General features: G+C 36.9%; 76 protein-coding genes and 1 tRNA gene. 46 read left to right on the forward strand and 31 right to left on the reverse strand.

All coding sequences use genetic code 11. The annotated features are described in order from the left end of the window. The first annotated feature begins 221 nt into the window (after nucleotides 1-221). The 3 genes from ACFSAH_RS10710 (at nucleotide 222) to ACFSAH_RS10720 (ending at nucleotide 1,227) form a co-directional block, all read left to right on the forward strand. Complete coding sequence (locus ACFSAH_RS10710) at nucleotides 222-515, forward strand: hypothetical protein (RefSeq protein WP_379662730.1); 294 nt, start codon at nucleotides 222-224, stop codon at nucleotides 513-515. Between the two features lie 182 nt (nucleotides 516-697). Next, on the forward strand, nucleotides 698-931 hold the full coding sequence (locus ACFSAH_RS10715; protein ID WP_379662731.1) for a type II toxin-antitoxin system ParD family antitoxin: 234 nt from the start codon (nucleotides 698-700) through the stop codon (nucleotides 929-931). A gap of 2 nt (nucleotides 932-933) precedes the next feature. Then, nucleotides 934-1,227 (forward strand): type II toxin-antitoxin system RelE/ParE family toxin, encoded by a 294-nt coding sequence (locus tag ACFSAH_RS10720; RefSeq protein ID WP_379662732.1) that lies wholly within the window; start codon nucleotides 934-936, stop codon nucleotides 1,225-1,227. A 28-nt stretch (nucleotides 1,228-1,255) separates the two neighbouring features. Here the strand turns inward: ACFSAH_RS10720 and ACFSAH_RS10725 are convergent, their stop codons facing one another. From ACFSAH_RS10725 to ACFSAH_RS10755, 7 genes are all read right to left on the reverse strand, one after another. Continuing rightward, nucleotides 1,256-2,035, reverse strand: coding sequence for a sialate O-acetylesterase (locus ACFSAH_RS10725; protein WP_379662733.1), 780 nt, complete (start codon nucleotides 2,033-2,035; stop codon nucleotides 1,256-1,258). 64 nt (nucleotides 2,036-2,099) lie between these two features. Continuing rightward, nucleotides 2,100-2,174 (reverse strand) — tRNA-Arg (locus ACFSAH_RS10730). Between the two features lie 130 nt (nucleotides 2,175-2,304). Continuing rightward, entirely contained in the window at nucleotides 2,305-5,097 is a 2,793-nt protein-coding gene (locus ACFSAH_RS10735) for an outer membrane beta-barrel protein (RefSeq protein WP_379662734.1), read from the reverse strand. Nucleotides 5,098-5,198: 101 nt separating this feature from the next. Continuing rightward, nucleotides 5,199-6,374 carry an AGE family epimerase/isomerase gene (locus ACFSAH_RS10740; protein ID WP_379662735.1) on the reverse strand — a complete coding sequence of 392 codons (1,176 nt, stop codon included), beginning with the start codon at nucleotides 6,372-6,374 and terminating at the stop codon, nucleotides 5,199-5,201. Then, on the reverse strand, nucleotides 6,374-7,543 hold the full coding sequence (locus tag ACFSAH_RS10745; protein WP_379662736.1) for a glycoside hydrolase family 130 protein: 1,170 nt from the start codon (nucleotides 7,541-7,543) through the stop codon (nucleotides 6,374-6,376). The genes ACFSAH_RS10740 and ACFSAH_RS10745 overlap by 1 nt, the downstream gene beginning before the upstream one ends. 33 nt (nucleotides 7,544-7,576) lie before the next feature. Beyond that, nucleotides 7,577-8,962, reverse strand: a complete 1,386-nt coding sequence (locus ACFSAH_RS10750) for an MFS transporter (RefSeq protein ID WP_379662737.1) — start codon at nucleotides 8,960-8,962, stop codon at nucleotides 7,577-7,579. Further along, nucleotides 8,962-10,122: a glycoside hydrolase family 26 protein gene (locus ACFSAH_RS10755; protein ID WP_379662738.1), complete on the reverse strand. Its 1,161-nt coding sequence runs from the start codon at nucleotides 10,120-10,122 to the stop codon at nucleotides 8,962-8,964. Before ACFSAH_RS10755 ends, ACFSAH_RS10750 begins: the two co-directional genes overlap by 1 nt. Nucleotides 10,123-10,356: 234 nt before the next feature. On the opposite strand from ACFSAH_RS10755, the gene ACFSAH_RS10760 reads away from it, so the two are divergent. After that, complete coding sequence (locus tag ACFSAH_RS10760; RefSeq protein WP_379662739.1) at nucleotides 10,357-11,235, forward strand: AraC family transcriptional regulator; 879 nt, start codon at nucleotides 10,357-10,359, stop codon at nucleotides 11,233-11,235. A 70-nt stretch (nucleotides 11,236-11,305) separates the two neighbouring features. Here ACFSAH_RS10760 and ACFSAH_RS10765 read toward each other — a convergent pair whose 3' ends face one another. The 4 genes from ACFSAH_RS10765 to ACFSAH_RS10780 all read right to left on the reverse strand — a co-directional run bounded on the left by ACFSAH_RS10765 (nucleotide 11,306) and on the right by ACFSAH_RS10780 (nucleotide 17,852). Continuing rightward, the gene (locus ACFSAH_RS10765) at nucleotides 11,306-12,337 is read right to left on the reverse strand and encodes an IPT/TIG domain-containing protein (RefSeq protein WP_379662740.1); all 1,032 of its coding nucleotides are present in this window, start codon (nucleotides 12,335-12,337) and stop codon (nucleotides 11,306-11,308) included. A gap of 17 nt (nucleotides 12,338-12,354) precedes the next feature. Continuing rightward, entirely contained in the window at nucleotides 12,355-13,989 is a 1,635-nt protein-coding gene (locus tag ACFSAH_RS10770; protein ID WP_379662741.1) for a RagB/SusD family nutrient uptake outer membrane protein, read from the reverse strand. A gap of 11 nt (nucleotides 13,990-14,000) precedes the next feature. Continuing rightward, nucleotides 14,001-17,132 carry a SusC/RagA family TonB-linked outer membrane protein gene (locus ACFSAH_RS10775; RefSeq protein ID WP_379662742.1) on the reverse strand — a complete coding sequence of 1,044 codons (3,132 nt, stop codon included), beginning with the start codon at nucleotides 17,130-17,132 and terminating at the stop codon, nucleotides 14,001-14,003. Between the two features lie 339 nt (nucleotides 17,133-17,471). Next, the gene (locus ACFSAH_RS10780; protein ID WP_379662743.1) at nucleotides 17,472-17,852 is read right to left on the reverse strand and encodes a GreA/GreB family elongation factor; all 381 of its coding nucleotides are present in this window, start codon (nucleotides 17,850-17,852) and stop codon (nucleotides 17,472-17,474) included. A 453-nt stretch (nucleotides 17,853-18,305) separates the two neighbouring features. On the opposite strand from ACFSAH_RS10780, the gene ACFSAH_RS10785 reads away from it, so the two are divergent. Next, nucleotides 18,306-18,542, forward strand: a complete 237-nt coding sequence (locus tag ACFSAH_RS10785) for a PLDc N-terminal domain-containing protein (RefSeq protein WP_379662744.1) — start codon at nucleotides 18,306-18,308, stop codon at nucleotides 18,540-18,542. Nucleotides 18,543-18,570: 28 nt separating this feature from the next. Here ACFSAH_RS10785 and ACFSAH_RS10790 read toward each other — a convergent pair whose 3' ends face one another. The 3 genes from ACFSAH_RS10790 to ACFSAH_RS10800 form a co-directional block, all read right to left on the reverse strand. Beyond that, on the reverse strand, nucleotides 18,571-19,485 hold the full coding sequence (locus ACFSAH_RS10790) for a carbohydrate kinase family protein (protein ID WP_379662745.1): 915 nt from the start codon (nucleotides 19,483-19,485) through the stop codon (nucleotides 18,571-18,573). Between the two features lie 115 nt (nucleotides 19,486-19,600). After that, on the reverse strand, nucleotides 19,601-20,926 hold the full coding sequence (locus tag ACFSAH_RS10795) for a sugar porter family MFS transporter (RefSeq protein ID WP_379662746.1): 1,326 nt from the start codon (nucleotides 20,924-20,926) through the stop codon (nucleotides 19,601-19,603). 207 nt (nucleotides 20,927-21,133) lie between these two features. Then, the gene (locus ACFSAH_RS10800) at nucleotides 21,134-22,771 is read right to left on the reverse strand and encodes a glycoside hydrolase family 32 protein (protein WP_379662747.1); all 1,638 of its coding nucleotides are present in this window, start codon (nucleotides 22,769-22,771) and stop codon (nucleotides 21,134-21,136) included. A 430-nt stretch (nucleotides 22,772-23,201) separates the two neighbouring features. Here ACFSAH_RS10800 and ACFSAH_RS10805 point away from each other — a divergent pair, with 430 nt between their 5' ends. Then, complete coding sequence (locus ACFSAH_RS10805) at nucleotides 23,202-25,943, forward strand: substrate-binding domain-containing protein (protein ID WP_379662748.1); 2,742 nt, start codon at nucleotides 23,202-23,204, stop codon at nucleotides 25,941-25,943. On the opposite strand, the gene ACFSAH_RS10810 is transcribed toward ACFSAH_RS10805, so the two are convergent. Beyond that, nucleotides 25,940-26,761, reverse strand: coding sequence for an N-acetylmuramoyl-L-alanine amidase (locus ACFSAH_RS10810; protein WP_379662749.1), 822 nt, complete (start codon nucleotides 26,759-26,761; stop codon nucleotides 25,940-25,942). The genes ACFSAH_RS10805 and ACFSAH_RS10810 overlap by 4 nt on opposite strands. 170 nt (nucleotides 26,762-26,931) lie before the next feature. On the opposite strand from ACFSAH_RS10810, the gene ACFSAH_RS10815 reads away from it, so the two are divergent. The 11 genes from ACFSAH_RS10815 (at nucleotide 26,932) to ACFSAH_RS10865 (ending at nucleotide 43,730) form a co-directional block, all read left to right on the forward strand. Then, nucleotides 26,932-27,489 (forward strand): RNA polymerase sigma factor, encoded by a 558-nt coding sequence (locus ACFSAH_RS10815; RefSeq protein ID WP_379662750.1) that lies wholly within the window; start codon nucleotides 26,932-26,934, stop codon nucleotides 27,487-27,489. Nucleotides 27,490-27,572: 83 nt separating this feature from the next. Beyond that, complete coding sequence (locus ACFSAH_RS10820) at nucleotides 27,573-28,715, forward strand: FecR family protein (RefSeq protein ID WP_379662751.1); 1,143 nt, start codon at nucleotides 27,573-27,575, stop codon at nucleotides 28,713-28,715. Between the two features lie 203 nt (nucleotides 28,716-28,918). Beyond that, nucleotides 28,919-32,347, forward strand: coding sequence for a SusC/RagA family TonB-linked outer membrane protein (locus tag ACFSAH_RS10825; RefSeq protein WP_379662752.1), 3,429 nt, complete (start codon nucleotides 28,919-28,921; stop codon nucleotides 32,345-32,347). Between the two features lie 19 nt (nucleotides 32,348-32,366). Beyond that, nucleotides 32,367-33,836: a SusD/RagB family nutrient-binding outer membrane lipoprotein gene (locus ACFSAH_RS10830; protein WP_379662753.1), complete on the forward strand. Its 1,470-nt coding sequence runs from the start codon at nucleotides 32,367-32,369 to the stop codon at nucleotides 33,834-33,836. A 30-nt stretch (nucleotides 33,837-33,866) separates the two neighbouring features. Beyond that, complete coding sequence (locus tag ACFSAH_RS10835) at nucleotides 33,867-35,189, forward strand: DUF5689 domain-containing protein (protein ID WP_379662754.1); 1,323 nt, start codon at nucleotides 33,867-33,869, stop codon at nucleotides 35,187-35,189. Between the two features lie 85 nt (nucleotides 35,190-35,274). Further along, a complete protein-coding gene (locus ACFSAH_RS10840) occupies nucleotides 35,275-35,901 on the forward strand; it encodes a hypothetical protein (protein ID WP_379662755.1) in 627 nt (208 codons plus the stop codon). Nucleotides 35,902-35,925: 24 nt separating this feature from the next. Then, nucleotides 35,926-37,680: a T9SS type A sorting domain-containing protein gene (locus ACFSAH_RS10845; RefSeq protein ID WP_379662756.1), complete on the forward strand. Its 1,755-nt coding sequence runs from the start codon at nucleotides 35,926-35,928 to the stop codon at nucleotides 37,678-37,680. Nucleotides 37,681-37,684: 4 nt separating this feature from the next. Further along, nucleotides 37,685-39,328 (forward strand): sialidase family protein, encoded by a 1,644-nt coding sequence (locus tag ACFSAH_RS10850; protein ID WP_379662757.1) that lies wholly within the window; start codon nucleotides 37,685-37,687, stop codon nucleotides 39,326-39,328. Beyond that, nucleotides 39,328-40,254, forward strand: a complete 927-nt coding sequence (locus tag ACFSAH_RS10855) for a glycerophosphodiester phosphodiesterase family protein (RefSeq protein WP_379662758.1) — start codon at nucleotides 39,328-39,330, stop codon at nucleotides 40,252-40,254. Before ACFSAH_RS10850 ends, ACFSAH_RS10855 begins: the two co-directional genes overlap by 1 nt. Further along, on the forward strand, nucleotides 40,251-42,296 hold the full coding sequence (locus ACFSAH_RS10860) for an SUMF1/EgtB/PvdO family nonheme iron enzyme (RefSeq protein WP_379662759.1): 2,046 nt from the start codon (nucleotides 40,251-40,253) through the stop codon (nucleotides 42,294-42,296). Before ACFSAH_RS10855 ends, ACFSAH_RS10860 begins: the two co-directional genes overlap by 4 nt. A gap of 15 nt (nucleotides 42,297-42,311) precedes the next feature. Next, nucleotides 42,312-43,730: a sialate O-acetylesterase gene (locus tag ACFSAH_RS10865; RefSeq protein ID WP_379662760.1), complete on the forward strand. Its 1,419-nt coding sequence runs from the start codon at nucleotides 42,312-42,314 to the stop codon at nucleotides 43,728-43,730. Nucleotides 43,731-43,832: 102 nt separating this feature from the next. Here the strand turns inward: ACFSAH_RS10865 and ACFSAH_RS10870 are convergent, their stop codons facing one another. The 4 genes from ACFSAH_RS10870 to ACFSAH_RS10885 all read right to left on the reverse strand — a co-directional run bounded on the left by ACFSAH_RS10870 (nucleotide 43,833) and on the right by ACFSAH_RS10885 (nucleotide 47,444). Next, nucleotides 43,833-44,846 carry an inorganic phosphate transporter gene (locus ACFSAH_RS10870; RefSeq protein WP_379662761.1) on the reverse strand — a complete coding sequence of 338 codons (1,014 nt, stop codon included), beginning with the start codon at nucleotides 44,844-44,846 and terminating at the stop codon, nucleotides 43,833-43,835. Nucleotides 44,847-44,873: 27 nt separating this feature from the next. Then, nucleotides 44,874-45,515: a DUF47 domain-containing protein gene (locus ACFSAH_RS10875; protein ID WP_379662762.1), complete on the reverse strand. Its 642-nt coding sequence runs from the start codon at nucleotides 45,513-45,515 to the stop codon at nucleotides 44,874-44,876. 111 nt (nucleotides 45,516-45,626) lie between these two features. After that, nucleotides 45,627-46,688, reverse strand: a complete 1,062-nt coding sequence (locus ACFSAH_RS10880; RefSeq protein WP_379662763.1) for a sensor histidine kinase — start codon at nucleotides 46,686-46,688, stop codon at nucleotides 45,627-45,629. Between the two features lie 105 nt (nucleotides 46,689-46,793). Further along, the gene (locus ACFSAH_RS10885; RefSeq protein WP_379662764.1) at nucleotides 46,794-47,444 is read right to left on the reverse strand and encodes an HD domain-containing protein; all 651 of its coding nucleotides are present in this window, start codon (nucleotides 47,442-47,444) and stop codon (nucleotides 46,794-46,796) included. Between the two features lie 89 nt (nucleotides 47,445-47,533). Between ACFSAH_RS10885 and def the strand changes: the two genes are divergently transcribed. Then, entirely contained in the window at nucleotides 47,534-48,100 is a 567-nt protein-coding gene (def, locus tag ACFSAH_RS10890) for a peptide deformylase (protein ID WP_379662812.1), read from the forward strand. A 41-nt stretch (nucleotides 48,101-48,141) separates the two neighbouring features. Here def and ACFSAH_RS10895 read toward each other — a convergent pair whose 3' ends face one another. From ACFSAH_RS10895 to ACFSAH_RS10905, 3 genes are all read right to left on the reverse strand, one after another. Then, nucleotides 48,142-48,777, reverse strand: coding sequence for a carboxypeptidase-like regulatory domain-containing protein (locus ACFSAH_RS10895; protein ID WP_379662765.1), 636 nt, complete (start codon nucleotides 48,775-48,777; stop codon nucleotides 48,142-48,144). A gap of 145 nt (nucleotides 48,778-48,922) precedes the next feature. Beyond that, entirely contained in the window at nucleotides 48,923-49,180 is a 258-nt protein-coding gene (locus ACFSAH_RS10900) for a NifU family protein (RefSeq protein ID WP_379662766.1), read from the reverse strand. 36 nt (nucleotides 49,181-49,216) lie between these two features. Continuing rightward, a complete protein-coding gene (locus ACFSAH_RS10905; protein WP_379662767.1) occupies nucleotides 49,217-50,278 on the reverse strand; it encodes an Mrp/NBP35 family ATP-binding protein in 1,062 nt (353 codons plus the stop codon). A gap of 128 nt (nucleotides 50,279-50,406) precedes the next feature. Here ACFSAH_RS10905 and ACFSAH_RS10910 point away from each other — a divergent pair, with 128 nt between their 5' ends. Both ACFSAH_RS10910 and ACFSAH_RS10915 read left to right on the forward strand, forming a co-directional pair. Further along, a complete protein-coding gene (locus ACFSAH_RS10910) occupies nucleotides 50,407-52,542 on the forward strand; it encodes a transglycosylase domain-containing protein (RefSeq protein WP_379662768.1) in 2,136 nt (711 codons plus the stop codon). A gap of 559 nt (nucleotides 52,543-53,101) precedes the next feature. Then, complete coding sequence (locus ACFSAH_RS10915; RefSeq protein WP_379662769.1) at nucleotides 53,102-54,883, forward strand: glycoside hydrolase family 15 protein; 1,782 nt, start codon at nucleotides 53,102-53,104, stop codon at nucleotides 54,881-54,883. A gap of 8 nt (nucleotides 54,884-54,891) precedes the next feature. Here the strand turns inward: ACFSAH_RS10915 and ACFSAH_RS10920 are convergent, their stop codons facing one another. Beyond that, nucleotides 54,892-57,066 (reverse strand): bifunctional alpha,alpha-trehalose-phosphate synthase (UDP-forming)/trehalose-phosphatase, encoded by a 2,175-nt coding sequence (locus tag ACFSAH_RS10920; RefSeq protein WP_379662770.1) that lies wholly within the window; start codon nucleotides 57,064-57,066, stop codon nucleotides 54,892-54,894. Between the two features lie 149 nt (nucleotides 57,067-57,215). Here ACFSAH_RS10920 and ACFSAH_RS10925 point away from each other — a divergent pair, with 149 nt between their 5' ends. Then, on the forward strand, nucleotides 57,216-57,872 hold the full coding sequence (locus ACFSAH_RS10925) for an NAD(P)H-dependent oxidoreductase (RefSeq protein ID WP_379662771.1): 657 nt from the start codon (nucleotides 57,216-57,218) through the stop codon (nucleotides 57,870-57,872). A 61-nt stretch (nucleotides 57,873-57,933) separates the two neighbouring features. Here ACFSAH_RS10925 and ACFSAH_RS10930 read toward each other — a convergent pair whose 3' ends face one another. Further along, nucleotides 57,934-60,846: a triple tyrosine motif-containing protein gene (locus ACFSAH_RS10930; protein WP_379662772.1), complete on the reverse strand. Its 2,913-nt coding sequence runs from the start codon at nucleotides 60,844-60,846 to the stop codon at nucleotides 57,934-57,936. A 265-nt stretch (nucleotides 60,847-61,111) separates the two neighbouring features. On the opposite strand from ACFSAH_RS10930, the gene ACFSAH_RS10935 reads away from it, so the two are divergent. The 9 genes from ACFSAH_RS10935 (at nucleotide 61,112) to ACFSAH_RS10975 (ending at nucleotide 81,297) form a co-directional block, all read left to right on the forward strand. Next, entirely contained in the window at nucleotides 61,112-64,267 is a 3,156-nt protein-coding gene (locus tag ACFSAH_RS10935) for a SusC/RagA family TonB-linked outer membrane protein (protein WP_379662773.1), read from the forward strand. Between the two features lie 11 nt (nucleotides 64,268-64,278). Beyond that, a complete protein-coding gene (locus ACFSAH_RS10940) occupies nucleotides 64,279-65,844 on the forward strand; it encodes a RagB/SusD family nutrient uptake outer membrane protein (protein WP_379662774.1) in 1,566 nt (521 codons plus the stop codon). Between the two features lie 44 nt (nucleotides 65,845-65,888). Next, nucleotides 65,889-66,641, forward strand: a complete 753-nt coding sequence (locus ACFSAH_RS10945; protein ID WP_379662775.1) for a hypothetical protein — start codon at nucleotides 65,889-65,891, stop codon at nucleotides 66,639-66,641. Between the two features lie 245 nt (nucleotides 66,642-66,886). Further along, the gene (locus tag ACFSAH_RS10950; RefSeq protein WP_379662776.1) at nucleotides 66,887-67,819 is read left to right on the forward strand and encodes a glycoside hydrolase family 16 protein; all 933 of its coding nucleotides are present in this window, start codon (nucleotides 66,887-66,889) and stop codon (nucleotides 67,817-67,819) included. 159 nt (nucleotides 67,820-67,978) lie between these two features. Further along, entirely contained in the window at nucleotides 67,979-69,286 is a 1,308-nt protein-coding gene (locus ACFSAH_RS10955) for a cellulase family glycosylhydrolase (protein ID WP_379662777.1), read from the forward strand. A gap of 118 nt (nucleotides 69,287-69,404) precedes the next feature. Further along, nucleotides 69,405-70,940 carry a CotH kinase family protein gene (locus tag ACFSAH_RS10960; RefSeq protein WP_379662778.1) on the forward strand — a complete coding sequence of 512 codons (1,536 nt, stop codon included), beginning with the start codon at nucleotides 69,405-69,407 and terminating at the stop codon, nucleotides 70,938-70,940. A 222-nt stretch (nucleotides 70,941-71,162) separates the two neighbouring features. Then, nucleotides 71,163-73,160 (forward strand): galactose-binding domain-containing protein, encoded by a 1,998-nt coding sequence (locus ACFSAH_RS10965; RefSeq protein WP_379662779.1) that lies wholly within the window; start codon nucleotides 71,163-71,165, stop codon nucleotides 73,158-73,160. A gap of 201 nt (nucleotides 73,161-73,361) precedes the next feature. After that, on the forward strand, nucleotides 73,362-78,965 hold the full coding sequence (locus ACFSAH_RS10970; protein WP_379662780.1) for a discoidin domain-containing protein: 5,604 nt from the start codon (nucleotides 73,362-73,364) through the stop codon (nucleotides 78,963-78,965). A 46-nt stretch (nucleotides 78,966-79,011) separates the two neighbouring features. Continuing rightward, a complete protein-coding gene (locus ACFSAH_RS10975; RefSeq protein WP_379662781.1) occupies nucleotides 79,012-81,297 on the forward strand; it encodes a glycoside hydrolase family 3 N-terminal domain-containing protein in 2,286 nt (761 codons plus the stop codon). 146 nt (nucleotides 81,298-81,443) lie between these two features. Here ACFSAH_RS10975 and ACFSAH_RS10980 read toward each other — a convergent pair whose 3' ends face one another. From ACFSAH_RS10980 to ACFSAH_RS10990, 3 genes are read right to left on the reverse strand one after another with little or no spacing between them, the layout of a single operon-like run. Further along, a complete protein-coding gene (locus ACFSAH_RS10980) occupies nucleotides 81,444-82,028 on the reverse strand; it encodes a hypothetical protein (RefSeq protein WP_379662782.1) in 585 nt (194 codons plus the stop codon). An 11-nt stretch (nucleotides 82,029-82,039) separates the two neighbouring features. After that, on the reverse strand, nucleotides 82,040-84,355 hold the full coding sequence (locus tag ACFSAH_RS10985) for a TonB-dependent receptor (protein WP_379662783.1): 2,316 nt from the start codon (nucleotides 84,353-84,355) through the stop codon (nucleotides 82,040-82,042). Between the two features lie 32 nt (nucleotides 84,356-84,387). Next, a complete protein-coding gene (locus ACFSAH_RS10990; RefSeq protein WP_379662784.1) occupies nucleotides 84,388-84,705 on the reverse strand; it encodes a hypothetical protein in 318 nt (105 codons plus the stop codon). Between the two features lie 134 nt (nucleotides 84,706-84,839). On the opposite strand from ACFSAH_RS10990, the gene ACFSAH_RS10995 reads away from it, so the two are divergent. The 3 genes from ACFSAH_RS10995 to ACFSAH_RS11005 are packed head-to-tail and all read left to right on the forward strand — an operon-like array spanning nucleotide 84,840 to nucleotide 86,688. Continuing rightward, the gene (locus tag ACFSAH_RS10995; protein ID WP_379662785.1) at nucleotides 84,840-85,196 is read left to right on the forward strand and encodes a hypothetical protein; all 357 of its coding nucleotides are present in this window, start codon (nucleotides 84,840-84,842) and stop codon (nucleotides 85,194-85,196) included. Then, a complete protein-coding gene (locus tag ACFSAH_RS11000) occupies nucleotides 85,193-85,891 on the forward strand; it encodes a peptidylprolyl isomerase (protein WP_379662786.1) in 699 nt (232 codons plus the stop codon). The genes ACFSAH_RS10995 and ACFSAH_RS11000 overlap by 4 nt, the downstream gene beginning before the upstream one ends. Before the next feature lie 29 nt (nucleotides 85,892-85,920). Then, nucleotides 85,921-86,688, forward strand: a complete 768-nt coding sequence (locus ACFSAH_RS11005; RefSeq protein WP_379662787.1) for an exodeoxyribonuclease III — start codon at nucleotides 85,921-85,923, stop codon at nucleotides 86,686-86,688. 211 nt (nucleotides 86,689-86,899) lie between these two features. Here ACFSAH_RS11005 and ACFSAH_RS11010 read toward each other — a convergent pair whose 3' ends face one another. Further along, on the reverse strand, nucleotides 86,900-87,493 hold the full coding sequence (locus ACFSAH_RS11010) for an RNA polymerase sigma factor (protein ID WP_379662788.1): 594 nt from the start codon (nucleotides 87,491-87,493) through the stop codon (nucleotides 86,900-86,902). A gap of 200 nt (nucleotides 87,494-87,693) precedes the next feature. Between ACFSAH_RS11010 and ACFSAH_RS11015 the strand changes: the two genes are divergently transcribed. The 12 genes from ACFSAH_RS11015 (at nucleotide 87,694) to ACFSAH_RS11070 (ending at nucleotide 108,588) form a co-directional block, all read left to right on the forward strand. Then, the gene (locus ACFSAH_RS11015) at nucleotides 87,694-88,866 is read left to right on the forward strand and encodes a FecR family protein (RefSeq protein ID WP_379662789.1); all 1,173 of its coding nucleotides are present in this window, start codon (nucleotides 87,694-87,696) and stop codon (nucleotides 88,864-88,866) included. A 194-nt stretch (nucleotides 88,867-89,060) separates the two neighbouring features. Next, complete coding sequence (locus ACFSAH_RS11020; RefSeq protein ID WP_379662790.1) at nucleotides 89,061-92,384, forward strand: TonB-dependent receptor; 3,324 nt, start codon at nucleotides 89,061-89,063, stop codon at nucleotides 92,382-92,384. A 19-nt stretch (nucleotides 92,385-92,403) separates the two neighbouring features. Then, entirely contained in the window at nucleotides 92,404-93,921 is a 1,518-nt protein-coding gene (locus tag ACFSAH_RS11025; protein ID WP_379662791.1) for a RagB/SusD family nutrient uptake outer membrane protein, read from the forward strand. A 4-nt stretch (nucleotides 93,922-93,925) separates the two neighbouring features. Continuing rightward, entirely contained in the window at nucleotides 93,926-94,765 is an 840-nt protein-coding gene (locus tag ACFSAH_RS11030; RefSeq protein WP_379662813.1) for an endonuclease/exonuclease/phosphatase family protein, read from the forward strand. Nucleotides 94,766-94,785: 20 nt separating this feature from the next. Further along, nucleotides 94,786-96,804 carry a DUF5689 domain-containing protein gene (locus ACFSAH_RS11035; RefSeq protein ID WP_379662792.1) on the forward strand — a complete coding sequence of 673 codons (2,019 nt, stop codon included), beginning with the start codon at nucleotides 94,786-94,788 and terminating at the stop codon, nucleotides 96,802-96,804. 223 nt (nucleotides 96,805-97,027) lie between these two features. Then, on the forward strand, nucleotides 97,028-98,872 hold the full coding sequence (locus ACFSAH_RS11040) for a beta-N-acetylhexosaminidase (protein WP_379662793.1): 1,845 nt from the start codon (nucleotides 97,028-97,030) through the stop codon (nucleotides 98,870-98,872). A gap of 11 nt (nucleotides 98,873-98,883) precedes the next feature. After that, the gene (locus tag ACFSAH_RS11045) at nucleotides 98,884-99,996 is read left to right on the forward strand and encodes a hypothetical protein (RefSeq protein WP_379662794.1); all 1,113 of its coding nucleotides are present in this window, start codon (nucleotides 98,884-98,886) and stop codon (nucleotides 99,994-99,996) included. Nucleotides 99,997-100,024: 28 nt separating this feature from the next. Further along, entirely contained in the window at nucleotides 100,025-101,752 is a 1,728-nt protein-coding gene (locus ACFSAH_RS11050; RefSeq protein ID WP_379662795.1) for a hypothetical protein, read from the forward strand. 160 nt (nucleotides 101,753-101,912) lie between these two features. Continuing rightward, nucleotides 101,913-104,027 (forward strand): SGNH/GDSL hydrolase family protein, encoded by a 2,115-nt coding sequence (locus ACFSAH_RS11055; RefSeq protein ID WP_379662796.1) that lies wholly within the window; start codon nucleotides 101,913-101,915, stop codon nucleotides 104,025-104,027. Nucleotides 104,028-104,031: 4 nt separating this feature from the next. After that, the gene (locus tag ACFSAH_RS11060) at nucleotides 104,032-105,156 is read left to right on the forward strand and encodes an SGNH/GDSL hydrolase family protein (RefSeq protein ID WP_379662797.1); all 1,125 of its coding nucleotides are present in this window, start codon (nucleotides 104,032-104,034) and stop codon (nucleotides 105,154-105,156) included. A 79-nt stretch (nucleotides 105,157-105,235) separates the two neighbouring features. After that, entirely contained in the window at nucleotides 105,236-107,470 is a 2,235-nt protein-coding gene (locus tag ACFSAH_RS11065) for an alpha-N-acetylglucosaminidase (RefSeq protein ID WP_379662798.1), read from the forward strand. An 11-nt stretch (nucleotides 107,471-107,481) separates the two neighbouring features. Then, a complete protein-coding gene (locus tag ACFSAH_RS11070; RefSeq protein WP_379662799.1) occupies nucleotides 107,482-108,588 on the forward strand; it encodes a hypothetical protein in 1,107 nt (368 codons plus the stop codon). Nucleotides 108,589-109,085: 497 nt separating this feature from the next. On the opposite strand, the gene mdtD is transcribed toward ACFSAH_RS11070, so the two are convergent. Then, entirely contained in the window at nucleotides 109,086-110,501 is a 1,416-nt protein-coding gene (mdtD, locus tag ACFSAH_RS11075) for a multidrug transporter subunit MdtD (RefSeq protein WP_379662800.1), read from the reverse strand. Nucleotides 110,502-110,714: 213 nt separating this feature from the next. On the opposite strand from mdtD, the gene carB reads away from it, so the two are divergent. Next, nucleotides 110,715-113,528, forward strand: a complete 2,814-nt coding sequence (gene carB, locus ACFSAH_RS11080) for a carbamoyl-phosphate synthase large subunit (protein ID WP_379662801.1) — start codon at nucleotides 110,715-110,717, stop codon at nucleotides 113,526-113,528. A gap of 371 nt (nucleotides 113,529-113,899) precedes the next feature. Here carB and ACFSAH_RS11085 read toward each other — a convergent pair whose 3' ends face one another. Further along, nucleotides 113,900-114,439, reverse strand: coding sequence for a 30S ribosomal protein S16 (locus ACFSAH_RS11085; RefSeq protein ID WP_379662802.1), 540 nt, complete (start codon nucleotides 114,437-114,439; stop codon nucleotides 113,900-113,902). 95 nt (nucleotides 114,440-114,534) lie between these two features. Further along, nucleotides 114,535-115,320, reverse strand: coding sequence for a glycerophosphodiester phosphodiesterase (locus ACFSAH_RS11090; RefSeq protein ID WP_379662803.1), 786 nt, complete (start codon nucleotides 115,318-115,320; stop codon nucleotides 114,535-114,537). Nucleotides 115,321-115,343: the final 23 nt, after the last annotated feature.

Here is a 115,343-nt window from a genome sequence, read left to right on the forward strand (position 1 = left end):
AATATGGAAAACTCTCTGAGTTTCCCACATTCCAACAGGATAGCAATAGCAATTCTGATTGGAATTCTTTAGTTTTGGGTGTAGCTAGCTAGGGTAAGATTACACAATTAGTAAATTGGGTTGAATTTGAAAATACTTTCAGAGCAGAATGGATAAAAAAGAAATTAATTGCTTCATCAATTGCAACAAAACCATTATTAGATTACGTTAGTGTTGGATCGATGGTATTTTTTAAAGAACAAATTTCTAGACTTTCTAAAGATGAACTTGAGAAATATGATGATTTAACAAAAAAATATTTTAACCCAGTTTTTGTTGCAGGAAATTTAGACTACAAAAACGAAGATACACGAGAATTTGATATCGAGCTATTTGACAAGCTTTTTCCATCTTCGATGAAAGATTTAAATGTTGATTTCAAATCATATGAAAGTTTTTTTCTTTATTTAGAAAAAGTTTGCAAAGAGGGACTAAAAGAATTTGATAAACTTTTTAAAGAAGAGTTACGTAGATAAGATTTAAACAAATTATTTTATGTAAATTTTTATATCTTTGTTAAGAGCTAACGGAAACACGTTGAAAAGCAAAGCAATAAGCACCGTTACCAAATCGTTACCTGACTTTTTTGATAATCTTTATAAAAGCTTAGTATTCAGTCGATACAGCTTTTCCTGAAAACTTTAAAATAAAAAAGGTTATGTCAAAGAATACAAGTATTTCATTGGGTGGTTACTTTGAGGACTTTATAAATCAACAAGTTGAAAAAGGACGGTTTGGTTCGGCAAGTGAAGCCATACGAGCAGGACTACGCCTGTTGATACAGGAAGAAATCAAACTGGAGACCTTACGACGTTCATTAGAAGCCGGAGAACAAAGCGGTCGGGCAGACTATTCGCTAAACGAACTGATGAACGAGTTAGACAACGAGTAACTGTGGCATTTTATTTAACCAAACTGGCAAAGACCGATTTGATAGATATCGGTCATTATATTCAACAAAAGTGGGGTGTCAGGCAACGGAATATATATCTTTCTGCTCTGGACCACGCATTCCATTTTTTGGAAAGCTCGCCCGAGAGCGGCAAACCCTGTGACGAAATCAGGCCCGGATATTTTAAATACAGGGTGCACAAGCATATTATATTCTACAGAAAAGTAGCTGAAAAATCTATTGAGATTGTACGAGTTCTACATGGTAACACGGATACTGGCAAACAGTTTCAGTAGAATATTTTTTAGTAGTCTATACCAGTCTTTATTCTTTCCCCTGAAGTTTGAGCATGGCATCGGCGTAACGTTTACCGTATTCATTTGCTGAAGCTCCGTCAAAATGAGTCAGGTCGCCTTTATCTTTCAGGTTTTCTGCTGTAACAACATCCATTTTTTTGACTGTTAACGGAAGTCTGGACAAGCATTTGTTCATAAGAATATACTGCTCTTTAAATTGTCCTAACTCTCCGGCTACAATAGGTAATTTCTTGTTTTTGGTCAGTTTGCGAACCCGGTCTGTCAGTTCCTTAAACTTTCCGGTATATTCTTCGCATTTTGATTTAGAATCTGCTTCTCCCTGATGCCATATCATTCCTTTTATAACACCGTATTTCATGGCTTCTTTAATTCTTAAAACAGCATCATCATAAGGATGTGTTTTGGTTACATTATCCAAAACTCCTGGGGCCCATTTATTGATAGAGGTGCCTCCTACGGCACAGGGAATTAATCCAATTCGGATACTGGTATCCTGTTCTGCCATTTTAATCCCAAAAGACAATCCCGGCCCTGCAGCAGCCATTGTTGGCTTGTCAAAATGCAGTGGGTGTTTGGCAATTTTCCATTCATTGTTTTTATCAAGCACATACACACGGTTATTCTGAAGCTGTTTCAGATTCTCTGTCAACGGCCCTCTGCCTGCCATATTGGACTGTCCCATTAAAATATACAGATGAAAGTTTTTGTCCTTAACAGGTTGTTGTGCGTTTAAAATAGTTGTAACACAGATAAAAAACAATGAAAAGCGAAGAACTCTGGTGAACATGATATTTAAATTTAGGTGTGTTGTATATAAATTAGAAAAGAGGCCTTTCAACCTCTTTTTCTTCTGGTAGCCCCGAGCAGAATCGAACTGCTATCAAATGTTTAGGAAACATCTATTCTATCCGTTGAACTACAGGGCCTTTTTTTGTTGCGACAAATATAGTCAAAAGATTTTTTTGTAAAACTTATTTTAAAAGTATTCCTTCCTTGGCCTTGATAAAACAAAAGGCTCCCCTAGAGAAGCCTTTCCAATTAATCAAATACATAAAACTAAAATCTACCCATTCCTTGATGGCCGGACCCAGAAGGTCTGTATCTCTCTCTGTCTCCGCTATTAAAATTCGTGTTGGTACTACCTGCAAATTTGTTAATCCGCATAGTAAATGTCAGCATAAAATACCTGGATAATTTATTGCTTTGGCTATCCAGAATGTAGCTTTCGTTTACTGTTCTTGAGATTGCAGTACTTTCGTCTAAAAGGTCAAATGCGGTTAAACGTAAAGCTCCGGTATTCCCTTTAAAAAACTGTTTCTCTATATATGTATTAATAATAAAAGGGTTTGCATTTACACTGTTATATCCTTTATTAAAGTTTTTATCGGCCTGTGCTCCCCATAAGAATGTTTTGGTAAAATAAACTTTGCTATCGAAGGCTGTAGACCAGGTATGCACCTCCGAATTAGATCTGGAGTCTAAAGTAAAGTTGTTTCTGTTGTAGGTATAACTTACAGAAGGAACTACTTCTAACCAGTCTTTCGGTTGAATTTGAATTTGTACTCTTTGGCTCAGCACCAGGTTTTTACCAATGTTTTTCTCATCATTAAGGAAAGAAATATTGTTGTTATAATTAGCCATACCTCTTAAGCCAAACACATATTTTTTCTCTTTCAGTTGCCTGTTATAAGCATAAAACCCATTTAAGCTGTAATACCCGTTTGCATTGGCATAACTTCTCTCTTGTATAGCATCTGAATTTGGATCTTTTACAGATTTAACAGAGCTTACAATCTTATCTCTGGTAAAATTGGCGTTAAAGTTTGTAAAAAAGGTATTCCCGCTTGTTATGTTCGAATTATTAAAACGGATATTAACGTTATTGGTAAACTCGGCATCCAGGTTTGGATTTCCCACTACCGGATATTGAATGTTTGAACGGTCTACTACCGGCTGTATCTGGTTATAGCTTGGCAAATTGCTCCTTCCGTTATAGTTGATATTAAATTCTTTTGATCTGGAAAACTTATACTGAAACCTGGCTGAGGGGTAGATATTAAATGCCGTATTCCTGGTATAAAGGTTTTTTCCGGCAGACTCTCCTTTCAATACACTTGGTTGAACTCCCATACCCAAAGTATAGCTTATTTTATCTTGTTTTACACGATAGTTTAAACCTACTCTGTTTGTTATAAAACTATATTTATAATCGTTGCTAAGATCGGCATTAAATGCAGGAGCGTCTGTTTCTATTTTAGACTCCAGCACATTTCTGTCATTGTTAATCTTATTGTAACCATATTCGTAGTTAAATTCCAAACTCTTTGTTTTGGACAAGGGCTCAATATAAGAGGTATTGATGTTTATATTGTTAGAAGTGTTGTCGTTTTCTATCAATTGCTTTTGATACAGATTTTGAGCTGCAGTTATTGGATCATTGCCGTACTTGATTGACCTGTTCAGGTAATCCTGATTGCTGTTAGAACTGGAAGTGTTCATATAAGCACTTAAAGAAAGGTTTCTCGTCGTACGGGCAAATCTGTGATTGTATAGAATATCTGCTCCAAGGTTTGGATTTTTTGAGTCATTAAGATCCAGGTATTTTCCGTCTGAAGAAAGATCGCCATTGTTTAGAATGCTAAACTTTCCGTCTTCTGTTTTATCTGTTGTGGAGAAGGTGACTCTGGGAGTAACTTTAAGGTAATTCAGAGAGTCTATCTTATATTCAATATTAAAGTCGAAGCGATGGTTGAGGTTTTTCGACTTTGAATCGGTTTCTTTACCATCATCAATTGTGGTGTAACCGTTTTTTTCTGAAGCCAGATTTTGTTGCAACGAACTACTTTCTAATGTATTATTTCTTCCGAAGATGGAATAGCTTCCATAAGCCGTGACTTTTTTACTCCATTCGTCTCTATAGTTTATTCCAAAAGATTTAACATCTGTTAAACCCGAGGAATTAAAGCCCATAGCCCCTCCTCTGGGGCCTCTTCTGCCACCTCCCTGTTGGGTTAGGTTAAAAATATTGGCATTGGTATTATTAAAATTGGCTAGTACAGATATCTGCTGATTATTGTTAAACTTTGCCCCAAAAACGGATGCCTGATAGCGGTCTTTATCTCCGAAACCTACAGTTCCGCGGGTCAAATATCCTTTATTTCTATCTGGTCTGATCGTAAAGTTCAGAATTTTTTCAGGCTCACCATCTTTAATTCCGGTTATATTGGCTTGGTCTCCATAATCGTCAATTATCTGTACATTTTGCAATATATCTGCCGGTAAATTCTGGGTTGCTGTTTTTACATCGCCTCCAAAAAAGTCTTTTCCGTTTACTCTAACCCGGGTAATTTGTTTACCCTGAGCTGTAACCCCACCATCACGATCTACCTCTACACCCGGAAGCTTTTTTAGAAGATCTTCTGCTAATGCATTGTCTTTTAATTTATATTGATCTGCCCTGAATTGTAGAGTATCTTCCTTGACAACAACATCGGGTGTACCATCTACCGTAACCTGTTGTAACAACGTTACATCATTTTTTAAGATAATGGTACCTAATGAGAATTTATTAGAGGTAGTACTCTCGAAATTAAAAGCTTTCGAAAAGTTTTTAAAGCCTAAAGCGGTTACGGTTATTGAGAAACTCTTGTTTTTTACATTCTTAATGGTAAAATTTCCATCAATGTCTGTTACTGCACTTAAAGTATCTTTGGGAGACACTAGTTTTATTGCTGCGCCAATAACGGTATAGCCCGTAGAGTCTTTTAGTGTAGCGGAAACTTCGTTGGTTTGTGCAAAAGCCTGACCAACAAATAATGCTAAAATCAGGGAATAAAAAATCTTGTTCATTAATCAAAAAATCTCTGACGTAAGTTATATAATAGTACAGGCTGAATGGACTATCTTTTTAGAGAAAAGTTTAATGCTGATTGATTTTTTATTTAAAAGGTTTAACTTTTTCTGTGAAGGATCTCCAGACAGGCTCTTATATTATGGTACGGACATTTCCATAATCCCAACTTATCTTCACCCGGCATAACATTGTTTTTTTCGTCTACACCCCAAAACCATTCTCCGTTTTCGTAATCCAATATATGCTCTTTTATAAACTTCCAAACTTGTTCGAAGTGGTTATAGAATGTTTCTTCATTAGTCAGTTGAAAGGCATTATAAAAACCCACCAGTGCCTCGGCTTGTACCCACCAGTGTTTTTCTTGAATATTATGTTTAGTATCTGCGTTGCTTTCATATATTAAAGAGCCATCGGGCAACAATCCTTCTTTTGCTGCATACACCAGTTTAAGTGCCTGACTTTTTATTCTTTTTAAAATATCCTCTTTTCCCAAAACCTCAGCCGCTTCCTGCAATAACCAGGATGCTTCTATATCATGTCCAAAGGAGTAGATTTGTTCTTTATATCTCCAAAACTCATCCATAAACAAATTTAAATGGTCACTTTTCGGATTTATAATATGATTCTCAAAAACCAGCAACAGTTCTTTTAGCTGGTCTTTCAACCGGTCGTTTTTCCAATACCTGTATAAATTAGTATATGCTTCTAATACATGAAGATGCGTGTTCATGGTTTTCTTTTCATTGGCATCTTTATCACTCAAGCGCAGATCTTCTATTTCTGTCCAATCTTTTCCAAATGCTTCAAAGTATCCTTTATCTTTGGGGTCAAAGCAGTATTTTTCTATTGTATTAAAAATATCTATAGCTAAGTCTAACGCATCTTTATCTTTAGAAACACTATAGTATTCGGACAAACCATATATAGCAAAGGATAGTGCATAAGTTTGTTTTTTAGTATCTAATACCACTCCTTTGCTATCTAGCGACCAATAAACACCTCCATTTTCTTTATCATAGAAATAGTTTTTTATATAGCTGTAAGCACGATTAGCCAAATCAAAATGTTTTTGCTCTCCTGTGTATTTAAAGGCTGCTGAAAATGTCCATAAAATACGGCTGTTTAAAACAGATCCTTTAGGCGCATTCTTAACAAGTTGGTTTTGTTGATCTCTTTGTCCATAAAATCCACCATTGTCATGATCTACTGCATAGCTTTCCCAATAACTTAAAGTTCTGTATAGCTCTTGCTCTATTTCCTGCTCAATATCCATTACTGGTAGTTTTTATTTTTATCTATCAATTTTAGGATAGCGTTTACTGAATTTCTTGATGTTAACCCATCTTCTGGTGTATGCATCACGTAATCTAACAATTTATCTATAGTTGTGGTGGCTACGTGCATTCTTGTATCGGATGAGGCATAATAGATGTAAACCTGTTCGCCATCCTGTACCCAGCCATTGGCAAAAACCACATTGGAAACATCCCCAATCCGCTCTTCGCCTTCGGGAGCTATAAAATAACCTCCGGGCTTCTTAATAACCTTAGTAATATCGTTTAGATCTGTCAGAAACATATATAACACATATCTTAATCCCGCGGCAGTATTTCTTACTCCATGAGCTAGATGAAGCCAGCCTAATCTGGTTTTTATAGGAGCCGGTCCCTGTCCGTTCTTTGCTTCATAAACGGTATGGTATTGTTTTTTGTCTAGTATAATTTCTTCATCTATTACCGCATTTTCCATGGATGAACAAAAACCTACACCTATTCCGCCTCCTTTTCCTGCTTCTATAAAAGAGTCTTGCGGACGGGTATATAAAGCATATTTTCCATGTACAAACTCAGGGTGTAAAACTACATTTCGTTGTTGTGCAGATTGGGTCTGCAGGTCTGCTAAACGTTCCCACTTATTCAAGTCCTTCGTTCTTACAATTCCGCATTGTGCTACAGCAGCACTTTGATCTCCTTCAGGCGCACTTTCGTCTCTTCTTTCTGTACAAAAAAGCCCATATATCCACCCATCTTCATGAGCAGTAATCCGCATGTCGTAAACGTTTGTATCTGGCATTTCAGTTTCATCCAGTAAAATTGGTCTGCTCCAGAACTGAAACCCGTCTACACCGCTGGTACTTTCTGCTACTGCAAAAAATGATTTTCTATCCGCCCCTTCTACTCGCGCAATCAAACAAAATTTACCATTATGTTTTATGGCTCCGGCGTTGAAAACAGCATTTACTCCTATTCTTTCCATAAAATATGGGTTTGACTGTTTATCAAAATCAAAACGCCAATTTAAAGGAACATGCTTTGCTGTTAAAACAGCATTTTGGTACCTATAAAAGATACCATTGCCTGGCTCCAATCTATGATTAGGTTTATTTAACAGCTCTTCATGCTGGGTTTCTATCAGTTTTTTCCTCGACTCAAACTCGCTCATGTGCTTTCTATTTATTTGTTTTTTGTATACTGATTATTTATCACGTCTTTTTGTTAATTCTCTTGATATCTCTTGCATTTTTTCGTCTGAGAGACTATAAAAAAGGATAAAAAACATGGATATTAACGCTCCTGTAGCAGGCACTATACTCATCATCATTTTAAGTCCCGTTTGTGTGGCTTCTGCTTGTACTATATTCGCTTCAAAACCAAAAATTGCCAGGAACCATCCAGTAAGTGCTCCGCCCAATGTCCACCCTAATTTTTGTGACATAGAGGAAGAAGAGAAAATAAGCCCTGTTGCCCGTCGTCCTGTTTTCCACTCCGAGTAATCGGCAATATCTGCATACATTGACCATAACAGAGGGAAAATACTACCGGCACATATACTTATCAGAAATTGAAAAGTGAAGATAAGAACAAGGTCTTTCTCATTAAATAAATAGAAAAATGCACTTAATACTGCAGCAATAACCATGGCTACAGCAAAAGTTCTTTTCTTTCCGATTTTATCTGATACTGGCTTTGCTAATACAACACCAACTATATTTGCCGCCTGCCCCAAAACAAGGTAGAGGCTACTGTAATTTATAGACAGGTTTAAAGCTGATATATTAAATGCCTCCTGATTAACGATATAGTATTTAAAATAATAAATAGCGGAACCGTCCCGTAGAGAGTTAAATATCAATGTAGCGACTCCTGCTCCCAAAAGAATAAACCACGGTTTGTTTTTGGCTAAGTCTTTCAGATCATCTGACAAACGGTTCTTTTCTTCTTTCTGAGGTTTTATACGTTCTTTGGTCCAGGCAAAAGTAAGCAAGAAAAGGGCAGAGGCTATTACGGCAAAAATGGTTACGGTTAATTGCCAGCTTTTACTTAATGAGGTTCCGATAGAATTACTAAAAAAATCGACTAAAGGTTCTGCCGCTGCCAATACCAATATACTTCCGGCAAAAGCAAAAACAAAACGATAGGTAGAAAGCGTTGTGCGTTCTTTAATATCAGAAGTCATTACCCCCATTAAAGATGCATAAGGGACATTGATGGCTGAATACACCATCATCATTAGCGTATAGGTTATGTATGCATAGATAATTTTCCCCTCGGGACTCAAATCTGGAGCAGTAAAAGTAAGGATTCCTATTAACCCAAAAGGAACAGCTACCCAAAGTATAAACGGTCTGAATTTACCCCATTTCGTTTCTGTTCTATCAGCCACAATACCTACAATAGGATCAAACGCTGTGTCCCATATCCGGGTTACTAAAAACATGGTTCCAACTACCGCAGCTGGCAAGCCAAAGACATCGGTATAATAATATAAAAGGTAAACTGAAAATATTTTCCAGAACATGGATGATGCAAAATCCCCCAACCCATATCCTACTTTTTCTTTAATGCTTAGCTTTTGGTTCATTATGGTTTTATTTTATAGAGATTTAACTTTTTTACCTCTTTCTGAAACAGTATCTGGCTTAATTTGTAAAACTTCTTAAAATCTGAGGCTGATTTTTGCCCTTTATATGGTGCATAATAATGCATCTTGTTTTCTGCATTAAGTCCATGATTACGCCATACAAGCACATAACTTATTGGAAAGTCTTTAATTGCCGGAAATAAAGTTCCTGTCCACCAACTTGCATCAGGTATAGCTTCAAAGCCAGTTTCTGCTAATGCGGCAGGTTTATTTCTGGTTTTTGCTTCTTCTGTAAGCACCCTAAGGTTGTTTTTTAACTGTTCCTGAAATTGAATAGATGATTTCTGAAGATCTTCTTTTGAAGCATTACTCTTTGCAAACTGATATACATCAAAACTTAACATATCAGCATAATTATCTCCGGGATAGCGTTCCAGAAACTCTTCTTTATCTTTAAAGCTATTGGTGTTGAATACGTATATTAAATGGTGGAGTTGCTTTTTGTCTCTGAGATATTGTACAGTAAGCCTCCACAAATCAATATATTCCTGAGAAGTGCAATGCGTTTTTCCCCACCAAAACCAGGGGCCGTTGAGTTCATGAAAAGGACGAAATAAGATTGGAATTTTAATACCTTCTTCTGTTTCTAAAGCATTTAAAAATATTGCTACCCTATCTAACCATAAAAGATATTTTTGATGTAATTTACCATTAGGAAGTATCTCTGCTACAGCTTTTGTAGTTTCCCATGAGCTTCCTAAACTTACAGGATTATCCAAATGCCAGCTAATTGTATTAATGCCACCTCTCTGATAGACCTCTTTGATATAGCTTTTAATTTTTTCGAACGGAACTTTATCTAAATTTTCTTTATTTCCATGTTCTATTCCTCCTATATCCCATCCGTAGACTGCCGGATAATCTCCAACAACATCTTTTATATCACTACGCCCCGGTTCATATTTCCAATTTACACCATAAGCTAAATCGTCCTGATGACCAAACATGATTCCCTTCCCTACATTTTTACCAATGTTTTTATAAAGGGTCTGAGTCTCTATTGATGCTTTAGTATCTATTAACTGCGCAACAGCGTCATTAAAAAGTGCTGATATGATCATAAATATTCCTAAAAAAAACTTTATTGCTTTACCAATCATGTTCTTGGGCTTATAACTATTCAATATTAACAAGAAAACACATCACAGAGATAATACTTTTTTAACCTTTTAACTTGTTTTTTTACCCTTAGACAATCTCTAAAAAATAACAAACCGACTAAAAACACAACTAAACCTCCTTAAACAGCAACAAAACCCTTATCTGTTATATTATATTTATTTATCTATCAAACAATAAAATCCGTATATTAACTTTAGAATTATTTTTCTATTATGAATAACCCAGCTATCACCAAGGAGATTACTCCTTTAACCCAAAATGATTGTTTTACTCTTTTCTCCAGAGTAAAGAAGGAATTCAATTTTCCGCTGCATTACCATGATGAATTTGAATTAAACCTGATTATTAATGCAAAAGGAGCAAAACGGATAGTGGGAGACCATATCGAGATTATCGATGACATAGAACTGGTCTTAGTTGGTCCAAATTTGCCTCATGCCTGGTTTACCCATGACTGTAAAAGCGAAAAAATCACAGAGATTACCATACAGTGGCACAGAGATCTGATAGATGAAAAGCTTTTAAGGAGAAATCAGCTTCATTTTATCAAAAAAATGTTTGAAAGAAGCTCAAAAGGATTATCCTTTTCACGTGAAACTATCGAAAATATAGCACCGAGAATTCTTTCTCTTGATAAAAAGAGTGGCTTTGACTCAGTAATCTCTCTATTATTGATTTTAAATGATTTATCTACTAGCAGAGGAATAACCACATTATCCGATGCTGGTTTTGTGGATACAAATGTTTCTTACAACAGTCGTAGAATAGACAAGGCTTTTGATTATATGAACACCAATTACGATAAACCTATTGTGCTGAAAGACGTGGCAAAATTGGTAAATATGACAGAAGTTTCTTTCTCAAGATTTATCAAAAAAAGAACCGGTGTTACTTTTATTGACAGTTTAAATGAAATAAGGCTTGGCCATGCTACCAGAATGCTTATAGAAACAACCCATACCGTTGCCGAAATATCTTATAATTGCGGTTTCAACAACATATCTAACTTCAACCGCATTTTCAAAAAGAAAAAGGGATGCACACCAACTGATTTCAGAGAAGATTATAGCGGCACCAGAATTTTCATTTAATCATATTACATAAAAACGGCGTTGCTTTTATAAAAGCAACGCCGTTTTCTTTTTAGTATTCTATTTATATTTACATTAAAACCAAATCATCTATATAAACTACCGTAGTTGCTGCTCCTGAATATTCTTTTATTTCAATAAAGCTCAGACTAGTAGGGCTACCAAAATCTGATAGAGGAAATTCATACGTCAGCCACTTTCCTGACTCAGCAATAGTTATATCTTTATATCCTGGTGTTGAACTATTGTTTAAAAACACTCTGATTTTTTTGCCTACAGCTGCACTTTCTGCATATAAAGAGAATTTCAGCGAAACAAATCCATTTAAATCCAAATATGGTGCCGTTTTTTGTAGCTTAAACCCTCCCCAGCCCGCATAGTTTATCTTCATAGAAGAGGTTCCTCTCAAAACAGGAGACGGGGCTGTTACCACAGCATTTGGCGCACTATAGGATGCATTACTCCAACCGGTAGCCAAAGCATCTGTAAATAATGCATACTTAAACCCAAATACTCCCTGTGATTGTGTTGTCCCGCTTGTGGTGGTTACGGAGATATGGCCATAAGCACTTTGCGGAACTTTAACTTTAATCTCGGTAGGAGTAGAGCTTATTATCTCAGCATCTTCATTCCCAAATTTAACGGTTGTTACATTAATAAAGTTTAAGCCGGTAATAGTAACAATATCTCCCGGATCTCCCACGGCAGGAGCCATATTTTTAACTACTGGTTCTGGTTGCTTAATCTGGAAGCCATATTTCACAGAACCGTATTTGGTAAAAACTGTAATCGGGTTATTCAACACATCAGGTAAAATAGAAGGGACTTTTACTGTTATTGTAGTGTCGTCAGCATAAAACAATGAGTCTGCTGCCAAAACCGTATTAAAATCTATTTTATTGGTAGTAGAAAGGTTGTTTCCTTTAATAATAATCCAATCTCCAAAATCGCAGGTAGCTAAAGCTGTGCTTCTATGCTGAAGATCTGTTACTGAAGTAATTTGTGGAGGAGTTGTATCCTCTTTCTTTCCTTCTTCTTTTTTACAAGCAATAAGGGTTGATAATACACAGATACCAATCCATATTTTCTTAAAATTTCTCATAATCAATCTGTTTTAAATTACCAGAATTTATTATTTTCTTTAATTGCCTCATTCGACAGCATTTCTCCATTAGGTATAGGGAAAAGCAAATGTTTTTCGCTTCTACTTTTTGAAATATTATCCTGTCCTGCACTTATTTTATTCATTACCTGCAAGTAGACGCCCCAACGTATCAGGTCAAACCTCCTGATTCCTTCAAACACAAACTCTCTTGCTCTTTCTGCTAATACAAAGCTTCTAAACTCTTGTTGAGTAAGGTTTGATACCAGCGATGCATGAGCCCGACCTCTTATCTCGTTCAGGTATTCATAAGCTTTTACTGAAGGCGTAGAGCTTAACTCGTTTTCTGCTTCGGCTGCAATCAGGTAAACTTCTGAATATCTAAGCAGAGGAAAAAAGGCGTCGCTATTGGCAATAGTTGGATCTGCAACATCTTCATATTTTATTACATAGGCTCTGTCGTCTGTTGTACCGTTGTTGTTGTAGGTTACGCCTCCTATAGTTTTGTATGTAGCCGCTTCCCAGGAAGGGTAGAAATACTTCGTTTTACTAGCATTGTTCATTTCATAGTTATGCTTTACGCCTTGTAAAACCCTTAAATCATTTACTTCGTAATCTCTATAATGATTATTGGTAAACCATACGGCCCCCCTACCAAATGTAGAAAAAGCAGAAAAATAAGCACTCAAGTTATTGGTAAACAAGTCTGTCCCAGCCAAAGATTGCAATTCCCACATATTCTCTCCTTTATTTCTGTTTTCCTTTTTCCAGATATCTTTCCATGATGCAGTAAATAAAGAATATTCGTTATCTCCCAGCAATTCAATTGCTTTGTCCCTCGCCAATTCAAAATATACCCTACTGTCCAAGCCCTCAAGTCCCGCTACCACGCTTTTTGTATAGGTGTAAAGATTATTGTCTTGCCCACCACGTACACTAATTTGCGCACCAGACAATGATCCGGAAGCCATAGTTAGATAGGTTTTTGCTAAAAAAGCTTTAGCAACTCCTCTTTTTACTCTGCCTGGTTCTCCTGATTTAGGATTGCCTTCTGGAAGAAGCATTTGTTCAGCCTTTTTAAAGTCTTCTATGATAAATTCATAAACCTCTTTTACCGGAGATTTTGGTACATTCGGATTCGGATCTTCGGACAGAGATTTACCCCGCAGAGGAACAGCTCCATAAAGCTGCACTAACTGAAAATAAGCCCAACCACGCAAACAGTAAGCTTCTCCAATTATTCTTTCTTTTACTTCAGCATCTATATCCTGTTCTATTTTACTTACATTTTCAATAACTACGTTTGCTCTGGAAATCATAGAATAAAGACCTACCCATGGTCCGTCAACACCCCAATACCCCTGATAGTTTCCCGCTCCTGTAGTTCCCAAAAACCAATCTGCTCCTGATACATGATCGTCATCTAGCACAGTCATATTCCAAAAGGGCTGCTTATAAAGATCCCAGGAATATAGGGTATTATAAACACCGTTTATTGCAATTTTGGCATCATTTTCATTCTTGTAAAAGTTATTAGGTGAGAGAAAAGAATATGGCTTTTCTTCCAGTGCTTTTTTACAAGAGGTGACAGTTGTTCCTGCCAGCGTCGCAATCACAATTGTCTTTATAGTATTTTTAAATAATCTTTTCATAACAATCTGTATTAAAAACCGCAACGTAATGACAAATTAAAAGTTCTGGAATTAGGATATCCTCCCAAATCAACCCCAAACAGCGCCGGGTTACTACCATAACTGTTCATCTCTGGGTCGTATCCTGAATAATTTGTAAAAGTGTAAAGATTGGTAACTCCTACTGTTACTTTAGCAGATGCCACTCCCTTTATAAGCTGTTTAGGTAAATTATAACCTATAGCCAGATTCTTGATACGTACAAAACTTCCATCTTCCACAAATCGCTTGGAGAAATAAATGGTACGCCAAAATTGTCTGATAGCTTTAGGGGAAGTTGCTGCTGAATTATCTTGCCCTTCTTGCCAAGCTCCATCCAGCATATCTTTAGTTACATTCTTTTGCGAACCTATATTTGCATTAAAACGGGTATTCATATTAATTATATCGTTACCCTGTACACCATTAATGAAAACTGTTAAATCAAAGTTTTTGTACCTGAAATTGTTTGTGAACCCAAAACTGTATTTGGGATTGACATTTCCAATAAAGGTTCTGTCACTAAGAGATATTGCAGAAGGATCTCCATCTAAGTCTTTGTATTTAATCTCACCTATCATTCGGCGAATAATATCATCACTCTCATTATGATACAATAATGAGTTCCTTACTTCTGCTTCATTATCATAAAAACCATCTTCAACATAACCGTAAATGGCTCCTATAGGGTGGCCTATTGCCTGTATAAAAGGCTGATCGTTGGTAGATATATTGGTCGCATATTGTTCTAAAGGGCCTCCTAGATCCAAAATCTTATTCCGATTAAACGCTATGTTGAATGCTGATTTCCATTCGAAATCTTTTCTACTAAGTACCCTTCCGTCAATAGCTACTTCTAAACCTTTATTTTCTATGGATCCCGAGTTACGCAACTGTCTCTCAAAACCAGTAGAAGAAGGAGTTGTTACATACTGCAACAAATCGTTGGTCTTCTTCTGATAAAGATCAACATGTAGATTAATTCGGTTTTTAAACATCCCTAAGTCCAACCCCAGATTATAAGCTGTGGTGGTTTCCCACTTCAGATTAGGGTTTGCAGGTCCTGAATAAAAATCATCAGCCAAACCACTTTGAAGACTTCCATTAAATGGATAATTATACACCGTAAGTTTAGACAATGAGGAATAAGCTCCAATCCCCTGATTTCCGGTCTGTCCATAACTCAGCCTCAGCGCAAGATCATCAACTGATTTTACATCCTGAAAGAATGATTCTTTATTAAGTTTCCATGAAAATGCTGCAGAAGGAAACCCTGCCCACTTATTCTCTTCACCAAATTTACTGGAACCATCTGCCCGATAAGAGAAGGTAAACAAGTAACGATCATCAAAAGCATAGTTTACTCTACCTAAGAAAGAAACCAAAGCAGAAGATGATCTTGACCCTTTTATAGGCATAACCTGTTCTGCCGATTCAAGATTTTCGTTTTGCAGAAAATCATTCGGAAAGGTTTTACCTTCTGCTCTTTTCCATTGAGAGTTTGAAGATTCATAAGTAGAAGCTCCCACTACATTAAAGCTGTGTTTATCTACAATTTTATTAAATGTTAGAATACTTTCAGAGACAACACTAGAATACCTGTTATCTGATTTTAATCCCCATCCTTTAGCAGCAAATCCTTCATAAACCGTTTGTGGATAATATTGATCTCTATTTCCTGATCCATAATTAAAACCTAAATTCTGTCTGAATTTCAGATCTTTTAAAACTGCTACTTCTAAATAGTTAGATGAAAATATATTGTAAGTATTTACCCTATTCAGGACATCATTGGTATAAATTACCGGGTTGGTAATAAAGTAAGAATCACCTGTGTCATTATATGGTTCAATTTCAGTAACCGTTGCAGGAAAAGAGATTGCAGATCTGATAACCCCAGCACTAGCTGCATCAGACTTATCGGTTCCTGTTTTCACTCCGTTATTTATAGTATTAGATATCGAAGTACTTGTTCCTACTTTAAATATTTTCCCAAGATTTCTGTTAAGATTAAGGTTAAGCCCTAAACGTTGATAATCTGAATTATTAATTACTCCATCCTGATTCATATAATTAAAAGACAGACGATGACTGCCTGCATCGGTAGCTCCCGAGATATTTACATTATATTGCTGAGTAAAGCCTTGTCTGAATATTTCATCCTGCCAGTTGGTATGCACATTTTCATAAACAGACGGATTTGGAAACCTTAGGGTGTAATTAGTTCCATCATATTTATTAGCATTCATTAAAGACAGATTTTGAAACTGTGCATATTCATAAGGAGTAAGTACTCTAATCTTTTTGGAAACATTTGACGTTCCTAGGTTAACTGATACTTCGACTTTATCTTTTCCCAATTTTCCTTTTTTGGTAGTAATTAAAACAACGCCATTAGCTCCTCTGGAACCATAAATTGCAGTAGCCGAAGCATCTTTTAATACATCGATACTTTCGATATCATTAGGGTCCAGAAAGGACATTACGTTATTGGTCTGTTTCTCATCCTCTCCTAAAGACTGCGGTGTAGCATCGTCATTACTCGCATTAAAAGGGACGCCGTCTATCACATAAAGAGGTTCTGTTCCTCCGAGAAAAGAGTTAGACCCTCTTATTTTAATACTCAAGCCAGCCCCGGGAGCACCATCATTTTGGGTAACATTCACCCCTGCAAGTTTACCCTGCATGGCAGACAACACGTTTCCTGGGTTTTCCCGATTGAGATCTGCAGCGCCAATGCTTTGTACCGCTCCTGTTAAATCGGCTTTTCGTACGGTTCCGTAGCCGATAACCACAACATCGTCTAATTTTTGATTTACAGGTTTTAGAGTAATATTTACAACTTCTCTTCCTCCGACCACTTGTTCATGAGCCTGCATCCCTAAAAAGCTGAACACCAAAACTGCGGTACTTTCTGATACTCGAACCGAATACTTTCCATTACCATCAGTCATTGTTCCTACTGATGTTCCTTTGATAGAAACTGACGCTCCTGCCAATGGCAGCCCTTCTGAGTCTGAGACCACTCCCGTAACCATCTTATTAGACAAGCTTTGTGCAAACAACTGAATTCCTACTGTAAGCAACCCTACTGTGAGCAGGAAAATCTGTAGAATTTTTCGCATAATTTATACTTTGGTTAGTTAACTCAAAGATGGAAAGTATTTACCCTGATTTATAATATTTTTTTGACCAAAACTTGTTAATTTAAGACTAAAAACAATTTTCACCCTCAAAAACTCTTTAAAAAAGCCATTTATACCCCCTGCAGGAGTAATACTATTTTATCTTTATCTTAATAAAATCAAGACAAAAACAAACTTACCCTATTTGGTTTTATAAAACCCCAGGAAATTTGTTAATTAATTGTAGTAAAAGAAAGAGGGGTTTAATCAATGAAGGAAAACAAAAAGCTATGCAGCATTCATTAAAAAAGGCTACCTTTTGGGTAGCCTGCTCTAAAATTACTCGTTAGTTACTTCTATAATTTTAAATTTCTTTTTACCATCAGGCATTTCCCATTCTACGATAGCACCTGTTTGGTAACCTAAAAGAGCAATACCAATGGGAGCAAACACAGAAAGTTTCTGTTTTTTCATATTCGCTTCTGCAGGCATAACCAGCTGAAAGATAAAAGCTTTATTATTATCAACGCTTTCTATTTTCACTTTAGATTCTAACCTGACAACATCTTTAGGCAAATCTGCGTCATCCAAAACTTTAGCGCTGCTAAGTTCTTCTCCCAATTTTTGTTTGTTGAACTCGGACAAAGTAGTGCTCAACTTTAGATGCTCTTTTAAAATGTCAAAATCTTTTTTTGAAATAATTAATTGTGATGTTTCCATATTCCAATAGTAAAATGTTGTTTCTGAATTTGTTAAAAAAAATAATATGAATTTGGTAAGGGGACTCCCCAAAAACTTTAACTGGGTTAAGAGATTTGGGGCCTAAGAAATAAAGTCTTTAGAACTCGTTTTGGAAAGAAAATCAGGATAAATACCTATAAATGAAGATATAGAAATTCCCTGTCGGCAAATTGTAGCGGCTTTTGATGTGGGGGCAATATTTATTCTTCTCTTTAAGTCCATATGCGGTCTTCACACAATTTTAACGTTTTTATATTTCTTATCAAAATTTTAACCCGACTTGTTTTTCTTATTAGAGTTTTTTGACATTCTGATACAACCTTAAGGAAACTTATTTCACAAGCTTTAGAGTCTGTTTAAATTTTACAATTAAATTTAAACAGACTCTTATATTTGAAAATATATTGATATTATTGGATAAACTTTGTGATAATGATAGGATCTGTTTTACTACAACTTTCTCAAACCGGTTATTTTATAATGCTTGCCGGACTGTTTTTTTTTCCGTTAGTTGTAGCTATAATTACAGCAAAGGATATTTTTTACAATAAGAATATTGCAGAGAATATGAAGATTGTGTGGTTTGCTCTTGTTATACTTATCCCACTAATTGGTCCGATTATCTATTTTTTCTGGGGGAAATCTCATGCTGCTAAGAAAAACCATTAATGCTTTATAACTATTTATTCCTTTTTATTCAGACAGAAACAATTGGCAACTTTTCTTGAAAATACTCAAATTCCTGTTTGCTATAAGGAGGACAAGCCCCTGCATGCATAGTAACAAAGGCAGCTAAAGCAGAGGCATTATCTAAGCATTTTTCTGACTGTTCTCCTTGTAAACGCCCCGCCAGAAAGCCTGCCAAAAATGAATCTCCACTTCCTACGGTATCCACTACTTTTACAGGGTATATTGGACGACTGTATTTTAATGCCCCCACATGTAAAGATGCCCCAGCGCTTCCCTTGGTAACAATGACCTCTTCTATCTTAAATTTTTCACATAAATACGGAACAATCTTATCCTCATCTTCCGAAAAGTCCAGATTTTCTGCTAGTAAACTCAGCTCTGCTTGATTGAGTTTAAGCAAATGTGTTTTTGTCAGCAATTGTTCCAGTATTGCTAAATCGTAATGTGGTGCGCGTAAATTGATATCAAAAACATTGAAAGTAGAATACTCAAGCATTTTAAACAGCGTTTCCTGAGATGTTTTATTACGGGCGGCTAAACTCCCAAAGACAAAAGCACTTGCTTCTTTTAACAAAACTGCATATTCTGGTTTCCACTCTATAAAATCCCATGCTACCGGATAAATAATATCATAATTAACCTCATTGTCTTCTGAAATATGGGCAATAACTTCACTCGTTTGATATTTATCGGTTATTTGAAGCAGATGAGATGGTAGTTTCATTTGCTCCATAAAATTCAGCAGCTCATTTCCCAATACATCTGCGCCTACACAACTCACCATACAACTGTCTATTCCCATTTGTCGTAGATGGTAGGCTACATTCATAGGAGCGCCTCCCGCTTTACGACCAGAAGGTAAATGATCCCACAGCACTTCTCCGAAACAAATTACCTTCTTTAGATTTCTTTGTTTTTCCATAGTCTAAAATTCGAAGGCAGAAGGATTGGGAGACCAAGTTTCTGCCTATTGTTTATATTATTTATGACTTAAATACTAATCTTAAGATCAAACCGTATGTTTGTTATACCTTATTCTAATGCATAACCATTGTTTTTTCTATTTGTTCCAGTGATTTTCCTTTCGTTTCGGGCATTAGTTTCCAAACAAAAACCAATTGTAAAACCATCATTACGCTAAAAAACAGAAAAGTTGTTCCTCCTCCTAAGGTTTCTGCCAAATAAGGAAAGGTAAAAGCTATAACAGCGGCAAATATCCAATGGGTAAAGCTTCCCAGCGTTTGTCCTTTTGCTCTTACTTCATTAGGAAATATCTCTGAAATAAAAACCCATATAACTGCTCCTTGGGAAAAAGCAAAAAAAGCAATATAAACCATTAGATAAATGGTAATGCTAAGTCCACTAAAATCTCCTGAGTAAAAAGTCATAGCTACCAAAGCTAATGAAACAATAAGGCCCATAGTCCCCACCAACATCAACGTTTTTCTTCCAAACTTATCTATAAAACCTATAGCCAATAAGGTAAATGTAAAGTTTACAGCTCCTATTCCCACAGTAGACAATAGTGAGGTATGAGCTCCTAATCCTGCCATTTCAAAAATCCGGGGAGCATAATAGATAATAGCATTTATGCCTGACACCTGATTGAATATGGCAAATAGCACCGCTAGCATTACCGGTTTCTTATATTTTGGGGAGAATAATTTTTCTGCAGACTTATTGTTACCCGAACTTCCACTTTTGATGTTATCAAAATCTTTACGATAGGTAATGGGGTTTATTTTTTTCAATACTTTCATGGCCTCGTCTTCTTTTCCTTTGGCTTGTATTAACCACCGTGGGCTTTCAGGAACCACGAAAAGTAAAATAAAAAAGAGGAGAGAAGGAGCTGCCTGTACTCCCAGCATCCATCGCCAGGAAGCCTCTCCTGTTTGTCCGAGAAGATAATTGGACAAATAGGAAACCAAAATTCCCAGAACTATATTAAACTGAAAAAGAGCTACCAGTCGTCCTCTTGAATGAGGGGGAGAGATTTCAGAAATGTAAATTGGAGCTGTTACAGAAGAAACCCCAACGCCTAATCCTCCTATAAATCTAAAAATTAAAAACACATACCAATCTGTAGCTAAAGCAGTGCCTAAAGAGGAAAACAGGTAAAAAGCAGCGACCAAAAACAATGTTTTCTTTCTACCTATTTTATCTGACGGGAGAGCACCTAAAAGGGCTCCTAAAACTGTCCCTATTAGTGCTATAGAGACGGTGAAACCATGTTCAAACACGCTTAAAGACCAATATTGCTGTATTGCCCTTTCGGCTCCAGAAATTACAGCGGTGTCAAAACCGAAAAGAAAACCACCTAAAGCCACTACAAGTGACCACGTTATCACAGCATTTTTTTGCATAAAGTTTATCTAGTTTTATTGTAAACCTATTTCTTTCTTATTTATCGTCTAAACACGATATAGCATTCCCCTTACGTTTAGCAACAAGCTGCTCTAACATATTAAAGCAATCTATATTTAGAATTTAAAAGGTTATTTATCCTATTCTTTTGGTTAAGAGCTTGGTTAAAAATTATTAGATGAATTTTAAACAGACTCTAGGTTTTTTTAATAAATACTTTTCATTTGCCAGGCTTGAATGGACTTTAATAAAGCCTCGCTTCCTTTTGCAATAATGGAAACACCTTTGCTATCGTCTCTGCCCGGATAGGTACGAACCGAAATACACTGCTTATCGTTTACAAAAACTTCAACAACGCTCTTATCAATAAAAATGCGAAGCTTAACAGGTTCGTTTTTTTCTAGCCATACATCTGCTGTTTCTGTAACTCTAGGCCATACATTTGGTAAAATAGATCCATTGGAATTATCTATTGCAATGGCGCTATATCTTCCTTTCCTGTCAGAAGATTCTTTGTCCGGGTAACCTCCATCTTTATAAAAAATAATTCTGGTATATTCTTCTTTGTTTGGCGAGCGCAATACATTCAATTCTATTACTGGTGATTTTTTTAGATCTATTTCCATGTTAATTTCCATTGCATCACCCTTCACCTTCTCCAAAACAATTTCTTTATTCGCTGGCAATACAACATTCTGTTGCTCTACCTTATCTTTTCTTAAAGATTCGATATCTCCAACAGGCTTCATTTCTAATCTTCCTTTTTCATCCAGCGTAAGTAAGCGCGGTAAAGTCATCAGCTCCGAAAATCCATTTTTACCACCAAGAGGTTTCCCCGAATTCATATTAAAGAGGGCTATAACCCCTCCTTTTCCATCAGGAAATGCAGATGGTGCATGAACGCCTCCTCGCGATACTGGTCCATGATTAAAATTACCCCCGTCTGTTACTACAAATTTGTCTCGCTGTTTATCGTAATCACCAATGAGGTATTTACCTCCGCTTTTATGACTGAAATGCAACAATATATATTTTCCTTTATCACCAATAGGCCAAAAATATGGACAGGCACCATCATCTCCAACCAAGCCGTACACATCATCTTCAAGAAATGGGTGCATATATTCCCAATGCTCTAAATCAGAGGATTTAAACAAAAACTCTGCTCTCATGTTTTTGCCTCCCGGACCAATTGGTCTTGTTCCTGCCAATACAGTATAATACACGCCGTCTTTTTTCCAAATATTGGGATCAAATACATTGTAAGGCAATTTTTCTCCCGGTTTAGGTAAAGCAATAACAGGCTTGCCATCATTTAGTTTTTTCCAGTTTAGCAATAAAGGATCATCAGAAACAGCAACCATTGTCCCCGCGTCCGTTCCATGGTACATGGCTATTACCCGATTTTCTTCCACATAAGTAGTTCCTGAAAACACTTTACTTTCTGGATTGGGGTATATTGCCAATGGAAGATCTTTCCAGTTAATCAAATCTTTACTCATAGCATGTCCCCAATGTTGCCTAGGATCTTCGGGAGGATATGCCTGATAAAACAAATGCCAGTTACCCTGCCAGTAACATAATCCATTGGGGTCATTTAAACGCCCTTCAGGACTAATAAAGTGATAAAATGGCCGATGTTTATCGACAGAAAGCTCTTGGCGGGATTGAGCAAAGCGCTTTAATAAAGCATTCTCCTTTAATTCTTTCTCCTGTTTTTTAAGAGTATTAGAGAAAGTAGTTTGTGGAACTTTTGAGGTATAATCCTTTTGGTTTTGAGAATACACAACCTCCATACCTATTAAATAGCCCACAATTAGTCCTAAATATTTTTTTTTCATCATCTCTTGATTTTTGGTTAATAATTGACTGATTTATACAAACTTAAATTTGAGGACTTTTTCTTTCTATAACCTTTCATTTTATATCAATCACATTAAAAAACATAAAACACTGAAAAACAGCACCATAAAACCAATAAAATGTTTATATCTCTCGAGATATATTAGATTTTGTAACACAAATATCTTATTCTGTACCATTTATAAGTAAACTACCTTGGTGAAACCTAAGAATAAGAATACCCTTTTCTGAATAAAGCTCGGAATAATCCATAATTTCAGGATATATCTCTTGACTTTATTGGAAAATAAGTCTTATTTTAGAGGTAATTAACGCACAGTTTGTGCAAAAAACCTTCCTTTTTAAACATAATGTCAATTTTAGTTTATGATCAAAGTCAGTTGTAAGAGGCCTTATTTGAGTTTCATTCTATTGCTTATTATAATAGGATTTTCATTCTCTTGCGGAAAAGAAGTAAAAAAAGAAAAATATGTCATCGGTTTTTCTCAATGCATAGGATCAGACCAATGGCGTAAAACTATGCTGGCAGAGGTAAAACGAGAAATGTCTTTTCATCCCGAGGCAACTTTAATTTATGAAGAAGCAAACGGAAACAGCCAAACACAAATAGAGCAGGTGAGGAGGTTACTACAAAAAAACATTGATATTCTGCTCATATCTCCCAATGAAGCCCGTCCCCTAACACCTATTGTTGAAGAAGCTTATAAGAAAGGTATTCCTGTAATTGTAATTGACAGGAAAATAACATCTGAGCTTTATACGGCTTATGTTGGTGCAGATAATTTTGAGATAGGACGGATAGCAGGCGAATACATTGCAAAAAGATTAAACTTTAAAGGAAACATTGCCGAAGTGATGGGGCTTCCCGGTTCTTCTCCTGCTATTGAACGTCAGAGAGGTTTTTATAAGGCTGTAAAGAATTATCCCGAAATAAAAATAAGCTCGCAATTATATGGGAACTGGCTTAAAGAAAAATCCAGAGAAGTTATAGAGCAGAACATTAATCATATTAAAAATACCGGAGCTATTTTTGCACATAACGACCAAATGGCCTTAGGGGCTTCCGAGATTTTAAAACAACATCAAATAAACAACATTAAAATAGTAGGTGTTGATGCGCTTCCAGGAACAAATAATGGATTGGGATTTGTCTCTACACGTCTTTTAGATGCTTCTATATTATATCCGACAGGGGGAAAGGAAGCCATTAGAACGGCTTTCTCTATTTTAAAGAATAAACCCTTCAATAAAAATATTTTATTAAAAACATTGGCAATAGATTCAACCAATGCTTACCTGATGCAAATGCAGGAAGACCGGATGCAAAGTCAGCAAGAAGATATAGAAAGACAACAACTGATGCTTGCAGACCAACAAAGGGTATATAAAAATCAGCAAACTGTTCTTAATATCTTAGTTGTAAGCCTTGTGCTCGCTGTTATATTTGGAGGGATTGCTTTTTATTCTTTAAGTGAAAACTGGAAGAACAACAAAAGACTCGAAATCCAGAACAGGGAGATTACCAAAAATGAGCAAAGATTACGTGAAATGTCGCAACAAGCAACACAGGCTACAGAAGCAAAGTTTAATTTTTTTACGCAGATATCTCACGAATTCCGAACACCATTGACTTTAATACTAACTCCTGTACAGGAGTTAATTTCGGCAGGTAGACTAACTGAAACCGATAAAAACCAACTTGATCTTGTTCAAAAAAATGCTCTTCGCCTACTTAGAATGGTGAATCAACTGATTGATCTTAGAAAAGTTGAATATGAAAAAATGAAGTTGCAGTGCTCCGAACAAGATATTGTTAAGTTTATTCAAGAAATAACCGCTTCTTTTCAAAATTTGGCACTAAAACGAAAAATATCCTTAAAGTTATCTTCATCACAAAAAGAAATCAAGGTTTGGATAGATATTAATTTATTCGACAAGGTGATTTTTAATTTGCTTTCTAATGCTTTTAAATTCACGACTGACGGAGGGGAAATAATTCTTTCGATTGAAAAAGACATAAATAACGAACGATTAAATATTAAGGTAGAAGATAATGGTTGTGGCATGTCTGAAGAAACCGCAGCTCATGCTTTTGACTTATTCTTTCAGGGAGAACGTTCTTCTTTGCAACAAGGGTCTGGTTTGGGACTTTCTTTATCTAAGGAAATAGTAGAAGCACACAAAGGGTCAATCTCCTTGAAAAGCGAGAAAAACAAAGGAGCTGTATTTACCATTGAACTTCTTTTAGGAGATAATCATTTAAATTCCGAAGAGAAGAAGAATATGAACACTGCGGCTACTCTTGTTGATTACAAAGACCCGCAAATTTATATCACTGAGCTGGAAGCACCATCTCGGAATGTTGGGGCTACCGATCAGATTTCTATAGTTAAAGAAAAATCAATATTGATTATTGAAGACAATATAGATTTATTGGAACTGCTGAAACAAAAACTTGATACTGAATATGAGGTTTTTACGGCTACCGATGGTGAAAAAGGTATTCAAGAAGCATTTGAAAAAGTTCCTGACCTTATTATTTCTGATATTGTTATGCCTTCATTATCAGGAATTGAGGTGGTAAAAACTTTAAAAAACGACATCAGAGCATCTCATATTCCCATTATCCTTCTCACTGCGCGAGATAACGAAACTCAAAGAATAGAAGGAATACAGACTTTAGCAGATGCTTACTTAAATAAACCGTTTACATTTCCTGTACTCCAGGAAACCATAAAAAACCTGTTAGAGAACAGAGACTTATTACGATCGAGATTTATAAGTGAGTTACCTACAGAAGGGAAAGCCGTAATTAATAAACTGGATAAAAAGTTTATGAACGACTTTTCGAGTATTGTAGAAGCAAACCTAGCGAACGAGACTTTTAGTATTGAAGATATCTGTCAGCAAATAGGAATATCAAGAATACAACTTTATCGAAAAGTAAAGGTTTTGTTTGACTGTAATGTCGCTGAATACATTTTGAATAGACGTCTTCAAAAAGCAAAACATTTACTTAGCGGAAATGAGATGTCTATTGCTGAAATAACGTACAATATTGGTTTTTCATCTCCAACATATTTCTCAACGGTATTTAAGACAAAATACGGATGTACTCCAAGTGATTTTAGAAAAACAAATACTGCTGGTTAATACTTACGATAAAGATTATAAAGGACACATTTATCCCAGCTACTCATCAAAGGAATTAAATCTTGCTGTACAAAATGCCGCTTAAATGCTACTATTGCAGCAGGTAAATCAGAAACATCATACCCGATTCTTCTTAATGCCGTTTCTACATCAAAATTTATAGGAGGGAGTGCATCGGGAGCATCATACCACAAACCAAATCCCGCCCTTGCCAATCGCTCCCATGGAAAAAGTATACTCGGATCTGATTTCCTCTTCGGAGCAATATCTCCATGACCAATAAAGTTGGCAGTAGGTATATTATAATCTTTTTTTAATTTGCCCAGTAATAACAATAGAGTATTGATTTGCATCTCTGAAAAAGGTTCGCTCCCATTATTATCCAGCTCTATACCAATAGAGCAAGAATTCATATCTGTAATGTTTCCCCATTTTCCTGCTCCGGCATGCCAGGCCCGCAATTCATCGGAGAGCATTTGCAATAAATATCCATCTCTGCCAATAACATAATGAGCACTTACCTGGGTACGTTCTAAAGTAAATGTCTTTATTGTTTGTTGAATAGAGTCCTGTGCTGTATGATGAATGATAACATAAAAAGGTTTTCTTGATCCAAAGTTTACTGCAGGAATAAACCCGGAAGGGATTTGGTTTCCCAAAGTATCCAATACTACCGGAGCATTGTTTACCGCTAGCTTTTCTACTACTTCATGTACTTTTTCTTCTTGTTTCTTTTGTGCTTCTTTGTATACTTTTGGGGTACAGGCCACCATTAAAAAAGAAACTAAGAGAATCTCTGCAATTTTTTTCAACTTCATTCTATAAAACACAATGCTGCAAATTACGAGAAAAAAGTAAAGAACTTCCTAAAAATCATCTTGCTGATAATAGTTATCTAAAAAAAACAACAAAATAAAAACTACATGTTAAATTAATTTGGCGCTGTGTTTATATCAATATATTTGTTGATCGAAACCTGAACATGACGATGTATAATAAATATGGGGATCAAGAACTGTGGGTTCGTATAAAACTAGGGGACGAAAAAGCATTTATAGCCCTATATGAACGATATTGGGCTATATTGTATGCCCATGCTCTTAAAATGTTAAAAGATAAGGATGAGGCTATGGATGTGGTGCAGGATGTGTTTACTCATTTTTTAACAAAAGTTGAGGAGATAGAACTCTCTACTTCCTTAAAATCGTATTTATATGCAGCGGTAAGAAATCGCATTTTAAATCAAATCAACAAAAACCGATTAAAAGATAGTTATGTAAACTCATTAGTCGACTTTGTAAATCAGGGCTACGATATAGATGACCAGATGACATATCGTGATCTTTTAGAAAAAATAGAAGAAGAGGTAAACAATCTTCCTCCAAAAATGAAGAAGATTTTTGAAATGAGCCGAACCACCGGGTTATCCCATAAAACAATAGCTAAAGAACTCAATATTACAGACCATACTGTAAAGAAAACCATAAACAGGGTTTTGAAAGCATTAAAAGCTAAAATAACTGTACTTTTTTTCCCTTTTATATAATTTTTTCAACTTTTTTATTTTTTGATGTCTACCTACGCTGGTTCTGTTTGTCTTAGTAAATATTAAGCGAACATATCACCAATATGACGAGAGAAGAAGCGCAGGAATTATTAGAAAAGTATGTAGAAGGAAAATGTTCTGCTACAGAAAAGGCTATTGTAGAGAATTGGTATAACCATGCTATAAACGAACAAAAACACACCCAAATTAAAGCAGATTACGAAACAGCTAAAAAACATATATACGAGGGACTCCCTCTACAGAAAAAAAGTGTAACCGTAAAACTATGGATGCAGGCCGCTGCAGCCCTTATAGTCTTGTTTTTAGCTTTTGGTCTCTATTTATACCATAATTACGACAAAGAAACGCCACAGCCAAACACCGTTGTTTCTCTGACAAACAAACCAACTCTGACATTAGACAATGGTAAAATGATTGATTTATCCGATAGTGAAAATGGTAACCTAATGGATGAAAATGGAGTGAAAATATTTAAGAAAAACAATGAACAATTGGTTTATACTATAGATGGTAAACTGGTAAACAATGAAAATAGTATCAGCTATAACACCCTATCTATTCCGAAAGGCGGAAAATATCATATACAATTAGCCGATGGTACAAATGTATGGTTAAACGCAGCCTCCTCTTTACGCTACCCTTCGAAATTCAATGATAAAGAACGCGTAGTTGAGTTAAGTGGAGAAGCTTATTTTGAAGTTGCCAAAGTTACTCAAGGCGAAAAAACAGGAGCGAAGAAGAATATACCCTTTTTTGTAATTACCCCAACTCAAAAGGTACAGGTATTAGGTACTCACTTTAACACTCGTTCTTATCCGGAAGACGAAAAAACAAGTACTACTTTATTGGAAGGAAGTGTAAAAGTTTCCACATTAAAAGAAGATTGGTCTGGTTTACTTTCTCCTGGAGAACAGGTAGAAATACAAAAATCGGGTAAGGCACAAATCCGACAGGTGAACGCAGAAAAAGCTATTGCCTGGAAAAATGGTTATTTCATTTTTGAAAACGAAGACATCCATTCTATTATGGATCAGCTAGCACGATGGTATGATATAGATGTGGTATATAGTACTGATGTAACCAAGCAAAAATTCGGCGGGATATTTTCCCAATCAACAGAGTTAAGCAGTTTACTTAAAGATCTGGAAAGCTACGGGAATATCCATTTCTTAATACAAGGAAGGAGGATAACGGTTATGCAATAATCTTTATAAACTCTGAAAACCGAGGGTGTTGGCGCACCCTTCGGTTATTTCGTTTATTACAAACGGTGTCAGATTATTATCAGTTGAGTGAAACAACTAAATTTTAAACTAAATCCAACGTTCAAATGTATAAATTTTTTGCTGTATTAATTTACAGCAGCTATAAGTGTACACCCTATCTTCAGTTAAAACATCTTATTAAGATGAAGATAACAGCAATTTTATTACTGAGTACCATGATTAACGTGTATGCCTCTGGGTATGCCCAAACCGTTAGCATGTCCGTAAACAAGGCGAATTTACAGGAAGTATTCTGGATACTACATAAACAAACAGGTTATAATTTTCTATATCAGGAGACCGATTTAAATGGTAGTAAACTAGTCAGTACTTCGTTCAAAAATCTTTCGCTAAAAGAAGCACTAGACCGTTGTTTTGCAGGCCAGCCTCTGACATACAAAATAGGAAGTAAATCTGTCATAGTGCAACGTTTGCCAACAGACAATAACATAACTAAACCGCTGCAAAACCAATCAATAAATATAAATGGAAAAGTAACGGATGAAAAAGGGGCTCCTCTCCCCGGTGTAAACATCAAAATAAAAGGAAGTAACGTTGGGACTGCCTCCAAGGCAGATGGTGCTTATTCTATTAAAGTTCCCGATACAAAAACCGTTCTTATATTTTCTTTCTTAGGTTTTTCCTCACAAGAGGTTATTGTAGCGGGCAGAACCACACTAAATGTTGTTCTAAAAGAGCAAAATACTGCCTTAACGGAAGTTGTGGTAACAGCTTTAGGTATAAAACGGGACGAAAAAGCGTTGGGTTATGCCGTTACTCAGGTCTCCGGAGAACAGCTTACAGAAGCTTTATCCAATAATTGGACAGATGCATTATCTGGGAAAATTGCAGGCTTAAATCTGACTCGTTCCGGTGCCGGTCCAACAGGGTCAAACAAGATTGTTTTGAGAGGAGAAAATAACCTGACAGGCGACAACGAGGCATTAATTGTTGTTGACGGTGTGGTGATTAATAATAGCAGCGGACGTTCTACCGGAACTGGAAATGCATCTTATTTGGGAGAAGATTCTCCCGTCGATTTTGGTAGTGGATTAAGCGATATTAACCCGGAAGATATAGAAAGTGTAAGTGTACTGAAAGGACCTGGTGCTGCTGCTTTATATGGACAAAGAGGGGCAAATGGGGCTATTATAATTACCACAAAATCAGGAAAACCTAGAGTAAAAGGAATTGGTGTAACACTCAATTCAAATACTTCTGTAGAGGCTATTTCACGTTGGCCAGATTATCAATATGAATATGGGTCTGGAACAGAAGGTGTAAACTATTTTTCCTGGGGAACCACACCGGATGGTCCGAGTACAAGAAGTTCAAGCGTAGCATGGGGACCAAAGTTTAACGGACAAATGTTCTTTCAATACGATCCGATTACACATAAAGGTGCAACAGAAAGAACACCCTGGATTCCTTATCCAAACAATAGAAAAGATTTCTTTGAAACAGGAAAAACATTTACCAATACTGTAACCCTTGACGGAGGAACAGCCAGAACTGCCGTACGTTTCTCTTTAACCAATGTAGATAATACCTGGATAATTCCAAACACAGGCTATAAACGTAATACAGCTGCACTTTCGGCCAGCCAAAAAGCTACAGATAAACTTCAGATAAGCACTAAAATAAACTACACCAATAAGCGTAGTGATAATTTACCAGCAACAGGTTATAATAACCAAACTATTATGTATTGGAATATTATGCAGGTACCTAACGGGAATATTGATTGGTTAAAAGACTATTGGATGCCCGGACTTGAAGGGATAGACCAAAGTTATCCGTTTAGCACTTCACCCGATAATCCTTATTTGATAGTTAATGAAATGCTCAATAAACTTAACCGTAATTCTGTAACAGGAAATATCCAAGCAACATACGATTTCACCAAAGACCTTAGTTTGATGGTTCGTACCTCAATGGACCTTTCTTATGAAAATCGTTCTGAACAACGCCCCATGGACACCCAGAAGTTCACCTATGGAATGTACCGCACTATGAACGTTTTTGCACAGGAAATAAACAGCGATTTTTTGTTAAAATATGGAAAGAAGCTTGGAGAAAAATTTGATTTTTCCATATCAACGGGAGGAAGCAGGCTACAAAACCGCTATGTTAAAGATGAATTAAGAGCCAACTCTTTACAATACCCTCAAGTGTTTACATTGGCCAATAGCAGAGACGTTTTAACCGCACTGCCCTACAGAAGTGAATATAATATTAACAGTTTTTATGGTTTAGGAACTATCGGATATAACAACTACCTATTTCTGGATGTTACCGCTCGTAACGATTGGAACAGTGTCTTAGCAACACCTACGTCAACAAGTAATGTTTCTTTCTTTTATCCTTCCGTAAATCTGAGTGCTGTAATCTCAGATATGCTTAAACTCCCATCAACTGTTTCGTTTGCAAAACTAAGGGCCTCTTATGCAGGTGTTGGAAGTGGAGGGACCAGAACATATCAGAATACATACGCTTATATGACTGCGAATAATTATTCGGGAGGATTATTAAACCCCACCACCCTTCCTAATGAAAATCTTAAACCACAATATACCACCAGTTACGAATTGGGAGCTGATGTACGCTTATTCAAAAACCGTTTAGGATTGGACGTGGCTGTTTATAAGGGCAATACTAAAGATCAGATTCTTACAGCCACTTTAGACAGAGGATCGGGGTATAACAATATGGTAGTTAATGGAGGTTTGGTTAGTAACCGAGGTATAGAAATACAGGCTAATGGTGTTCCGTTAAAAAGTAAAAAGGGTCTTAACTGGAAGGTATTTGCCACTTTTGCTGCTAATGATAATAGAGTAGAAAGGCTTACAGATAGTTTATTTGCCCTTCAGCTACAAAACACATTGTCTGGCAGAGGATCAATAGAAGCCCGTGTAGGAGCCAACATGAGTGCCATCTATGGCCCCGGTTATCAGCGTTCTCCTGATGGACAGATAATTTACGAAAATGGCTACCCTGTACTTACGTCAGAGGCTATTTATCTGGGAAACAGTAATTCTCGTTGGAAAGCCAGTATCGGAAATGAATTCAGGTATAAACAGTTTCGCCTGAATATATTGATAGATGGACAATATGGCGGTCAGGCCTACTCCCTAACACATGCATTATTGGCAGAACACGGGAAACTTAAAAACACACTTCCGGGCAGATATAATGGCATTATTGGAAAAGGTGTAATAGCAAACGGAGATGGTACATTTAGGTCTAATGATGTTATTGCTCCGGATATCTGGACTTATTATACACGGCATTATGGTCGTGAAAACCTGGAGGGAGGCATGTTCAGTACCGATTTTATCAAACTGAGAGAACTAAGAGTCGACTACACTTTTACCCAAAAACTCAATAAAAGACTGGGATTACAAAAAGCAACAATAGGCTTATACGGTCGTGATTTATTTATGATTACTCCATGGCCAATATTTGACCCGGAATTCGGAACCTTAAACAATGGGTCTATAGATAAGGGGTTCGAAATAGCACAGTTCCCCGCAACCCGCACATTTGGTATAAACTTAACCGTAGGCTTTTAACTATTGAAATAGCGCAATCATGAAAAGAATAAAACAAACGATAAGTAGCTGCCTGATTATTTTTTTAACAGCTTCATGTACAGACGGTTTTAAGGAATTAAGTAAAAACCCAAATTCCAGTGAATTTGCTTTACCGCAAGCTTTACTTGCACCAGCAATAACTGATGTAGTAAGTAAAAACATGAACAGAGCCGCAAAAAGACTAAACAACGAGTTGATGCAGGTACATGTTTTAATGGGAGATGTGGAAGGTAGGATATTCCGTTATGACATCAGAAAATCAGAAGCTGACTATAACTGGAATAACTGGTTTTTACAATTAACAAATTTTAAGAACATGTACCAAAGTGCAGAAACGCTTTATACTGTTGATAAAAATAACATCAACAAAACATATATGGGGATAGCACTAATTTGCCAGTCATGGGTAGCATCGCTATTAACGGATACTTATGGAGACATTCCCTATTCTGAAGCTAATAGAGGTCGCGAGGGGATTATTATGCCAAAGTTCGATAGACAGGAGGAGGTTTATACGGATATCTTTACCAAGTTGGAACAGGCTAATGAATTATTAAAAACCAATGCCAATTTGCCCGGAGACCTTACCAGTTCCGATCCAATATATGGAGGCGTTGCACTAAATTGGAGAAAATTTGGTAATTCACTGTACTTAAGACTTTTATTGAGAGTTTCGGCTAAGTCAGAAACAAATACCGTGACTAAAATCAAAGAAATCATACAAACAAACTCTGCTAATTACCCATTAATATCAAATAACGCAGAATCTGCAATACTCAGGTGGACTGGTGTTTTACCCTATCAATCACCTTTTTACACAATCCGCGACCCGGAATGGAATATGCTGAAGCTAGCTGAGTTTTTTGTTAATAATTTAAGAGATTGGGGAGATCCACGCCTGGCCAAATGGGCTACTTTATCCCAAGGAGAATATGCCGGCATACCAAGTGGCTACCCTGTTGGAACAGTTCCTACACCACGTTCTGCTATGCCATTGGCCTTAAAAACAGAACCTTTATTAGGCAACATTTTAAATTATTCAGAATTGCAGTTTATACTGGCAGAAGCAGCAACAAGAGGTTGGACTAATGGTAATGCAAAAAATCACTATGAAATGGGTATTACTAATGGCATATCCTTATGGGGATATGCTTTGCCTCCTAACTATTTAAGTGGTGTTCATATAAAATGGGACGACAACGAAGGCTTGAGTAGTAAGATAGAAAAAATACAATTGCAGAAATACTATGCGTTGTTCTTCACTGATTTTGAACAGTGGTTTGAATACCGTAGAACAGGATATCCTGAACTACCCAAAGGAGCAGGGTTGGAAAATAATGGAGAAATGCCATCAAGGATAAATTACCCTACATATCTCCAGTCAACAAACCGCGACAATTATAATGAGGCTGTTGCAAGACAGGGAACAGATGATATAAATACAAAAGTATGGTGGCAACGCCCTTAATAAAAAAGACGACATAAATATCGTAATCACATGAAAAAGATATTATTAATAGTTACCGTATTCTCATTCTCCATATTAATGGCGTGTAAACGCACAGACTGGGCAGAAGGAACTCTAAGTCCTGTTATTTCAATAGAAGATATACGATTGCTTTTTACAGGAGAAGATTTAATACTAAACAGCAGTAATCTGGCTGGCGCAACAAAAATAGCGGGTGTTGTTATCTCTGAAGCCTCCTCGGGCAACATACCAGAAGGAATATTAGTAGTACAAAATACCAGACGTAAGAAAGTAAGGGGTATTAACCTTTATTTGGGTTCACAAGCAGCAAATTATAAGCCAGGGGATTCCGTTTTGATAAATATAGAAGGGGCGGTATTGAAACAGGAAAAAGGAGCCTTAATACTAGATAGAATCGCTTCCGATGCTGTTCAACTTGTATCGGAGCATAATACAATAAACATCTCCCAGGTTTCTATAGATCAACTTCAAGTAAATTCAACCTTATACGAAAGTACGCTGGTAAAAATATATGCCGGTGATTTTATTCCTGAACCGGTTGCTGGAGACTACTATATCGGAGATAAAATTTTTAGTGACGGAACCGGAGAAATAACTATACACACAGAGGCTACGGCTAGTTACTCATCAGAACAAATGGCAGCAACAGCATCTGTTGTCAGTATAGCAATGATGTATTTGCCTCAAAGTGCTGATGAAGCTAAAATCTCTCTTTGGCCACGAAACATAGAAGATATCAAAGCAAAAACGGTTATTCTCGCATGGAATTTATTGGGAGCAATAGGCAATGAAACCACCAGCAGCTCAACTATTACAAACCCTAATCTTGAATTGTCTACACTAAGCAGAGGGCCTGGTATAGTACCTCAAACAGCAGGAGATTCTTATGCCAGTACTTTCCCAATTAACGCGGACAAAACTGCAGCTATTTCTGCAGGAGCATACTATCAGTTTACCATAAAGCCTAAAGGGAATGCAGCCATAAGTTTATCTGCTTTGGATATTATTTTAAGGATACAAACCAATGCTCCAAAAACTCATATATGGATGTATAGCATGGATAATGGTTTCAGCTTTAAAGAAATTGGAACTCCATATACGTGGACTACCGGTTTTTCTGAAAATAACGGCATCCAACAACCACAGCTGAATCTCTCCTCTGTTAACGATTTACAGCATTTAGTTTCTGGTTCGCCCGTTATCTTCAGACTATATGCCTGGGGAGGAACAAGTATAACCAGTAACAACGGTTTCAGAATAGGAAAAAGCCGCACCGTAACACAGCACGCATTAACTATAGAAGGCACCATTATAGAGGAAAACACACTGTAAAAGATTTTTAATTAACCATATCGTTCATAAAAAAGAGCCCTCTAAAATTAGTATGGGAGGCTCTCTTATTAAATCAATTTTTAAGATGAAAAAGTTATTGTTTATTTTTTTGATTATTTGTTCTGTATCTAAAATTAACGCACAAATACTTTCATGGAATTTTTTAAGTGACGTAAAAGGTAACGAACGAGTAAGTACTTCTACAACTACAGACCCAAACCTGGAAGTATCCATACTTTCTCGTGGACCAGGTATTAAACCAGAAAAGGCTACTTATTCTTTTGCTTCAGCATTTCCGGTTAATCAAACTAAGGAAGATGCAATCAAAGACGGAGCATATTATCAATTTACCGTAAAAGCAAAAAAAGGATACTACGTTTCGCTGAATGCTTTAGATGTTGTTTTAAGAATCCAAAACAATGCTCCACAAAACTACCGTTGGATGTATAGTACTGATGGGGTAACATTTACCGATTTAGGAACAACCGATCTAAAATCTTCTCCTACAGTAAATAACGGAGCACCACAACCCACATTAGATCTTTCTTCTTATAAAAACTTACAAGGTATTTCCTCTTCACAAACCATTACATTCCGTTTATACGCCTGGGGAGGAACAAATGCATCTGCAAATAACGGATTCCGTATTGGCAAAAGTAGTGCTACAAAACCTGCTTTGGCTTTAAGTGGAAAAGTTTCAAAGAAAAAATAACCAATAAAACAAAAGATAAACATTATGAAAAAGTTACTCACAACTGCACTGGTCATATTTATGACTAGTCAGTTAAATGCTCAGATTGCGGCATGGAATTTAAGAGGCAAAGCCGGAAGTGAGCTGACAGCAATGCCTACAACTGTTAACCCCAATGTAATAGTTTCTGAGTTAAGCAGGGGAATTGGATTAACGGCTCAGGCCGGAGGCAATACTTTTGCAAGTACGCTTTCTGCTTATGCAACTCTAAATGCTGCAATTGCTGCAAAAGCCTATTATGAATTTACAATCACTCCAAAACCGGGGGTAAAAATAAATTTAGCTACTATCAACAAGCTTATTCTACGAATTCAACCCAATGTGGCATCAACGTATGTTTGGAGATACGGTAAAGAGGGAGAACAGGATAACAATTTTATCAATATAGGTTCTCCCGTTGTATTGGCAGATATTGGATACAGCTTTTCAGATAACAATGGAAATACAATGCCGGTAATAGATTTATCAGGTATAAGCGGGTTACAAAATATCAGTGAAAAAGTGATTCTTCGTTTATATGCCTGGGGAGGTACAGCTTCAGGCGCTTTCCGGATAGGGCAAAGCCCATCTGCTTCGCCGCAGGAAGCATTATCTATAGACGGGAATACAGTTTCTCTTGCAGAATGGAACCTGAATAGTATTGTTGGCACAACAGCAAACCCACCTGTATCAGTAGCTCCCACAAGAGTTAATTCAAATATAGAAGTATCTGCAATAAGCAGAGGCGGAGGGATAACGCCACAGCATGCAGGGAATGCGTTTTCTGCTGCATTTCCTATAAATGCAGATAAATCTGCAGCAATAGCGGCAAATTCTTATTACGAATTTACAGTTACCCCTAAAGGAAATGCACTTATAAGTCTTTTTTCACTGGACATTATTTTGAGAGTACAAATTAGCGCTCCACCAATTTATATATGGCGTTATAGCAAAGACAATGGTCATACATTTCAAGATATAGGAGCCCCACACACACTTACAACCGGGAATTTTAATTTCACGGATAACAACGGTATCCAACAACCCTCTGTGGACCTTTCTGGAATTACAGATTTACAGCAGTTTAATAATCCCGTTATTTTCCGTTTGTATGCCTGGGGAGGAGTCAGTGACGAAAGTAACAACTCTTTCCGCATTGGTGCCAGTCTCACTGCCACCAGAGATGCTTTAACAGTAAGAGGGGAAGTTACACAAGAAAACACCTTACCCGTAACCCTTTCCTCTTTTACGGGGAAAAACGAGCGAAATACCGTAAAATTAAACTGGTCTACTCTATCAGAGCAAAACAATTCTCATTTTCAGGTATTACGTTCTGCAGATGGAAAAACACCAGAAGTAATAGCAACAATTCCAGGAAATGGAAACTCTACAACCATACGTAATTACAGTTTTACGGATCGCAGCCCTCTGACGGGAGATAACTATTATCAGTTAAGACAGGTAGACTACAGTAATAAAACGACAGAAAGTGCAGTCATTCATATCAAAACAACATTTGATCAAACAGTATTAAACGTCTATAAATTATCAGAAAATGAGATACAGCTATCCGTTCGTTCTGCAACAAAAGGAAAAGGAAAAATCCAAATTGTAACTGCTAATGGACGTAAAGCTTATGAAACTACAGTAGATTTTCTTCAAGGTGAAAACCAGTTACAGATTCCCCTGTCCGGGTCAGGATTTTACATTGTTTCCTTTATTTCAGGAGGAGAAAAAGTTAGCACTAAATTTTTAAAGTAATAGCATGAATAAATTAAAGATCTTTTTATCAGCAGCGTTTTGTCTTGGCTTTGTAGCTTGTAAAGCAACGGATCATCTAAAAGAAGACTCCCGAAAACAGCAACCAACAGAACAAAACAAATCAGCTATTGTTAAAGTAGAAGATATCTGTATAGACCCTCCAACGCCAGAATTACATGCTTCTACCATAGAGGAAACCCCAACAGGATTGGTTGCCGCATGGTTTGGCGGAACAAAAGAAAAAGAACCTGATGTAGGTATTTGGCTTTCGAGAGAAGAAAAAGGAAAATGGAGCAATCCTGTTGAGGTAATCACAGGAATAACGAAATTACCAGACGGGTCCGAAGTACAGTACCCTTGCTGGAATCCGGTATTATATCAGATTCCAGATGGGGGACCATTAATGTTATTCTATAAAGTAGGCCCCTCAACACCAGAATGGTGGGGAATGTTAATGCGTTCTAAAGACGGAGGAAAAACATGGAGCAATCCTGAACGACTACCAGAGGGAATTTATGGCCCTATCAAAAATAAACCGGTAAGAATTGGAGAAAAAGGGATATTAAACCCTTCAAGCATTAATTCGCAATTACACTTCGAACGTTCGGACGATCTGGGCAAGACGTGGACAAGAACCCCTCCGGTAACCAATAAATCCATACCTGTAATACAACCCAGTATTTTACTCTATGGGAATAATAAGTTACAAGCGGTAGGTCGTACATTAAAAGATAAAAAAGTATTCAGTATTTGGTCTACTGATGGTGGAACAACCTGGAACGACTTTAAATTACTGAATCTTCCGAACCCCAATTCGGGTAATGATGCCGTTACCTTAAGAGATGGAAGACAATTAATGGTATATAACCATAGCGAAACATTAAGAACACCACTGAATATCGCTATTTCTGAAGATGGGGAAAACTGGGTTCCCCTGCTGGTTATAGAGAATGATAAAGAAGGAGGATATAGCTATCCTGCTGTCATTCAGACCAAAGATGGTTTAGTACATGTCACTTACTCCTGGAGACGGAAAAATATCCGTCATGTAGTTTTAGATCCTACAATAATAAAGGGAAAACCTTTAGTCTCCTGGAGCTTTGATGCTGGGTTTTTAGGAAACGAAACTACTAGTCGTTCAACATATACAAATGATGCATTAGAAGCATCCATATTAAACAGAGGTCCTGGCATCAGTGCACAAAAAGCGTCTAATTCTTTTGCATCTGCTTTTCCGGCAAGAACCAGTTTACAAGCGGCAGAAAAAGCTGGAGACTACTATCAATTCAATGTTAAGGCAAAATCAGGAAAAAAAATAGCATTGACATCTATTGGTGTAGTATTGAGAGTACAGGCAGAGGCTCCCAAAAATTATATATGGAAGTACAGTACTGACGGAGGATACAATTTTACAACCATAAGTGCTCCAATCACGATTTCTACAGGATTTAATGATAATAACGGGATACAACAACCGCAAGTAGAATTAAGTGGTATCAAAGAACTTCAAAACATACCTTCCGATAAAAAAGTAGTATTCAGGTTATATGCCTGGGGAGGAACAAGCTCGACGGAAAATAACAGCTTCAGAATTGGTAAAAGTAATGCCTTTACGTCGGCATTGGTAGTTAACGGAGAAATTAAATAATGATGATATCAACATTAAAACAAGCAATTTTAATAACAATAGGTACTTTGTTCTGTCTGCTTTCTTATAGTCAAACCTCTACTTTTCCGCAGTTAAGCATGGAAGCACATCGTGGAGGACGAGGATTATTTCCTGAAAATACGATAGAAGCTATGAAATTTGCACTAGAGCTTCCTGGAACAAACACCCTCGAAATGGATTTATGCATTAGTAAAGATAAAAAAGTTGTGGTTTCGCATGATGTATATTTCCATCAGAATATAACAACCACTCCTCAAGGGAAATATTTAACAGCCGAAGAAGCAAAAACTCATCTGTTATACCAGATGAATTACGATAGTATACGAAAATATGATGTAGGATTAAAACCCCATCCAGATTATCCAAAACAACAACGTTTTGCTACAGTAAAACCTTTATTAGAGGATTTATTAAATGAAACGGAAAAAACAGCAGATAAACAAGGGCGAAAAATCTATTACAACATGGAAATAAAATCCCGCAAAGCAGGTGATGAAAAAGAGCACCCCGTTCCCGAAGAGTTTGTAGATCTTGTTTATAAAATATTAAAAGAAAAAGGAATTGTATCCAGAACAGTAATTCAGTCTTTTGATATGCGCCCGCTTCAGGTATTACACCGCAAATATCCCGAAGTTAAACTTTCTTTGTTGACAGGAAAAAATGCAGTTAGTCCGCAACAAATGATAAACAGATTGGGATTTACCCCTGCTGTATACAGTCCCGAATACCATACTGTATCTGCAGAGATGATAGCATTTTGTCACGAAAGAAATATCAAGGTATTACCATGGACGGTAAATACAAAAGAAGAAATAGATCAACTGATTAGTTTAGGAGTAGATGGAATAATTTCCGATTACCCAGATTTATTTAAAGATGTAAGCCGAAAAACAATAAATAAATGAAGAAGCGAATAAAAAAACACCTGTTTCTATCTTGTGCATTAGGTATAGTACATTTTTCTACATCAGCACAAGTTTCCTCTTCCAATTTATCGAAGGAATTAAATAGCATTAACCAGGAAATGATAACTATTTCTCCTGGAAAATTCTATATGGGTTCTGATGGGAAAGGAAAAAACTTTGACGAAGCTCCCGCTCATGTGGTACATATTACAAAGTCTTTTAAAATCTCGACAACCGAGATAACTAATATACAATACGAACAATTTGACCCATCTCACAAACAATACCGAGGTAAAAAAGGATTGTCTAAAGGGGACAACGAAGCTGTTATTTTTGTAAGCTATGAAGACGCTCTAGCTTTCTGCAAATGGCTATCAAAAAAAGAAAGGAAAAACTACCGTTTGCCAACCGAAGCAGAATGGGAATATGCTTGCAGGGCTGAAACATTATCAGGATTTTCAATGGCAGGTAAATTACCTAAAGAATTGTACAAGGTTCAGGCATTTAACCGTGATCCCAAACCAGTCTCTTTACAGGTTGCCCAGTTTCCTCCCAACCAATGGGGATTATATGACATGCATGGAAACGTAGAAGAATGGTGCTACGATTGGTACGGAAGTTATGTCGCTGAGGAGCAGAAAGATCCTGTTGGCCGCATTTCAGGAGAGTTCAGGGTCACGAGAGGTGGAAGCCACAACACTCCACCCGAATTTCTTCGATCAGCAAACCGCATGGCCATGATACCGGAAGATAAAAACTGGATGGTAGGTTTCAGGATAGTAGAAGGAGAATTCCCCACTACAAAACCCCTGCCTGCTGAAAAACAAAAAGCATACGCACTTAACGTAAAACAAAACGAATTTAAATGGCCTGCTCCTCAGAAAGAAGCTGTTTTTATGGAACCTATTTATTACATAAAAGATCCCTCATGCAACAATAAAACACCTTTTTATTTGCACAACCATTGCCCGGTAATAACATGGTGCCCTAATGGTGATTTATTAGCGATATGGTTTTCTACCGATGATGAATCGGGAAGGGAAATGGTGATACTGGCGAGCAGATTAAGAGCAGGAAATACCGAATGGGATGAACCTTCGGAATTTTTCAGGGTTCCCGACAGGAATGTCACCGGATCCTCATTATTTTACGATGGAAAAGGAACTTTGTTTCACATGAATGGGGTAGAAGTCGCAGGCGGATGGAAGAATCTGGCAATGGTGTCTCGCTTCAGTACAGATAATGGAGTAACATGGTCCAAACCTCAGTTGGCAAATTCAGAACACGATATGCAAAATCAGGTAATTGCCGGAATGTTCAGTACTAAAGAAGGATGGTTAATACAACCAGCAGATGCACATCCCGGACAATCAGGAGGGACGGCCATTCATATCAGCAAAGACAATGGAAAAAGCTGGCAAAAACCTTCTGCTATTATTGAAAATCCGGTATTTAAATCCGGAGAAAAGGGCTCCCTTATTGCAGGTATACATGCAGGTGTTATGCAATTAAAAAATGGAGATTTAATGGCTTTAGGTAGAAACAATGATATTGATGGAGGAGAAAGACATCCCGGTCTACGGATGCCCGTAAGTGTTTCAAAAGATATGGGAAAAAGCTGGACATATTCGGCCTCCGAGTTTCTTCCTATATATGCCGGACAACGTTTGGTTTTAAAAAGACTGAACGAAGGAGCTATCTTATTAATTTCTTTCACCAATCATCCCAGAGAAAAAGAAGATAGTCGACGTGGAATGATTTTTAAAAATAAACAGGAAGAACCCTATAAAGGCTACGGCATGTTTGCTGCAGTTTCTTTTGATGAAGGAAAAACCTGGCCGGTAAAGAGATTATTAACAGATGGTAAACATCGCTATTTAAATGGCGGGGGATGGACCGGATTTTTTGAAACCAGCAAATTTAATGCTGAACCTATGGGGTATCTTGCTGCAACACAAAGTCCTGACAATATTATCCACCTGATCAGCAGTAATATACATTACAGATTCAATTTAGCATGGCTAATGGAGAAAGGCGATTAATAATAGAAGAAAACGATGAAAAGAAACGTAATAACAATAATTTTAATCCTGTTCTTATTCACAGACAATTTATCAGCGAAAGTATCATTACCCGCTGTGTTTTCGGACGGAATGGTATTGCAGCAAAAAAGCAACCCTAACATTTGGGGCAAAGCAGAGCCTAACAATAAAATTGAAATAACGACCTCCTGGGATCAGAAGAAGTATCAGGTTTTATCCTCATCAGATGGAACGTGGAAAACCCAATTAGTGACACCTAAAGCTGGAGGACCTTATAAAATCACTATCAATGATGGCACAAATCTGACGCTCTCCGATATTTTAATAGGAGAAGTGTGGCTGGCGTCAGGACAGTCAAATATGGAAATGCCATTAAAGGGATTTAAGGGTCAACCTGTTTTAAATTCCGAGGAAATCATTTCTCAATCAAAAAACGCACAAATACGCTTATTTCAGGTAAAAAAAGTAAGCTGGGCAATGCCTTTGGACGACTGTTCGGGAAAATGGCAAATTGCAGATCCAACATCAGTAATTACATTTAGTGCTGTCGCTTATGGTTACGCTAAACAGCTACAGGAAAAATTACAAGTTCCGGTTGGTATTATTCAGGCTGCTTGGGGAGGAACAAGAATAGAAGCATGGATGACCGCCAATAGTTTGACACCTTTTTCTCAGTTATGGATACCTCCGGTAGAAAACAAAGCGCTTACTTCTAAAAACACGCCTTCTGGCTTGTACAATGGGATGATTAACCCATTAGTAGGATATGGTATAAAAGGAGTAATTTGGTACCAGGGAGAAACCAATCGAAAGAACTGGTATGATTATTCAAAATTATTACCTGCAATGGTAAAAGAATGGCGTAGTGTATGGGGAATTGGTGATTGGTCCTTTTACTATGCACAAATTGCTCCATTTGAGAAACCGGGAGACAAATCGTATACCTTTTTTACTTTGATTAGAGAAGCTCAGTTAAAGACCTCGGCAGAAATCCCTAATTCGGGAATGGCGGTGTTAATGGATATAGGAGCAGAAAACACCGTACACCCGCCAGATAAAGAAAGCGTAAGCAAGCGACTGTCTTATTTAGCTTTGGCAAAAAGTTATGGTTTTAAAGATATTAAATGGTCTGGACCAGTATTTAAAAACATGAAGATTAACGGTGAAAAAGCCCTGTTATCTTTCGATTTTGATGAAGGATTATATTTTAAAAAGCAAAAATCTGTAAACTTTGAGATAGCTGATAATAATAAAATATTCTATCCTGCGGTCGCTAAAATAAAGGGAAATGAAATTGAAGTTTCTTCTGCAAACATTAAAAAACCTGTGGCTGTCCGCTATGCTTTTAAAGCATGGGCAGAAGGTGATTTGTATAATATTAATGGACTTCCCGCTTCGTCTTTCCGAACTGATAGTTGGGAAATAAAACCCTAAAACTATTATATTTTTAGTGAGTCAGAAATACGATAATCGTTTAAAAAAGATAAAGCCTGAGTAAATTACTCAGGCTTTATCTTTTTATAGTTGCTGATGAAATTATGCCGCAATATAATGGATAATAACATATAGCAGTCCTGCAAAAGTTGCCGATACAGGGATAGTTAGTATCCATGCCCAGATAAGGCTATAAGTAACCCCCCATTTTACTGCTGAGAAACTTTTAATAATTCCTACACCAATGATAGAACCCGTAATAGTATGAGTGGTTGATACCGGAATACCAAAATGTTCTGTAATACCTAAAGTAACCGCACCAGCAGTCTCTGCACTTACCCCCTCCAATGCCGTAACCTTAGTAATCTTAGTTCCCATTGTTTTCACAATTTTCCAACCACCACTCATTGTTCCCAAAGCAATAGCTGCGTAACAAACAAGCGGAATCCATTCCGGCATATGATCTCCATTTGTCAAAACACCTCCGGCAACCAAAGAAACATAGATAATACCCATTACCTTCTGAGCATCATTCCCTCCATGTGCAAAGCTTAATGCCGCAGAAGAAACCAATTGCAATCTCTTGAACCATTTCTCTGCTGTAGCAGGTCTTGCAAAACGGGCAATATTAATGATGATGAGGGTAATTATAACAGATATGAGCGCACCAATAACAGGAGCCAGTACGATAAAAGATACTGTTTTAAGAATAGGGGATAAGTTAATTGCCTGTAGAATATCGTCTCCCAATACAAGAGCATGGGCTATACCTGCTCCTGCAAAACCTCCGATAAGAGTATGAGAAGAACTTGATGGAACACCATAATACCAGGTAAATAAATTCCAGCCTATAGCAGCACTAAGCCCAGCCAATATAACTTCTAAGTTAATATAATCTTCTACTACCGTTTTTGCGATAGTGTTTGCCACTTTATGGTCTGTAAAATAAAAATAAGCTGCAAAGTTGAATAAAGCAGCCCATAGAACTGCTTGAAACGGAGTCAAAACCTTAGTAGAAACTACCGTTGCAATAGAGTTTGCAGCATCGTGAAATCCGTTGATGTAGTCAAAGGCAATTGCCATAATGACCACAATTACGAGAAGTGTTGTTACCATTTCGTTTCTTTTGTGTGTTCCAAAATATTATGCGTTCTTTACAAGAATAGACTCCATAACATTGGCAACATCTTCGCACATATCTGTTGCTGTTTCAAGGGCCGAAAGCACTTCTTTATATTTTATAATCGTCTTAGCGTCTTCTTCATAATCGAAAAGCTCACCAACAGCTTTATCAAAAACGTAATCTGCCTGATTTTCTATGCTATTTATTCTTACACAAGAGTCTGTGATTACCCTGATGTTTTTAAGATTCTTAATCTCGCTGACAGCTTTATTGACTTCCTTACAGCCTTCGTGAACCAGCTCTGCCAATTTCTGAACAGGCTCAGTCATTACACTCACGTTATAAAGGAACATCCTGTTAGAAGAACCGTGGATATAATCGGCAATATCATCTAAAGCAGATGCCAAAGCATGAATATCTTCACGATCAAATGGAGTAATAAAAGTCTTACTAAGCTCCAAATATATTTGGTGAGTTATCTCATCTCCATATTGTTCAAGTCTTTCTATTTCTTTGTGCATCTTTTCCCTGTCGGAATTTTCGTCACTTTGAACTAGCTCTACCAACTTTTCAGACATTTTTAACAAGTTTGCACTTGCTTTTTCAAAAAGAGGAAAAAACTTTTTGTCTTTCGGGATGAAATATGAGAAAATACTATTCATTTCTTTTTCTAATTTCAGGCAAAATTAAACCTACAATGTTAAGTTAATGTTAACTTTTACCTCTTTGTACTTTTACATGACGTATCTTCCCGAAAGCGAACACCTTTAACACTAATTATTTATTAACGGAATATTGGATAAAGGGTTTTTAACTTTTTGCAAAGTAAAGCCGAAAGTTGACCCTAAGCCTGCTGTACTCCTGACGTTTATAGTTTGATCGTGAGCTTCTACAATATGTTTTACAATAGCTAAACCAAGACCGGTACCACCAATCTCTCTTGAACGGCTAAAGTCGGTTCTGAAAAATCTCTCGAACAAGCGTGGCAGGTTTTTTTCTTCAATTCCAATACCATTGTCTGTTACTTCAATCAATACCTGTTCATGCATTTCAAAAATGGTAATAAAGGTTGTTCCTTTTTCTTTCCCATATTTTAATGAATTATCTATAAGGTTTACCAGTACTTGCCTAATTTTATCTCTATCTGCTTTTACAAAAGTGGGTACATCATATTTATCTTTAAATACGAGGCTAATATTGCTGTTTTGGGCTTTACGCTCCATAGACTCCATTACTTCTTTAACCAGAATGGTAAGGTCAAACTTTTGAATGTTTAAAGGAATTTCTCTGTTTTCCAGTTTAGAAATGACATCCAGATCTTTAATAAGTACGCTCAATCGTTCCGCATTTCGGGAAACTTTGGTTAAAAATCGTTTTGCCTGTTCCGGATCCAGATCATCTTCTTTTAACGATTCTACATATCCCTCAATGGCAAACAAAGGTGTTTTAAACTCATGCGACAGGTTAGAGAGAAACTCTTTTCTGAATTTCGCCTGTTTTTTAAGCTCATCTATTTCTGTTTTTTTCTCACTTGCCCATTCTTTTACTTCCTGCTCAACATCATTAATTGGATCTGGTGAAACATAAACATAGTCTCCCAGCGCATCTTTAAGATCTTTTCCTAGCTTTAAATTGTGGATAAGCTTATAGATAATCTTAATTTTGGAGTAGATATACCGCTCCAACAAAACATAGAATACAATATAACTCACCAATAGCGAGATACCGAAACTGATAAAAAAATAATTCCACTGATGTTGAAAATAAAAATTCACCAAACCAATGGATAAGGCTACTGCCAATGCATTTAAAAAAACAAGCGTCCGAAGTTTCATACAAAAAAAATTACAGCTAAAACCTAAACCAATTTACGATTCAATCTTTAAAAAAAGAATGCAAACCTCTTATAATATACTAATTTTTTTATTAAGAAATTATTATCATTTTACTCCCTCCCATTCACTATAAAACTGTTGGAGATATTGGAGCATAAATTGGTGTCTTTCTTTTGCAAGAGCCCTCCCCGTTTCTGTGTTCATTTTATCTTTAAGCAATAGAAGTTTTTCATAAAAATGATTGATAGTGGGCGCCGTAGAGTTCTTATACTCTTCTTTGGACTGGTTTAATTTAGGGCTTACCGCGGGATCATAAATAGGCCTGTTTTTAAATCCTCCATAATTAAACGTTCTGGCTATACCAATTGCTCCCATGGCATCCAATCTGTCTGCGTCTTGCACCACATCCATCTCCAACGAACTAAAACAGACCTCTCCAAGCTGCGTTTTAAAAGACATATTTCGGATGATATTTTCTACATGATTTACAACCATATCCTCAACCTCTATCGAGCTCAGAAAATCCCTGGCTTTGGTGGGTCCAATATCTTCGTTTCCGTTATGAAATTTTGCATCAGCAATATCGTGTAAGAGTGCGGCCAGCTCAACAACTAATGCATTGACATGATCTTCTTCGGCAGCCAGGCGTTTTGCCATTTTCCATACGCGCTCTATATGAAACCAATCATGCCCTGACTCAGCTTGTTCCAATTCTTTTTTTACAAATTCAATGGTCTGGACAACTATCCCTTTCATAACAACTATTTTTCTTTAAATATAACTATACAGCATGCTATTTATGAGAACCTAATTAGCTTTCGTTCTATTTTTCTTAATTTTGCATGATGAAGTTACCAATTGTCGCTTACGGAGATCCTGTTCTTAAAAAGAAAGGAGTTGATATAGATGAAAACTATCCTGAGCTTAGAGCTTTGATAGACAATATGTTCGAAACAATGTACACTGCTAATGGCGTGGGACTTGCCGCACCACAAGTAGGTCTTTCTATTCGGCTATTTGTAGTAGATGCCACTCCTTTTGCAGATGAAGAACCATCGTTGGAAACTTTCAAAAAAGCGTTTATCAATCCGGTAATCGTAGAAGAAAGTGGCAACGAATGGAAGTTTAACGAAGGTTGCCTAAGCATCCCCGATATCAGAGAAGATGTCTCCAGAAAGGAGCGTATAAAAATCACTTATTACGATGAGAATTGGAATTATCATGAAGATACTTTTGACGGATTAGGGGCAAGGGTTATCCAACACGAATATGACCATATTGAGGGAAAACTCTTTACGGATAGAATCAGTACTCTTAGGAAAACAATGTTAAAAAGTAAGCTTGATACTATTACGAAAGGGAATATTAAAGTTTCCTATAAAATGAAGTTTCCAAACAGAAAGAAAAAATAGCTTATTAGATTTTAGGGTACTTTCCTACAAAAAGCACCCTGTTATTTATTCTTGCTCTTACTCCCTTCCGAAATTTGCTTTAAGAAGCTGGCCCAGGCCAATGGATTAAGCAGTGGGTTGGTTTGTACCATGTTTTTATTAGACAAGCCTATGTGTTGGTTATTGAAAGTCATGCCCTGTATTTCGGCTCCATCCATTGGAACACCAAAATAGAAGCCGTTTTCCATGGTCTTTTTTATGTTTTTCTTAGCTATTTCATAGTCATCATCAGCAAACTTCATGGTCATAAAGTCGCGTTTAAATTCATCTGTACTCGCCCATGGAAATACTCTAACGACCGGAAGCTCTATATTGTCTGATTTCATCTTCACCAAAACTGTAAACTTCTTCTCTTTAATATTTTTCGGAACAATTACTGTTGTTTTTTTATATCCTACCGAGCTTAATAAAATACTATCACCTTCGTGTACTACAAAAGAGAAATAACCTTTATAGTTGGCAGAATATGCCTTCCCTGATGATTGGTTTTTTAAAGTAACATATGGAATTACTGAATTACTATCTATATCATATACTACTCCAGAAAACTGAACTATCTTCTTGTCTCCAGCACCGTTTTGTGAAAAGGCCGCAAGCGAACTCAGGACTATCGTCAATATGGTTAGTAGTCTAAACATCGTTATCTTCTTATTAAACTAAAATAAATAATTACTGTTTTGTTTTCTGTTAAATATTGTTAACAAAAAAAGCCTTAACTCATATAGGGCAAGGCTTCAATATATATCTATTCTAGATTTTTATCTTCTTAAACAACCCAAAGAGTTATTCTACTTCTGTTAAGTTTATTGCCTCAACAGCTGTAATAGATGGAACTGCTTTTTTTATGGCTTGCTCTATCCCTGCTTTCATTGTCATAATACTCATCGGACAGGATTCACATGCACCCAACAATTTAAGCTTAACTACGTTCTCTTCCGTAATTTCTTCAATAGATACATTCCCTCCGTCTGCTGCAAGATAAGGTCTTATTGTATTCAATGCAGCTTCTACCTCTTTTAACAAATTATCTTTTGAATCCATATTCATCTTTTTTATAAAAATACTAATTTTTTTGGCTTATTTCACAATTTCATTGTTAATAGCCACCTGTTGCGCTACTTTCTGCGCCAAATCTATAAACACTTTTGACATTACATGGTTTTTATCCAATGCAATAGGAGCTCCTTCGTCACCGGCCTCACTTACGCTTTGCACCAGAGGGATTTCTCCTAAAAATGGCACATTATATTTTTCGGCCATCTTTTTGCCTCCTTCTTTTCCAAAAATATAGTATTTATTTTCTGGAAGTTCGGCGGGAGTAAAATAAGACATATTCTCCACAATGCCTAGTATAGGAACATTAATGGCATTCATCATAAACATACCTATCCCCTTAGTGGTATCTGCAACAGCAACCTGTTGTGGCGTTGTTACAATAACAGCCCCTGATATAGGGAATCCTTGAGTAATAGTTATATGGATATCTCCCGTTCCCGGAGGCAAATCAACTACCAAATAATCCAATTCACCCCAATCTGTGTCATTAAAGAGCTGTTTAACCGCATTTGATGCCATTGGACCACGCCATGGCACTGGTTGATCCGGGTCGGTGAAAAAACCAAGAGAAAGCAATTTTACACCATATTTTTCAATGGGTTCTATCAAAGTCTTTCCATTGACCTCGGAAGCTGCAGGTTTTGCTCCTTGTAGCCCAAACATAATAGGAACCGAAGGACCATAAATGTCCGCATCAATTAATCCTACTTTTGCTCCGTTTAAACTTAATCCTATGGCCAGATTTGCAGCTACAGTAGATTTTCCAACCCCTCCTTTTCCGGATGATACCGCAATTATGTTTTTTATGTTAGACGAGAACTGCTTTGAGGGAGCAGTTACTCTGCTGGTCATGTGTATATTTATCTCTGCTTCCTGACTTACAAAATGTTTCACGGCATTTCGGCAAGCATTTTCTAACATCTCCTTAAGAGGACATGCAGGCGTGGTTAATACCACTGAAAAACTAACCTTATTCCCCTCAATTACAAGATTTTCTATCATGTTAAGGGTTACCAAATCTTTTTTAAGATCGGGATCCTCAACATTTCTCAGTGCATCTAATACCTTTTCTTTAGTAATCATCTCCTAACAGTTTAATGCAAAGCTACTAAATGAAAGTCCAATAAGCTTAGCTTTCGGTCTTGTTTTTGACCGAAATGTTTATCGATATTTGAATTAAGAAAATTTTTAATACTTTTCGACTATATTTTATGAGAAATTTTTCTGGAAAGCTAAACTTCACGAGACTCAAAAAACCTTTGCTTATTACTGCAATAACGGTATTTGCTGTCTTTATTTGTGCCGGTACCTATGCTTACCTAAAGCGAGATGCTTTACTAAAAACTGCCATCGGAAAGGTTAAAAAGAAAGCCAAAGAGAAGTATAATTTGAATGTAAATTTTGGTTCATACGGATTTAAAGGCCTCTCTTCTGTACATTTCAACAATATTAATGTGGTGCCTGAAGAAAGAGATTCTCTATCGCATATAGACGATTTAACAATTGATATTAAATGGTTTCCTTTAATTTTTGGTGATGTAAAAATTGCAGAATTTTACCTTAACAATGGCAAGCTTAATTTTGTGAAAAAAGATAGCATCAGCAATTACGACTTCTTATTTAAAAAAGACACTACAGATAATAAGAGTCAAAAAACAGAAGTCGACTTTGCCAGTCTTGCAAATAAATTGATTCACCAAGTGCTGGATAAAATCCCAGACGATATGGATGTCGAAAACTTTAGAATTTCGTATACCAGCGATACATCTTCTATGCATATTCATATTCCTCAGGCTAAAATTGTAAATAAACAGCTTTCCTCTAAAATCATCATCAATAACGATTTTTCTACCTGGCATTTAACAGGAATGGTAAATCCTTCACGTGAAAAAATAGACCTGAAACTTTTTGCTGAAAACAAGAAAGTAGAGCTCCCCATTCTGGAAGAAAAGTATGGTCTTAAATTAAATTTTGATACAGTTTCTGCAGAACTGAATAAAGCCAGAAAAAGTGGAAAAGAATTTGAGTTGGTAGGCAATTGGTCTATAAAAAACCTATTGATTAAACATCCACGGATTTCTTTAGATGATGTTATTGTGCCCGATGCCAGTATTGATGCTAAAATAGTTATCGGGAAGTCTTTTTTCTCTGTAGATAGTTCTTCTTTAGTAAAAATTGGACAAGCAGAATTTAGCCCTTTTTTAAGGATAGATCTCAAACCACACCGAATTTACCAGATAAAACTAGATGTTCCGGATCAGAAAGCACAACATATTTTTGATGCCTTTCCTATTGGCTTATTTGAATCTTTGGAAGGCATTAAAGTAAATGGAAAATTAGGCTATAGATTTGATTTTGCTTTTGATACAAGTACACCAGATAGCGTTGTTCTTAATTCTGCCTTAAGGCCCAGTCACGATTTCAGGATTTTGGAATACGGGAAAGTTAATCTTCAGAAAATAAACGGCCCATTTATTTATACGCCTTATGAGAAAGGAAAACCTGTAAGAGATATTTTGGTATCCGATCAAAACCCCAATTTTGTTAGATTAGATCAGATTTCTTCGAATCTCAAAAATGCTATTCTAACAGCAGAAGATCCTTCGTTTTTTACCCATAAAGGTTTTGTAGAACAGTCCATTAAACAATCTATCAGCACTAATTTTAAAACGAAGTCTTTTAAAAGAGGAGGCAGCACAATTTCTATGCAACTGGTTAAAAATATTTTCCTGAACAGGAATAAAACCATAGCCAGAAAGGTGGAAGAGATGCTAATTGTTTGGCTTATTGAAAACCAAAGATTAAGCACAAAATCCAGAATGTTTGAGGTTTACCTGAATATTATTGAGTGGGGAAGAAATATTTACGGCATTAAAGAAGCTTCTAACTATTATTTTGGAAAACACCCTATGGATCTATCCGTTGGGGAAAGTATTTATTTGGCTCATATTGTTCCTAAGCCTAAATCATCTTTATATTCCTGGCAATCCGATGGATCGCTAAAACCCTACCTGCATGGTTATTTCAATTTAATAGGACGGTTGATGGCTGGTAAGGGCTATATTGAAAGAGATTCCAGTGGATACGGCTTCTATTCGGTACATTTGAGAGAAAGCCTTCGCCTACAAATTGCGCCTACGGATACTTTAGCAAAAGATACTTTATCTGAAGACCAGAGTGAAGATCTTTTTAGGTTATTTAATATCAAAAAAGATTCGGTTAGTCATGTCTCAAACACTCTTAAAAAAATATTTTCTGCAAAAGAAGATACTGTTGCAGAAAAAACCAATAAAGAACTGAGACAAGAGCGAAGGCAACAACGTAGAGAAGAGCGTCGAAATAAATAAGGAAAGTAACATCAAATGGTTTCAAAAGTTGGAGTCAAATTTGGTGTTTTTCCCGCTATTACCCTCAATGTAATTCTATAATAATGATTATAGTTTACATGCCTTTTTTCCTGTAGATAATTAACATTATTGATGTTCCTTTTTACCTGCTAAAGAAGTGTTGGAGAAGTGTTAAAGAAGTACTAAAGATGCATTAGCGGTTAGACTCGTATTCTATCTCTTTTAGTCGCCCCTTATCAAAATCTATCACCTGTCTGGTCTTGTGTGCGGACTCTGTTTTTGAATGGATAGAAAATGTATTATACGAGTGCTTATTTCTTCTTCCCACATACAGAAGTACCGGTATATAGGAAATTTATGGGGTGCCAACGGATAAATTAAACTTTCGGGTCTGCTTATTTATTTCTAAAAACCTCAAATAACTTTAGTGTGGCAATGACAAAAAGCTCCCCTTTTTAACCTTAATAAATTTTTTAAAACTATTCTGCATATAATTCATTTCTAATAGAGACGTTTAAGTATTTAATGGCCTTAGCCATGTCAACTAAATAAATTTTTTATGGAGAGACACACTTACCAAACCGGTATAATAGGAAATTGCTCATTTATTGCTCATGTACATGAAAATACCAACATTGCCTGGATGTGCTGGCCCCAATTTGATAGTTCTTTTATTTTTGGTTCTTTGCTGGATCAGGAGAAAGGAGGTGAATTTTCTGTGCTCCCCTCTGATAACTACTTTACCAAACAGTATTACATAGAAAACACCAATATTTTATGTACAGAGGTAACCACCTCTAAAGGGAAATACCGCATTACTGATTTTGCCCCCAGATTTAGCCAATACGAGCGTTTTTTTAAACCGTTGATGCTGATCAGAAAAATAGAACCACTGGAAGGCGACCCTCATATAAAAATTACCTGTAATCCGGTATACGATTATGGGAAAGTACAACTGGAAAAAGTCAGAGGAAGTAACCATATTGAATATATTGGTTGTGAGGAAAAGGTACGTCTTTCTACCAATGTATCTTTGTCTTATCTTTTTGAGGAGAAGTATTTTGTACTGAAAACGGAAAAATACCTGGTGCTTACTTTTGGCAATCCGCTTGAAGCACCTATTGAAACTACCTGCGAAAGCTTCTTAAGTAAAACCAAGCATTACTGGCGAACATGGATTAAACATTCGTCTATTGGCGAGTTCTATCAGGAATATGTGATACGTTCTGCCCTTGCTTTGAAACTTCATCAGTTTGAAGACACCGGAGCTATTATTGCTGCTAGTACAACAAGTTTGCCCGAGTCTCCGGGAAGTGGAAGAAACTGGGATTATCGGTATTGTTGGCTTCGGGATACTTTTTATGTAATGAATGCGCTAAACCATATTGGTCATTTTGAGGAAACAGAGAAGTATTTTGATTATATGACCAATGTTTCTTATGATTCCGGATTAAGATATCAACCGTTATACAGCATTACCAGAGAAAAAAATCTGATAGAAAATATTGCTGATCATTTAACGGGATATTTGGGGAATACTCCCGTAAGAATCGGCAATCAGGCTTATGAACACATACAAAATGATATTTATGGGCAGGCACTTATTTCTTTGTTGCCCCTGTACTGCGATCACAGGTTTGTTTTTTCGGAAAGAAAAGACTCGGCAACATTAGTTGAATTTGCTTTAAAAAAGATAGAGCACACTATTGATGAGAAAGACGCAGGAATATGGGAATTCAGAAACAGTGCTTTTATGCATTGTTACAGCAATCTTTTTCAATGGGCAGGCTGTAGTGCCGCAGCAAAAATAGCCCGTACCATTAACAATGAAGAGCTTGAAGAAAGGGCTATTGCTCTTATGAAAAGAGCAGCTCAACATATAGAAAATTGTTACGACCCGGAACGGGAAGTATATACCCATGCTGTAGGTAGTCCGTATTTGGATGCAAGTACCCTACAATTAATTATGATGAATTATCTGGACCCTAACTCTGACCGGGCCAAAAAACATCTGATGGCGCTTGAAAAAGAGTTGAAGACTCCAAACGGGCTGTTTTACAGATATCTGCATACTGATGACTTTGGACAGCCAAAAGCAACGTTCCTTATTTGCGCTTTCTGGTATGTTGAAGCACTTGCTTGCGTTGGAAGACTAGATGATGCCATCGTTCAATTTGAAAAACTGATGAAATATTGTAATCACCTCAAATTATTTAGTGAAGATATTGATGAAACCACAGGAAGCCAGTGGGGTAATTTCCCTCAGGCATATAGCCACGTAGGGTTAATGAATGCCGCTCATCGTATCTCCACTAAATTAAACAGACCTTTGTATCTGTAAGAATGTAACTATGCCAGATCCTGTAACAATGATCTGGCATCTGTAACATCTTTTACGTAATAATGTGCAGCAGTAATTCCTGAACCCACTTTTACGGTTGTTGCATGAGTAGTCAAAGCATGAAAAGTATCTTCATCAGTAGTATCATCGCCTATGGTAAAAATAAAATCGGCAGGATTTTGTAACAGATAGGCCAAAGCTGCTTTTCCTTTGTTCACGTCTGAGCTTCTGATTTCCAGCACCTTATTTCCAGACAAAATCTGCAATCCCTTGTCTCTGGTTAAATAACTCAGGTTATTGCCCAGTTCTGTTGCTCTTAATGCTCCCAAATCTGCATCCGCTTTCCGGTAGTGCCATGCTAATGAAAAGTTCTTTTCTTCTACAAATGCTCCAGGTGTACGATCTGAGTATGCTTCAAGCATAGGCCTTACATCTTCTTTCCAACTGTTTGCCAAAGTAGTAATGGTTTGTTGCCATCCATCACTTTGTGTCTTTATCCAGGCCCCATGCTCTGCAATGAGATCTATAGGTAAATGACCAAACCAATTTTCCAGTGTTTGCTGCTGCCTGCCACTAATAATAACAATCAGATTGCGCTCATCGGCATTCAGTTGCTGTAATAGTTTATAAAGTTCTTTATCGGGAGAGGCTTGGTTAATATCCGGCTTAAACCCTACCAATGTACCATCATAATCTAAAAAAAACACTCTTTTTGTTGCCTTATCTTTTTTCTCAATGATACTTGCTTTTATATAGTTATTTATTTTTCGGGTTTCGTTCTCTTTCTGAGCCTGCTTAATCTGTTTCAATTGTGTCATAAATATCTTTACCCAATGGTATACGTCAAATTTTTCTACTGTTTTAATAAGTGCATTCATCCGTTCCCGCTGTTCAGACAAACTGGTTTCTAACGCCTGTAGTATGGCCCCATAAATCTCATCCTGATTATTTGGGTTTACAATAATAGCTTCTGAAAGCTCTTTAGAAGCGCCTGCCATTTCACTCAAAATAAGCAAACCATCCGGTTTTCTGCGACTAGCGATATATTCCTTACTCACCAGATTCATTCCATCCCGCATAGGCGTAACTACGCAAATATCGGCTCTTGAATAAACCGCAACAACATGTTCCATAGGAAACGATCGATAAAAATACTGTACAGGATGCCAGGATTCTGTCCTGAAGCGAGCGTTAATATTTCCAGATAACTTATCTACTTCATCCTTTAATTCTTTATACTGGGCAATGGTATCTCTTGATGGAACGACAACCATATATAGGACTATTTTTTCTATATATTCCGGATGATTTTCAAGAATTCTCTCAAAGGCATGCAGTCTTTGTAATATGCCTTTACTATAATCTAGCCGGTCGATGGAAAGAATTACTTTTTGTCCCTTATAGTTTTTAATAAGCTCTTTGTAGAAGCCTTTGGTTGCCCTGCCTTTCTTCATGCTCTCAAACTTTTGGGCATCTATTCCCATGGGGAAGGCATCTACAGAAATTTCTCTTCCCCCTTTCTGTAATCTGTTGGAGCTTGCTGCCAGATGAAGTAACCTTGCCGATGCGCTGATAAAATGCCGGACATCGTCATAGGTATGAAACCCTACTAAATCAGCGCCAAGCATGCCGCATAAAAGCTCTTCACGCCAGGGAATAAGTCTGAAAATTTCGTAAGATGGAAATGGTATGTGTTGAAAAAAACCAATAGAAACATCTGGTATTTCGTCCCTAATCATTTTAGGAAGTAAAAGTAATTGATAATCATGTATCCATAAAGTATCGCCAGGCTCTATCTTTTCTAAAATAGCTTGTTTAAATTTTTCGTTAACCTCTTGGTAATATTTCCAATACCGGTTTTCAAATTGCGCATAAGTGGTCATGTAATGAAATACCGGCCACAAAACTTCATTAGAAAAACCTTCGTAATAATTTTCTATCTCATCCTCACTTAAAAATACCGGGTAAAGGTTTTCTTTATCTAGTAAATTAACAACATCCTGTTGTCTGTTTTGGTCACAAATAGTTTCTCCCGGCCAACCAATCCAGATATTATCACCATGTTTATATATAGAGCTTAAGCCTGTAGCTAATCCGCCTTCACTTTGTTTCAAGTGTATTTTTCCATCATCTTCAATAATCTTTATAGGAAGCCTGTTAGATACTATAATTGTTTTGCTCATATTTTTGTTACATTAATGTTCCCATATTAAGCAAAAACGCTTCCAATATAAGCTGTATTGAAATTATCTATAACTCATGCCGCAGAATATCAATTATTTGTCAAAAAAAACACGAAAGAAAATATATACGTGTTTAAACACTTATTTTTGTGAAAAATATTTTAATCATGAACAGTCAGGAAATTATTGATAAATTGAATTGGAGATATGCCACAAAAAAATTTGATACCTCCAAGAAACTAACAAATGAACAGTTGAGCAACTTACTGGAGGTGGTACAACTGAGCCCCAGCTCTTTTGGAGTGCAGCCCTATAGGATATTGGTGATATCTGACCCTGATGTTAGGGCAAAACTACGAGCTGCGGGAAGTAATCAGCCACAAATTACAGATGCTTCACAACTTTTTGTTTTTGCTGTATATGATAATTTTGACAGCAGTCATATCGAAGATTACATCCATAATATTGCAGCTACGAGAGAAACGAGTCGAGAAAGCCTTGCTGGAATGGAAGGTGTGTTAAAATCTATTGTAAACAGTAAAAATAAAGAAGAGTTAAAAAACTGGAACAGCAGACAGGCTTATATTGCCTTGGGGACACTTTTGGAAAGTGCAGCTCTTTTAGGTTTTGACGCTTGTCCAATGGAAGGTTTTAACAATAGCGAGTTTGACGAGATTCTGAATCTGAGAGAAAAAAATCTAACATCTGTGGTTATTGCTGCTGTTGGTTTCAGAGATGAAGATGACAAGTACCAGCATTACAAGAAAGTAAGAAAACACAGAAAAGATCTTTTTATAGAGATATGATTTTCCATTAAATAAACAAAAGGGCGAGGTTAGGACACTGGTTCTTCCTCGCTTTTTTTGTTTATTCGTCTGAAGTTACCTGATAGAGGTAATCAAAAAGATTGGTATCTGAAGAAAGCTGCAATTTCTTTCTTAACCGATAACGACTAACTTCTACTGCCCTGATAGTAATGCTTAATAATTGAGCTATTTCTTTTGAAGAGAGATTCATTTTTAGATACGCACAGAGCTTCAAATCATTTTGGCTAAGATTTGGGAATTTATCTTTCAACTTGGTTAGAAAGTTTGAATGGATCTGGTCAAAGTGATGTGAAAATTGCTCCCAATCTGAATCCGATTTTTCTGACTCGTTTAAAAGGCGGATTACCTTTTTCAACTCATCCTCATACTCTGGAGAAAGTGGAGCCTCACACAAAGGAAGTAAACCGTCTTTAATTTTAGACAAAAGCTTGTTTTTTTGGACCAGGTGCATACTGGTTGTTGCCAATTCCTTGTTTTTATAAATAACTTCGGTCTCCAGCTTTTCGTTCTGCAGTTTTATAATTTCGCTTTTATTCAATTCTATTTCAAGGTCGTGTTGTTTTTTTAACAAATTTTGCGCTCTGATGTGCTTTTTCTGCTGTTGTTTAATAATTGCATAAATAGCAAAGATAAAAGCCATGAAACAGAAGAAATAAAAATAATTGGTTTCGTACCATGCCGGCTCTATTTCAAAAGTATAAGTAGCCACAGAAGATTCGTTTCCGAAGTTATTTCTGGCCTTAACTTTAAATACATAAACACCTTTGGGTAGGTTAGTATATGATTTTTCTGAGCGCGTATTCCATTCAGACCAATCGTCATCAAATCCTTCTAGTTTGTAGGAAAATTGTATATTCTTCTGCTGTTCGTAAAGGGTAGAAGAAAATTCAAACTGTAACGAATTAAAGCTCTTTTCTAAAACGACCTGATTATTCTTATCCTGATAAGGAAGTATTTCTCCGGAATTCTTCACAAAGTAGCCTCCAAACAAAATACTATCTGCTTTATTGCTGGCCTTTACCGAAGAAAGAATAACGTTTATCTTTTTTAGATTACGGGCATATTTCTCAAAATTAATATGAATTAGGCCTTTATTAGCTCCTATAAAAACGTTTTGCGCATTATATGGATAAATATTTTCAAATCCGGCAACCACTTGTGAATTAAGTTCAGGAAAATAGATAATATCAAACTTTTCCAGTTTTAGTGGATTCTCAAAATGGACAACGCCAATCTTTTTATTGCTTACAAACCAAATATTTCCCGAGGTATCTTCTTTTAGATAATGGTATACGGTGCGTCCAAATATTCTATCTAAAATATCAGATCTCTTAAAAGCATCCTTAGCAATATCGTATTCATACAATCCGTCTTTTGCCGCAACAATAACCCTGTCTTTTAATTTTACAACCACATTTCCCAGATTTGAAGGTAAACCTTTATGGTTCCCATAAATAGTTGTTTTAGTGATTTTTTTAAGGTCTTCTGATAAATCGAATTTAAAAACACCTCTATAAGGATGCGAAGCCCATAGTACTTTCCCGTCATGAAAAACAAACCGCATAGATTCAGTGACTCCTGCTATCTTGCCTTCATTTATAAATGAACTTCCTTGCTTAGATATCAAGTTTAAACCAGTATAGGTTCCCGCAATAATTTTATCTGGAAAATCAGGATTCAATGATTCAAAAAGCCATGTAGCAGGTGAGTTATACAATAGATGTCCTACATTTTCATCAATAGCATAAGCCCCATCTTCATGTCCGGCAACAACTTTGTTATCAACCGCGTTTAAGCTCCATGTCTGTCCTCTCAGGTTTTTGACCTCGGTAAAAGAATGACGTAAAAGGCTAAAATCATTGATGTTAGGCTCTATAGGGTTTACATATATTCCATTTGAAGTACCCACATATAGTTCCCCCTGGTTAACAAGGGTGGAATAGCTGCTTCTTTGCTTTTCTTTATCAGGATAAATATACTTTATGGCATTGTTGAATGCTATAAAATTAATTCCATCGTCTAAACCCAACCAAAGATTACGATTCTGATCCATAAATACACTTCGTAATTTATTAATATATAAGCCTTCTGTTGCAGAAAGCTTTTGATGAATATGTCCCTGTTTATCAATAATCAAACAACCGGCAGAAGATGTGGCCACGGCATAAGTATTTTCTCCTATTTTTAATACTCTATAAATTCTATTTTTCTTAAACTCTTCATCCGCACTTGTCTTTTTATTAATTATAAAGTCTTTTCCTAACAAGAAGAAGCCATTTTTTAAAGTGGATAACAATAAAGTATCGGTTGAATATTGTTGTATAGAGGTTACGTAATCATTAAAAAACACCTGGTGAGCGGGGGCTTTCTTCCAAACACCATTTTGATAATACATTAACCCTTCGCCCATATCTTGGGCATAAACCTCCCCGTGTACTTCCCCCATAAACTCCCATAACTGCTTGGGACGATAAACACTAAAATGATTATTAACAAGTCGTAGTATCTTATCTGCTGTTCTAAAAAACAAGGCATCTTTATGCTGAACTATTTCCCATATATCGGAAAGCTGACGCTCATTTTCTGGGATAAGATCTCTTATAGAGTGATATTGAAGAACGCCGCTTCTGTCTGGAAAGAAATATCCAATTTCATCTTGTCCACCCACATAAATTCTTCCTTCCTTTGTAATTTCTAACGAACGAACAATTGTTCGATTTGGCAGAGGATATAGTTTCCAATGCCTACCATCAAAAGCTAATAGCCCTTCATTATTGGCAAAATACATGATTCCTCTTTCATCCTGTCCAATACACCAATTCTGAGTTCCTGCTCCATAATCTAGCCCTGTATAAGTATTTATTTGGGGAAATCCAATTTGATTTTGAGCGTTCAAAAGAACAGGAAAAACCAAAAGGAAGAAGAAGTATCCGTATTTAATTACATTAATCATCAGAATAGGTTTTGATTGGCCTTAATTATTTACCAGGTCTAATACGTAAAGAAAACCAATTTTATTCTGAGTATCAAAAAAACAGACTTCTATTTTCCATGTAGTAGTATTGTAGTACCCAAAAAGTGCCTTGCTTTAACTAATTTCAACTTGTATAGGTTTAGTTGTAGGGGTAAAATCATCTATTTATTACTACAAGTTATATATTTGAGTCATTACAATAAGCCAAATTACGTACCAACTTAATCCTAAAATAAAATTTTACATGAAAAAAATCTCCGTTTTATTTTTCTTATTGATTTATATTCTTCAAGCTGATTTTTTATTGGCGCAGGGAATAAAGGTAACCGGAAAGGTTACGGATGAGGAAGGAGCGCCTATTCCTGGCGTTACTGTATTGATAAAGGGAACTACCTTTGGAACTCAAACAGATGTTTCTGGGAATTATTCGCTACAAACTTCTAATAGGGAACAGTTAATTGTTTTTTCTTTTATTGGATTTCAAAAGCTTGAACTCAAAGCTAATGATTCTGGAGTTCTCAATGTTAGCATGAAGCCAGATGTTAGAATGCTTGATGAAGTCGTTTCTATTGGCTATGGAACAGTAAAGAAAAGTGATTTAACAGGATCAGTAACTTCTATAAAAGCAGAGGATCTTAAAAAAACACCTGCAGCAAATTTAGATCAGGCTTTACAGGGAAGAGCCGCAGGAGTTACCGTTAATGCCAATAGCGGACAACCAGGAGCTTCTGCCGTGGTTCGTATTAGAGGTATTGGTACGGTTAACGACAGTTCCCCTATTTATGTGGTAGACGGAGTTATCCTTAGCGATATTTCTTTCCTCAGCCCCAACGACATCGAATCTACAGAAATTTTAAAAGACGCTTCTGCAACGGCAATTTATGGATCAAGAGGGGCAAATGGGGTTATTCTCGTAAATACCAAAAAAGGGAAATCTGGAAAGACAACGATCAGTTTTGACACATATGCTGGAGTACAGAACCGTTGGAATAAGCTGGATTTAATGAAAAGTAAAGAATTTGTGGAAAAAATTATTGAAATAGGCCGTCTTCCGGGGGATGGATCAGATGAGCTAATCAATTCATCAGAAAAGGCTTATTATGATCAATATGGCTTCAACAGATGGCTGGCAGCTTACCGTATAGGAAACACTTCTCCCTATTATCCTGTAATTAGATCAACGGCAAATCCTAACGGAATAAATTACAGTGCAATAGAAACAGAATGGCAAGATGAAGTTTTCAATAAAAACGCATCTATACAAAACTATTACCTATCTGTCGATGGCGGTAGCGAAAAAAGTAATTACTCTATGAGTAGTAGCTACTTCGATCAGGATGGTACTATCATCGGTTCTAATTTTAAAAGGCTTACTATACGGATAAACTCAGGACATCAACTAAGAAATTGGCTTAAAATAGGGCAGAATCTTACTTTCGCTTCGTCAGAAGGGCGCAATGCCATGAACAATAATGCCAGTCCCGGAGCATCTGTATTATCTGCCGCTTTGGCGATGGCACCTTGGGATCCCACTCATTATCCCGAAGGTTCTGTGAACAGATATGGAAAAGATTTGGGTGGACAAATAAGTGCCTCTTCAAATTTTGAAAATGCAACCAACCCTTTCTCTATGGTTAATAATTCTTTCCCCTCAGATAAAAACGAGCGTATTGTAGGAGATATTTATCTGGAAATTAAACCGATAAAAGGGCTTACTCTACGCTCTGACGTGAGTATAGATATGAATAACAATAGAAACAAGCTGTATAAAACAAAATATATCTATTCTGACTATGACAAAATGGACAAAAACTTTCTATCGAGCAGTATGGGCCGTTCTGCAGTATTACGTTTTGAGAACATTTTAACCTATAGCAAAGAAATAAAAAAGCATAGCTTCTCTTTAATGGGGGGACAAGTTACCGAGGAATATAATTATTATAGTATTGGAGGCTCCGGAGCATCTATTCTGAATCCTGTTAATACCAACTGGTATTTGTCTCAAACGACAGAAGATCGCACCCCCTCTTCAGATGGTGTAGCTCGTACCAGAATGTTCTCTTTATTAGGAAGAGCACAATATTCTTATGCTAGTAAATATCTGGCAACGATTAATTTCAGGGCAGATGGATCAAGTAAATTCCAAGAAAGTCCCTACGGATATTTCCCATCAGCAGCTTTGGCATGGAGAATAAGCGAAGAGGACTGGATGAAAAACTCAGCATCGGTTATAGATCAACTTAAGTTACGCATAGGTTACGGACAAATAGGAAATGAAAAAATTGGTTCAGACAACTTTATTCTGAAAATGTTTAACACAGGGCCAACTTTTGTTGACTATGTTTTAGGAGTAAATCAACAGTTGGCGGGAGGAGCTACCATTTTGACATATGTAAACAAAGGTGGTAAGTGGGAAAGAACCGAGCAATGGAACGCGGGAGTAGATTTTGGTTTATACCAAAGCAAACTTTCAGGTACAGTAGATCTTTTTGTACGTAATACCAAAGACATGTTGCTAAGTGTAAAAGCTCCGGCACATATAGGTAATCGGTATGATCCGGTAGCCAACGTAGGAACCGTGCAAAACAAAGGAGCTGAAATAACATTAACCTATCAGAACACCAGGATGTTAGCAACCAAACCATTCTATTATAACATAACAGGGAATGTTTCTTTTATTAAGAACGAATTAACAGCACTCAATGGCGGACAAAGAGTATTTGGAACATATACTTTAAGTGACGAAGGTTTGCCCTTATTTTCACTTTGGGGCTACCAATACGAAGGTATATACTCGAAAAATGAGAACGCTCTGGATTATTTAACAGGCTATTCGGCAAGCGAGATTGCGTATCATGCAGGAGATGCCCGTTATACAGATTTGAACAAAGACGGACTTATAGATGACAAAGACCAGACCAAAATAGGTAACCCTTTTCCATGGCTTACTTACGGATTGAATTTAAGCGCCAACTGGAAAAATTTTGATACACAGATATTTTTTCAGGGAGTTTATGGAAATCAGATTTTCAATGCTGTTCGTTTCAGAACTGAAGGTGATGGATTGCAATCAACATTAAGTACTTCTATGCGTGATTTATGGAATCCTGAAACTAACAAAAACGGAAGTATTCCTAACCCTATAAAAGCAGTAAACAAATTCGCATCAAGCCGCTTGATAGAAAGTGGGGCCTATTTTCGATTGAAAAATGTACAGATAGGATACACTTTGCCTACTACGATCAAAGGAATTGATAGATGCAGGCTTTATCTGGCAGGTAGCAACCTGCTGACGTTTACCAAATACACCGGATATGACCCTGAAGTTGGAAGTGGTGTAGACTTTGGTAACTATCCACAATCCAGAACAATCATGATTGGTGCTAACATTAACTTTTAAGATCAGAGGATATGAAAAATACATATAAAAAAATATTTCTAGCAATATACTTCTCAAGTGCATTAACTCTATCTTCTTGCGAGAAATGGTTATTGTCTCCTTCTCCGGGAGTTACCAAGCTGGAAGACTTCTTTACATCAGCAGAAACAGCCGTACAATCTATAAATGCAGCTTATATGCCCTTAGCATGGGAATATAATAGTACTTTTTTTAGCGAGTGGTTTATTGGTGATGTGGTTTCTGACGATGCGTTAAAAGGAGGCCAAGGAATTACTGATATGGCCGCTGCCTATGATATGGAAAATTTTAAAACCCAAGCAAACAATGAACTCCTTCTCAATTTTTACAGAGCACAGTATCAGGGAATAGCTCGCTGTAACTTAGTTTTAGATCAAGTTCCTAAAATGGGAACAGACGAAACCTTAATTCAAAAATTAAAAGACAGGATAGCAGGTGAAGCAAAGTTCCTTAGAGCACTATATTATTATCGGCTAGTAAGAGTATTTGGAGGTGTTCCTAAAGTTGATTTTGTGATAGAAAGTGCTAACCAATGGATACAGCCCGTGGCAACTACAGATGCAATTTATGGTTTAATCATAGAGGATTTAAAAGATGCCGAAGGTAAACTATGGAAAAAGAGCGAATACGATGATAAAGATTTGGGAAGAGCCACCAAAGGAGCTGCCCAGGCCATGCTATTAAAAGTATATCTTACCAGACATGATTATCCTCAGGCAGAAATATGGGGTAAAAAAATTGTAGATCAGGCAGAAAATGAAGGTGAGTATAATCTGGTAAACAATTATGCCGACAATTTTACATTGTTAGGCGAAAACGGCTCTGAGTCTATTTTTGAAATCCAATATATGGACGATCCAATGTCTGACTATGGACAAGGGTTTGGCTTTACACGCGGTACATTTACAGTTATGTTGACACGCTCGCGCATGTCGACATTAGGCGGTGGCTGGGGCTTCAATAAACCAACACAGAACCTTTATAACGAATACGAAGCAGGAGACCCTCGTAGAGAGGTTACTATATTAGATCAACCGGGAGCTACCGCAAATGAAATTTACCTAGGCAATACCTACATAAGTAAGAAATATGCCATGATGGAAGACGGTCCTGGGAATACCATTTTAACTTTAAGCCATGCTACACGTGGACCAATCAATATAAAAACCATACGTTATGCAGATGTGCTGTTAATGTACGCAGAAGCATGTGTAGAAAACAACAATACTACACAAGCAAAATGGGCTTTAGAGGAGGTGAGATCGAGAGCAAGAGGCGGAAATAATGCTATTCTCCCTGCTTTCCCTAATTATTTAGGCTATATAGATACTAAAGGCGATTTACGCAAAGCCATCCGCCACGAACGCAGGGTAGAACTGGCTATGGAAGGTCACCGCTGGTTCGACTTAACCCGCTGGGGCGTAGCAAAAGAGGTAATGGATGCTTACAAGGCCTCTGAAACAGAAGAAGTAAGAGCGCATATAGCAAATTTTATAGGAGGAAAACACGAAACATTCCCCTTGCCAGAAGAAGAAGTTAAGCTTGGAGAGTTAAATTAATCAATTTATATAATAACTATTTAAAACAATCAAATTTTAAAACAATGAAAAAACAAAGGTTATTAATACTTTTCGTAAGTATGTTATTCGCAGGAGTATCTCTAACATCTTGCAAGAAAGACAAAGGTCCTCAAAAACAAGAAGAAGAACAAAAAGATGATAATGACAATAATACAGACCCAACACTTTCAGAATATCTTCAGGGAAGTGATTATTATCTGATTACTTTGGATGAAACCAGCAAAACCAATATTGCCTCCAAGGTAAAGAAAGACTACCGTACTGATGATCATAATATGTGGTTATATGTATGGGAAAACACTTATGGGCCTGGTACTTCTTCAGGGCCTAATGCATTTGGTGAAGTTGAAGGTTGGACAAGCTTAGTTGTAGCTAACCCAGATTGGTCTGGTTGTGGTTTCGCAACTCTCAACAATGTAGATACGGGAGAAAAATTCTATGCAAATTTGAGTGGTCTAACAGACAACCATGTTCTTCACTTCGCAATGAAAAGTAAGGACAATGCAACTCACCAGATTATTTTGAATGGAAATGACGAGAGCGTGGCTAAGATAACTATTGGTACTGAGACTCTTGACGGTGTTGCCCCTTACGGTAATTTCACCCGTAACGGAGAGTGGCATCATTTTGAAATTCCTATGTCTTATTTAAAAGGAAAAGGTCTAAAATATACAGGAGACATGAATACAAATGTGGTAGCAATTTTAAGTGGTGGCGGTGTTGGAAAGACCCTTGATATAGACGGTATTTTCTTTTATAAGCCCAAAAGTAATTAAAAACGAGCTTTTATGGTTTGCTCTTAGCATTTTCAAGAGCAAACCATAAGCTTACAAAACAACGACTCCTGTTCTTCAAAAACAAATGCCTTTAATGGCAAGCCTCCTCTTAAGAAAAGGCAAACAGAAAAACACCTAAAGTTGGTACAAAACAATTTAACGAATTAATTTTTAATTGTCACGATACAAAAAAGCTTTTACTTTCGCTATTAGCCTCTTTAGTTGTAGTGATACGAGAAATAGAAATGAAATCAATCAATCAATACATCAGTTTACTGCTCCTGTCAATTGTGCTTGTCTCATGCAGTAGCAAAGACAAACCAAACAAAGAAGAGTCAGACATTACATTGGAGGAATTAGGCTCCGGAGAAACAAACAACTACAAGCTTGTTTGGGAAGACTTGTTTAACGGCGAAACTTTAGATGAAAACACCTGGAATATAGAGGTAAATGGAGATGGAGGAGGAAATCAGGAATTACAGTTTTACCGTGAAGAAAATGTTTCTGTCGGTAAAGACCCCAACTCTGGCCGTAGCTGTTTAATATTAACAGCAAAAAAAGAACAATTTAGTGGAAAGAATGCAACATCGGGCCGTATAAATTCACAAAAAAAGAAGTTCTTTAAATACGGAAAAATAGAAGCAAGTATAAAATTACCCAAAACAGCAAATGGTCTGTGGCCTGCATTCTGGATGATGGGGAACGATTATTCGACCGTTGGCTGGCCTGCGTGTGGAGAAACAGATATTCTGGAAATGGGACACTCCAAAGGGATTGCCAATAAAACCCAAGACCGCTTCTTTAATGGTGCATTGCATTGGGGAAAATGGAGCCCAACGGGCAGTAACCCCATGTATGCAAAAGATTTTACATCAAGCTACGGATTACAGGAAGATTTTCACCTCTATACATTAATTTGGGATGAAACAGCTATTAAAATGTATCTGGATTTAGATAAAAACCCAGACGTTGCTCCATATTTTCAGATGTCAATTGCAAGTACAGAAGATGATAATTCTCCCGGACATTATTTCCATAAAGAGTTCTTCATTCTGTTCAATTTAGCCGTAGGAGGGCATTTTCCGGGTATATCTAATATTAATCAGGTTACAGCTTTATCCTCAGGAGATGCAAAAATGTACGTAGATTATGTAAAAGTATATCAAAAGGCGGACTAATCTCTTTCATCACTTTCGGCGAGGAAGGGATTGACTCTCATGAAACTACTGAAAAGAAACAGTGAGAATATTGACAGTCTGTGATACAGTTAAACATATCCTTCCTTCGTCGGGATGACAGGAAAAGTGGGGCTATTGTACTCTATAAAAAATGAAAAAATGAAAAAAATCATATCAAATGTTGCATTGCTAAGTATCTTATTTACCGTTTTCTCGGCTTGTAAGAAAAACAACTCGCAGCCACAAGAGGAAGAGGAAGTGGTGAAAGTAAGTAGTCTGCAAAACAGAAGTGAAAAAAGAGGAGTTTCTTATGGTTTTCAGTTAATGGAAGATGTTGATCTTTTAGCTCCTGGAACATCCTGGTTTTACAACTGGGCAAATGATATTTCTTCGGAACTTGACGTTGCTACTTCAGCAAAAGGAATGGAGTTTTTCCCTATGACCTGGAATGGCAATTTCAGTAAAGACAAAATAAGAGCATACAAACAAAAACATCCCGAATGTGAATATATATTGGCATATAACGAACCAAATCTTACCGATCAGGCGAATATGACCCCACAACAAGCGGCGGCAATATTTCCAGAAGTAAAAGCTCTTGCTGATGAGTTGAATATGAAAATTATTTCTCCGGCAATGAACTATGGTACCTTAGTGGGGTATAGCGATCCAATTAAATGGTTGGATGAGTTTTTCGAATTGGTACCACTCTCCAATTTTGATGGTATTGCCCTACACTGTTACATGGCAACACCTTCGGCCTTTAAATCTTATGTTCGTATGTTCAAAAAATATGGAAAACCTATCTGGATGACAGAATTTTGTGCATGGGAAAATAGTATAAGCAGTGTAACCCAACAAATGAGGTATATGAACGATGTGGTAAACTATATGGAAGCAAACCCCGATGTTTATCGCTACGCATGGTTTATTCCGAGAAATACCGGTAGTGTAGAAAGCTATCCGTTTATGCAGCTTTTAACAAAGACAAAACCGTATACACTTACAGATCTGGGAAAGGTTTATATAAATATGTCTACTTTTGATAAGTCAGTCTATTATACAAAAGGAAATGCTTTTTCAGCGGCACATTATGTAGCATTAAATTCTACAATGTCTGCATCGCAAGAAGGCTGGCAAAGTTCGGTTTCTGTAAGACCTACAACCGATATATCCGGTACACTAGAAGTCTATCGGTTTCTGACAGACCAATGGATGGAATATCAAATAGACGTACCTGCTGATGGAATGTATAAACTTGATCTTCGTAGAGCCTCTTATACAGATGCCTCCATTGAAATCTCTGTAAACGGAATAGCTTTAAAGACTCTTTCTTTATCTAAGACAGGAGAAGACAATGTTTGGGAAACCACAGAAACAGAAATCTCTTTAAACAAGGGAAAGCATACCCTTAGACTCAAAGTTGCTAGTGGCAATATTTGCTTAAATTGGCTGCGTTTCAGATAGTTAAAACAGAGACTTTCCTGTAATACGGCAGTCTCTGTTTAATTCTTTTTTATCCACCTGTTCTGTACAACGAATACCTTTTTATATTCCAATTAGCTCTACTCCTAAAATCAAAAAAATGAAAAAGATAATTTATTGCTGTTTGTTTTTTATTGCTGCCCTCAGCGGATGTAAAAAGGATAAAATTAAGCAAGAAGTAACCTCCGAATATTTAGGATCCTTAGAGCTCAGGTTCGAAGCGAAAAACAATCCAAATATTGATAAAGATGTTATTTGCGAGTTTAATGGAGAGGAAGTTACTGCTGTTATACCTAAACTAAATCCCGATAAAAAGAACTTAATTCTTTCTTTTAATAGCAAAGATATCGGCTCCGTTACGGTAAAAGGAGTCAACCAGGTAAGCGGAGTATCAGCAAATAGCTTTGTACAACCTGTAACATATCATTTTACTTTTTCTAATGGCGAAGAAAAGAGCTTTACACTTAAAGTCAAAGAATATACAGGACTCCCTATTTTACATATCAGGACAGAAGGGAAAGCCGCCATTGTTTCAAAAAGCATTTACCTAAACGGGGATCTTTCTATCAATACCAATCTTGACTTTGAACAGGAAATAAATAGTTTACCAATTGAAATCAGGGGAAGAGGAAACTCTACATGGGAAATGCCTAAAAAACCTTATAGAATAAAATTAAAAGAGAAAACAAAAATATTAGGGATAGCCGCAGCTAAAAAATGGGTTTTATTAGCTAATTATGCTGATAAAACACTTATCAGGACAGCTATCGCATTTGATTTGGGAAAAGCAATTCATGCTGATTATACTCCTGAGTATAGACAGGTAGAAGTTTTTTTAAATGAGACTTATATAGGTACTTACACCTTAACAGAACAAGTTGAAGTAAACCCGGGAAGAGTTGATATTACAGAGTTAAAGTCAAAAGATACTGAAGCTGATAAAATTACCGGTGGGTATTTAGTAGAGCTGGACAGACGCGAAGATGAGGACTATATTGTAAAAACAACTCTCAAAGGTCTTCCTTTTGCTATAAAATCTCCTGAAGAACCCAACACAGAACAATACAATTATATCAAAGACTATCTTATAGACACAGAAAAAGCAATTTATGCAGAGAACTTTGCAGATCCGATAAACGGATATGCAAAATATATTAATGTAGAGTCTTTTATCAACTGGTTTTTAGTACAGGAATTGATGAAAAACCAGGATGCACAAAGCTATAGTAGCATATTTTACTATAAAGACAGAAATGGGAAACTGGGGATGGGACCTTTATGGGACTTTGACCTTAGTATGGGTAATGTAGATTACTCTGTTGCCACACAGCCGGAAGGCTGGTGGATTAGGCATGGCCCTTGGTTTACACGATTATTCCAGGATCCGGTTTTTGCCGAAAAAGTCAGAAAAAGATGGAAAGAGATAAGGCAGAAGGAAGTGGAAGCTATGCTCAAAGGTATTGATACACACGCTCGAAAGCTAAAATATGCTCAAAAGAAAAACTTTACTATTTGGGATATTTTAGACAAAAAAGTATGGCCCAATCCCGAAATCTATTATACATACGAAGGAGAAGTAAACCAGATAAAAGACTGGCTGAATATAAGAATTAAGTGGTTAGATGCAAAATTATAGTAAAGCTATTTGGTATTGCTATAAAGATTAAGCTAGGTTTCATTTGTAGTATAAATGTAGTATGGAAACCCTTGCTTTTTGAGATAAAAAGCAAGGGTGTATAGGACTTGTTGGGGTATAATATTATTCTTTTAAGGCCTTCTTTATTTAATATTGTTAAGGTTTTACTTAACCCATTACAGAATTATTATTAATCAATTTATTCATCCTATAAACTGAAATATGAAACAGAAAATTACATTATTTATTTTATTAATGTGTTGTGTAATCTTCGTGAAAGCACAAGATAACTTAGCCTTAAATAAAATAGCAGTAGCTTCTTCTGGAGTTGCGTCAGCCGCTGTTGATGGTAATCCAGGGAGCAGGTGGGAAAGTATTCACAATGTAGACCCACAATGGATTTATGTTGATTTGGGAGCAACTTATAATATTAGCCAGGTGAAAATTCTCTGGGAAGGAGCTATGGCAGAAGATTATGTTATAGAAGTTTCTAATGATACAGAAACCTGGGGAACACCTATTGTAACAGCAACGGGTAACAATACCCCTGAAAATGATTGGACGGGTTTAACCGCAGCCGGCAGGTATGTAAGGGTATATGGTACAAAAAGACTTCTTCCATATGGATATTCGATCTACGAATTGGAAGTATACGGCACATTTGCTGGAGGAAATTACGCTCCATCAGTATCCATAACTACTCCCGGAAATAATGCAAACTTCCCCCAGCCCGCCAATATTAATATTGCGGCCAATGCTGCCGATACTGACGGAACAATTTCTAAAGTAGAATTTTATAATGGGAATGATAAAATAGGTGAAGCACTTACTGCCCCTTATTCTTTTGAATGGCAACATGTTATGGCCGGAACTTACTCAATAACAGCAAAAGCTACAGATAATACTGGCGATTTTACAATTTCATCTCCGATTACTGTTCTGGTAAACTTGCCGGTTATCATTCCAACCTGTGGTGGATTAGGCTTTGATAGTGATTATACTTATGCATTCTCGTGGGATAATGATAATCCAACAATAACCTTTATCCCTAATCCAAACATGCCAACTACAGGCGATCAGACATTGATTTTCTATTACGGGACAGACCCCGACGCAACAATGGGAGGAACTAATATAAAACCGAATGTTCCTCATCAGATTACAGCAAATCAGGGAGATTTAATTTATTTCTACTTTACCTACAGTATTCCTGCAGGAGGCGAGAAAAATAATATGAATGCAAAACACTCGTTTGAGGTAGGAAGCTGTAATACGGTAAATCTTGCTAAAAATAAAGATGCTTTTGTTTCTTCGGGAGATGCGGCATTAGCAGTTGATGGTAACATAGGGACTCGGTGGGAAAGCGCTGCCTCAGACCCCCAGTGGATTTATGTTGATTTGGGAGAATCTTATAATATCAATCGGGTAAAAATCACATGGGAATCAGCCAGGTCAAAAGATTATGTAATAGAGGTTTCTGATGACATAAATAGTTGGGGTACACCGGTATTGTCAGTTACAGACAATCCTGCAGTTTTAGAAGAGGGAACTACAAACAGATGGATTTATGAGCATTCGGGATTAAGCGCTACCGGTCGTTACGTTAGAATTTATGCCACTTCCAGAATGATAGGTTACGGACATTCAATATGGGAACTGGAAGTTTACGGCACACCAGATGAAGGAACCTTACCCGTTAGCCTGATAGATTTTACAGCAAAAACACAAACCAATGGAACAGTTTCCCTAAACTGGTCAACAGCATCAGAACAAGGCAATAACTATTTTCTTTTAGAAAGAAGTGCAGACGGGAAAAACTTTAGCAGCTTAACAGAAGTTCCCTCAAAAGGCTCAAACAGTAATTATCAATTTACAGATGCACAACCACTTAACGGAAATAACTATTATCGCTTAACACAGGTAGACAAAGACGGAAAATCCAAAGAACTAAGCATACAATCTGTATCTGTTTCTTTGGCAAAACAAAACAGCAACATATACCCAAACCCTTTAAAAGGAAATACTTTTTATATCACGCTTGGCGAAAATAATAATAGTAACCCAGTTACAGTTACCGTTAGCAGCCTTGTAGGAAAAGAAGTATATAAAGGCAGCTTTACTTCTTCTGATATAAAGGTTGAGCTGGCATCTAAACTTCCTTCGGGAATTTATACAGTTAAAGCCGGTGCACAGCAAACTTTTAAATTATACGTAGAATAGTAGTTTTTTATTTCGCATCCTATGCCTGATTAAACATAGGATGCGATTTTACTTATAAAAAACTTCAATTCCTCTTTAAGTATAAGAGGAAACAGGATGTCTTTTTTTTAATTTTTTGTAATAACCATTTCGGTAAATAATACCAAAGATAAAAACAAGCAATAAAAACCAATTATGCCCGGAAAAAATAACAGGAAAACCATGATAAAAAAAATCGTTACCATATTATTGTTTGCTGGTTTAATTTCTTCCTTGTATGCACAAAAGCCAGTAGGAGTAGGAAGTGGAAGCTATGCTGAATATACTCCATTATATAAAAGCAGAACAGCAGAACGGGGCGGAGACCAAAGCTATCTGATGGAGAACCGTAAGCTATATGTTACGGAAAAAAACCAGGGGAAACCAATACCAACAAACGACTGGTGGACAGATTTATTGGTTAGCCAGTATTCTGGAAACTTATGGTCTTATCCGCAAGTTGTAAATGCAGAAGAATATGGTTTTTACGTAGCATATCCAAAAGATTGGGAACCTACCGGGCATGAGTTAAAATGGAACTCTCAAATAGAAGTTTCTGCAATAGGCTTTAAACCAGGTTCGGCAGATGCCAATAACTGGCATGACTGGGGGCTGGACTTTTTGATGAAAGACGGTGAAAAAGAAATGCTGGTTACTATGGCTCATGGAGTGCCGTTTACCTGGGTCGAATCAAAAAACCTGATTCTGCAATTAAAAACTGGTACCGGTGTTTTAACTGATGCTAACGGACAAAGTTTAACATTGCCATTTATAGGCAGTAGGCTTATCGTTAATATTGACGGGGATATATATGGTATTTTTGCTCCTGATGGAACTGTTTTTTCCAAGAAAAACGGTTTAATTGAAGTCATATTTCAAAATACTTCACAACAATATTTGTCAATAGGAGTACTCCCTTCTGCTCAGGATCTTGATTTTTATGCAGCATACGCATATACCATCCCAAGAAATACCACTGTAGACTGGAACTATAACGAAACAACCGGAGAAGTAGTTACCAACTGGAATTTAGATACAGAAAATCTTAAGAACGAAACCCAAAAACAAGTATTACAGGGGTTTATTCCTCATCACTATAAAAATTCAAATTTAAATTTTGGTTTTACAGGTATAGAATATCTTACGCCTCGTGGTAAAATGAAAATGGCCATAGGAAGCTCATTTAGTATTACCTATAAATTTAATGGCATATTACCCTTTTTCGCAAATCCCTTATCAGATGAAACATTAGAAAATCCTTATCAAAAAGAGAGGATGAAGCAAATGATTTCGGATTATGCTAATAAAGGAAATTTTGGGGGAGATACTTATTGGGGAGGGAAAGGCCTCATTCAAATGGCAATGTACATGACATTTGCACATGAAATGGGTGAGACCGAGTTATTTGAAAAATGCAAAACCCGTTTAAAAGATGTTTTGATTAACTGGCTGACTTACACTCCTGGAGAAAACAGCTTCTTTTTTGCCCGTTATCAGCGTTGGGGAGCATTGATTGGATACGACACCAGCTATGACTCGGACACATTTAACGACCATCATTTCCATTACGGTTACTTTACGCTGGCAAGCGGAATATTGGCTTTATTTGATGAAGATTTTAAAAATAGCTATGGAGAAATGGCCGGTCTTTTGGCAAAAGAATATGCCAACTGGGATAGAAATGACAATGACTTCCCTTTTCTGAGAACATTAGATCCGTGGGCAGGGCATTCTTATGCTGGCGGTTTAGGAGGTTGGGACGGAAACGGACAAGAATCAACCTCTGAAGCCATGCAGGGATGGGGAGGCGTGTATATGCTGGGCGTTGCCACAGGAAATAAAGCCATGCGTGATGCAGGAATTTTTGGCTGGACACTGGAAGCCCGTGGAGTAGCAGAATACTGGTTCGACCGCGACAAAGAAAATATAGATTATACTCGTTATACAAAACCTTATAACAGCAACCTTACCTCAAGAGGCATCGGTTGGTGGACATGGTTTTCCGGCGATCCGGTTTGGATGCACTCTATCCAATGGCTGCCAATTTCGCCCGCATTAAAATATCTGTATGAAGATTTAAGTTATGCCGAATGGGATTATACCCAGATGTGGAATTCCAAAGAGATTAAAGGATGGGAAACAGAATCTGGACAACAACCTTCTGCATTAAGCTATGAATCTGGCGTAGGAAATGTGGTGCTTTCTTATTTACAAATATTTAATCCAGACAGTGCAGCCGCTGTATTTGACAGAATGTGGGATGCAGAAATGCCCATCGCAAGAAATACAGATACAGGGGGCATTTCTTATTTTCTGACCCATTCACATAGAACTTATGGTGATATCAGCTGGGATATACATGCAGATATTCCTACAGCAACCACTTATAAACATCCGGTAACGGGAAAATACACCTATATGGTGTATAATCCCGACAATTCAGAGAAAAGTATAAAATTTTACCAGAACGGCAGTCAGATACTCGAAATAAAAGTACCGGGCAAAAAACTGACAGTTTACTCAGACAATCCCGAGGCAACAACTATAGAAATACATACAGAAAACGGGAACGTAGTAGAACCGGGAACAAGTGTTCATCTTACCGCTATTTTATTAGACCAATACGGAGCAACAATGGAAGGCTCTTTTGATTGGAGTGTCAGTGGTAATGGCTCCGTTACAAACGAAGGTCTATTTACAGCTTCTTCTGTAAACGGAGAAGCCATTGTTACAGCAACAGCCGGGAGTTTATCAACAAATATTACGTTAGCAGTAAATGATTTGCCCAAGCTTGAAACAGCCGTATTATTACCAGAAAATCAGAATTATATAGAAAAAGGAAAGACGGTTAACTTCTCTTTGGAGATGAAAGACCAGTACAACAAGCCTTATCAAATACCGGTTAACTGGAAAATTCTGAAAGGAAGCGAAGAGATAAAAGCAGATTCAGTTTTAGATGTACAAACAATAGGAATATATACCATACAGGCAACTGCCGAAGGAAAAACATATAGCCAAAATGTATATGTAACACCCAAATTCAGGAATATAGCATTGGGAAAACAAGCATATTCATCATCCGAAGAAAATGCTGGAACTTTAACAAGGTATGCAACAGACGGAGATAAAGCTACTCGTTGGGGAAGCAGCCACTCCGACCCGCAATGGATATACATAGACTTACAACAATCGTCATTTATCGGCTATGTATCACTGCTTTGGGAACCCGCTTATGCCAGTTTATATGAAATTCAGGTATCAGACGATGAGCAAAACTGGGAAACTGTAAAAACAGTAAACGGATTAGGAGGAACCGAAACAACAGAAATAAATAAAACAGCCCGCTATATAAGAATGTATGGCTTGGAAAGGGCTACAACGTATGGCTATTCATTATACGAATTTGAAGTTTACGGAATTCCTCCAATGGATAATATCCCTGTTTTATTTGGAATAGATGTAACCCCGGCTTTTTCACAGATAAAAGAAGGAGAAACAATAAATTTAACCGTAAAAGGATATGACCAGTTTGGTGATGAATTTCCAATCTCCCCACAGTTCTCCATACAGACCGGCGAAGGAGACCTAAGTACTGAAGGAGCGTTTGCTCCAACTAAATACGGAAAAGCAATTGTACAGGTAAATGTCGGAGAATTAACTGCTATTGCTGAATTCATAGTAGAAGAAACTATTAAATTAACAACCATAGAAATATTCCCCAAACAAACCCCACTTATAATAGGAGAAAATATATCATTTACAGCTGCGGCAAAAGACCAGTTTGGAATAGATTTTCCTGATACAGAATTATATTACAGTATTATCGAAAGAGAAAACGGCACAATTACCGGGAATGTGTTTACATCCAATTATCCAGGAGAATACAAAATTACCGTAAGCGATGGAAAAGGAATACAAGATACCGCAACAATTGTAGTTGCAGAAATTGAAAAAGTAAACCTTGCATTACATAAACCTGTGTATGCGAGCAGTTATGAGAACGATGGAACCCTACCCCAGTTTGTAAATGACGGGAATTACAACACCCGTTGGGGAGGCTCGTTTAAAGATAACGAATACATTCAAGTTGATTTACAAGATAATTACGTAATCAATAAAATTAAATTATCCTGGGATCCGGCTTATGCAGCTAGTTACAATATCCTGGTATCAACAGATGAAGAAAACTGGACGATGGTATGGTCTGAGACAGCAGGAAAAGGTGGCAATGAGGTTATAGATATTGACCCGGTTGGTGCTCGCTATGTACGTATATTGTGTATAACACGTAACACAGGTTACGGATCAAGCATCAATGAAATGGAAATTTATGGTTCTGCTTTTTGGGAAAACCCTCAGCCGGCCACCATCACTTTAAATCCATTTCCATTAGTTGCCTATATTAACGATAAATTAGAGATTACGGCAAATGTGCTCGATCAGTATAGTTTGCCATATACATCGGAAGAAGTGTTCTCATGGTCTGTTAACGGCGGAGGTACAATTAATCAGCAAGGAGAATTTACACCTCAAAGCACAGGAGAATATGTGCTTACAGTAAGTTACGGAACATTAACCACTGGTTTCCCCTTAATCGTACAGCCGCAAAAAGTTCTGACAAACCTAAATATTTCACCAGATAACATTCTTTTAAAAACAGGGGAAACCCAACAATTTGAAGCTGCTGCTTTTGACCAGTACGGAAATCCAATGACCATAAACGATATTTCATGGTTTGCCTCTGGCGGAACGATAAGCACCTCCGGCGAGTTTAACGCCACCGAAAACGGTTCTTTTGAAATTACCGCGACGGTAAATGGTATTACCAGCCATATTTCTGTTGAAGTGTTTATCCCCAATACTGAGAATATTGCACTTAGAAAAGCAACAATAAGTTCTTCAGGAAACTCTGCCGCTGCCGTAGATGGTAACGAAGATTCGCGTTGGATAGCGGCAACCACAAACAATCCCGAATGGTTTTATGTGGATTTGGGTGCTGTATATCATATTTCCGATTTAGATATATTATGGGAAAGAGCTGCGGCAAGCGATTACGAAATACAAACTTCTAACGACGGTATAAACTGGATAACGATAGCAAATATTATTGGTAAAGAAGATACAGGAGGAAACAGAAGAGATGTTTTAAGAGTACAGGGACAAGGCAAATATCTTCGTGTATGGTGCACAAAACCTGCCACACCCTGGAATTTTTCGGTATATGAGCTAAAAGCATACGGAAAATTTATTGCAGAGGAACCACTTCCCGTAAAATACCTGAGCTTTGATGTAAAGCAGCAGTCCGAGGGTGTGGTATTAGAATGGATTACAGCATACGAAAAAAACAATAGCCATTTCATCATCGAGCGTAGCAGCGAGGGCATAAACTTCGAAGCCATAGGAGAGCTTGCCGGGAAAGTAAATTCTTCAGCAGCTGTAAACTATATCTGGAATGATAAAAACCCTGTAACCGGTAACAACTATTACAGGTTAAAACAAGTGGATTTAGATGGGAAATACGAATATTCAAATATCAGGGCAATAAACTTCCTGCTCCCTGTCAAAGCAATAAGAATATATCCAAATCCGGTAAATCAGTTCCTTCATATTGATGGGGAATATATCATCCATATAGCTATTTATTCTGTGGATGGCAAGCTGCAATTAGAAACCAAAGAAACCAGGAGTATAGATGTATCTGGCTTGGCAGAAGGAATATATACAATCCGGATAAGGAGAAATAATGTAGCACCGCCTGATGTATCAACATTTGTAGTAAAGCGTTAACCCTGTCCGATGGTATTACAGAAGCGAATAAGAATAAAATAATAAAATGAAGAAGACAATTTTGAGCTTGCTATTTGCAGGACATTCTATTTTTGCAGTTGCGCAAACCAAAGAAACAATCAGTGGAAAAGTAGAAAACTTACTTTCTAAAATGACCCTTGAAGAAAAAGTGGGTCAAATGGCACAGATAACACTAGACGTGGTTACCAACGGTCCTAACAGATACGCTAGTGACGAACCGGTTATCTTAAATAACGAAAGTTTAGAAAAAGCCATTTTAAAATATAAAGTAGGCTCAATACTTAACACAGCAAATAACCGGGCTCGCACTCCGCAAGTATGGCATCAAATCATTGGAGAAATCCAAAAAACAGCATTAAAAGCTAAAAATAAGATTCCGGTTATCTATGGTATAGATGCCGTTCACGGAACTACTTATACTGCTGGTGCAACCATGTTTCCGCAACAAATAGGTCAGGCAGCAACCCGCAACCGGGAACTGGTCTACAAGGGCGCAGAAATTACCGCATACGAAACAAGAGCAAGTGCTATTCCATGGAACTTTGGTCCCGTTCTGGATCTTGGTAACGACCCTAGATTTTCGAGGCAGTGGGAAACTTTTGGTGAAGACCCTTACCTCATAGAACAATTGGGCTTACAAATGGTAAAAGGTATGGAAGGTGATAATATCTCCAATCCATATAGGGTGGCTTCCAGTTTAAAACATTTTCTGGGATACCAATCTGCATTTTCGGGAAAAGATAGAACACCCGCATTTATATCGGAACAGGCGCTAAGAGAGTACCATTTACCTGCGTTTAAAGCAGCTATAGATGCTGGCGCAAAAACAGTGATGATCAATTCAGGTTTAATCAACGGTATTCCTGTACATGCAGATTACCAGATTTTAACCAGACTATTAAGAGACGAGTTGGGTTTTAAAGGTGTTGTGGTTACCGATTGGGGAGATATAGAGAATCTACATACTCGCGACAGAATAGCGTCAACTCACAAAGAAGCTATTATGAAAGCTATCAATGCCGGTATAGATATGTCTATGATTGCTTATGAATACGAACGTTTTTGCGATAATTTAATAGCACTGGTAAAAGAGGAAAAAGTAAAAATGTCAAGAATTGACGAGGCTGTGTCCCGTATACTCACCTTAAAATATGAATTGGGTTTATTTGAAAAACCCATATACCCGCTTAAAGACTACACTAAGTTTGGAAGTAAGGAATTTGAGCAAGCTGCATACGATGCTGCTGCGGAATCTATTACCTTATTAAAAAACGAAAAAAATAGCCTACCCTTAAATAAAACACGTAAAGTGTTAATCACAGGGCCTAATGCCAACTCCATGAGAACATTAAATGGAGGATGGACCTACTCATGGCAGGGAGAAAAAGTAGAAGAGTTTTCTGCTAAATACAATACCATTTTAAAGGCCTTCCAAAACAAAATTGGAATCCAGAACGTTAGTTATTACCCTGGAGTAACCTATAAAAACGATGGAAAGTATTTTGAAGAATACAAAGACCAATTCGAAGAAACCCTTAAAGCAGCAAACAGCGCAGATGTTATTCTACTTTGCTTAGGCGAAAATTCTTATACAGAATCTCCCGGAAATCTGAGTGACCTTTATCTTTCTGATTTACAAACGGAGCTGGCATTAAAACTTGCTGCAACAGGAAAACCTATTATACTGGTATTGAACGAAGGGCGTCCAAGACTAATCAGCAAATTTGCACATCTTATGCCTGCCATAATACAAACCTATCTTCCGGGAAACTTTGGTGGTGACGCCCTGGCCGACATTGTTTTTGGTGATGTAAATCCTTCCGGTAAGCTCCCTTATAATTATCCGAAGTTCCCAAATTCTGTGGTGACATACAATCATAAACCGTCAGAAAGCAGGACAGTAATGGCGGGTGTTTATAATTATGATGCAGACTATAATCCACAATTTGAGTTTGGACACGGTTTAAGTTATACCACTTTTGAGTATAGTAATCTTAAGCTTAGTCAGGAACGGATAAAATCCACAGGGGAAATAACCGTTTCTATTGAAGTTAAAAATACAGGAAAAAGAGAAGGGAAAGAATCTGTAGAACTTTACCTTACCGATGTATATGCATCCATTACACCAGATGTAAAAAGGCTAAAGGGGTTTACCAAAATTTCCCTAAAACCTGGTGAAACCAAAAAGGTTGAATTTCTGATTACACCTAAAGAAATGGCTTTTGTGGGAATAGACAATAAAAGCATTGTTGAACCCGGAGAGTTTAAAATAAATATTGCAAGCCAAACCAAAAGCTTCTTTGTAGAATAAGAAGCCATTAAACGGGGCTGCCTCAAAGGCAACGTGTCATCATGAATTCCCGAACTTTCGGGAAAGAATTACTGTGTAAAGAAATCTCTCTACACTAAATATAAATGACACTGTTTTTGAGACAGCCCCTGCTTTATTACTACGGCTTAATGCCCATGCCCCTCTCCTGCAACAGGATGTAAATCAAAAGACACATTCAAATCATCTGCCCCACCTGCCTTCGCATACTCACTTCTTGGAGTATTCCAGGCCAATATTGGATTCGATTTTTTGATTCCATGTCTTAAAACCACATTTAGAGGAAATGTTGTACTTTCCTGCTGTACATCAAAAATACCTTTAAGCCCCACATTGTCTTCATAAGTATAATTTAATACACCATCAGGCGCTCCGGTAAAGAAAAACTGGTGTATGGAAGCTTCTTCCAATATCTCATCATTAATTAACTCACCCTTACTATATAGGCTAATATATAAACGATACTTCTGTCCGGCCGTTAAATGGTAATGAGATTTATCTGGTTTCCCTTTAGCATCAAAAGTTATCGTTAAAGCAGTGTCATGTTCATGATAATGATCATCATGAGCTTCCAGTTCAACAAAAGTAAATACTGTTTTGTCAAACTCTTCCTGATTTGTCTCCGGAACAGGACTGTCTTTTTTACAAGATGTTATACTGAAAGACGCGATTGCAAATAAAACTATGGCTACTTGTTTAAAGTGTTTTTTCATTTTTTCTGTTTTTAAAATTTATAAGATAATCTGACTACAAAATTTCTCCCGGTTTCATAGGTGTAATAACGGAATCTGTTAAGGTAGTCTTTGTAAGAGGTATCAAATGCATTGAAAATGGATGCATTCATACCCAATCTGTTTTCTCCAACTTTATAGCTTATCCCTCCCGAGATATTGAACAGGTTATACGCTGCCGGAGCCGGAGCAAAATCATTCTGTTCAGAATAACGTGTTTGTTTTGCCGAATAAATATGTTCTACGCTGATAAAAGGTAAAGACCATTTTTGATGAGTTGTCCTGATATTCCAGATTAAGCTGTTGCTAATTCTGTCGGCCGGAATCATTGGTAAATAAGACTTATTGACAATGTCTTTTGCTCTAACCAAGGACCCTTTCAGTAACCACTCTATCTCCCGATTGATGCTATAGCTGTTTTGCAAATCCACACCAAACAGGGTTGCGTCGGTCTGCTTATAGTTAAAAATAGGGAAAGCCCCTCTTTGCGTTTCAGAGAAGGTTCCGTCCGGTTGCAAAAAAATATAATCAACAATATAGTTGGCGTAAGCGCTTACTTCTGTTTTCCATTTCTCTTGCTTATAAGAGAGCGTATTTATCCATTTATAGCCCTTCTCACTTTGCAGGTTTTTATCACCAATTTCTATGGAAGCAGTTCCATGATGTAGCCCATTACTGTACAGTTCGTTCACAGAAGGAGGGCGCCACGCTAAACTCAAATCAGATCTAAAATCCAGATAAGGTTTCACATGGAACAAGCTTCCTAAAGAAAAGCTGACATTATGAAAATCATGTTTTCCACCATACCAAACTTTATTAGCGTCATACCCTGCCGCATCTATGGTTTTAAAATCATACCTGATTCCGCCTTCCAGCTCCTTATTTTTTAATCCTATTTTTTTAATGAAAAACACTCCCGGATTAAAACTGTCGTAATTTGGAATTAAAGGAGTAATCTGCGTTCCGGGGACATTATTGTTAACAATAATAGCCGTATTGATTCCGTATTTGATAAAGGAATTATTTGGCTGATTTTTCTCGTAAACAATAGACAGATTTTGAGCCGATAAATCCAGATCTAAAGCCGGAAGATCATTTCTACCTCCCCTGCGTAAATCATATTCTTGTCTGAAATCTTTTTGAAAGCTATAAGTCAACTTTAACACACCATTGTCTTTAAGATACTTTTTGCCGTCAAACTTTAGGAGGTGATGACTAATCTCTTGTCGAGGTACATCTATTCCATAAGAAAAGTTTCCGTCAGCAAAAGGTCTCCCATTTGCAATAGCATATTTTAAATCCTCTACACTACCAATGTGCGCACCTTCGAAAATTCCAAGTTTGGTATTGAAAGAAGAAAGCAAAAGCTCTGTTTCAAAAGATTTTCTTTTATAACCCAATGTGATAGCCCCGTTAATTTCATCTGAACCGGTATTGTTCAAATAATATCCGGGAGCGGATGAATTCCCCGCTTTTTTTAAGGTTCCCTGAAAACGCCAGGCCAAAGTTTCGTTTTTTATTGCGCCCTCTACCTTACCAGACACCAAGCCCATCCTCGAGTTTGAGGCTCCAATAAGGTTAATCTCCGAAGAAAAAGGAGAATGGTAGTTTAACGGCGGAGGATTTAGTAAAATAATTCCCCCCAATGCGTCTGCTCCGTATTCTACCCCAGCAGCACCTTTTATAACAGTAATATCCTTTGCAATAAACGGATCTACTTCCGGAGCATGTTCGCTACCCCATTGCTGTCCTTCTAAACGCACCCCTGCATTATAGATTAAAATCCTGTCAGAGTGCATGCCATGGATTACGGGTTTTGATATGGTTGGGCCGGTTTGAATAGAGTTTACTCCCGCAATATTTTTAAGCGACTCGCCCAAACTTTGTCCTCTGGATAAATCCATTGCCCTGTCTTCTAATTTTTGTGCTGTATAAACAGGCTCTGCAGTAGCTTGCTTCCCAACAACTTTTATTTCTGATAGTGCGGTATTATCCAAAGACAAATAAATATTCATCTCTGTATTTTTATTTACTTCTATAAAGAAGCTTTTCTTCTTATATCCCAAAAAAGAAACTTCAACATTGTATTTCCCTTTACATAGCCTATTCAAATGGAAATGTCCATCAGCATCTGTTAAAGTGTTTTTTTGTATAGAGGAAATGCCAATAATGGCTCCTGATAACACAGAATGATCTTTAGCATCTTTTATCGTTCCATAAAAAACGATATCACAGGTTTGGGTTTTGCCAGACAAAGCCAACAAAACAAAAGCACAAAGTATTAGACAATACTTTTTTATTTGTATCATAAAATTGGATTAAAATAGCGTAATAATATTCTTTAGGCTATTTTAACGGGAGGTGCTTTATTGCTTGGAAGTAAAACAGTGTTATAATAATTTCCAATCTGTACCTGCGCTTTGTAAAAGAAACTTAAACTGGAGAAAACAAAAATTTGCTTGCCCAGTAACGCTGCGGTAAAGTGAAAATAATTAACCGGTTTACAACAAGGATTCTCATGCTCGTGTACTTCGGTGTACTTATGCGAGCCATAAGCAGATTCTTTGTGGTAGTGCAGAATTTCATGGAAAGGAATAGCTATTTGCAGTACTGAAGCCAGTACCGCAAAAGAGATAAACCTGATGAACTTCTTGCCCATAAATGCAAATATAACTGATTTTTTATGGTTTGCACAAATGAGAACGTAACGATTAAGAAAGAAATAGACCTAGACAATGTGTTTTTGATTTTCAAATTATAATCCCTGCCCTATATAAATTCTATATTTGCTTTATGACAGCAAAAGAAATTAACGAGAAATTTTCAAGACTACAAAATATATTGGCCCGGGAATTTGACAATGAAAAACCGGACATTAAGGTTATCCTTTTTTTAATAGGTATTCAGGAATTAGGCAAAGGTGCCGGAAAATTTAGCAAACGACAAAAAGAAGAATTAATGCATATTGCTACCTGTCGCCTTTTTTCCGAAATGGGTTTTTATGAGCTGGAAGGTTTAGATCAGGATGGCTGGCCGCATTGGAAAAAGGTAAAACAGATTCCAAATTATACTCTTTTAGAACAAGAACATATTTTGCGAACGCTGATTGTTAATTACTTTTTAGATTTATATCCGGAGTTAAAATCATGATAAAAAAGCTACTGATATCCTGTTTGTTTGTAGGATACTCGCTATGTGTTATTGCATCCAAACAAAAAGATGTTTTTGTAAAGATAGAGACCAATAAAGGCGACATCTTTTTAAGACTATACAACGAAACCCCGAAACACCGGGATAATTTCATGAAAATAATCAAGGACAAAAAACTAGATGGAACTTTGTTTCACCGGGTCATTAAAGATTTTATGATACAAGGTGGCGATCCCGAGTCTAAAAATGCAAAACCAAAGCAATTATTAGGAAGTGGCGATTTAGGTTATATGATTCCGGCCGAGTTCAATCCCAATTTAATACACAAAAAAGGAGCTCTGGCCGCGGCCAGAAACAATAATCCAGAAATGGCATCAAGTGCTTCTCAATTCTATATTGTACAAGGGAAAGTGTTTAATGATATGCAGTTGGCTTACATGGAGCAGGATAAAGGAGTAAAAATACCCGATGAGCATAAATCCATTTACAAGACTATTGGAGGTACTCCTTTTCTGGATGGAGAGTATACCGTTTTTGGTGAAGCGGTTAAGGGCGTTGAAATTATAGACGCTATTGCTTCTGTTGCTACTGACAGCAACAACCGTCCAACAGAAGATATTGTGATGAAGGTGTCTGTGATGAAGAAAAAAGAAATCAAAAAATTACTGAAACCAGCAGGTGAAAAAAATAAATAGTCAAAACAGCATTAATATCTCAAGTAAAAATGAAAATCATATCCTATAACGTAAACGGAATAAGAGCGGCTATCAATAAAGGCTGGATAGATTGGCTTGAAGCCACACAGGCAGATATTGTTTGTTTGCAGGAAATTAAAGCCACGCCAGATCAGATTGCAGACATTCAACAGATTGCAGATTTAGGTTATCATCACTTTTGGTATCCTGCACAAAAAAAAGGATATAGTGGAACAGCTATATTAACTAAAACACAGCCCAATCACGTAGAGTATGGTTGCGGTATAGAAGCGTATGACAACGAGGGAAGAATTATAAGGGCTGATTTTGATACCTTTTCGGTAATAAGCGCCTATTTCCCTTCCGGATCCAGCGGTGATGAAAGACAAGCTTTTAAATACCAGTTTTTGGACGACTTTGAAATTTATGCAGGGCAATTAAGAACTACGTTTCCTAATTTATTAATCTGTGGAGACTATAATATTTGTCATCGTGCTATAGACATCCATAATCCAAAATCTAATGCAAATTCTTCCGGTTTCTTGCCAGAGGAACGGGAATGGATGGAAAAGTTTATCAACTCTGGTTATATAGACACCTTTAGGCACCTAAATCCTGATCCGCACCATTATACCTGGTGGAGCTACAGAGCCGGAGCCAGAGCTAAGAATCTGGGTTGGCGTATAGATTATCATTTGCTTTCTGATACGATGGAAGATAAAATAAAAAGGGCTACAATCTTACCGGAAGCCAAACACTCTGACCATTGTCCCATATTATTGGAATTATATCCATAATTTGTTTTTGAATATTACATTCGGGCATTATTTATTGAATTTCTTTGGAAAACCTTGTCGTTACTTTCAAAGAAGTTCAATAAGATTAAAAACCAATGATAAATATCTTCAAACAATTTCATAAGTATTTCAATTTTCACAAAGTGCAACTAAAGTGGGAGTATACTGGGAGTAAAGTACTAGTATAGTGGGAGTAACAATGTGCTACATTTTACCTCCACAAAGTAAAAAGAAGAAGCGAGAATACCGATGCTGTATCTTCTTGCATAAAATTACGTAAGTGCCTAAGAGCTATAGTAATTTGATTTTCGACGGTCCTTTTAGAGATATTCAGTTTTTCCGCAATCTCATCATTTGTCAGATTCTCCATTCTGCTTAACCAAAAAATTTCGCGGCAACGCTTAGGTAATGGTTTTAAACTATCCGTCAATTTTGACTCAAAATCTTTATAATTTAATTTTTCTTCAACAGCATTAAAAACCTTCCCCGGATCCAGCCCCTCATAATTCTCAATATATTCTATAGGAGAAACCTTTCTTGCCTTTAATTCTTTAAATACATGATAGCGGGCTGTTACGTGAATATAATCTGCAAAACTTTTGATATTTAAATATTTTCTTCTTCGCCATAACACTACAAAAACATCGTGGACTACCTGTTCTGCAATTCCTGAATCTTTAAGATAATGATCTACTGTTTTGTAAAGTTTTTTCCAATAACGATTATACAACACAGCAAATGCCCTGGAATCATCTTCCACCACACCTTCCCATAGTTTCTCATCTGTCAGTCGATCTTTGAGCATTTATAATTGCAGTATGTTATACTTACGAGGTCGTGTTAAAAATATATATTTTATTTGAAGTGTCAAATATGTAAAGTTTTTACGAGAGCGAGATTATATAAATGTTAAGAATTGATCTGTCTCTGATTTTTTCAAAAAAAATTCTTTTTTATGTGTGTTCGCTTTGCTAATCACCCTCTATATAGTAAAAGCACATAATAATGACTTCTGAAGAATACATACGGCTTTACCAAAAATATATAGCAGGTGAATGTACACCAGAAGATGAGGAGTTACTTTTTGGTTACGAGGATAACTTCATGCTCCAAAATCCATTTGAATCAGAAAAGGAATCTGCCAAAGAAAAAGAACTACGCAGAAAAATATATGGCCGGATTTACAAAACCATAAACAAAAAAGAGGTTAACATATACAAATTATGGGCAAAGTATGCCGCAGCAATTTTAATAACCTTATCTGTTGGCATTACCACCTATACAGTCCATAAAAAAGACCTGGAAAGAGAACAAACGAAGTCTGTGTCTGTAAAACCACCTATTCCCATTCCTGTACAGGACTCTTCCGCAGTTATGTTAACACTATCTGATGGCTCTGTAATCTCTTTAGACAATGCCAACAACGGGTTACTTACTGAGGATGGGTCTTCCAAAATAAGCAAAACAGCAGATGGAGAAGTAGAATACAAGATAACAAACAACTGGGGCTATTTAAATGCATCCATCAACAAACTATATGTGCCTAAAGGATCTCTGTATAAGTTAATCCTTGCCGATGGCACTAAAGTTTGGTTAAACTCTAATTCTACGCTTCATTATCCATCCGACTTCAAAGGAATAGAGAGACTGGTAGAACTTTCTGGAGAAGCTTATTTTGAAGTAGCCAGGAACGAAAAAATGCCTTTTGTTGTAAAAACAAAAACATCCAAAGTACAGGTTTTAGGAACTCATTTTAACATCTCTGCCTATACAGATGACAATATTGAAAAAACAACTTTAACAGAAGGATCGGTAAGAATTTCTCAAGGAGGGCATAATGTAGTTTTAAAACCAGGACAACAAGGCCTTGTAGCCAATAAAAATACAGAGATTAAAGTACAAGAAGTTAACCTAAAACAAGTTTTGGCATGGAAAGAGGGCTATTTCTTGTTTAAAGATGATAACATTAAGGATGTAATGAAACAAATTTCACGCTGGTATAATGTTGATATAGATTATGAAACAAATACAGAAGGGAAATTATTCGGAGGGATTTATTCAAAATCAAAAGATCTGGATGAACTTCTGAAAGGACTTGAGTTAACTGGAATCGTAAAATTTAAAATAATTCCTGAAGAATCTACAAGTAAAGGGAGGAGGGTAATAGTTATGGATTAACCGATATAAAACATAGCTGATATCCTAAAAAAATCCCGAAAACGTTGCACCGTTCCCGGGATAAGTATCAGGATTCAACTGAATTTTACTTGTCGCATCAATTGAAAATTAAACCTAACATTCAAATGTATAAAAAAAACACTGTATTTAACTGCAGCGCGAACACCTATTGTAACTCAAAACTTATTCGTATCATGAGATTACTATCCATCCTCATGTTGGTAACCATTATGCAGGTTAGTGCCAGCTCGTTAGCTCAAAACATCAACATGCAATTAAAAAATGTACGTTTAGAAGAAGCTTTCGTTCAACTCCAAAAACAAAGTGGATACGATTTTCTTTACAGTTCTCAACTGTTAAAATCCGCTATCCCTGTAACAACCTCTTTAAAAGGAGCTACCATAGAGGAAGCAATGGAAAAATTAATGAGCAACCAGCCGTTTACTTACGTCATTAATAAAAAGACAATTACTATAAAGGCAAAACCTCAACCTCCAAAACCTATTCAGATTAATGGAAAGGTAACAGATGAAGAAAACGAGCCTTTGATTGGTGTTTCTATCAGAATTAAGAATACCCAAACCGGGACTATTAGTGACGAAAAAGGAAGTTTTTCTCTTAACACTACAGACAAAAATATTTCTCTTGTGTTCAAGTACATGGGTTTTGAGGAAAAAGAAGTTCCCATAGGTGGAAACAAACCCTTAAATGTTGTTTTAAAGAAAACGACATCAAAACTCGAAGAAATTGTAGTTATAGGCTATGGGGAAGTAAAGAAAAGAGATTTGACTGGCGCTGTATCTGTAGTAAATACTAAAGACATAGAAGATGTCCCAGGACAAAGAGTAGACCAAATGTTACAAGGCAGAATTGCCGGAGCAGAAATTGTTTCCACTTCTGGAGAGCCCGGTGCTGAAACGTCTATCAGAATTAGAGGAACTCGTTCTATTAGTGCCACTAACGAGCCTTTATACGTAGTAGATGGTGTAATGGATGCCGTTGATAGTATGAACGACATTAACCCTAATGACATTGAATCTATCCAAGTATTAAAAGACGCTTCATCAACTGCCATTTACGGATCAAGAGGAGCCAACGGAGTTATCCTGATTACAACAAAAAGAGGGAAAGAGGGGGTAAATGAGTATATGTTTCGTTCAACCATCGGTATATCTCAAATTCCAAGATATCTGGATTTAATGAATGCTCAAGACTTTGCGGAACTATTAAATGATGTGTATTATTTCTCTAATACAGCGAATCAAATAAAGCCGATAGAGGATTATCCTTTCCCCAGACCTGCTGACCGCGGGGAAGGAACAAACTGGACAAAAGAAATTACCAGAACAGCACCAACCAACAGCCATACATTTACCGCATCAGGCGGAAATAGAAGTACAAAATATTTTTTCTCCGGAAATTATAGTGATAATCAAGGTATCATTATCAACAGCGGCCTTAAAAGATATCAGGCCAGACTCAACCTAGACCAAACCTTTAGTAAACATGTTAAGGGAGGTATTAACCTAAACTATTCTTTTATAGAACGGGAGTTTAATAAAGCAGATATCGGTACCCAAACATTATGGTATACATCAACTCTTTTTCTTTCTCCTATTATTCCTACCTATAAAGCAGATGGTTCTTTAAATGACTGGAATTCTCAGTGGTATGAGGGGCAGATATTTAATTCTCCGTTAGCTAATTCCTTACTACAGAAAAAAGATTCGCAACAAAAATCTCTTTCTCCGAACTTTTTTTTAGAAGTAACCCCTACTAAGGGCTTAAAAATAAGATCTTCTGTTTCATTTCATGACCATAATCGTTTTGATGATACTTTTTACCCTTCTATACTACCCACCCGGGCCAATGCCGAAAGAGGGGCTTATGCCTATAAAAGAGCTTATCGTACAAACAATATTTTAAACGAAAATACCATAACATACAATAAAAGCTGGAATAAAAAGCACAACTTCGAAGGATTATATGGATTTACTGTACAGAAAAGTAAATACGTAGAGTTTAACGCAAGTGGCGATGGATATCTTGTCGACGACTTATATACCAATGACCTAAGAGCTATTCCCTCTAAAGAAAACACTACACTTACATCAGACTTAAATGAAAGAGGAAGGCTTTCGCACCTGACAAGATTAAATTATAACTACGACAGTAAGTACTATTTTACGTTTACCGGCAGGTACGATGCTGCCTCCAATTTTGCAGCAAATAACAAATGGGCCCTTTTTCCCTCTGCAGCATTAAAATGGAACCTAAAAAGTGAAGATTTCTTGAAAAACATAGATTTTATAAACAATCTATCGCTAAGAGCCAGTGCAGGTATTTCAGGTAACGATGCTATCGGCATGTATCAGTCTCTTTCCAGATATTCTTCATCTACATCAAACTATATCTTTGATGGAGTTATTCCCGTTAGTTATTTCCCGGCAAGAGTTCCTAATCCTAACCTGACCTGGGAAAAAACCAAACAAATTAATTTTGGTCTTGATTTAACTGTTCTTAAAAACAAGGTAGATTTAACCGTAGAATATTATAGTTCCAGAACAAATGACCTTTTAGTTTCTTTACAACTACCAACCCAGGGAGGCTATACCAGCAGACTGACAAATTTTGGGGAAACGTCAAATAGTGGAATAGAGGCCTCTTTAACGACCAAAAATTACACTCGTAAGCTCTATTTCTGGAACTCAACATTTACCATTGCACACAATACCCAAAAAGTTATTGACGTAGGTACATTTGACAGAATTGCAACCTACACAAATCCGTATGGAGCACAATATATGATGTATGGGTACGAAGCTGGAAGACCATTAAATGCTTTATGGGGAATGCAATATGCAGGTACCTGGAAAAATCAGGAAGAAATAAACCAAAATCAGATCGATAAAAAATATGTTTCTTCATCTACAGCTTATTATGAGCCGGGCAGACAAAGATATATAGATCAGAACAATGACGGCCTGCTTGATAACAACGACTTAGTATATCTAGGTAACGCTGACCCCATTGTATACGGAGGATTACAAAACAGTATCCGTTTAAAAAACTGGTGGATAAACATCTACTTCAACTATTCATTAGGAGGTAAAATATATAATCCTACAGAGTTGTTCATGGGAACCGGAACCTCCCTTACCAACCAATATAAATATATGGAAAACAGGTGGCACCCAGTTAGAAACCCTAATTCTGATATTCCGAGAGCATCATCTAAAGATGATATCCCTAATGACCGATTTGTATACGATGCGAGCTTCCTAAGATTGAAAAGCGCCTCTGCAAGCTATGTGTTCCACCTATCAAAACTTACCCATAATAAGCTAAGAGAACTTCATTTAACAGCCGCTGGAAGCAATTTATTCTTATTAAAAAAATATAACGGTTATGACCCGGAGGTTTCTACCCAAAGCGGTGGTTCTACTATTAGAAGAATGGACAACGGAGCATATCCTAACAGCCGAATGTTAACTTTTACAGCCACATTAAAATTTTAATTATTAAGGAGTTTAGTTAATGAAAAATTATATAAATATTATAGCATTATTAGTAATAATAGGAGTTACAAGCTCGTGTAAAAATGTTATAGAAGAAAATCCAAAAGGTTTTATTCCCGCCAGCGAGTTTTTTAAAAACGAGGCACAGTGTATTGCGGCTTTGAATGGTTGTTACACTCCTCTAAACAGCATTTATAAAGAGGATTTAATGTTCGCCACAGAAGCTGTAACAGACTTAGCCTTTCTGAAAGTAACCAATAATGTAGATACGCGTTTAGATATATCTCCGTCGCAACCTGGAATGGGAGCAGGCATATGGACACAAAGTTATAAAGGAATAATGTATAGTAACGCAGCGATAGAAGGGATACAAAATGCAACGATAGAAGAGTCCCGAAAACCCGCTTTAATTGCAGAAGCCGTAACCTTAAGAGCATTATACTATTACATATTAACCTCAACTTTTGGAGACGTTCCATTTTATTTAGAGAACATCAGTGACATCCCTACAATGGAAAGAGTAAACAGCCTGGGAAGAATGAGTGCAGTCGCAAGTAGAGACTCCTTGGTTAAAAACCTTTTAGAACATGTTTCAGCTATGCCCCACGTTCGCCCTTCCGAAATATCAGGCAACAGAGTCTCTGCCCCACTTGCCTATATTCTAATAGGAAAACTTGCTATGTGGAATAAAGATTGGGAAACAGCATTAACAGCTTTAAAGAAAATAAAGACCATTTATGGAAATCTGACTGCGGCAACCTATCCATTAACAGACACCTATTTCAGAAATAAAAACACACGTGAATCTATTTTTGAGGTACAATACACATGGTCTGCAACCGGATTGAGGAAAACCACCAATGTAGCGTGTTCCTTTACTCCTCCAAGAACGGCAAATACCAGTTTGTACAACGGAATAAATATTCCCGAATTAGGAGATAAAGCAACTATATATACATCTGTAACTCCATCTGAATATTTTATGGAGCTATACAGACAGAATACACTTGACCCTAGAAGGAACATTATTCTCGGCTATTCCTATAATGGAACACCTTTTCCTCGCCCACAGGCAAACAATGGATTAGGTAAAGCGTGGATGGGCCCTAAGTTTTGGTGCCCCGGTATGGATAATATCTCTGATGGTAACAATCAAAAAGTTTTCAGATATGCTGATGCCATTTTAATGATGGCAGAATGCTCCAACGAATTAGACGAATACCCTGATGCGCTGAAATATCTTAACGAAGTCAGGACAAGAGCGCAAAACAGCACTCTATCTTCTTTCCCTGGAAAAACTCTCTTTAGAAAAGAGATAAAAGAAGAAAGAGCCCGAGAACTAATGGGAGAATACGGAAGAAAATGGGATTTGGTTCGTTGGGGAACTTTCTATGACGATGTCAAAGCAACCATAGCCTTAGAGTATCCAGATATTATGAAAAACATAAGGCCTTATCATGAATATTATCCTATTCCTGACAATGAGGTAGTTAAATCTAACGGGAAATTGGATAACAACGCATATACTGGATTTTAAGATGATGAAAAAAACACTGTTATTCATATTGTTATTTATTTGTTGTTTAAGCTTATCCGCACAGTCTTTTAAGATAATTAGCTACAATATATTGGAAGGCATGAAAATGGATACCTCTCAAAAGAAACAAAAATTTGTAGAATGGCTAAAACATCAAAACCCTGATATTCTAGCTATACAAGAGGCCAACAAATTTACCGAGCAGTCTTTATCTGAATTAGCAAAATCTTACGGACATCCGTATGCTGTATTGGTTAAGGAAAGCGGGTATCCAACTGCTCTTACTTCTAAATATCCGATTGAAAATATCGAGAAAGTAAATGAAGGGATTACACACGGATTTATTGCTGCACAGATCAAAGGAATAAATATAGTAGTATTACATTTAAACCCTCATGACTATCAGCGCAGAAGAAACGAAATAAAGCAAATTACAGATAAGATTTCTAAAAAATTTGATAAAAAGAACCTTCTCGTAATGGGTGATTTTAACTCATTCACACCTCTTGAAAAAGAGGTGTTTGACAACGGAGTAGTACTAAGTAACATTAAAAAAGCACAACAACGATCTAACGGAAGACATAATAACCTCATAAACGGAGAAGAACTGGATTTTGAAGTACAGCAACATCTTTTGGATTATGATCTTGTAGATGTATTAAAGGAACTAGAGAAAAAAGATCCCAAAAATGCATATAACATCATTCCACAAACATACCGTATAGATTATATATACTGTTCAAAAGATATGATCAAAAAGGTAAAATCCGGATTATTCATCAGAGATTACTTTACAAAAAAATATTCTGACCATTTACCTATTGCTATAGAAATAAAGTTATAGAGAATTTAAAATATTAAGACATGAAGAATACTTTTCTTACAAAATTTCAAAAAAGCTGTTTGCCTCTATTGGCTGTTTTTATAGCTTTTATGAGTTGTCAAAAAACCAGCTTAAACAATTTCAGTAAAGACCTGGCCCTAGATGCGTCAACAATTAGACTGGCAGACTCCGCCGCCTCTACAAGAATACAGGTTTATTCAGACAATAACTGGACGGTAAGTACAAAAGCAGGTGATGACTGGATTTCATTAAGCACTACTTCCGGGAGCGGAAAAGGAGACTTTATGGCCAACGTTACCTCTAACAAAGGGAATGTTCCTAGAAAAACGGAAATATATATTTCAGCAGGCAGTAAAACTGACACTATTTTTATTCAGCAAAAAGGATTAACCGCTCAGATAAAATTCACAGATAAAAACCTGAATGCTGTTTCTAAAGGAGGACCCCTGAAAACGGAGTTAAAAATAAACCTTCCTTTTGACCTTTTGGAACAGGAACTAAGATATGAAACGTCAGGAGAAGAAGGGTGGATATCAGACATTAATTACAATGATGGATTTATTCATTTACAAACACAACAAAGTCAATTGAACGGGCAAAGACAAGCTACATTAAAGTTTTCTTATCTAGATATTTTGGGTGTTCTTACTCAGGATTCTATTCTGATTGTTCAAAACCCCAAAGCAGAGTATGACGATGCTATATTAAAAGACTTTAATTATGTAAAAAACAGCTTAGGAACAGGTGTTGTAACTGAAAACATCTATATAGAGGGTATTGTTATTGTGGATAAAAACAACCCTAACATTGCAAAAAATCCTAATAACCCTAACAATAAACACGAAATAGACAAAACAGAAAATACTATTACAGTCTATATACAAAGCACTGATGGAACATCAGGAATAAGAATAAGAACAAAAACCGGAGGAGACAACATTTTCAATAAGAATGAAAAAGTACAGCTATGGTTAAAAGGAACAACATTGACTAAGACCAGCGCCCCTGCAACTGCAACCATTTCAGATTTTCCTTCTGTTAATATCATTTCTAAAGAAACTAATTCGTCTGCCCTTGTACCAAGAACAAAGTACATGCAAGATCTAAATGATAATGATATTTACACTTATATAACATTAAAAGATGTCGAAATTTCCGTTCCTTCTGGATCTTATTACAATATCAACCATGGCTATCAATGGCGTATAGACACTTACCCTACAAACATACGCGATATAAACGGAAACAGTATGTACCTGCTTACCAATGATGCCGTTCCTTATAAAAGAAACGGAACAAGAGTACCACAAGGGTCCGGCAATATATCAGGGGTCATTGTTAACGAAGATCACCCAAGATATGGCAATATCGGTAAATATGCCATAAGACCAATGGCACAGGAAGAAATTGCACTTGCAAACGACAGGAACAACGGTTTCTCTAATATTTTGGTAGAGTGGAGCAAGTTTCCTATTACAACTCCAGATATAGGCACAGGTACATTGACAGCTACTGGGGGCAATAACATTACTGGTATAGAGGATTATAACAGGCTTACTGGTCAGGTTTCTGGGTCTGCCGAAGACAAAGGAGCTGTATTAAACGGTGCATGGTATACTAATAATTGGTGGAATAATACAAAAAACCGAGGAGAGGCCTGGTTAATCGGCGTTTCTACAGCAGGCATTAACAAACAACTTTCACTCCAAGCAGAAATTTTGTCAAATGTTGGAGGACCAAGGAACTTTGAGGTAGAGTGGTCTACAACCAATGATATGGACAGCAATACATGGAACTATATAGCCGACTATACAGCAGAAGATCTGGTAAATTGGGACAATACATTACTAACACAGGTACCTGGTTTTAAGGTAGTAAATATCAAACTTCCATTAGAGCTATTAGGTAAGCCACAGGTTTATATCAGACTAAAAGTAAAAGACAAAGCCGCAGGTTCAACATCAAGTAATACCGGTGCTACACTTAGTACTTCAGTAAATAGCAGAATGGCACATTTATCAATTAAATACAATAAATAATCTGTTTGTTGATAACAACTCTGTCTTTTAAAAAAGCTCTCTAAGTCTTGCGAAAATTATAAGAATATCAATCTGCTAATTTTCGTAAGACTTAGCTATAGAAAAAACTAATTTTTATATAAAAACGATCCTAATCTATTAGAAAGATCTAAACAGGAAGACTTAACTCCAAATCAAAAAGATTTTGGGAAAGGGCATTCTTTTTAGATATACGACCTAAATTATGAAAATATCAAAGCTATTAACCTTAATAGGTCTCTTCTTCTTATCGGAAAATTCCTTTGCTCAAGATGTAAACGAAGTAAAAATCATTCCACAACCCAATAGTATCAAATATTTGGGTACTGAATATGTAATTGGCAGTAAACAAGCTATTGTATACAAGGGTTTCAAGCAAAAACCTGAAACTTTAGACAGGTTCACCAAAGAAATTATTGCACAAATCCCCACAAAAGAAACTAAACATTCACAAAGCATAGTTTTAGAAAAGACAAAAACAGACAACATCCACGAAGCTTATTCTTTAAAAATAGATAATACTGGTATTAAAATAAGTTCATCAACCGAACAAGGTGTTTTTTACGGCTTGCAGTCATTGTTGCAAATCATACTAGCTTCAGATAATAATATTCTTGCAGCGTTAGAAATAAAAGACATTCCAAGATATAAATACCGTGGACTACATTTAGATGTCGGCCGGCACCTGTTTCCGGTTTCTTTCATTAAATCTTACATAGACTTAATGGCTCATTATAAGCTTAACAACTTTCATTGGCATTTAACAGAAGATCAGGGCTGGCGTATCGAAATTAAAAAGTACCCGAAACTGACAAGCATTGGTGGAACCAGAGAAGGCACACTCATTAATCACCTGAAAGATAAACAACATGTTTACGACAAAACCCCTTACGGCGGATATTATACTCAAGACGAAGTAAAAGAAGTAGTTGCCTATGCTGCCTCAAAATACATCAATGTAATTCCAGAAATAGAGCTTCCGGGCCACTCATTGGCAGCGCTTTCTGCTTATCCGGAATACGGCTGTGGAGAAAATCCGGGGCCTTATAAAGCAACCATGGGTTGGGGAATATTTGACGATGTATATTGCGCTGGGAAAGAGTCTACATTTACCTTTTTACAAGATATACTAGACGAAGTTCTTTTGCTTTTCCCTTCAAAATATATACATATTGGAGGAGATGAATGTCCAAAAACCAAATGGAAAACCTGCAAATACTGCCAGAATCGAATTAAAGAGAACAAGCTTAAAGATGAGCATGAACTGCAATCTTATTTTGTACAACGTATAGAAAAATACCTGAATGGAAAAGGCAGATCCATTATTGGATGGGATGAAATTCTTGAAGGAGGCTTAGCTCCAAATGCAACGGTAATGAGCTGGAGGGGAGTAAAAGGAGGAATAGCCGCCGCTAAACAACATCATGATGTAATCATGACTCCAAGCACACATCTTTATTTTGACAATAGAGAAAGTATCTCTTCCGAAGAACCCCAAACAATAAGCTCCGCTTACCCTACCCGACACGTTTCGCTTAAACAAGTATATTCTTTTAACCCTTCTTTAGACACCCTGGCTCCCGAATTTCAGAAACATGTAATTGGTGTTCAGGCAAATTTATGGACAGAATATATAAAGACACTCGAAAAGGTTCTTTACCATATTATGCCAAGAATATATGCCTTAGCAGAGATTGGATGGACCACTTTAGAAAACAAAAACTGGGAGAACTTTTCTCAAATAAGAGTATCAGAACACCTATACCGATTTGATAAAACCGGAAAAACCTACCGCGTACCCCAGACCATTGGTGTAGAGCAAGATACTTTATTGGGCGAAACGATAGAAATAAAACTTAAGCCTTCAGTAAAAAATGCCAAAATCTATTACTCTATAAATGGATATACACCAACTGAGATGGACTATTTATACACAAACCCTGTAAAAATACACATACCCAAAGGAGAGGAAAGGATTTTTAAATCTGTGGTAATCACTCCCTCTGGCAGAAGAAGTGTTACCAGCAAAATCAATCTCATTAATAAATAGAAAAGATCATCATGAAATATAAATTGTTATTACTAATATTGTTGTTGTTAGAGACACATCAATCTTTTTCACAAGCATTTTCTCCAGATAATCTAATTCTTTTAAGGCATAATATTGGTGGTAGTGGGGGATCAAAAGACCCTTCAAATAACGGCAATCTGGGAATGGCCATATACCTGGATGAATGGGATTTTAGTAACCCCGAATACCCAAAGCTTATACAAACATTAAAGCTTCCTTCTACAGCAAAAGAAGGTCAACCCATTACCATGAACGGATCTATTTCATGGGAAGGCTATATGACCAGATCTGCTAATAAAAAGCTCATCATCATACCGGGATATGCTGCTACAGAAGGAAGAAATGTAAACAGACAATCGTCTAAATCTGTACCCAGAGCAGTAGCAACTGTAAATGCTGACAAAAAAGTAGAAATGGGGGGCGCCATAGATAATGCCTTTTCCGAAATAAGCTACAGATCTGCAACAGCGATAGATGGTTCTGAGTTTTGGTTATCTGGCGAAACCGTTCCCCGATATAATAGTGGTCCTTATTATGTAAAAAAAGGAGCAACAAAAGGAGTAAACATAGGTGCGGCAATACCCGGATCAAGGATAATTAGAATTTTCGAGAACACGCTTTATGCCAGCCTCAAAACCGCTATGTTCCAAATAGGACATTCTATTCCTCGTACCAACGATACATTAGCGACTATAAAGCTTAATCATTTAAACAAAGAGGATTACCCGATGGATGCTTTTGATTTTTACCTCGCCAACTTAAGTACAGACCAGGCTAGCCCCCATAAAGTAATGTACGTAATGGATGCTGCCCGAACTAAAGGCGTAAGGAAATATTCATACGATGGTAAGCTTTGGATTGCAAATGGAATAGTAGAGCTAGCAAATGCCAAAGCTGTAGAAGGTAAAGTAGAAAAAGATGGATCCGTTTCTCTATATATAATCTGCCATACGGATAATCCATTACAGGGTGATTCAAAAGTTTTCTTAATAAAAGATGGCAGTGGCTTTATGCAAGAAATTAAAGCCACTCCTCAGCTTATACTTAATGCAAGCGGAACGCATCGCCAATATAGATCTATCTCTTTTAGCCCCATAAATTAATTCTTTAAATAATTTAATTTTTATGAAAATGAAAAAACTACTTTCCTTTACAATGATGGCCACTCTTTTAGGTACATCACTCTACTCCCAAGATTTCACTGAAGGTAATTTAGTGTTATTAAGAATCCCACACGATGAAACGACCAGCGGAGGAGGAGAAACCACAAACGGTAACGGCGCATTACCAATGTTTCTAGACGAATGGGATCCCAATTGTATCTCTTGCGGTGTAAAAAAAACAGTAGCCTTACCCACCGAAGAAACTACAATAAGCGGTAAGCTTAATTATCGCGTAGTAGGTAATGGTTCAAGCGGAGCAACGCACCATATTTCAAGGTCTGTGGACGGCAGATATCTTGTTGTTCAGGGTTATAGTATTCCTACAGGGACAAATGTCCATTACACAAATGCTACCTATGACAATATCAAACCATCATTTGCTTTAGTAGACCATGCAGGCAATATTAACAGCACTACACGATTTACCAACGCTTTTACCACAGGCTGGATGCGGGCAGCAGTGTCTTATGATGGGACAGGAATATGGTTCGGCAATGCTTCCTCTGCCGGAGGCATTCATTATCTCACGGTAGGGTCTGAAGCAAACACGACCCGTATCGGAGGGGACTATGCATGGACGGCACATTTAGATGGAAAAAAGGTATTGATGGGTTACAATGGGTCAATCCGGAGGATTGGTCCTGCTGTAGATCTCCCAAAAACCACAGGGCAAACAGTACAGGCTTTCACATTATCTCCAGATGCCACAGACAATAATGCTAAACCTTCTGCTGTAGGCATGATTGCTCTCACAAATAAAGCTGGCCAAAAAGTTATTTATATATGTGATGGAAATGGAACAGGATCAAGTCCCGGTATAAAGAAATACCTGGTTAACGAGGCGGCTAATACCATAACATTTAAAGGCTATATTCCTATAAGTGCTTTGCCTTTAGGTGGCGGAGTAAGCAGTATAGTAGGAAAAGTCCTCTATGAAACAGACGGCACCACTTTTAAAAGTATAGAATTGTTTACTATAGGAAGCGGAACCAATATTACTAACGATGCCGGAAGATTAGTTAAAATAGTAGATTTAGCAAAATTCGATGAAACGATTAATGCAACATCTTCACTGTTAAAAAACTTTAAAGACGAGGAAATAGGCGGTAAAAAATATTTTGTACGAAGCTTGGCCTGGGCCCCTGTAGAAAACTCTACATTACCAATAAAACTAGAAAGCTTTAAAGCTAGCCAGTCAACACGTGGGATAGAATTAAGATGGACCACCGCATCTGAAATAAACAATGCGTATTTTGAAATACTAAAATCTATAGATGGAGAAAATTTTGAGGTGGTAGGAACAGTAAAAGGAAGTGGCACAACATCAGCAATGCATTCATATAGCTTTACTGATGTTAATGTAAGCGAAGGCTTATACTACTATCAATTACGTCAGGTAGATATTGATGGCAAAAGTGAAACGAACAGTCCAATACCTGTAAGGTTCTCCGTTCAAACCCAAGATTTCAAAGCATGGCTGGCAGTAAACAATCAGGTAAATATTAAACTAACAGCAAAAAAAGTGCAAAAAACACAAGTTATAGTCAGTGATATTTTGGGAAGGATATTAATAAAAAAAGAGGTTTATATCACAGAAGGACCGAATCAGTTTACCCTGGACCTTAGCAAACATAAATCGCCTTTTATAATAAATATTTCTATAGACGAGAAAGTCTTCACAGAGAAGCTTTTATAATAGTACTTAGGCTAATGCCAACGGTGAAGGTTCTGTGTTTTTTGTCGTAGTACTAAACTACAAAGTTTGAGTATCGGCAAAAAACACAGAAACGCCTTCCTTTTCCATCATTAGGCATAATAACACGATAGTTAGTTTACACCAAAAACAAGCACTAAAAATGAACCTAAAAAAGAAATTATTCTTATTGAGTGTACTAATATTCCTGTGTAAATTATCTGGATTTACACAGACAACTGTTGATTACACAGACAGCAGAATCTTATACGAAGGCCGTGTAGATTTAACAGAAACAAACGGTTTAGGGGTATACTGGCCCGGCACTTCTATAAAAAGCAGATTCATAGGCACAGGTATAGAAGCAGAACTGGAAATTCCTGCCGGAGCAGATAATTACTACTATATTATACTAGACAATATAGTACAAGCCCAAAAACTTGTTGTGTCGGGTTCAAAAAAATACTATACGCTAGCACAGGGCTTAAGCAATACCGAACACACCATCGAATTAGTACGCCTTAATGGCTTCCATGAAGGATATCCAAGGTTTCATACCAAATTTCACAATTTAAAACTGACTGGCACCGGAACTTTCCTACCTGTCGTCCAAACCAAGACCCGTAAAATAGAATTTTACGGAAACTCTATAACAGTAGGCTATTCCAATGAATACCATAATCCTAATAATCCGGCAGAAGACCATGCACATAGCAAATATGAAAACAATTATTTAGGTTTTGCTGCCAGAACAGCAAGGTATTTCAATGCCCAATATAGCGCAATAGCCAAGGGAGGTATTGGCTTAATGGTTAGTACCACCGATACGAAAATGCCATTACTATATAACAAAATCGATCCTTATGACAACAATAGAACCTGGGATTTTAACAACTACCAACCAGATATTGTGGTCGTAAACCTATTGAATAATGATGCCTCTATAATAAACAACCCAAGTGGAAACTCATACTATAGTTCAAGCTTCCCGAGCGGCCCGCCCACAGATGAATTTATCATTAACGCCTATAAAAACTTTATCTCTACCCTAAGGCAGAAATACCCAAATACAAATATTATTTGCGCTCTTGGAGGTAGTTCGGTAAACCCAAATCAAAATAACCGTTGGAAAAACTATGTTACCAGCGCAGCAAACCAGTTGAATGATAACAAAATATTCGTCCACTTTTTCGAATATATAGGGAGAGGTGGACACCCAAAAGCTCTGGATAATGAAACCATGGCAAATAGCCTTATCTGTTTTATAAAATGCAATAATTTATGGGACGCACCAGCAAACACAAACCAGAACTCTACAACAGGCATAGACCTTCCCTTAAGTTCGGAAATGATTTACAGCAAAAATGTACAACTGGCAGATAATGTAGTTATGCAAGGGTTCGACATAGATGCTAACAACAATGTTTTTTATTCACATATAGCGGGCAAGTATATGGTAAAAATATCTAAAGGACTCCCTAACTCTACCCCCGAAAGCTTAATGACGCTTAGATACTTTGGTCATAGTACCAATATGGCAGTAGAAAAACAAGCAAACGATCATTACGTATGGATTGGTAATTACGGAACAAAATACGTAGATGGTAACTACTGGGCAGAGCAAGTTGTTTCAAGAATAAAGTACGCTCCGGGAGCAACGTATCGTAATCATGAAGCTGTTGAAAACTACTATATAGGCCCTTACAAGCATTTAAATCCAACTATTGACTTTGAAAACAACATATTAGCCATAAGTTATTCCAGCGAAAGACCTAACAAAAACAGTTTTGTTCTATACAAGCTGGATGAGGTTAAATCTCTGGCCATATCTTCTGTAACCTTGCAACAGTTAACCTATGGCGGCAGTGGCGGCGATGCCGAAGTAACCGTTTCTCCCACCATTCCTGTTCGGGATTTAAGACAACTGACCCCCATAGCTGCATTTGATGTTAACCTTACTCCTCTCGATTGGCAAGGGTTTGACATAAGCAATGGAAAGCTATATTACTATGAAGGGAAAGGAGGCGCCAATAACGGCGCCCCCGGAGAAGCCTATGTCACGATATTCGATTTCAATGGACAAATTGTAGAACGTCGAACACAAGTTCAGGCTATAGCTTCTGTACCAGCGCTTCAGCAACAAGGAATAACCTCAACCGGATATATGGAAGCTGAGGGAATAAAAGTTAGAAATGGACATTTATATCTTGGTTTTGCCTCTCGAGAAGGGGATATAAGAGCCGCAAATATATTTAGATATCAACCCGTAATACAATAAGTAAATGAAAATTTTCAAAATCAAATATTTATTATTTTTCCCATTATTAATTATTATTAAACCATCTCTGGCCCAAAAAGAACAAGGTATTGTTTGGCATAATCCAGCCAAACAATCCTTTCGGGTAGTACATAATCAAATATGGAGCGGTAAGGATATAAGCTCCTTTTATGACAGGCTTCCTGCCAAAGCAGAAAAAAACATAAGAAAAGAAGTATGGGATTTATCTAAAAACTCTGCCGGACTGAAATTGATCTTCAATACCAATGCTAAAGAAATAATTGTAAGGTATACAACTCAAAGTAAAAAATATGCCATGAGCCATTTTCCAGCTACAGGAGTATCAGGTTTAGATTTATTCTCGGAAAACACCGATGGCTCATGGGCCTGGGCAAATGGAAAATTTCAATTTAAAGATACCATAACCTATAAATATACCAACCTGAGCTTGGGTAAACTAAAGAATAAAAATGAATCTTCTTTTCATTTATACCTACCATTATATAATAGTGTTGAATGGCTAGAAATAGGGGTTCCTGCAGGCAGTACATTTCAGTTTATTCCTGTTTCAAATGAAAAACCTGTTATCGTTTACGGAACATCTATAGCCCAGGGAGGCTGTGCTTCCAGGCCAGGAATGGCATGGACAAATATCCTGAACAGAGAACTAGATTCACCCGTCATAAACCTTGGGTTTTCAGGAAATGGCCGTTTAGAAAAAGAATTGATAGACTTAATTGTAGAAAAGGACGCAAAGATGTTCATCATAGACTGCCTCCCCAATATAGTAAACGAACCAGAAAACATTAAAAGTAAAATGATTTACGCAACCAATACCATTAGGGCAAAATACCCAAACACACCAATAGTTTTCGCAGACAACTCCGCCTATCTGGAAAACAGAATGGATTCTGTTCGTACATCCAGCTTAATAAGGGCCAATAACATCTCTTTCAATACATTCAAAGAACTGAAAGCAAAGGGAATAAAAAATTTGTTCTATTTAACACAAAAAGATATTGGTTTGAACATGAACGATTCTGTAGATGGAAACCATCCAACAGACATAGGCATGTTAAAACACGCGAAAGTATATAAAAGATTGATTAACAAAACCGTCAAGCACTAAATCATCACATCCTCGTCAATAGGGATTTAAAAAAACAACTATGCAAGCACACTCATTATCTTTTTTAAAGTTTCCCTACATGGAAATAAAAATGATAATTCTTTTGTCTGTATGTTTTTCTCATATAGGTGTAGTACAAGCGCAAAGCCATTCGAAAAAAACTGACATAACCGAGGCCAACGCATTAATTAAACGGATATTAAAAGAGAAAGCAACATCGTTTATAACAGAACTTATTCCTGCTGAAAACGGTAAAGACGTATTTGAGATAGAAAGTATTAACGACAAAATTATACTTCGTGGAAGTAATGCCCTATCTGTTGCAGGGGCTTTAAACCATTATCTTAAGTATATTGCAAACTGTAGTATTACATGGAACGGAATAAACCTGAATTTACCCAAAACCCTTCCGCATCCAAAAAATGTTATTCGGAAAGTTACTCCTTATCAATACCGCTATTACCTGAATTATTGCACTTTCAATTATACTATGAGTTGGTGGAATTGGGAACGTTGGGAAAAAGAGATTGATTGGATGGCACTCAATGGGATCAATATGCCTCTTGCATTAACAGGACAAAATGCCATATGGGCAAAGGTTTACAAAGAGCTAGGGTTTTCTGAAAAAGAATTGGAAAACTTCTTCAGTGGACCTGCATATTTCAGCTGGTTTTGGATGGGTAATCTTGACAGCTGGGGAGGGCCTTTACCCAAAAGTTGGATAGAGGGCGAACAAGCCTTACAGAAAAAAATATTAGAACGTGAACGCGCCTTTGGGATGACTCCTATTCTTCCGGCCTTTACAGGTCATGTACCTCCTTCTTTTAAGGATAAGTTTTCTAATATACAGCTCAAAAAAACAAGTTGGGTGGGATTTCCAGAAGTTTATATCCTTGACCCCAACGAACCGATGTTTACCCTAATTGGCAAAAAATTCATAGAAGAACAAACCAAGGAATACGGTACCAACCACCTGTACACGGCAGATACATTTAATGAAAACACTCCTCCTGTCAATGATTCCATTTACTTAAATAACGTAAGTCAAAAAGTTTATCAGGCCATGTCTTCCGCAGACCCCCAAGCCATATGGGTTATGCAGGGATGGCTTTTCCATCATGGCGCAAAGTTTTGGGGAGAAAAACAAACAAAAGCTTTATTAAATGCTGTTCCGAATGATAAAATGATTATTCTGGACTTATGGAGTGAGCGTTATCCGGTATGGAATCGCACAGAAGCCTATTTTGGTAAACCGTGGATATGGTGTATGCTAAACAATTTCGGACAAAATACCGCTATGAATGGAACCATGGAAAGAATAGCAAGCACCCCTTCAGCAACCTTATATAATCCCGCGGCAGGAAAATTATCTGGCATAGGCCTTACTATGGAAGGGATTGAGCAAAATCCTGTTATATATGAATTAATGCTGGAAAATGTCTGGACAGACAAAGCTATTAATGTAGAAAAATGGTTAAAGGGATATACGCTACGCAGATATGGAAAAGAAAATCATCATGCAGAAAAAGCCTGGAGCATACTTAAAAAAACAGTTTACTCAGACACGGTTACTTCAAGTGGTTTATCTAACATTCTTACTTTCCGTCCATCTCTTTTACCTAAACCCAAAAGCTCAACAACTTTAAGAATTCCCTACAACCCTGAAGAGCTTTTACCTGCATGGAAGGCATTAATACAGGCTGCTCCTGATCTCAAAAACAGTGACGGTTTCCAATACGACCTTATAGATATAACCAGACAGGTAATGGCCAACTATTCAAACATTTTACAACAACAATTAGCAAAACACTACATCGAAAGAAACGGCAATGCATTCAAAAAAAACAGCATTGATTTTCTAAACCTTATAGAAGATATAGATCAATTACTTGCTACCCGAAAAGAATTCCTCTTGGGAAACTGGCTAGAACAAGCTAAATCAAAAGGTCTAACACCAGAAGAAAAGTCAATTTACGAAAAAAATGCCCGTAACTTAATTACCCTGTGGGGAGATAAGAATAGTGAACTACATGACTATGCTTGCAAGCAATGGAGCGGAATGTTAAAAGGGTTTTACAAACCCCGTTGGCAACAATTCTTTGATCTTGCCAACGAAGCAATCGTCAATAACAAGGAAATGGATCTTATACTTTTTGAAACAACTATAAAAGACTGGGAATGGAACTGGGTAAATAGCAATGAAAAGTATACAATAGAAACCAAGGGTAACCCAATCACTATGGCGAACTATTATTTTAAAAAATATTATCCAATAATAGAAAAAGCATATCAACAAAAAACAATTAATCAATAAAAATATTAAGCATGAAAAATGTAGGCATTAAAAATAGATCTTTAATTTGTTCTATAACAATTTTGGGCTTGTTTTCCTTAACCTGTGGAAAAGCCAATGGCTCTCTTGAATCTCCTCAGGTTCAAAAAAAAGAGAAGAACAATACCAGTATAAAAGAGCTACTCGCACTCCCCTTAACAGAAAAGATTATTTACAGCAAAAATGCAGATTTGCCCGACAATGCCATTATGCAGGGTTTTGACATGGATACTGAAGACAATATATTTTATTCTCATGTTACCGATAAATATAAAGTCAGAATCTCACGTGGAAAACCAAATTCTGCACCACAGGACTTTATGACATTGCTATATTATGGACACAGTACCAATATTGCACTTGAAAAAGAAAAAAATGACAACTATATCTGGATAGGAAACTTTGCGACCAGATATCCAAACGGTCACTACTGGCAAGAACAAGTGGTTTCAAGGGTAAAGTATTCTCCCGGAAAGACTTTGAAGAACTTTGATGCAGAAGACAATTATTACATTGGTCCCTACAAACATTTAAGTCCCACAGTTGATGTGGAAAATGACCTTTTGGCCATTAGCTATGCAGATGAAAAAAAACGAGGCCGAAACTGTTTTGTTGTATATAAATTAAGCGAAGCGAAAGCATTGCCCCTCTCTATTATAAGAATAATGGAATTGACTTATGGCAACACAGCTGAAGACGCTGATGAAAAAATTGCTCCCGAACTACAAGTCCATGATCTTACAAAACTAAAACCAGTGGCAAGGTTTGATATTCCCAATACTCCTTTATCCTGGCAGGGGTTTGATGTATGCAAGAACAGAATGTATTATTACGATGGAGAAGGAGGGCCAAATAACAGTATTATCTCTGGAAAGGCATATGTTTCCGTATTTGATTTTGATGGGAGAATAATTGAGGAGAGAACAGAAGTAAAAGCCCTGTCTTCGTTAGAAACACTTAAAGAACAAGAAATAACCTCAACCGGATATATGGAAGCGGAGGGAATAAAAGTTAGAAGAGGTTTTTTATACTTAGGGTTTGGATCTAGCAACAACGGAAGAAGATGTGCACAGATTTTCAAGTATAAACTGGCTGAATAATCTGTTTTTTTAAAGAGGAAAGAAGGAGACAAAAGGAAAAGTACACGTATAATAATCACCCTTTGTCTCCTTTTTAAAAACACACTCAATCCAGAACAATAACTAATATAAGTCCAGAATTTAAACGAGATGTTTTTTATATCCAAATCGTCAGATTTATAGGTGCTTAATCACTCCCTGGTTTTGCAAGCTAAAAAAAGCACAAACTACACCCGGTGCTCTTAGCTAAAATGCTTTTCCCTTAAAGGCAGACAGATTGGACAAGCATAGAAAACAAGTACTATATTTAGAATGATTAAACCTGATAAGTTTCCGCTAAAAATCCACATTTCTATGTAAAAACGTGGACTCACCTCAGTATAAATGCTGAATCATTCCGGAGAGATTAATAAGCTGTATGCTGTTTGTCCAGAAACAGAATGGAACATTTTCCTAAAATTTTGGCTATGTTACATTAAACAATTGTAAATACCCTTTCTTACAAAATAAGAAAAACATCAAGACTCCAACTCCCTATGCCCAGATAGATTATTCCCGTCTGTTTCTTTTAAACGGGAAAACACCAAAGAAGATAAAGCCGTAATAATCCCTAAAATCAGAAAAGTATATTTAAAAACATTGATAGAGGCATCTGTTTTAAAATGCACCTGATGCATAGCGCCCAGCAGTAACGATGTAATTGAAATACCAAAACTTATAGAAAGCTGTTGAGTAACAGCAATCATACTGTTTCCTTCACTAGAATTATCGGCATCTAAATCGGCTACAGAAATAGTATTCATTGTCGAAAACTGCATAGAGCTAACCATTCCATACGCGAGTAATAAAGGTATCAGAAAATAAATAGGGGTTTGTTGATTAGGAAGCGAGAAAAGAGCAATAATAACCGCTAAAAGAAATGTATTACTTACCAGAACCTTTTTATAGCCCAACTTTCTTACCACCTTGGTAACAAAAGGTTTTGCAAAAAGATTTGCAGCAGCAGAAGGAATTAACATCATTCCGGAAATGGTAGCAGAATAACCAAAACCCACTTGCAGCATCAAAGGGAGCAATAGCGGAAAACCACCTATGCCTAATCTTGTTGCCAGGCTACCTATTAAACCTATTCTTAATGTTCTTATTTTAAAAAGCTCTAACCTGATTAATGGATTTTTATGTCTTCTGGCATGTTTGATATAGCAGAAAATCAAAGAAGCAGCTACTAATAAAGAAATCAACACATAATATCCTTGAATTTGCCTGGACGAACTCATTTCCATGGCATGGGTAATCAGGGTTAATGCTCCACTAAAAAAAACAAAACCCAAAAGATCAAAGGAACCGGTCTGTTTCTTAAAATTGGGCATAGCGTAAATTGCCATTACTATTCCAAAAATCCCTATAGGAATATTGATCAGGAAAATCCAATGCCACGAAGCTAAATCAACTATCCACCCGCCCAAACTCGGACCTATCAAAGGACCTATCATTCCCGGAATAATAACAAAGTTGAGTACTTTTAACAGCAACTTTTTAGGATAAGCATAAAGGATTGTTAAACGAGCCACCGGAACCATCATTGCACCTCCTGTTCCCTGCAAAATCCTGGAATAAATCAACTGGTTAATATCAGCACTTAAAGCACAACATAAAGACCCCAGTGTAAAAAGTCCAACTGCCACAGAGAAAGTCACCTTTGTACCTATTTTATCGGCCAGCCAACCACTTAAAGGAATTAAAATAGCCAAAGTAAGGGTATAAGATATAATAACCGACTGCATTTGCAAAGGCGACTGATCTAAATCTTTAGCAATAGCAGGTAAGGCGGTATTTAAAATTGTACCATCCAAAGACTGCATAAAAAAGGCAAGTGCCGCAATCCAAGGCAGGTAAACTTTAACAGCAGCATTTCTTTGTTTTTTTACAATCATTGTTTAGTTATAATAAAAAAAGGGTAAAAAAGTTTGTCATAAATACGTAGAGCCCTTATTTACTTTTCATCTGCCAGATGTGTATTATTTTTACAAAATTAAAATAACCCTGATTTCAACAAATTCATTTTTTTCCCTTATCTTTGCATCCCGACAAACAAGTCGGGATTTTCCTATCGCCTGCGTAAGAAAACCCGAAAATAATTTACGCTAATGCCAAAAGACACGTCAATTAAATCAGTCCTGATCATCGGATCAGGTCCAATCATTATCGGTCAAGCTTGTGAATTTGACTACTCTGGTTCCCAAGCTGCTTTGTCTTTAAAAGAAGAAGGAATTGAGGTTTCCATTATCAACTCTAATCCGGCAACTATTATGACGGATAAAGTGATTGCAGACCATGTTTACCTGCTTCCTTTAAATGTAGACTCTATTGAGCAGATTTTACAAGAACGTAAAATTGATGCCGTATTGCCTACCATGGGAGGACAAACAGCATTAAATCTAGCAAAAGAAGCTGATGAAAGAGGGATTTGGGAAAAATATGGAGTAAAAATCATCGGTGTTGACATTGCTGCAATTGAAAAAACGGAAAACAGAGAAGAGTTCAGACAACTAATGGTTGACATTGGTGTTGGTGTAGCTCCCTCTAAAATTGCCAACTCTTTTCTGGAAGGTAAAGAAGCCGCCCAAGAAATTGGCTTTCCTTTAGTAATACGCCCTTCTTATACATTAGGAGGCTCTGGTGGTGGTTTTGTTCACAAAAAAGAGGAGTTTGATGCTGCTTTGACTAAAGGTCTTACGGCTTCTCCAACTCACGAAGTTTTGGTAGAGCAAGCTGTTATTGGCTGGAAAGAGTTTGAACTTGAATTACTGAGAGACAGTAATGATAATGTTATCATTATCTGTTCTATAGAAAACTTCGACCCTATGGGAATCCATACGGGAGATTCTATAACAGTAGCTCCTGCAATGACACTTTCTGACAGAGCTTATCAGGATATGCGTAATCAGGCCATCAAAATGATGAGGGCTATTGGTACATTTGCCGGAGGTTGTAACGTTCAATTCTCGGTAAATCCTGCTAATGATGATATCATTGCCATTGAAATTAATCCTCGTGTATCCAGATCTTCAGCCTTAGCGTCAAAAGCTACAGGATATCCAATTGCTAAAATTGCTGCGAAACTGGCTATCGGATATAACTTAGATGAATTACAAAACCAGATTACAAAAACAACTTCAGCTTATTTTGAGCCTACGTTAGATTATGTAATCGTTAAAATACCTCGTTGGAACTTTGATAAATTCCCTGGAGCTAACACCGAATTAGGCTTACAAATGAAAGCTGTTGGTGAGGTAATGGGTATAGGTCGTTCTTTTAACGAAGCTTTACAAAAAGCTTGTCAGTCTTTGGAAATTGGCAGAGCCGGATTGGGTGCAGATGGCAAACAAGACAGAAATGTTGAAGACATCATGTACAAACTGGAACACCCTAGCTGGGACAGATTATTTGCTGTAAAAGATGCGTTAAGAATAGGGGTTCCTATCGAATCTGTTAGAAAAGCCACAAAAATAGACAAGTGGTTCTTAAACGAAATCAACGAATTGGTGATGTTGGAGAACGAACTGAAGCGTTATTCTTTAAACAACATTCCTAAGGATACTTTCCTAACCCTTAAACAAAAAGGATTCTCTGATGTACAAATTGCCTGGTTATTAGGAGTAACCGAAGACGAGGTTTATGAGAAGAGAAAAGAACTGGGTTTAAGAAGAGTTTACAAAATTGTTGATACCTGTGCGGCAGAATTCCCTGCACAAACACCGTATTACTACTCTACTTACGAAGGAGAGAACGAATCTATTCCTTCTGATAAAAAGAAAGTAATTGTATTAGGTTCTGGTCCTAACAGAATTGGACAAGGCATAGAGTTTGATTATTCTTGTGTACACGGATTAATCGCTGCAAAAGAAGAAGGTTATGAATCTATCATGGTTAACTGTAACCCTGAAACGGTTTCTACTGACTTTAACATGGCAGATAAACTTTACTTCGAGCCTGTTTTCTGGGAGCATGTTAGAGAGATTATAGATCTTGAAAAACCAGAAGGAGTTATTGTTCAGCTTGGGGGACAAACAGCCCTTAAAATGGCCGAGAAATTAACTCAACATGGCGTAAAAATCATTGGAACGTCTTTTGAAAACATGGATATTGCGGAAGATCGCGGACGTTTTTCCGATTTATTAAAAGAACTTGATATTCCATATCCTAAATACGGTGTGGCTGAAAGTGCGGAAGAAGCTATTAAAGTAGCTAACGAAGTGGGCTACCCAGTACTTGTTCGTCCTTCTTATGTATTAGGTGGACAGGGAATGAGCATTGTTATCAATGACGAGGACCTAGAAAGAGCTGTTGTTAAATTACTTGGTGATCTTCCGGGAAACAGGGTTTTAATTGACCACTTCCTGGACAGAGCAGAAGAAGCCGAGTCTGACTCTATTTACGATGGTGAACAAGTTCATATTATTGGTTTAATGGAACATATTGAGCCTGCAGGTATTCACTCTGGAGACTCAAGCGCTGTATTACCTCCATATACTTTGTCTGCAAACGTGACCAAGAAAATGGAAGATTACACAGAAAAACTAGCCAGAGCACTAGACATCAGAGGCTTAATGAACATCCAGTTTGCAATTAAAAACGAAGATGTATATGTGATAGAGGCTAATCCAAGAGCTTCAAGAACAGTTCCTTTCATTGCTAAAGCATATGATGTTCCTTATGTAAACATTGCTGCTAAAGTAATGCTAGGCACTAAAAAGTTAAAAGATTTCACTATAGAAAGGAAGTTAGAGGGTTATGCCATTAAACAACCTGTATTCTCTTATGATAAATTCCCTGAGGTTACTAAGCAATTAGGCCCTGAGATGAAATCTACCGGAGAAGCCATTCTGTTTATCAAAACGTTAGAAGATCCTTACTTCGTAAAACTAAACAAAGAGAAGTCAATGTACTTATCTAAATAAAAGATAAATTTTAAAGATAAAGCCCGGTTTTAAAATCGGGCTTTTCTTTTGGATCATTTTTTGTTCAATAATCTGTTTTAATCTAGGCGTTTTCAGTCTCCATAAAATAATTGCTTTTATTACAGAAACAATTGCTTAAATTAGAATATAATACTAATGATCAAATAATTAGTCCATTTCCATCCTTCGTTCATCCTTCGATAGAAGATACTTCTGAGATGCTTTAATGTAACTTTTAAGTTTTATCAATAAACAAACAACTGTACTTCTTTTACTTTTATCCTCATTCAGATTATTTTATAAAAATCGTAGCCAATAAAAAAGGGAATACCATTTAGTATTCCCTTTTTAAAGCAAAAATATCTTATTGATTATTCTGCTGAAGCTTCTTCCTGAGATTCTGGAGCTGCTTCTACTACTTCTTCAGCAGCAGGAGCTTCTTCTTCAACTACAGGCGTGTTTTTTGCAGCAATTGCAGCAGCCTTAGCTTCTTTTACTTTAGTTTCTTCAACTAAATTAGCTTTTTTAGCTTCTTCTTTTTTAGAAGACAATCCAGCTTTTTTAGCTTCAATTTTAGCGTCTTTACCCTCTAACCAAGCTTCAAATTTAGCTTCTGCCTGCTCTTGAGTTAAAGCACCTTTTCTAATACCACCATTTAAGTGATTTTTGTAAAGAACACCTTTGTAAGAAAGAATCGCTCTTGCAGTATCTGTTGGTTGAGCACCATTACCTACCCATTTAACCGCTTGATCAAAATTGATATCGATTGTTGCCGGGTTAGTGTTTGGGTTATAAGAACCCAATCTTTCGATAAATTTACCGTCTCTTGGAGCTCTAGAGTCTGCCACTACGATGTAGTAAAAAGGTTTTCCTTTTTTACCGTGTCTTTGCAATCTGATTTTAGTTGCCATTTTTTAAATTCATTAAAGTTTTGCAATATCCCCTTACACGTAAGGGAGCGCAAAATTACTAAATTGATTTTATTATCTAACTATAAACCAGATAATTATTTTTTATTAGTTTCAGCATAAAGCTTTAAAGCGCGTTCAGGTTCGTCTGTTGTAATGTAATTAACCTCTTTTTGCAGAAAACGCTTAATATCTTCCTCTTTATTTACCGTCCATACATTGGTAGTAAGCCCCAAAGATTTAGCCAGGGAAATATAATTTTGGTTTTTATCGTATACAGACATATGAAAGTCTAATCCGGTAAGTTTATCTTTTTTTGCTTTTTCTGGATCAACAGCAGAAAGCGATTGAACTTTAGCATCTGGTTTTAATGCTATAATTTCTTTTGCTGCATCATAATCAAACAATATAAATTCAACCAAGTCCTCTACATGATGTTTTTTAACCAACTCCAAAGATTTCCTTACATTGTCTTTAGTTCTTTCTTTACCTAAGCCTGAAGATTTAATTTCATAAATAAGCTTAGTATGATGCGCATTTTTCTTGCTTTTAGCTATTTTAATAAACTCTTCTACAGTAGGTATTCTTTCTCCATTTGCCATTTTCAGCTTTCTCAGTTCTTTAAAAGTGGCTGTTGCAATATCTTTACCCAAAAAATCATTGTCATGGTTTATCACCAGCACATCATCTTTTGTAATGTGTACATCAAACTCAGACCCATAACATTTAAGCTCAATTGCTTTTTTTAATGACGCTCTTGAGTTTTGGGGAACATTATTATTCTTCCATGCTCCACGATGAGCTATAATAGGATTATTTTGAGAATAGGACATATTTGAACCAAGTAAACCTAAGGCAAAAAACAGGAATGCTTTTTTTATCATATCTAATAATTTATTATTTCACG

It is taken from the genome of Pseudopedobacter beijingensis (assembly GCF_042678145.1).
Lineage (GTDB): Bacteria > Bacteroidota > Bacteroidia > Sphingobacteriales > Sphingobacteriaceae > Pseudopedobacter > Pseudopedobacter beijingensis.

Bases quoted from the DNA above. Each gene is read 5' to 3' on its own strand.
- ACFSAH_RS10940 (WP_379662774.1), top strand. From the start codon at position 64,279: ATGAAAAATACATATAAAAAAATATTTCTAGCAATATACTTCTCAAGT.
- ACFSAH_RS10755 (WP_379662738.1), bottom strand. From the start codon at position 10,122: ATGATTGGTAAAGCAATAAAGTTTTTTTTAGGAATATTTATGATCATA.
- ACFSAH_RS10710 (WP_379662730.1), top strand. From the start codon at position 222: ATGGTATTTTTTAAAGAACAAATTTCTAGACTTTCTAAAGATGAACTT.
- ACFSAH_RS10900 (WP_379662766.1), bottom strand. From the start codon at position 49,180: ATGGATTCAAAAGATAATTTGTTAAAAGAGGTAGAAGCTGCATTGAAT.
- mdtD (WP_379662800.1), bottom strand. From the start codon at position 110,501: ATGATTGTAAAAAAACAAAGAAATGCTGCTGTTAAAGTTTACCTGCCT.
- ACFSAH_RS10715 (WP_379662731.1), top strand. From the start codon at position 698: ATGTCAAAGAATACAAGTATTTCATTGGGTGGTTACTTTGAGGACTTT.
- carB (WP_379662801.1), top strand. From the start codon at position 110,715: ATGCCAAAAGACACGTCAATTAAATCAGTCCTGATCATCGGATCAGGT.
- ACFSAH_RS11070 (WP_379662799.1), top strand. From the start codon at position 107,482: ATGAAAAATGTAGGCATTAAAAATAGATCTTTAATTTGTTCTATAACA.
- ACFSAH_RS10825 (WP_379662752.1), top strand. From the start codon at position 28,919: ATGAAGATAACAGCAATTTTATTACTGAGTACCATGATTAACGTGTAT.
- ACFSAH_RS10785 (WP_379662744.1), top strand. From the start codon at position 18,306: ATGATAGGATCTGTTTTACTACAACTTTCTCAAACCGGTTATTTTATA.
- ACFSAH_RS11035 (WP_379662792.1), top strand. From the start codon at position 94,786: ATGAAGAATACTTTTCTTACAAAATTTCAAAAAAGCTGTTTGCCTCTA.
- ACFSAH_RS11020 (WP_379662790.1), top strand. From the start codon at position 89,061: ATGAGATTACTATCCATCCTCATGTTGGTAACCATTATGCAGGTTAGT.
- ACFSAH_RS10975 (WP_379662781.1), top strand. From the start codon at position 79,012: ATGAAGAAGACAATTTTGAGCTTGCTATTTGCAGGACATTCTATTTTT.
- ACFSAH_RS10800 (WP_379662747.1), bottom strand. From the start codon at position 22,771: ATGATGAAAAAAAAATATTTAGGACTAATTGTGGGCTATTTAATAGGT.
- ACFSAH_RS10885 (WP_379662764.1), bottom strand. From the start codon at position 47,444: ATGAAAGGGATAGTTGTCCAGACCATTGAATTTGTAAAAAAAGAATTG.
- ACFSAH_RS10840 (WP_379662755.1), top strand. From the start codon at position 35,275: ATGAAAAAGTTATTGTTTATTTTTTTGATTATTTGTTCTGTATCTAAA.
- ACFSAH_RS10965 (WP_379662779.1), top strand. From the start codon at position 71,163: ATGAAACAGAAAATTACATTATTTATTTTATTAATGTGTTGTGTAATC.
- ACFSAH_RS10860 (WP_379662759.1), top strand. From the start codon at position 40,251: ATGAAGAAGCGAATAAAAAAACACCTGTTTCTATCTTGTGCATTAGGT.
- ACFSAH_RS10835 (WP_379662754.1), top strand. From the start codon at position 33,867: ATGAAAAAGATATTATTAATAGTTACCGTATTCTCATTCTCCATATTA.
- ACFSAH_RS11010 (WP_379662788.1), bottom strand. From the start codon at position 87,493: ATGCTCAAAGATCGACTGACAGATGAGAAACTATGGGAAGGTGTGGTG.
- ACFSAH_RS11005 (WP_379662787.1), top strand. From the start codon at position 85,921: ATGAAAATCATATCCTATAACGTAAACGGAATAAGAGCGGCTATCAAT.
- ACFSAH_RS10790 (WP_379662745.1), bottom strand. From the start codon at position 19,485: ATGGAAAAACAAAGAAATCTAAAGAAGGTAATTTGTTTCGGAGAAGTG.
- ACFSAH_RS10780 (WP_379662743.1), bottom strand. From the start codon at position 17,852: ATGGAAACATCACAATTAATTATTTCAAAAAAAGATTTTGACATTTTA.
- ACFSAH_RS10970 (WP_379662780.1), top strand. From the start codon at position 73,362: ATGATAAAAAAAATCGTTACCATATTATTGTTTGCTGGTTTAATTTCT.
- ACFSAH_RS10955 (WP_379662777.1), top strand. From the start codon at position 67,979: ATGAAAAAAATCATATCAAATGTTGCATTGCTAAGTATCTTATTTACC.
- ACFSAH_RS10980 (WP_379662782.1), bottom strand. From the start codon at position 82,028: ATGAAAAAACACTTTAAACAAGTAGCCATAGTTTTATTTGCAATCGCG.
- ACFSAH_RS11040 (WP_379662793.1), top strand. From the start codon at position 97,028: ATGAAAATATCAAAGCTATTAACCTTAATAGGTCTCTTCTTCTTATCG.
- ACFSAH_RS10935 (WP_379662773.1), top strand. From the start codon at position 61,112: ATGAAAAAAATCTCCGTTTTATTTTTCTTATTGATTTATATTCTTCAA.
- ACFSAH_RS11085 (WP_379662802.1), bottom strand. From the start codon at position 114,439: ATGGCAACTAAAATCAGATTGCAAAGACACGGTAAAAAAGGAAAACCT.
- ACFSAH_RS10905 (WP_379662767.1), bottom strand. From the start codon at position 50,278: ATGATTACTAAAGAAAAGGTATTAGATGCACTGAGAAATGTTGAGGAT.
- ACFSAH_RS10870 (WP_379662761.1), bottom strand. From the start codon at position 44,846: ATGGTAACAACACTTCTCGTAATTGTGGTCATTATGGCAATTGCCTTT.
- ACFSAH_RS10850 (WP_379662757.1), top strand. From the start codon at position 37,685: ATGAATAAATTAAAGATCTTTTTATCAGCAGCGTTTTGTCTTGGCTTT.
- ACFSAH_RS11015 (WP_379662789.1), top strand. From the start codon at position 87,694: ATGACTTCTGAAGAATACATACGGCTTTACCAAAAATATATAGCAGGT.
- ACFSAH_RS11025 (WP_379662791.1), top strand. From the start codon at position 92,404: ATGAAAAATTATATAAATATTATAGCATTATTAGTAATAATAGGAGTT.
- ACFSAH_RS10945 (WP_379662775.1), top strand. From the start codon at position 65,889: ATGAAAAAACAAAGGTTATTAATACTTTTCGTAAGTATGTTATTCGCA.
- ACFSAH_RS10910 (WP_379662768.1), top strand. From the start codon at position 50,407: ATGAGAAATTTTTCTGGAAAGCTAAACTTCACGAGACTCAAAAAACCT.
- ACFSAH_RS10735 (WP_379662734.1), bottom strand. From the start codon at position 5,097: ATGAACAAGATTTTTTATTCCCTGATTTTAGCATTATTTGTTGGTCAG.
- ACFSAH_RS10995 (WP_379662785.1), top strand. From the start codon at position 84,840: ATGACAGCAAAAGAAATTAACGAGAAATTTTCAAGACTACAAAATATA.
- ACFSAH_RS10920 (WP_379662770.1), bottom strand. From the start codon at position 57,066: ATGAGCAAAACAATTATAGTATCTAACAGGCTTCCTATAAAGATTATT.
- ACFSAH_RS10990 (WP_379662784.1), bottom strand. From the start codon at position 84,705: ATGGGCAAGAAGTTCATCAGGTTTATCTCTTTTGCGGTACTGGCTTCA.
- ACFSAH_RS10820 (WP_379662751.1), top strand. From the start codon at position 27,573: ATGACGAGAGAAGAAGCGCAGGAATTATTAGAAAAGTATGTAGAAGGA.
- ACFSAH_RS10725 (WP_379662733.1), bottom strand. From the start codon at position 2,035: ATGTTCACCAGAGTTCTTCGCTTTTCATTGTTTTTTATCTGTGTTACA.
- ACFSAH_RS10845 (WP_379662756.1), top strand. From the start codon at position 35,926: ATGAAAAAGTTACTCACAACTGCACTGGTCATATTTATGACTAGTCAG.
- ACFSAH_RS10740 (WP_379662735.1), bottom strand. From the start codon at position 6,374: ATGGATATTGAGCAGGAAATAGAGCAAGAGCTATACAGAACTTTAAGT.
- ACFSAH_RS10745 (WP_379662736.1), bottom strand. From the start codon at position 7,543: ATGAGCGAGTTTGAGTCGAGGAAAAAACTGATAGAAACCCAGCATGAA.
- ACFSAH_RS10750 (WP_379662737.1), bottom strand. From the start codon at position 8,962: ATGAACCAAAAGCTAAGCATTAAAGAAAAAGTAGGATATGGGTTGGGG.
- ACFSAH_RS10865 (WP_379662760.1), top strand. From the start codon at position 42,312: ATGAAAAGAAACGTAATAACAATAATTTTAATCCTGTTCTTATTCACA.
- ACFSAH_RS10985 (WP_379662783.1), bottom strand. From the start codon at position 84,355: ATGATACAAATAAAAAAGTATTGTCTAATACTTTGTGCTTTTGTTTTG.
- ACFSAH_RS11050 (WP_379662795.1), top strand. From the start codon at position 100,025: ATGAAAAAACTACTTTCCTTTACAATGATGGCCACTCTTTTAGGTACA.
- ACFSAH_RS10960 (WP_379662778.1), top strand. From the start codon at position 69,405: ATGAAAAAGATAATTTATTGCTGTTTGTTTTTTATTGCTGCCCTCAGC.
- ACFSAH_RS10775 (WP_379662742.1), bottom strand. From the start codon at position 17,132: ATGCGAAAAATTCTACAGATTTTCCTGCTCACAGTAGGGTTGCTTACA.
- ACFSAH_RS11065 (WP_379662798.1), top strand. From the start codon at position 105,236: ATGGAAATAAAAATGATAATTCTTTTGTCTGTATGTTTTTCTCATATA.
- ACFSAH_RS11000 (WP_379662786.1), top strand. From the start codon at position 85,193: ATGATAAAAAAGCTACTGATATCCTGTTTGTTTGTAGGATACTCGCTA.
- ACFSAH_RS10815 (WP_379662750.1), top strand. From the start codon at position 26,932: ATGTATAATAAATATGGGGATCAAGAACTGTGGGTTCGTATAAAACTA.
- ACFSAH_RS10855 (WP_379662758.1), top strand. From the start codon at position 39,328: ATGATGATATCAACATTAAAACAAGCAATTTTAATAACAATAGGTACT.
- ACFSAH_RS10875 (WP_379662762.1), bottom strand. From the start codon at position 45,515: ATGAATAGTATTTTCTCATATTTCATCCCGAAAGACAAAAAGTTTTTT.
- ACFSAH_RS10770 (WP_379662741.1), bottom strand. From the start codon at position 13,989: ATGAAAAGATTATTTAAAAATACTATAAAGACAATTGTGATTGCGACG.
- ACFSAH_RS10880 (WP_379662763.1), bottom strand. From the start codon at position 46,688: ATGAAACTTCGGACGCTTGTTTTTTTAAATGCATTGGCAGTAGCCTTA.
- ACFSAH_RS11090 (WP_379662803.1), bottom strand. From the start codon at position 115,320: ATGATAAAAAAAGCATTCCTGTTTTTTGCCTTAGGTTTACTTGGTTCA.
- ACFSAH_RS10930 (WP_379662772.1), bottom strand. From the start codon at position 60,846: ATGATTAATGTAATTAAATACGGATACTTCTTCTTCCTTTTGGTTTTT.
- ACFSAH_RS10760 (WP_379662739.1), top strand. From the start codon at position 10,357: ATGAATAACCCAGCTATCACCAAGGAGATTACTCCTTTAACCCAAAAT.
- ACFSAH_RS11055 (WP_379662796.1), top strand. From the start codon at position 101,913: ATGAACCTAAAAAAGAAATTATTCTTATTGAGTGTACTAATATTCCTG.
- ACFSAH_RS10765 (WP_379662740.1), bottom strand. From the start codon at position 12,337: ATGAGAAATTTTAAGAAAATATGGATTGGTATCTGTGTATTATCAACC.
- ACFSAH_RS10950 (WP_379662776.1), top strand. From the start codon at position 66,887: ATGAAATCAATCAATCAATACATCAGTTTACTGCTCCTGTCAATTGTG.
- ACFSAH_RS10915 (WP_379662769.1), top strand. From the start codon at position 53,102: ATGGAGAGACACACTTACCAAACCGGTATAATAGGAAATTGCTCATTT.
- ACFSAH_RS10795 (WP_379662746.1), bottom strand. From the start codon at position 20,926: ATGCAAAAAAATGCTGTGATAACGTGGTCACTTGTAGTGGCTTTAGGT.
- ACFSAH_RS11060 (WP_379662797.1), top strand. From the start codon at position 104,032: ATGAAAATTTTCAAAATCAAATATTTATTATTTTTCCCATTATTAATT.
- def (WP_379662812.1), top strand. From the start codon at position 47,534: ATGAAGTTACCAATTGTCGCTTACGGAGATCCTGTTCTTAAAAAGAAA.
- ACFSAH_RS11030 (WP_379662813.1), top strand. From the start codon at position 93,926: ATGAAAAAAACACTGTTATTCATATTGTTATTTATTTGTTGTTTAAGC.
- ACFSAH_RS10830 (WP_379662753.1), top strand. From the start codon at position 32,367: ATGAAAAGAATAAAACAAACGATAAGTAGCTGCCTGATTATTTTTTTA.
- ACFSAH_RS11045 (WP_379662794.1), top strand. From the start codon at position 98,884: ATGAAATATAAATTGTTATTACTAATATTGTTGTTGTTAGAGACACAT.
- ACFSAH_RS10810 (WP_379662749.1), bottom strand. From the start codon at position 26,761: ATGAAGTTGAAAAAAATTGCAGAGATTCTCTTAGTTTCTTTTTTAATG.
- ACFSAH_RS10895 (WP_379662765.1), bottom strand. From the start codon at position 48,777: ATGTTTAGACTACTAACCATATTGACGATAGTCCTGAGTTCGCTTGCG.